The organism is Acinetobacter haemolyticus, from assembly GCF_003323815.1.
Taxonomy (GTDB): Bacteria; Pseudomonadota; Gammaproteobacteria; order Pseudomonadales; family Moraxellaceae; genus Acinetobacter; species Acinetobacter haemolyticus.
Genome location: NZ_CP030880.1, coordinates 922,742 through 1,038,084, shown reverse-complemented (window position 1 = coordinate 1,038,084; position 115,343 = coordinate 922,742). Strand labels below are relative to the sequence as shown.

90 protein-coding genes and 2 pseudogenes (2 of these 92 running past the window's edge) are annotated in these 115,343 nt (G+C 38.6%); 31 read left to right on the top strand and 61 right to left on the bottom strand.

The window, feature by feature from the left end; translation table 11 throughout:
- Positions 1-540, top strand: partial view of a methionine synthase gene (gene metH, locus DS737_RS04625; RefSeq protein ID WP_113996917.1) — the 3' portion only. It extends 3,147 nt beyond the left edge of the window; 540 of the gene's 3,687 nt are visible here — the last part of the coding sequence; its start codon lies beyond the left edge, outside the window; the stop codon is at positions 538-540.
- Positions 541-725: 185 nt separating this feature from the next.
- Positions 726-2,054, top strand: coding sequence for a hypothetical protein (locus DS737_RS04620; RefSeq protein WP_113996916.1), 1,329 nt, complete (start codon positions 726-728; stop codon positions 2,052-2,054).
- An 82-nt stretch (positions 2,055-2,136) separates the two neighbouring features.
- On the opposite strand, the gene DS737_RS04615 is transcribed toward DS737_RS04620, so the two are convergent.
- Together DS737_RS04615 and DS737_RS04610 are read right to left on the bottom strand one after the other, a co-directional pair.
- Positions 2,137-2,520, bottom strand: a complete 384-nt coding sequence (locus DS737_RS04615) for an endonuclease domain-containing protein (RefSeq protein WP_113996915.1) — start codon at positions 2,518-2,520, stop codon at positions 2,137-2,139.
- A gap of 147 nt (positions 2,521-2,667) precedes the next feature.
- Positions 2,668-3,888 carry an MFS transporter gene (locus tag DS737_RS04610; RefSeq protein WP_113996914.1) on the bottom strand — a complete coding sequence of 407 codons (1,221 nt, stop codon included), beginning with the start codon at positions 3,886-3,888 and terminating at the stop codon, positions 2,668-2,670.
- Between the two features lie 106 nt (positions 3,889-3,994).
- Between DS737_RS04610 and DS737_RS04605 the strand changes: the two genes are divergently transcribed.
- Positions 3,995-4,777, top strand: coding sequence for an AraC family transcriptional regulator (locus DS737_RS04605; protein ID WP_113996913.1), 783 nt, complete (start codon positions 3,995-3,997; stop codon positions 4,775-4,777).
- Positions 4,778-4,783: 6 nt separating this feature from the next.
- Here DS737_RS04605 and DS737_RS04600 read toward each other — a convergent pair whose 3' ends face one another.
- The 4 genes from DS737_RS04600 to DS737_RS04585 all read right to left on the bottom strand — a co-directional run bounded on the left by DS737_RS04600 (position 4,784) and on the right by DS737_RS04585 (position 7,756).
- Complete coding sequence (locus DS737_RS04600) at positions 4,784-6,067, bottom strand: glutaminase (protein WP_113996912.1); 1,284 nt, start codon at positions 6,065-6,067, stop codon at positions 4,784-4,786.
- A 184-nt stretch (positions 6,068-6,251) separates the two neighbouring features.
- A complete protein-coding gene (gene def / locus DS737_RS04595) occupies positions 6,252-6,734 on the bottom strand; it encodes a peptide deformylase (protein ID WP_113997956.1) in 483 nt (160 codons plus the stop codon).
- Between the two features lie 131 nt (positions 6,735-6,865).
- Positions 6,866-7,357, bottom strand: a complete 492-nt coding sequence (locus DS737_RS04590; protein WP_004640207.1) for a DUF2505 domain-containing protein — start codon at positions 7,355-7,357, stop codon at positions 6,866-6,868.
- 108 nt (positions 7,358-7,465) lie between these two features.
- Entirely contained in the window at positions 7,466-7,756 is a 291-nt protein-coding gene (locus DS737_RS04585) for a hypothetical protein (RefSeq protein WP_113996911.1), read from the bottom strand.
- An 89-nt stretch (positions 7,757-7,845) separates the two neighbouring features.
- Here DS737_RS04585 and DS737_RS04580 point away from each other — a divergent pair, with 89 nt between their 5' ends.
- Positions 7,846-8,286 carry a universal stress protein gene (locus tag DS737_RS04580; RefSeq protein WP_113996910.1) on the top strand — a complete coding sequence of 147 codons (441 nt, stop codon included), beginning with the start codon at positions 7,846-7,848 and terminating at the stop codon, positions 8,284-8,286.
- 53 nt (positions 8,287-8,339) lie between these two features.
- On the opposite strand, the gene DS737_RS04575 is transcribed toward DS737_RS04580, so the two are convergent.
- The 3 genes from DS737_RS04575 to DS737_RS04565 all read right to left on the bottom strand — a co-directional run bounded on the left by DS737_RS04575 (position 8,340) and on the right by DS737_RS04565 (position 12,647).
- Entirely contained in the window at positions 8,340-9,503 is a 1,164-nt protein-coding gene (locus DS737_RS04575) for an alanine racemase (protein ID WP_113996909.1), read from the bottom strand.
- A 115-nt stretch (positions 9,504-9,618) separates the two neighbouring features.
- Positions 9,619-10,851, bottom strand: a complete 1,233-nt coding sequence (locus DS737_RS04570) for a D-arabinono-1,4-lactone oxidase (protein WP_265735952.1) — start codon at positions 10,849-10,851, stop codon at positions 9,619-9,621.
- Positions 10,852-10,901: 50 nt separating this feature from the next.
- Positions 10,902-12,647, bottom strand: a complete 1,746-nt coding sequence (locus DS737_RS04565) for a neutral/alkaline non-lysosomal ceramidase N-terminal domain-containing protein (protein WP_113996907.1) — start codon at positions 12,645-12,647, stop codon at positions 10,902-10,904.
- A 63-nt stretch (positions 12,648-12,710) separates the two neighbouring features.
- On the opposite strand from DS737_RS04565, the gene DS737_RS04560 reads away from it, so the two are divergent.
- The gene (locus DS737_RS04560) at positions 12,711-13,808 is read left to right on the top strand and encodes an AraC family transcriptional regulator (protein ID WP_113996906.1); all 1,098 of its coding nucleotides are present in this window, start codon (positions 12,711-12,713) and stop codon (positions 13,806-13,808) included.
- A 287-nt stretch (positions 13,809-14,095) separates the two neighbouring features.
- Here the strand turns inward: DS737_RS04560 and tauD are convergent, their stop codons facing one another.
- Genes tauD through tauA form a run of 4 tightly spaced genes read right to left on the bottom strand, consistent with a single transcriptional unit; the run spans position 14,096 to position 17,691 of the window.
- Positions 14,096-14,941 carry a taurine dioxygenase gene (gene tauD, locus DS737_RS04555; protein WP_005089554.1) on the bottom strand — a complete coding sequence of 282 codons (846 nt, stop codon included), beginning with the start codon at positions 14,939-14,941 and terminating at the stop codon, positions 14,096-14,098.
- 30 nt (positions 14,942-14,971) lie between these two features.
- Positions 14,972-15,853 carry a taurine ABC transporter permease TauC gene (tauC, locus tag DS737_RS04550; RefSeq protein WP_113996905.1) on the bottom strand — a complete coding sequence of 294 codons (882 nt, stop codon included), beginning with the start codon at positions 15,851-15,853 and terminating at the stop codon, positions 14,972-14,974.
- On the bottom strand, positions 15,850-16,641 hold the full coding sequence (locus tag DS737_RS04545) for a taurine ABC transporter ATP-binding protein (protein WP_113996904.1): 792 nt from the start codon (positions 16,639-16,641) through the stop codon (positions 15,850-15,852). Before DS737_RS04545 ends, tauC begins: the two co-directional genes overlap by 4 nt.
- Before the next feature lie 9 nt (positions 16,642-16,650).
- The gene (tauA, locus tag DS737_RS04540; RefSeq protein ID WP_171287576.1) at positions 16,651-17,691 is read right to left on the bottom strand and encodes a taurine ABC transporter substrate-binding protein; all 1,041 of its coding nucleotides are present in this window, start codon (positions 17,689-17,691) and stop codon (positions 16,651-16,653) included.
- A 225-nt stretch (positions 17,692-17,916) separates the two neighbouring features.
- Between tauA and chrA the strand changes: the two genes are divergently transcribed.
- Positions 17,917-19,251, top strand: a complete 1,335-nt coding sequence (gene chrA / locus DS737_RS04535) for a chromate efflux transporter (protein WP_113996902.1) — start codon at positions 17,917-17,919, stop codon at positions 19,249-19,251.
- A 12-nt stretch (positions 19,252-19,263) separates the two neighbouring features.
- Here the strand turns inward: chrA and DS737_RS04530 are convergent, their stop codons facing one another.
- From DS737_RS04530 to DS737_RS04460, 15 genes are all read right to left on the bottom strand, one after another.
- Positions 19,264-19,881 (bottom strand): ATP-binding cassette domain-containing protein, encoded by a 618-nt coding sequence (locus DS737_RS04530; protein ID WP_113996901.1) that lies wholly within the window; start codon positions 19,879-19,881, stop codon positions 19,264-19,266.
- Positions 19,878-20,573, bottom strand: a complete 696-nt coding sequence (gene modB / locus DS737_RS04525) for a molybdate ABC transporter permease subunit (RefSeq protein WP_004640234.1) — start codon at positions 20,571-20,573, stop codon at positions 19,878-19,880. Before modB ends, DS737_RS04530 begins: the two co-directional genes overlap by 4 nt.
- On the bottom strand, positions 20,570-21,340 hold the full coding sequence (modA, locus tag DS737_RS04520; RefSeq protein ID WP_113996900.1) for a molybdate ABC transporter substrate-binding protein: 771 nt from the start codon (positions 21,338-21,340) through the stop codon (positions 20,570-20,572). Before modA ends, modB begins: the two co-directional genes overlap by 4 nt.
- Before the next feature lie 120 nt (positions 21,341-21,460).
- Complete coding sequence (locus tag DS737_RS04515; protein WP_113996899.1) at positions 21,461-21,724, bottom strand: PAAR domain-containing protein; 264 nt, start codon at positions 21,722-21,724, stop codon at positions 21,461-21,463.
- Positions 21,725-21,753: 29 nt separating this feature from the next.
- Positions 21,754-22,482, bottom strand: coding sequence for an OmpA family protein (locus DS737_RS04510; RefSeq protein ID WP_406741480.1), 729 nt, complete (start codon positions 22,480-22,482; stop codon positions 21,754-21,756).
- Between the two features lie 41 nt (positions 22,483-22,523).
- Entirely contained in the window at positions 22,524-23,483 is a 960-nt protein-coding gene (gene tagF, locus DS737_RS04505) for a type VI secretion system-associated protein TagF (protein WP_004640243.1), read from the bottom strand.
- A 37-nt stretch (positions 23,484-23,520) separates the two neighbouring features.
- On the bottom strand, positions 23,521-27,321 hold the full coding sequence (gene tssM, locus DS737_RS04500) for a type VI secretion system membrane subunit TssM (RefSeq protein ID WP_113996897.1): 3,801 nt from the start codon (positions 27,319-27,321) through the stop codon (positions 23,521-23,523).
- A 28-nt stretch (positions 27,322-27,349) separates the two neighbouring features.
- On the bottom strand, positions 27,350-28,771 hold the full coding sequence (locus DS737_RS04495) for a hypothetical protein (RefSeq protein ID WP_113996896.1): 1,422 nt from the start codon (positions 28,769-28,771) through the stop codon (positions 27,350-27,352).
- Positions 28,771-29,766, bottom strand: coding sequence for a type VI secretion system baseplate subunit TssG (gene tssG, locus DS737_RS04490; RefSeq protein ID WP_113996895.1), 996 nt, complete (start codon positions 29,764-29,766; stop codon positions 28,771-28,773). The genes DS737_RS04495 and tssG overlap by 1 nt, the downstream gene beginning before the upstream one ends.
- A complete protein-coding gene (gene tssF, locus DS737_RS04485) occupies positions 29,730-31,538 on the bottom strand; it encodes a type VI secretion system baseplate subunit TssF (protein ID WP_113996894.1) in 1,809 nt (602 codons plus the stop codon). The genes tssG and tssF overlap by 37 nt, the downstream gene beginning before the upstream one ends.
- A 12-nt stretch (positions 31,539-31,550) precedes the next feature.
- Positions 31,551-32,027, bottom strand: coding sequence for a type VI secretion system baseplate subunit TssE (gene tssE / locus DS737_RS04480; RefSeq protein WP_113996893.1), 477 nt, complete (start codon positions 32,025-32,027; stop codon positions 31,551-31,553).
- A gap of 74 nt (positions 32,028-32,101) precedes the next feature.
- Positions 32,102-32,605 carry an Hcp family type VI secretion system effector gene (locus DS737_RS04475; RefSeq protein WP_113996892.1) on the bottom strand — a complete coding sequence of 168 codons (504 nt, stop codon included), beginning with the start codon at positions 32,603-32,605 and terminating at the stop codon, positions 32,102-32,104.
- 51 nt (positions 32,606-32,656) lie between these two features.
- The gene (gene tssC, locus DS737_RS04470) at positions 32,657-34,138 is read right to left on the bottom strand and encodes a type VI secretion system contractile sheath large subunit (RefSeq protein WP_113996891.1); all 1,482 of its coding nucleotides are present in this window, start codon (positions 34,136-34,138) and stop codon (positions 32,657-32,659) included.
- Positions 34,131-34,634 (bottom strand): type VI secretion system contractile sheath small subunit, encoded by a 504-nt coding sequence (gene tssB, locus DS737_RS04465; protein WP_109440899.1) that lies wholly within the window; start codon positions 34,632-34,634, stop codon positions 34,131-34,133. The genes tssC and tssB overlap by 8 nt, the downstream gene beginning before the upstream one ends.
- A gap of 16 nt (positions 34,635-34,650) precedes the next feature.
- Positions 34,651-35,400: a hypothetical protein gene (locus DS737_RS04460; RefSeq protein ID WP_392390267.1), complete on the bottom strand. Its 750-nt coding sequence runs from the start codon at positions 35,398-35,400 to the stop codon at positions 34,651-34,653.
- Between the two features lie 377 nt (positions 35,401-35,777).
- Here DS737_RS04460 and tssH point away from each other — a divergent pair, with 377 nt between their 5' ends.
- From tssH to DS737_RS04430, 6 genes are read left to right on the top strand one after another with little or no spacing between them, the layout of a single operon-like run.
- On the top strand, positions 35,778-38,444 hold the full coding sequence (gene tssH / locus DS737_RS04455) for a type VI secretion system ATPase TssH (RefSeq protein WP_113996889.1): 2,667 nt from the start codon (positions 35,778-35,780) through the stop codon (positions 38,442-38,444).
- Positions 38,445-38,471: 27 nt separating this feature from the next.
- Positions 38,472-39,569, top strand: coding sequence for a type VI secretion system protein TssA (gene tssA, locus DS737_RS04450; RefSeq protein ID WP_113996888.1), 1,098 nt, complete (start codon positions 38,472-38,474; stop codon positions 39,567-39,569).
- A gap of 16 nt (positions 39,570-39,585) precedes the next feature.
- Positions 39,586-40,950, top strand: a complete 1,365-nt coding sequence (gene tssK, locus DS737_RS04445; protein WP_113996887.1) for a type VI secretion system baseplate subunit TssK — start codon at positions 39,586-39,588, stop codon at positions 40,948-40,950.
- Between the two features lie 10 nt (positions 40,951-40,960).
- Entirely contained in the window at positions 40,961-41,770 is an 810-nt protein-coding gene (gene icmH, locus DS737_RS04440; RefSeq protein WP_113996886.1) for a type IVB secretion system protein IcmH/DotU, read from the top strand.
- A 10-nt stretch (positions 41,771-41,780) separates the two neighbouring features.
- Positions 41,781-42,380, top strand: a complete 600-nt coding sequence (locus DS737_RS04435) for a hypothetical protein (protein ID WP_113996885.1) — start codon at positions 41,781-41,783, stop codon at positions 42,378-42,380.
- 3 nt (positions 42,381-42,383) lie between these two features.
- Positions 42,384-43,340 carry a M15 family metallopeptidase gene (locus tag DS737_RS04430; protein WP_100833903.1) on the top strand — a complete coding sequence of 319 codons (957 nt, stop codon included), beginning with the start codon at positions 42,384-42,386 and terminating at the stop codon, positions 43,338-43,340.
- Positions 43,341-43,571: 231 nt separating this feature from the next.
- Here DS737_RS04430 and DS737_RS04425 read toward each other — a convergent pair whose 3' ends face one another.
- The gene (locus tag DS737_RS04425) at positions 43,572-44,987 is read right to left on the bottom strand and encodes an aspartate ammonia-lyase (RefSeq protein ID WP_113996884.1); all 1,416 of its coding nucleotides are present in this window, start codon (positions 44,985-44,987) and stop codon (positions 43,572-43,574) included.
- A gap of 135 nt (positions 44,988-45,122) precedes the next feature.
- Here DS737_RS04425 and DS737_RS04420 point away from each other — a divergent pair, with 135 nt between their 5' ends.
- Positions 45,123-46,013, top strand: a complete 891-nt coding sequence (locus DS737_RS04420) for a LysR family transcriptional regulator (RefSeq protein ID WP_113996883.1) — start codon at positions 45,123-45,125, stop codon at positions 46,011-46,013.
- A gap of 159 nt (positions 46,014-46,172) precedes the next feature.
- Here DS737_RS04420 and DS737_RS04415 read toward each other — a convergent pair whose 3' ends face one another.
- Positions 46,173-47,477 (bottom strand): dicarboxylate/amino acid:cation symporter, encoded by a 1,305-nt coding sequence (locus DS737_RS04415; RefSeq protein WP_017395511.1) that lies wholly within the window; start codon positions 47,475-47,477, stop codon positions 46,173-46,175.
- A gap of 500 nt (positions 47,478-47,977) precedes the next feature.
- Between DS737_RS04415 and DS737_RS04410 the strand changes: the two are divergent.
- Positions 47,978-49,203: pseudogene (locus DS737_RS04410) on the top strand (IS3 family transposase).
- 207 nt (positions 49,204-49,410) lie between these two features.
- Entirely contained in the window at positions 49,411-50,682 is a 1,272-nt protein-coding gene (locus tag DS737_RS04405) for a tyrosine-type recombinase/integrase (RefSeq protein ID WP_113996882.1), read from the top strand.
- Here DS737_RS04405 and DS737_RS04400 read toward each other — a convergent pair.
- Both DS737_RS04400 and DS737_RS04395 read right to left on the bottom strand, forming a co-directional pair.
- Positions 50,669-51,271: an SLATT domain-containing protein gene (locus DS737_RS04400; RefSeq protein WP_113996881.1), complete on the bottom strand. Its 603-nt coding sequence runs from the start codon at positions 51,269-51,271 to the stop codon at positions 50,669-50,671. The genes DS737_RS04405 and DS737_RS04400 overlap by 14 nt on opposite strands.
- Before the next feature lie 2 nt (positions 51,272-51,273).
- Positions 51,274-52,578 (bottom strand): SMODS domain-containing nucleotidyltransferase, encoded by a 1,305-nt coding sequence (locus tag DS737_RS04395; RefSeq protein ID WP_113996880.1) that lies wholly within the window; start codon positions 52,576-52,578, stop codon positions 51,274-51,276.
- Between the two features lie 233 nt (positions 52,579-52,811).
- Between DS737_RS04395 and DS737_RS04390 the strand changes: the two genes are divergently transcribed.
- Entirely contained in the window at positions 52,812-53,627 is an 816-nt protein-coding gene (locus DS737_RS04390; protein WP_113996879.1) for a hypothetical protein, read from the top strand.
- 94 nt (positions 53,628-53,721) lie between these two features.
- Here DS737_RS04390 and trxB read toward each other — a convergent pair whose 3' ends face one another.
- The 14 genes from trxB to DS737_RS04320 form a co-directional block, all read right to left on the bottom strand.
- Positions 53,722-54,663 (bottom strand): thioredoxin-disulfide reductase, encoded by a 942-nt coding sequence (trxB, locus tag DS737_RS04385; RefSeq protein ID WP_113996878.1) that lies wholly within the window; start codon positions 54,661-54,663, stop codon positions 53,722-53,724.
- A 17-nt stretch (positions 54,664-54,680) separates the two neighbouring features.
- Positions 54,681-55,385 carry an arsenical resistance protein ArsH gene (arsH, locus tag DS737_RS04380; protein WP_113996877.1) on the bottom strand — a complete coding sequence of 235 codons (705 nt, stop codon included), beginning with the start codon at positions 55,383-55,385 and terminating at the stop codon, positions 54,681-54,683.
- A 5-nt stretch (positions 55,386-55,390) separates the two neighbouring features.
- Complete coding sequence (gene arsB, locus DS737_RS04375; RefSeq protein ID WP_056514183.1) at positions 55,391-56,434, bottom strand: ACR3 family arsenite efflux transporter; 1,044 nt, start codon at positions 56,432-56,434, stop codon at positions 55,391-55,393.
- A 7-nt stretch (positions 56,435-56,441) separates the two neighbouring features.
- Positions 56,442-56,915: an arsenate reductase ArsC gene (locus DS737_RS04370; RefSeq protein WP_113996876.1), complete on the bottom strand. Its 474-nt coding sequence runs from the start codon at positions 56,913-56,915 to the stop codon at positions 56,442-56,444.
- A gap of 6 nt (positions 56,916-56,921) precedes the next feature.
- Positions 56,922-57,242 carry a metalloregulator ArsR/SmtB family transcription factor gene (locus tag DS737_RS04365; RefSeq protein WP_113996875.1) on the bottom strand — a complete coding sequence of 107 codons (321 nt, stop codon included), beginning with the start codon at positions 57,240-57,242 and terminating at the stop codon, positions 56,922-56,924.
- A 59-nt stretch (positions 57,243-57,301) separates the two neighbouring features.
- A complete protein-coding gene (arsC, locus tag DS737_RS04360) occupies positions 57,302-57,736 on the bottom strand; it encodes an arsenate reductase (glutaredoxin) (protein ID WP_113996874.1) in 435 nt (144 codons plus the stop codon).
- 146 nt (positions 57,737-57,882) lie between these two features.
- The gene (locus DS737_RS04355) at positions 57,883-58,245 is read right to left on the bottom strand and encodes a copper-binding protein (RefSeq protein ID WP_113996873.1); all 363 of its coding nucleotides are present in this window, start codon (positions 58,243-58,245) and stop codon (positions 57,883-57,885) included.
- A gap of 33 nt (positions 58,246-58,278) precedes the next feature.
- The gene (locus DS737_RS04350) at positions 58,279-61,413 is read right to left on the bottom strand and encodes an efflux RND transporter permease subunit (RefSeq protein WP_113996872.1); all 3,135 of its coding nucleotides are present in this window, start codon (positions 61,411-61,413) and stop codon (positions 58,279-58,281) included.
- A gap of 14 nt (positions 61,414-61,427) precedes the next feature.
- The gene (locus tag DS737_RS04345) at positions 61,428-62,918 is read right to left on the bottom strand and encodes an efflux RND transporter periplasmic adaptor subunit (RefSeq protein WP_113996871.1); all 1,491 of its coding nucleotides are present in this window, start codon (positions 62,916-62,918) and stop codon (positions 61,428-61,430) included.
- Positions 62,918-64,222 carry a TolC family protein gene (locus DS737_RS04340; protein ID WP_113996870.1) on the bottom strand — a complete coding sequence of 435 codons (1,305 nt, stop codon included), beginning with the start codon at positions 64,220-64,222 and terminating at the stop codon, positions 62,918-62,920. Before DS737_RS04340 ends, DS737_RS04345 begins: the two co-directional genes overlap by 1 nt.
- An 80-nt stretch (positions 64,223-64,302) precedes the next feature.
- Positions 64,303-64,707, bottom strand: coding sequence for a hypothetical protein (locus DS737_RS04335; RefSeq protein ID WP_113996869.1), 405 nt, complete (start codon positions 64,705-64,707; stop codon positions 64,303-64,305).
- Between the two features lie 125 nt (positions 64,708-64,832).
- Positions 64,833-66,662 (bottom strand): ferrous iron transporter B, encoded by a 1,830-nt coding sequence (gene feoB / locus DS737_RS04330; protein ID WP_113996868.1) that lies wholly within the window; start codon positions 66,660-66,662, stop codon positions 64,833-64,835.
- Positions 66,652-66,909 carry a FeoA family protein gene (locus DS737_RS04325; protein WP_004655745.1) on the bottom strand — a complete coding sequence of 86 codons (258 nt, stop codon included), beginning with the start codon at positions 66,907-66,909 and terminating at the stop codon, positions 66,652-66,654. Before DS737_RS04325 ends, feoB begins: the two co-directional genes overlap by 11 nt.
- A 10-nt stretch (positions 66,910-66,919) precedes the next feature.
- Positions 66,920-68,200, bottom strand: coding sequence for a cation transporter (locus tag DS737_RS04320; RefSeq protein ID WP_113996867.1), 1,281 nt, complete (start codon positions 68,198-68,200; stop codon positions 66,920-66,922).
- Positions 68,201-68,284: 84 nt separating this feature from the next.
- On the opposite strand from DS737_RS04320, the gene cadR reads away from it, so the two are divergent.
- Entirely contained in the window at positions 68,285-68,689 is a 405-nt protein-coding gene (gene cadR / locus DS737_RS04315) for a Cd(II)/Pb(II)-responsive transcriptional regulator (protein WP_004880426.1), read from the top strand.
- Positions 68,690-68,843: 154 nt separating this feature from the next.
- Here cadR and DS737_RS04310 read toward each other — a convergent pair whose 3' ends face one another.
- From DS737_RS04310 to DS737_RS04300, 3 genes are all read right to left on the bottom strand, one after another.
- Positions 68,844-69,737 (bottom strand): copper resistance protein B, encoded by an 894-nt coding sequence (locus DS737_RS04310; protein ID WP_113996866.1) that lies wholly within the window; start codon positions 69,735-69,737, stop codon positions 68,844-68,846.
- Positions 69,724-71,667 carry a copper resistance system multicopper oxidase gene (locus tag DS737_RS04305; protein ID WP_113996865.1) on the bottom strand — a complete coding sequence of 648 codons (1,944 nt, stop codon included), beginning with the start codon at positions 71,665-71,667 and terminating at the stop codon, positions 69,724-69,726. Before DS737_RS04305 ends, DS737_RS04310 begins: the two co-directional genes overlap by 14 nt.
- Before the next feature lie 87 nt (positions 71,668-71,754).
- Positions 71,755-72,096, bottom strand: a complete 342-nt coding sequence (locus tag DS737_RS04300) for a hypothetical protein (protein WP_113996864.1) — start codon at positions 72,094-72,096, stop codon at positions 71,755-71,757.
- A gap of 149 nt (positions 72,097-72,245) precedes the next feature.
- Between DS737_RS04300 and DS737_RS04295 the strand changes: the two genes are divergently transcribed.
- Together DS737_RS04295 and DS737_RS04290 are read left to right on the top strand one after the other, a co-directional pair.
- Positions 72,246-72,929: a heavy metal response regulator transcription factor gene (locus DS737_RS04295; RefSeq protein WP_113996863.1), complete on the top strand. Its 684-nt coding sequence runs from the start codon at positions 72,246-72,248 to the stop codon at positions 72,927-72,929.
- A complete protein-coding gene (locus tag DS737_RS04290; RefSeq protein WP_113996862.1) occupies positions 72,919-74,295 on the top strand; it encodes a heavy metal sensor histidine kinase in 1,377 nt (458 codons plus the stop codon). The genes DS737_RS04295 and DS737_RS04290 overlap by 11 nt, the downstream gene beginning before the upstream one ends.
- A 78-nt stretch (positions 74,296-74,373) precedes the next feature.
- Here DS737_RS04290 and DS737_RS04285 read toward each other — a convergent pair whose 3' ends face one another.
- The gene (locus DS737_RS04285; RefSeq protein ID WP_113996861.1) at positions 74,374-76,734 is read right to left on the bottom strand and encodes a heavy metal translocating P-type ATPase; all 2,361 of its coding nucleotides are present in this window, start codon (positions 76,732-76,734) and stop codon (positions 74,374-74,376) included.
- A 281-nt stretch (positions 76,735-77,015) separates the two neighbouring features.
- Between DS737_RS04285 and DS737_RS04280 the strand changes: the two genes are divergently transcribed.
- The 3 genes from DS737_RS04280 to DS737_RS04270 all read left to right on the top strand — a co-directional run bounded on the left by DS737_RS04280 (position 77,016) and on the right by DS737_RS04270 (position 78,633).
- The gene (locus DS737_RS04280) at positions 77,016-77,396 is read left to right on the top strand and encodes a copper resistance CopC family protein (RefSeq protein ID WP_113996860.1); all 381 of its coding nucleotides are present in this window, start codon (positions 77,016-77,018) and stop codon (positions 77,394-77,396) included.
- Positions 77,397-77,463: 67 nt separating this feature from the next.
- Complete coding sequence (locus tag DS737_RS04275) at positions 77,464-78,345, top strand: copper resistance D family protein (RefSeq protein ID WP_113996859.1); 882 nt, start codon at positions 77,464-77,466, stop codon at positions 78,343-78,345.
- A gap of 15 nt (positions 78,346-78,360) precedes the next feature.
- Positions 78,361-78,633: a hypothetical protein gene (locus DS737_RS04270; protein WP_113996858.1), complete on the top strand. Its 273-nt coding sequence runs from the start codon at positions 78,361-78,363 to the stop codon at positions 78,631-78,633.
- Between the two features lie 101 nt (positions 78,634-78,734).
- Here DS737_RS04270 and DS737_RS04265 read toward each other — a convergent pair whose 3' ends face one another.
- From DS737_RS04265 to DS737_RS04230, 9 genes are all read right to left on the bottom strand, one after another.
- Positions 78,735-79,637: a recombination directionality factor gene (locus DS737_RS04265; RefSeq protein ID WP_113996857.1), complete on the bottom strand. Its 903-nt coding sequence runs from the start codon at positions 79,635-79,637 to the stop codon at positions 78,735-78,737.
- A gap of 131 nt (positions 79,638-79,768) precedes the next feature.
- Positions 79,769-80,896: a YqaJ viral recombinase family nuclease gene (locus DS737_RS04260; protein ID WP_113996856.1), complete on the bottom strand. Its 1,128-nt coding sequence runs from the start codon at positions 80,894-80,896 to the stop codon at positions 79,769-79,771.
- 166 nt (positions 80,897-81,062) lie between these two features.
- On the bottom strand, positions 81,063-82,118 hold the full coding sequence (locus tag DS737_RS04255; protein ID WP_113996855.1) for a DUF932 domain-containing protein: 1,056 nt from the start codon (positions 82,116-82,118) through the stop codon (positions 81,063-81,065).
- Between the two features lie 89 nt (positions 82,119-82,207).
- A complete protein-coding gene (locus DS737_RS04250; protein WP_113997955.1) occupies positions 82,208-82,507 on the bottom strand; it encodes a hypothetical protein in 300 nt (99 codons plus the stop codon).
- A 145-nt stretch (positions 82,508-82,652) separates the two neighbouring features.
- Positions 82,653-83,015 carry a hypothetical protein gene (locus tag DS737_RS04245; RefSeq protein WP_113996854.1) on the bottom strand — a complete coding sequence of 121 codons (363 nt, stop codon included), beginning with the start codon at positions 83,013-83,015 and terminating at the stop codon, positions 82,653-82,655.
- 135 nt (positions 83,016-83,150) lie between these two features.
- Positions 83,151-84,026, bottom strand: coding sequence for a hypothetical protein (locus tag DS737_RS04240; protein ID WP_113996853.1), 876 nt, complete (start codon positions 84,024-84,026; stop codon positions 83,151-83,153).
- 34 nt (positions 84,027-84,060) lie between these two features.
- The gene (locus DS737_RS16145; protein ID WP_005053233.1) at positions 84,061-84,213 is read right to left on the bottom strand and encodes a hypothetical protein; all 153 of its coding nucleotides are present in this window, start codon (positions 84,211-84,213) and stop codon (positions 84,061-84,063) included.
- A 33-nt stretch (positions 84,214-84,246) separates the two neighbouring features.
- Complete coding sequence (locus tag DS737_RS04235; protein WP_228206843.1) at positions 84,247-84,516, bottom strand: hypothetical protein; 270 nt, start codon at positions 84,514-84,516, stop codon at positions 84,247-84,249.
- A gap of 96 nt (positions 84,517-84,612) precedes the next feature.
- Positions 84,613-85,740 carry a hypothetical protein gene (locus DS737_RS04230; protein WP_113996851.1) on the bottom strand — a complete coding sequence of 376 codons (1,128 nt, stop codon included), beginning with the start codon at positions 85,738-85,740 and terminating at the stop codon, positions 84,613-84,615.
- A gap of 856 nt (positions 85,741-86,596) precedes the next feature.
- On the opposite strand from DS737_RS04230, the gene DS737_RS04220 reads away from it, so the two are divergent.
- The 4 genes from DS737_RS04220 (at position 86,597) to DS737_RS04205 (ending at position 90,845) form a co-directional block, all read left to right on the top strand.
- Complete coding sequence (locus DS737_RS04220; protein ID WP_113996850.1) at positions 86,597-87,808, top strand: hypothetical protein; 1,212 nt, start codon at positions 86,597-86,599, stop codon at positions 87,806-87,808.
- Between the two features lie 123 nt (positions 87,809-87,931).
- Positions 87,932-88,165, top strand: a complete 234-nt coding sequence (locus DS737_RS04215) for a helix-turn-helix transcriptional regulator (RefSeq protein WP_113996849.1) — start codon at positions 87,932-87,934, stop codon at positions 88,163-88,165.
- A gap of 362 nt (positions 88,166-88,527) precedes the next feature.
- Positions 88,528-89,754 (top strand): YagK/YfjJ domain-containing protein, encoded by a 1,227-nt coding sequence (locus tag DS737_RS04210; protein ID WP_113996848.1) that lies wholly within the window; start codon positions 88,528-88,530, stop codon positions 89,752-89,754.
- A gap of 5 nt (positions 89,755-89,759) precedes the next feature.
- Positions 89,760-90,845, top strand: a complete 1,086-nt coding sequence (locus tag DS737_RS04205) for a hypothetical protein (protein WP_113996847.1) — start codon at positions 89,760-89,762, stop codon at positions 90,843-90,845.
- An 81-nt stretch (positions 90,846-90,926) separates the two neighbouring features.
- Here the strand turns inward: DS737_RS04205 and DS737_RS04200 are convergent.
- Positions 90,927-91,657 (bottom strand): annotated as a pseudogene (locus tag DS737_RS04200) (Fic family protein).
- Between the two features lie 1,061 nt (positions 91,658-92,718).
- On the opposite strand from DS737_RS04200, the gene DS737_RS04195 reads away from it, so the two are divergent.
- Genes DS737_RS04195 through DS737_RS04175 form a run of 5 tightly spaced genes read left to right on the top strand, consistent with a single transcriptional unit; the run spans position 92,719 to position 100,743 of the window.
- Positions 92,719-94,086 (top strand): TolC family protein, encoded by a 1,368-nt coding sequence (locus DS737_RS04195; RefSeq protein WP_113996846.1) that lies wholly within the window; start codon positions 92,719-92,721, stop codon positions 94,084-94,086.
- Positions 94,076-95,770, top strand: coding sequence for an efflux RND transporter periplasmic adaptor subunit (locus DS737_RS04190; protein WP_113996845.1), 1,695 nt, complete (start codon positions 94,076-94,078; stop codon positions 95,768-95,770). Before DS737_RS04195 ends, DS737_RS04190 begins: the two co-directional genes overlap by 11 nt.
- 4 nt (positions 95,771-95,774) lie before the next feature.
- Positions 95,775-97,943: a site-2 protease family protein gene (locus tag DS737_RS04185; RefSeq protein ID WP_113996844.1), complete on the top strand. Its 2,169-nt coding sequence runs from the start codon at positions 95,775-95,777 to the stop codon at positions 97,941-97,943.
- Positions 97,936-99,936 carry a preprotein translocase subunit SecA gene (locus DS737_RS04180; protein WP_113996843.1) on the top strand — a complete coding sequence of 667 codons (2,001 nt, stop codon included), beginning with the start codon at positions 97,936-97,938 and terminating at the stop codon, positions 99,934-99,936. Before DS737_RS04185 ends, DS737_RS04180 begins: the two co-directional genes overlap by 8 nt.
- Positions 99,937-100,743: an efflux RND transporter periplasmic adaptor subunit gene (locus tag DS737_RS04175; RefSeq protein ID WP_113996842.1), complete on the top strand. Its 807-nt coding sequence runs from the start codon at positions 99,937-99,939 to the stop codon at positions 100,741-100,743.
- A gap of 296 nt (positions 100,744-101,039) precedes the next feature.
- On the opposite strand, the gene DS737_RS16210 is transcribed toward DS737_RS04175, so the two are convergent.
- Positions 101,040-115,343: the 3' end of a tandem-95 repeat protein gene (locus DS737_RS16210; protein ID WP_113996841.1), read on the bottom strand. It continues 20,358 nt past the right edge of the window; the window shows 14,304 of its 34,662 coding nt (coding positions 20,359-34,662); its start codon lies off the right edge, out of view — the gene reads right to left on this strand; the stop codon is at positions 101,040-101,042.

The following is a 115,343-nucleotide window of genomic DNA, read 5'->3' as shown; positions in this document are numbered from 1 at the left end:
ATTAAGCCTTCTGAACAACCTGAAGATTATCTCGGTGGTTTTACGGTGTCGATCTTTGGCGCTGAAGAATTGGCAAATGAATATAAAGCCAAAGGTGATGACTATTCAGCGATTCTGATTCAGTCTTTAGCGGATCGTTTTGCAGAAGCATTCGCTGAGCATTTACATGAACGTATTCGTAAAGAGTTCTGGGGCTATAAAGCCGATGAAACGCTGAGTAACGAAGAGCTGATCAAAGAAAAGTATGTCGGTATTCGTCCTGCTCCAGGTTACCCTGCTTGTCCTGAACACTCTGAAAAAGCAGTATTATTTGATTGGTTAGGCTCAGAAGAAAAGATTGGTACCAAACTGACTGAACACTTTGCCATGATGCCGCCTTCTTCTGTCAGTGGTTTCTATTATTCGCATCCTCAAAGTGAATACTTTAACGTTGGCAAAATCTCTCAAGATCAGCTTGAAGATTATGCAAAACGTAAAGGCTGGACATTAGATGAAGCGAAGCGTTGGTTAGCACCAAATTTAGATGATTCGATTGGTTGATTTAGAGTTCTTATAATCTCCCCTTGCGAAGCAATGCTTCTCACCTGCTTTAAAAAGAGGGGGATTTCATGTGATTAAATGAATTACATGACAGCTCCTCCCTTTGAAAAGGGAGGTTGGGAGGGATTATAAAGTCGAGTAAATTAAACTATACTAAATCATTAAAATTAAAGTGCTTTTCAAATATGGATCAACTAAATACGAGGGAAATAGCTTCAATTGTATGGATGATAATTTTTTTCGTAGTTATCGTTTTCTACTCTTTAAAAAACCTCCATCTTAGATCATCTCTTATTGCTATCATTAAAAGTTTTTTCCATATAAAAATAATTACGTCCATTTTATTCATTACTTCATATCTAACGCCGATTTTATGGCTTCTCTATCAACTTCAGATTTGGGATTTTAGCCAACTTAAAAATACATTTTTCTGGTATATAACATTTGCAATAGGTACTTTGTTTAACATAAACACTATTAAGGAGAATTCGCAAAATTTCTTTATCGGAACTATAAAATCATCAATAAACTTAAGCATATTTCTTCAGTTTATTATTAATTTTCATACCTTTAATCTACTTATAGAACTAATAATTATTTTCCCAATTATTACTATTTTAACGGTATTCAGTACAGTTGCTCAACACAATCCTGAACATCTTAAAGTTAAAAAACTTTGCGACTCCATACTAATAATTATTTTTTTCCTATTTTTTACCCATTTTTTAATTCAAATTTTTAGAGATCTCTCAAAGTTTGCAAATTATCAAACATTACAAGATTTTTTAACACCGATCTTTTTAACAATACTATATTTACCTTTCCTTTGGTTTTTTCTCTTATATATAAAATATGAGGAAATATTCGTACGACTTCATTTTTTTATTGATAATAAAAAACTAATCTCTCTTACCAAATTTTTAGTCATTATTAATTTTCGAACTCAAAAAGATTTAATCGATGAATGGTTTCATCACATCAAAATACATAAGATTGGAAATTATCAACAGCTTATAAAGTCATTTTCCCTCATAAAACAAAGAAATATGAAAAGAAAACATTTAATTGAAATTCCATTAAAAAAGGGTTGGAGTGTACACAAGGCTGAAAATTATCTGACTGATTTTAATATAAAAATTAAGTATACCGATATTGGTGATGATATTTGGTTTGGATCAAAAATTCTCAAATTAGAGAATGATTTCAATCCATCTACTTTAACCTACTATATTCAGGGCAATGAAGATGTTGTAGATCAATTGAAAATTAAACTATTTCTATATGAACTTGATCTTCTTCCACAGTACCTAAGTATCTACACTGAAGCTATAAACTGCTTACTTTGGAATGCTCTTAATGTTGGTTTAAACCAAGATCAGATTGATAATATTTATAGCTTGGAAAAATTTTTAGACACTTTACATGATAAACAAATTGAATTTCAGTATGAAACATTTACTCACTCTCTCCCACACACATGCGAATTATCATTTTGTATAAAAAATCCCTCCTAACCTCCCTTTAAAAAAGGGAGGAACTCCGCGAAACAATACCACCATCAAATTCACGGAAAGTCCCCCTTTCTCAAAGGGGGATTTAGGGGGATTCTAATTTGATAAGTTCTAACCTTTGCTCAATAACACAATAAATCCTCTCCACCACAGCATCAATTTCAGTCAAAATCTGATGATTACTAAATCTTAAAGTGATAAGACCTAACTCACTTAAAGTTTGATCTCGATTCTGATCAGCCTCCAATCCTTCTTTTGTATAGTGCTGCCCACCATCACATTCAATAACTAAATTTGCTTTGGGGCAATAAAAATCCACAATAAAATTTAGAATTGGCTTCTGTCTATAGAACTGCAATCCTAAAATCTGTTTACGTCTTATTCTGTTCCATAGCAGTTGCTCAGCATCTGTCATATTGTTTCGTAAATCACGAGATGGCTGTTTTAAATTTTTGTTATAGGGTTGCATCAATTTACCATTTTTTAAAATTATTAATTTGTCGAAAATTATTTTAATTTACAAAGTTTAACGCACTTTTAGTTGAGCTCATTCAAAATATCTCAAATAAAAAAATCTCTCAATCCTTTAGAACTGAGAGACTTAAATGTAAACCAACTATTTAGCTTTTGTATTTGGCAAAAAGACCGTTGCGAAGCCAAGCAGTGGTAAAAGAGAACATAGACCAAATACCCATTCGATTCCGTTCACATCAGCCAAATGCCCAAGCCCCGCTGCTGCAATACCACTGACACCGAACATTAGACCAAACATTAAACCTGAGATCATACCCACACGCCCCGGAACAGCTTCCTGAGCATAAACTACCATTGCAGCAAAAGCAGATGACAATACTAAACCTGTGATCACTGACAAAACAGTTGTCCAAAACAAGTTGGCATACGGCATCATCAAAGCAAACGGCGCCATCCCCACAAAAGACACCCAAATCACCGCTTTACGACCAATTCGATCACCAATCGGTCCACCTGCAAAAGTACCCAAAGCGACCGCAGCCAAAAACACAAATAAATGTAATTGAGCCGTTTGAAGACTAATATGAAACTTATGAATCAAATAAAAAGTAAAATAGTTACTAATGCTTGCGATATAAGTAAATTTGGCGAACATCAACACACTAATCGTAGTTAGAGCAATGATTAATTGGCGACCATGCAACTTGGTTTGTGCTTGATTGACCTTTGCAGCAAATGAGTTTTTTGCATGGCTAATCGTCCAACGACTTACTCCAAACAAAACCCAAATCGCTAATAGTGAAAATACCACCAACCATGCAACAGCATGTTGCCCAAAAGGCACAATAATTAATGCAGCCAATAATGGTCCAATTGCTGTACCTGTATTTCCCCCAACCTGAAAGGTCGATTGAGCTGTACCCAAACGCCCACCCGATGCCATTCTCGCCACACGCGAAGCTTCAGGATGAAAGGTTGCAGAACCTACGCCGATAAGTGCAGATGCAAGCAACAATACGGTAAAACTTGGAGAAAACGCGAGTATTAAAATACCGCACAATGTCACCATCATTCCTAATGGTAATAGATAAGGTTTTGGATGTTTATCAGTATACAGTCCAATCCAAGGCTGAAGCAGCGAACCCGTAATCTGATACACAAAGGAAATCAGCCCGACTTGAGCAAAACTGAGTGAAAAGTTTGCTTTAAGCATGGGATAGATGGCTGGCAGGACTGCTTGAATCAAATCATTCAGCAAATGAGCAAAAGCGACTGCACCTACAACCTTCATAATCATACCTTGCGGCTGATCATTTGCTACGGTATCAGCAATGCCATCTTTCAACTGTATTGAAGACGTCATATCTGAAAAACTCCAATATTTTTAGATAAGGTGCTTATTGTAAATTGTCGCTTATAACGTTATCTTCCAATAATCATCGTATAAATGACAAAATTTAGAGTGATGTATGCATGATTCTCTTATTCAGTCCGATCAATCTGAATTGGTGATTGGACTGTCCTCAGAACATACCTATCGGGAGCTTACACCTACACATACCCATAGCAGAGCACAGTTTTTATATGCTTCGATGGGAAACATCCAAGTTTTCACACCTAATAATGTCTGGTTAGTTCCTCCAATGTGTGCATTATGGATTCCTGCAAATGTTGAACATAGTGTCATTTCACTGAGTCACGTCAAGCTAAATACCGCCCTCGTTGAAGTGAGTGCCGCAACATTAATGGGCAAAGAATGTTTTATTATTCGAGTCAGTAATTTGCTACATGAGTTATTGATTCGGCTCAATCAAATTACACAAATCGACCCTCCCAATATTGTTTCTTCTCAAGAAATTTCAGAGGCTTTGCAAATTTTAATTTTTGAAGAAATTCATCGAGCCAATTTATTAAGCATTCAAATTCCTTGGCCCAAAGACAAACGATTATTAAAAATCTGTCAACAGCTACTACATTCTCCAAATCACTCAAAAGATTTAACTGATTGGGCAGATGATATTGGTACAAGTTCAAGAACCTTAATGCGGATGTTTCAAAAAGAAACGGGGCTGTCTTATCGCGCATGGATTCAACAGATGCATATCGCTCATGCACTGAGTAAAATTTCTAATGGTGAATCGATTGCTCAAATCTCTGAAGCACTGGGTTATACCAATCCAAGTGCTTTTAGTGCAATGTTTAAACGGCATTTGGGTAAAACACCGCAGCAATTTAGGGCTGGTGAAATTTAAGTTTCCTTATTTTTCAGCATCCTTTAGTTGTGCAATTAAATCTTCAATATCTTGATAAACATGTAGTGTTCGATCCTTATGAGTTCGTGCATGATCTAAACGTTGCTCAGGATCAACCAAAAGCAAGGTATGACCATCATCAATCAAGCGATCAATACCCTCTAAAAACATACGTTTACCAACATCGTGAATAATTGAAATCTGAGTTAAGTCAATCACGATAGTGCTTTGATCCATCGGCTCAGCTTGTAGGATACGCAATAACATTTCAGCTTCAGTAAATTTCAATACACCTCGAAGTACATACACACTCAATGAAGCATCTTTTCCAGTTCGATAATGACTCTGAACAATCGTTTGTGCTGAAGGTGTACCTTCCATCAGATGCAATCCCATATCTCGTGATAGTCGCTCTAAAATATCAATACCACGAACACTATTACCATGCTCATCTAACTTTGGCGAAAATGCGGCAATACTCACTTGCCCCGGTAATACACCCAATATCCCGCCAGCCACACCACTTTTGGCAGGAATTCCAACCGTTGAAAGCCAATCACCAGCCGCATCATACATACCACAACTCATCATTACACTGAGCACTTGTCTAACCACAGAGCGATTCAATAATCGTTTTCCTGTTTTAGGATCAACACCACCATTGGCAAGTACACTCCCCATGCGTACAAGATCTTTCACCGTGACCAAAATCGAACATTGGCGAATATAACCATTCACAATATCCACAGGATCAGTTTCCAAAATCCCGACTGTTCTCAGCATATAACCAATTGAGAGATTCCGATAAGCTGTTTTCACCTCAGACTCATAAACAGCTTCATCAAAACGTAGTTCACGCCCTGCTAGCGCACTCATAAATTGACGTAAAATTTCTGCACTTTCCAAATCATCTTTAATTGGAATCAATGAATGTGTGGTGATTGCGCCTGAATTGATCATCGGATTTTTGGGACGACGATCCTTACCTAATGAAATCTCATTAAACGCTTCTCCAGAAGGTTCTACTCCAACTTTATCTAACACTGCTTCAATGCCAAGCTGTTGTAGCACATAGGCATAAGCAAAAGGTTTAGACATCGATTGAATGGTAAATTCAATATCATCATCCCCAACTGAATAGATTTCGCCATCTACCGTCGACATTGCTAAAGCCAACCGATTGGGATTTGCATTGGCTAACTCTGGAATATAATCAGCTAAATGTCCGCTGTTATCTATGTCGCACGCCTCTATTACATGCGCTAGATAATCAGGAAGTGGGGTTTGCATAATCAGTAACCTTAAAATGTATAAATTTATAATTAAGTATCATTTTTATAGTACAGAGTGTTGATAATATTAAAATTATATCTTTTGTAATGATTTTAAAATTAAGATACTAATATTGTAATTCCACAATCACTTATTCTATTTTTAGTCTCATTCAAATTTTTCAAAAACTGACTAAACAGGGCTAAGCTAATCGCTCCACAAACAACACACCATCCAAATGATCAACTTCGTGCTGAACGATACGAGCTGGAAAACCCTCAAAAGTCGTTTCAACAACTTCACCTTGTAAGGTGTAATAACGCACCTTGATAGTTTGTGCGCGCTCTACGAAACCACGTTGATCAGGAACACTTAAACATCCCTCTTCCCCCAAACAAGTCGTTTGAGAAAATTCTAAAATCTCAGGATTAACCATTACCACAGCATCCATTTCAGGCGCATCGGGATAACGAGGATTTGGACGAGATGCCACGATAATCACACGCTTGGAGATATAAACCTGTGGTGCAGCAATTCCAACACCATTACGCTCCAACATCGTCGCATGCATCGCGGAAGCCAATTGCAATAGCCACTCACTATTAAACTCCCCATCTGCAACAAATGCCGCTTTAAGTTCTAATATTTCTTCACCACGTTGCGCTACAGGCAAAACCACACTCATACCCATGACCTTATTTTGATCAAATCGTGCTTAACATAGTATTGGATATTTTCTATTGCTTCTATCATTTTCACGCTAAAAATAAAAAAACGCTCCGTATTGATGATACGAAGCGTTTTTTCTAATCTAAATTAAAGTTGTTTCTTTAATTCATCCTCTACGATTTCAATTTCTAAACTGCTAAATTTACGAATTTCGCCTTCAGCATGTTTCTCAAGCATCCCACCAATCAAAGGTACTTTAACTTTTACTGTCCAAGTTAAAGAAATATTTACTTTTTCACTGTCACCTGTGACGCTTCGTTCACCTTTTGCTTCTAAAGGTAAGTTTGCACCTAACTCAACTGTTGAAGTTAAGTTTTTCAAATGAGTAACGTCAGAACGCTTTAAACGAAATGCATTTTTTAATAATTTTTTAGCGACATCAGGAATATTTACATCAAGGTTATATTCACGGCGTAACGTGTAAATATCCCCATTAATTGCAGATTCAATAATTTCTAAGTTCTCACCTGGAATACGTTTACACACTGCTTCATGCAATGCTGTATCCGCGACTAATCTTGAAAAGTCTTCGATTGAAACACCATGAATTGTTTCATTAACCGTAAATTGATGTGCCATAATTTAAATTTCCGTTTCGTTTTATATAGGAACTCATCACTGCCCGAAGTATATCATTCTCACTCAAATCGCAAAGTCCAGCACAACAAAAAAGGGTGACTGTTCGGATTAGTTATTTTTATTGTGATTTTCTCGTGTGCTTAATTTTACAGCAATTGATGTGGTACGACTGATCGACAGGCACTGCTGACCATACTCAATCACCGCATAAAACTGTTCTGCGCCATCATCAAGACCAGTTGCTGACCATGTCGTTCCCTGCGGAAATTCATCTAACCAAATTGCATTATAAAAGTCTGAAACAGTATCAAAAGCCAAATATGTTTCTGGATCCGCCACTATTTTGGCAGCTATCTGATCAAATTTTTGCTGTTTATAATTTTCTAAGCTGATTAACACAAACCTTCCTATTTTTATTTGCTTGAGATATCTGAAATATGTTATCAACATAGTAATGACGACAACGATAAATTATAAGGAGTAAATACATGTCTTACCAAAATATTCTAGTTCCTGTCGATGATTCTCCAATTTCTTATGCTGCTGTTGAGCACGCACGTTCCTTAGCAAAATTATCTGGAGCAAAAGTGACTGTGCTGAGTGTGGTTGCTGTCGATCCTTTTGTCGGTGTTGATTTTTATCAAGTTGCACCTGCGATTACAGATCATTTTATGCAAGCAGAAGCACATGCCAAAAATCAATTACAAGAAATTGCTCAGTCTTTTGCTGAAAATGGTATCGATGTCACAACCAAAATTCATCATGGTATTGCAACAGACGGTATCCTTTTCGTTGCTGATGAAATCGGTGCAGATTTGATCGTTATGGGTTCAAGAGGACGTACAGGGGTAAAACGTTTATTGCTTGGTAGTGTTGCGCGTACAGTTCTGACCGAATCACATATTCCTGTTCTTATCGTCAAGCAATAATCAGCCAATTGAATAAAACCTTGTGCATGCCGTACAAGGTTTTTTATTGCACTTTATTCTCGAAAAGTTTGCCATGACTGAAACCTATTTTGCTGATATAGCATTAAGTTTGAAAATTGAGGAATGATTGCCTCACTTTGGGTCGGTCTCAAAAACACAAAATCATCCACTTGCGTATCACAATTCTTGGGTACATTGATCAACTCCTGATTACTGCTTCGTCCATACAAAACATGAGTATGTGCTTGATCAGGGTAAACATAATTTGCCATCCAATACCCCCCATAAATAAATAGAGCCTTGCATTTATGCGGTAATTTATCCAACACAGCCATAGATGGAAGCTGGGTAAAAGGCAAAACTTTTAACACAGGTGCCGCAATCCATACAGCAGGTTGTAACGCTTGTAGAAAGTCATGATCAAAGTCACTTGGTTTTAAAAGCATTGAACCAAAGGATAAGTCATTGCAGATACTTGCTGTGGTATGAAAGCTAAAAGTTGGGCTGCCACCACCATTAAAGCAAAGCTCATCATGCCACAGTGCTGGAAACTGTTTTTGAATAAGCTGTTGATAATTTGCATAAGTCTGTTGTGAACTTTGATAAGCCAACTCAGGTTTCTTAATAATTGCAGGGACTTTGGTGATATGTGCATCATAGCCCATCAAGCCAGACAGTTTTAAATATTGCGGATATTGCTGAATCAACGCCAAAATTTCTGTGAATTGCTGTGTGGTCTGTACTCCGCCTCGGTGTAAACCAACATCAATTTCAATATTTATATCTAAACAAATAGAATATTTTTTGGCGATTTCAAGATATTGCTGTAGACGTACTTTGGTATCAATCAGCCACTGAATTTTCGCTGTTGACCACTCCATATATTGTTCGAAAAATTGATGGACGACTTGGGCTGGCATTGGTTTACCTAACAAAATATCCGCGTCAGCAAAATTCTCTAAAATCGAAATGATATGTGGCTGATGGAACACCATAAAACGCTGGGTATCGATCTGTGCAGATAACAACTTGAGTAAATCTAAACTTGCTAAAGATTTCACCACTAAGCGTGCTTTTAAATGCTGGGCATGCGCAAGGCGAATCTGAACATGCTGGATATTTTGTTTTAAGGCAGCTTCATCGACAATCAGTTGCGGGGTCGCAATCCCCTGTTTCTTTAGATCTGAATTAAGTTGTTTAAAATAATGATCCAACATGTCTTTCCATCCTTTTATCTAATTGGGGATATGCTGACCCTACGAAGTCCTTTATCAAACAATTGCAGATGTCGTTTTCGAGTATCAAAATAATGAGAAGGGTTTGATATCAAAACTAACCTAAAAATAACTTTTCCAGATAGGGATTTAAAAATTTGACCTCTGGATCAAGCTGCTGACGCAAAGCCATAAAATCATCCCACTTTGGATATAAATCACGAAGCTGCATGCAGCTCATACTGTGCATTTTCCCCCAGTGCGGACGCCCCTGATATTTCTGTAAGATTGGCTCAACCACATCAAAAATCAATTGTGGATCTTGTTTATGATATTGATGCACCGAGATCGAAACAGAGTCTTGCTGATAAAAAGGACTGAGCCAAATATCATCCCCCTTTACAAAGCGAAATTCGAGCGGAAAAAAGGTTGCTACTTTATGCATACGTAAAGCATGTAATACTTCATCTAAACAAGCAACGCCTTCACCAGCAGGAATCTGATATTCCATTTCATTGAACTTGGTATTGCGTGGCGTTGGAAATATTTTGCTCGACCAATCCACATAAGTCGTCGGTTTAACAAAGACGCCTAATAGCTTCTGCAAATAAGGGTTCAGTGAAGGAAAGGTTTTGGTCAGTTCTGAACATAAGGTCAGTAAAGTATCATCTGAGGGAAAGTTCTCTTTACGAGCTAAAATCTCGTCGCTCGTTTCATTCAAGGTTTTTAGCATTAACTGTTTGCCATAAGAAAAGACAAAACACTCAATATGTCGATGTTGCAGTTTCCATTGCTGAATGTTTTGCATCATATCTTCGACACGGCATAGCTCGATATGTTCTTTGAGCTTATAACGTGGACGATTCTGCATGGTGATCTGAGTCAAGATTCCCAAGCTGCCTAAAGAAACCCGTCCTGCGGCAAAGATTTCAGGATGCTCTGTACGACTGCATTTCAGGATTTCACCTGAAGCCGTCAACAACTCAAAAGCTTCAACATAAGCAGAAATACAATGCAAATCTGCGCCTGTGCCATGTGTTCCTGTAGAGACAGCACCCGCCAGACTTTGCTGATCGATATCGCCCTGATTCATCAAGGCCTGATTGATCGATTGCTGCTGTAAGTGTTGATCTAAATCATATAAACGTGTGCCTGCATAAATGCTGCTCTGACATCGATTGGTATCAGTGGATGCAATTCCTGCAATGTGATCCAAAGACAATAAAGTTGCATTCGTACAGACCAAAGGCGTAAATGAATGCCCCGCACCGACCACCCGTATTTTTTGATGTTCAGAGACAATCGACTGTAATTCTTGAATATTCGCGGGTTGGAGAATCTGCTGTGGCATTGATTTTTGCAAACCAGACCAATTTGACCAAGTGCATTGAACAGGATGATTCACACAAGCTCTCCCTGACTTACTGCCGTTTTCAAATTGCCATGATTACTGCGTTTCGCCAATTCATGTTCTGGAATTGGCGCTGGTCTTGTAATTTGATCGTAATTACGTTTATTTTTATCCAATATTAATTGTTGAGATAAGTCTTTGAATTTACTTTGACATGCAGCCAAGGTCCATTGTCCAAATAATGTATGACCGCCTTCATAAGCTTGCTGTTGGTATTCTTCATAAGTGGTTACATAGCCCATGTAATCATTACAATAAGAGGCCAACCATACTCGATCAAATGATGATGTTCCGAGCAGGTTTTGTCTCACTGTTTCAATAACACGCTGCCCTGCAATCGTCGTAAATTCTCCAGGACAACAAACAAGTGCTAAAGTTCCTAAACGAATAATTTGTAAAGGTACAATACTCGGCACCAGTGGACTTTGCTTGATCGCACCCGCCCTCACTTGTCGATTCATCTCCGCAATCAATGGATCAAGAATACTCGGTGGGAAGCCAATTGGTTGACCCAAAATCTTTTTAGTTCCAGCTTCTAGTAAAATTTGTTTGGGTCCTTGTGAAGAATAAAGCTGATGATATTCAGTAAAATCATCAGCCCTTGAATGTTTCATTTTTTGTTTTCTAAATTGATCTGCTAAGAACTGCATTCCTTTAACTATCGGTTTGGGCGCACCTAATCCATCGACAGGTGTACCTGCAAAAAATGAAGTCCCATGACAAGGCTGGCTAGTTTTTGCATCAAGCTGTCCATTTGCAAACTCAGGTGGAATCTCAATATTGCTGAGATCAACATAGGATAGTACTGCATCAATCTCCCCTGCGACTTTTTGCATATTGTTTGGGGCTGTTTGCAATGCCATCAAAGCTAACTCACTTTGATAACGTCCGTTTTGTTGCGCATATTGATATTCAGCTTCTCCTTTAAGCTGATTTCGGATCTTGAGTTGATCTTTACCGTGAAAATGTGGTGATACATCGCCTGCCGTTGCTTGTGCAAAAATCGCCACTGGATTTTGAATGCCTTGTTGAATTAAAGCTTGTTCTGAAAATGCAGCAGCATAACCTTTGTTATCACCATCATACGCATTTAATTTATTGCCAAGGCAAGTGGCATGTACACCAAACAATGAAATAAAAGACTGTAATTTATGTTCTCGATAAAAGCCGATGAATTGCATTTCACGGTTTAATGCTAAATGGGTTTCAGCTTCGGTGTGTGATCTCACCTCAGGATTTCGGTTATAGGCTTGAATCGAACGATTCCATGCTACAGGCGTGTCCTCCGTAAAAGCTTGCGTTGTAAGAAAAATATCTGTTTGTTGTTCATTTTCAATTGCTGTCTGAATGCTTAAAACAATTGCGTTTAAAATCGCGATGAGATGCTCATGTACAAAACCAGGTGTTGGCATATTGTATAAAGCTTCATGCGCACAGCCCCCAGGTCCTGAGTGTGTATGCGTTGCCATTAACACCAGCTGATTCTCATTAAATTCTGAACCTAACATCCCTCTTAAACGAGCAACAGCTTTGCTACGCATCGCATGTGTAATACAGCCTAAATCTAGGCAACAAATAATCAATCGATTGTGGTGTTGATCGACAATGCTAAAGCTACGTGCATATAACGCTGTTCTTTGTTTATAGGCTCGATGTGACCATTGCCCATAACCGAACATAGCATAGCCTTTAGGCACAATTTTGATTTCCTGCTTGTTCCAACCAACCTGATACATTGGTACTTTCCTTTCAATTCTTTTTCTAATTTCGATGAAGCATGTTGAAAGTTAATCAAAATTATGCGATACCCAAAAGGGTCAAATAAACGATACTTTGGGGGGCAAAACGGACAAATGCCTACAGCAATAACGCATTCGATCTGCTTACAAAGATTTGTACCTCCGACTATTCTAGCCAGCCTAATCCATTATGCTGAACAGAAAAAATGGAACTATAAACAATGGTTTGAAGCTTCAGGATTGGATTTCATACAAATTCAGCAAACAAATCATTTGATTCACTTTGACCAACTGTGCAATGTCGTGCGTCAAGCGATCTCAACCTATCAACAACCCTGTCTTGGTTTAAAACTAGGAAGAAGTGAAGGTCTGATTTCAATGGGAATTTTGGGTTTTGCGATGCAATCCTGTAAGACTGTCGCAGAGGCTTTGGAGATTGCGCTTCGCTATCATCGTATTTCAGGAAGCGTATTAAATTTAGCATTTAGGATTCAAGGTGAAATCTGTGAACTCGAAGTGACAACACCCAACCCAGAGTCCGATCTCAAAGCCTTTTTCTTTGATGAATTGTTTAGTAGTACCATCGCCTGCTTAAATGCAATGTTAGGCGATCATGATGATGTGATGAGCCTCGAACTTAGCTATTTACCAACTGACAACCAACAAGAATATCGCAATATCTTTGGCTGCTCGGTTCAATTTAATAGCGATAAAAACATCATGCGTTTTAAAACAAGTATGTTGCAGCGACGCTTAAAAAACTACAGTCCAGCCAACTATGCAACTGCAATACAAATCTGTGAACAGGCATCAATACAAATTGATCTATTTAATCAAAGTAACTTTGTCGATTTACTGGATCATTTGATTGAACAACATTTACCTGAGCGTTTTGAGATGCAACAAGCCGCACAGCAATTACACATCAGCGAACGCCACTTAAGACGGCAATTATTATTAGAAGGCTGGAGTTTTCAGAAAATTCGGCAAACTGTATTAGAGCGTAAAGCCAAACAACTACTTGAACAGAACCTATCCATGAGTGAGATCAGCCTACAACTTGGTTTTAGTGAATTACGGGAATTCCGACGGGCCTTTAAACGCTGGACTGGACAAGCGCCTTCGGTTTATAAACAGACCTATGAAATCAGCCACTAAAGGCCGTTTAAATATTGAATTAATTTATTAAAGGATAGGCTTTTACAGAGTCTTGCCGTGTTCTCATCCCATTTCAGGATCAGCCTGCGGCTCGCCCTACTTTTCTTTCGGGAAAAGTAGGCAAAACCACTTTCATCCGCAAAACTCGTTGACTACCCGCAACTAATTTAATGCATCGCAGAAACATCACTTTATTAATGTAGTCCTGCCTCAGACAGTTGCGGATGACTTTCCGAGTATCATATTCCATCAAGTATTCCCCCATTTCATAGGGATTAAATCTAAACTCAGCTTGCCGCCTGATAAAACGGCGCATCACCGTTAATCGTGGCACGGTGCATAATCCGATGCGCATCACCATAATCAAATAAAGCCTTATGCTGTGTGCAACGGTTATCCCAAATCGCCACATCACCCTCTTGCCACTGCCAACGTAAATGAAACTGCTCATGAGTCGCGTGGGCGAATAGATATTGCAATAACTCAGCACTTTCTGATTCTTCTAGCTCATTAATACGCGTGGTAAAACCTTCACTCACGAACAAAATTGGCTGACCCGTGACAGGATGCGTTCTGACTACAGGATGCACGACAGGCGGATTACGTTTAAAGGTTTCTTCCAGTTTTTTACGCTCCACATCATTGTGCGCAAAACGTTCAATTGGGAAAGACTGACGAATATCATGCGTTGCAGTTAAGCCTTTTAATTTCTCTTGTAACGCTTGATCCAACCCAGCAAATGCAGCTACTCCACTCGACCACAGCGTATCGCCACCTACAGGTGGAATCTTGATGGCTTGTAAGACACACCCTAATGGCGGATTTTTACTGAAAGTCACATCAGTATGCCAAAGTTCATTGTCACGTAAATCTTGCTTCCAACTGTCCAGTACAATAATTTCAGGCACATTTTCTACTGTCGGGAATATAGGGTGAATATGTAAAGAACCAAATCCACGAGCAAGTTCAGCTTGAGCCTGAGGTGCAAGCTGCTGATTGCGGAAGAAAATTACATGATGATCCAGCAAAGCCTGTTGAATTTGTTGTGTGGTATTTTCATCAACCGTATTTAAATCAACATCGTGAATAATCGCACCAATGCTTGATTTAATAATTTCAATATTTAAAGTCATTTCTAACGCTCTATTCTCTACAATTTGCACTTATAACTGTTGACCATACCAAGGAGAAAGTTGCTTCTGTAGCCAACGCAAAAACAATTCAAAACTCACTGCAACGATCGCAATCACAATAATGCCAAGAACCACTGTATCGGTAATCAGGAACTGTGCCGCAGACTGCACCATAAACCCAATCCCACGATCTGCTGCCACCAATTCCGAAGCCACTAGGGTCGACCACCCCACACCTAAGCCAATACGGATACCCGTTAAGATATGTGGTAAGGCTGTCGGCAGAATCACATGCCAAAACACTTGCGATTGGCTTGCACCTAAAGATAAGGCAGCACGCTCACGATTGAGCTGATGACTGATTACGCCATGAGTGCTACTGATAATGACTGGTGCAAGGATCGAAAAGAAAATCAAAAGTACTTTGGTTGTTTCACCAATCCCGAACCAGATCACCAATAATGGCAAATAAGCCAAAGGTGGGATCGGACGCAATAACTCAACCAAAGGATCAAGCACGGCGCGCACCCATTTGTTCAAGCCCATCCACAAACCTAAAGGCACACCAATCGCAATTGCAGCAACTAAAGCCAATAAGACACGAGAAATACTCGCGGCTAAATGTTGCCATAAAGTCGCTTTCATAAAGCCTTGTTGACTGACTTCGAGAAACTTTTGCCATACTGCTTGTGGACTTGGTAAAAACAAACTTGGAACGATTTTTAATGCCGTGATCAGATACCAGATCACCAATACACTAAGTACACTTGAAAGACTGAGTACCAAACTGCGATGATGAGCGAGAAAATCACCTATAGCATTTCGTTTTGAAGCTAATTGTTTCGGCTCAATTTGTGCAAACTCGGTCGTGTTACTTAGCTTATAGGCTGTATTTTTTGCTTGACCTGTCATACAGCCACCTCATGTCCAGCTTGTTTCTGTACACGCAAACGTTCAAACAATTGCTCACGTAATTGAATAAATTTTGGATCGGATTTAATCGTACGAATCGATTCACCCTGCTTATAGCGCTCTGCAAAATCTAGTTTTAAAGTTTCAACGATCTTTCCTGGGCGAGCTGTCATCAATACCAATTGATTGCTGAGCAATAACGCTTCTTCAATGTCATGGGTAATGAGGAAAAAAGATTTATTTTGTTCAATCCATAAATCCAATACCAACTGCTGCATGGTTTCACGGGTAAATGCATCAAGCGCAGCGAAAGGTTCATCTAATAAAATAAAGGCTGCATGGCTAATCAAAGCACGTGCAATACCGACACGTTGTTTCATACCACCTGACAGTTCCCAAATATTGGCTTGTGCAACATGGCTCAAACCCACAATTTTCAGGATGGCATCGACTTGCCTTTGAATGTCTTGTGCTTTCAAGCCTTTGAGCTGTAAAGCAAAACCAATGTTTTCAGAGACATTTAACCAAGGTAATAGCGCATGATCTTGGAACACTACCGCACGGCGAGCATCAGGTGTCGTTAGTACTTCATCATCAAGTTTGATCTGTCCTGAACTTGGTTTTTGAAAACCAGCCAAAATATTGAGCAACGTGGTTTTTCCACAACCCGACTCACCCAAAATTACCGTCAAAGTGCCCTCTTCAATTCGGAGATTAATATCTTGCAATACAGGCACGGTCTGGTTTGGAAAAGTTAAATGAAGATGCTCAGCAGCGAATACGCTCATTTCGATCTCCTAAGGCTGTAAAAACTGAGTGGTGACATTGGCTTGATAGTTAGGTTTTACTTGATCCACCTTGCCTTGGCTTTTTAAGAAAGTTGCGGTATCGAAAATATTCTTGGCAAACTCACCTGATAAGGTAGCTTGTTGCTGTTGGCGATCTAGGTAAATGTTTCCTGAAAGAAGCAACGGAATATCTTTCGCATCTGAGCCAGTCAATTGTGCAATTTTCTGGATATTGTCTGCATTTTTCTCAAATGCTTTCGGATCTTGGTTATAACTTTCAATCTGCTTTAAGCTAGTTTGTACAAAGGCTTTTAAGAACTCAGGATTTTTTTCAGCAAAGTCTTTGCGCACCACCCAAAGATCATATGTTGGTGCACCCCACTCGCCGACTTGTTTTGAATCTGTTAATACATGACCACTGGCTTTAACTTTGCTTAATGCAGGTTCCCAAACATAGGTCGCATCAATATCACCACGTTCCCAAGCAGCTGTGATCTCAGGTGGACGTAAGTTAATAATCTTGACTTGACTATCCTCAATATCCCAATGCTGTAAAGCTGACAATAAGCTGTAATGTGTGGTTGAAACGAATGGCACAGCAATGGTTTTACCAATCAAATCTTTTGGGGTTTTAATCCCAGATTTATCACTGACCACCAAAGCTTCTGAACCACCTAATTTTGCTGTCACGAGGAATACTTCAATCGGTAAATCACGACTTGCTGCGGCAGCCAAAGGACTAGAGCCAATATTGCCGATCACCACATCGCCCGAAGCCAATGCATTGACCACATCTGAACCTGCATCAAATTTACGCCACTGAATTGCCTGTCCACTGTCACGTTCATAAGCACCATTGGCCTGCGCAACCTTAGTTGGATCAACACCTGTTTGATAAGCGATCACCACTGCTTTATTGTTTTTAGACAAAACAGATGCCACATCTTTTTGATTTTGATAGACAATAAAAGCAACAATCGCCACAAGGACGATTGCTGTAACAAGGAGTGGCTTAGTATTTTTGAGGCCCATAATTAGATGATCTTTCAATAATATCCACTTATGGTATGCCTGAGTCTTTATGATTAAAAATAAGAAAAAGTGCGTTGTTTATTCTTTTATAAGATATAAATATTTAAAGAAATGAGTTTAGAGCAAGAAAATAAAATGATTTCATTATTTTGAATTATTAAATCATTACAATATATCATTAAGAAAAATCTATGCGCCTACAATAGATATTTTGGAAAATAATAGAATCCATGGAAGCTTCCTATGCACCCTACCAACGAAACTGATTCCAACACCATTCCCTTCTGGCAAGCTTTTCTATTTTGGTTAAAATTAGGATTTATCAGTTTCGGTGGACCTGCAGGTCAAATCGCATTAATGCATCAAGAACTGGTCGAACAAAAACGCTGGATTTCAGAAAAAAGATTTTTGCATGCCTTAAATTACTGCATGCTACTACCTGGCCCAGAGGCTCAACAACTTGCAACCTATATCGGTTGGCTGATGCATCGGACATGGGGTGGTTTAATTGCTGGCATCTTATTCGTCCTTCCCTCTTTATTTATACTCATTTTACTTTCTTGGGTTTATATACAGTTTGGCGACGTCCCTGTCATTGCTGGCTTATTCTACGGCATAAAACCTGCGGTCACGGCGATTGTCTTCCATGCCACTTATCGTATTGGTAGCCGTTCACTCAAAAATAAAATGTTATGGGGAATTGCTGCAGCTGCTTTTGTTGCGATCTTTTTCTTAAAGTTACCCTTCCCTTTAATTATCTTAACCGCAGCAGCACTCGGCTATCTGCTCAGTAAAAAGTATCCTAATTTTTTTGCATCAAATAATACACATCAAAGCAGTCAAACAAATCACTTAGCAGCGGTGATTGATGATCATACGCCGCCTCCAGCACATGCGATTTTTCGTTGGACGCACCTGATTAAGATTTTGATCATTGCGGGATCACTTTGGTGTGTGCCCTTAATGGCTTTGGTTATGTATTTCGGCTGGCAGCACGACTATACCCAAATGGCATGGTTCTTTACCAAAGCAGCGCTGCTTACTTTCGGTGGTGCATACGCTGTTTTGCCTTATGTTTATCAAGGTGCGATAGAGAACTATGGATGGCTCAGCCCTACACAGATGATCGATGGACTTGCTTTGGGCGAAAGCACGCCTGGTCCACTGATTATGGTGGTCGCTTTTGTCGGCTTCCTCGGTGCATTTAATGCCTCTTTGCTCGGAAGTGAACACCTATTTCTCGCTGGTGCATTCGGAGCCATCATCGTGACTTGGTTTACCTTCCTTTTCTCTTTTGTTTTTATTCTTGCAGGTGCACCTGTAATCGAATCCACCCATAACCAACTCAAATTTACCGCACCGTTAACGGCTATTACGGCTGCTGTCGTTGGTGTGATCTTAAATCTCGCCTTGTTCTTTGGTTATCATGTTCTATGGCCAAATGGATTTGATCAAGCTTTTAATTTTGAAGCAGCGCTGATGATAATAGCGGCATTAATTGCGCTGTTTAAATTCCAAATCAATGTGATTTATCTGATTTTTGCTTCAGCATTGTGTGGGCTAGCTTTATATCTATAAGTTTATATTTTGTTATAAATACCAAATTACATCAGTGAGTTGCTCTATTTCAGATTTATCATGACTGACATAGAGCATCGGTATCTTAATCTCCTGTATCACCTGCTGAAAAAAAGGAATAATTTCAGCTTTATGAGCTGCATCCAAGGCAGATAAAGGCTCATCCAATAACAACAATTTTGGCGAGTAAAGCAATGCACGACCTAATGCCACACGTTGCTTTTCCCCTCCTGAAAGTTTAATCGGCATTCGATGCAGTAAATGATCTAGTTTGAGTAATTCTACGATGTAGTCCACTTCGAATCGGCGTTGTTGTGGCTGAATATGCTTAAATCCAAACACTAAATTCTGCATCACTGTTTTATGCGGGAAAAGCTGGGCATCCTGAAAAACCAAACCTACACGACGTTGTTGGGTGCTCCAGTTAATTCGTTGAGATTGATCAAACCACAGTTGATCTTGGATTTTAATCCAACCTGTTTGCGGAGTAATCAATCCCGCAATACTGTGCAAAATAGTCGTTTTTCCCGATCCTGAAGCACCAAATAAACCAATTACAGACTGATCAGATTGGAAAGTTTGGTTTAAAACAAACTGCCCCTGTTGAACATGTAACTGACAATCGATCATATCGAATAACCACGCTTATTTTTCTGATACCGATTGAACCATTGCGCAAACCATAAAGCAAAAAATGCCACCGATAATGACAAAATAATGAGTCGCCACAGCGCAGCTTCAGTGTCAGGTTGTTGCATCAAACTATACATGGCCAATGGTAAAGTCCGGGTTTCTCCTGCAATATTCCCCACAAAGGTAATGGTTGCGCCAAACTCACCTAGACTTCGACAAAAACACAAAATGCTCCCTACCAGAATCCCACTACTTGCCAATGGCAAAGTCACCTGCATAAAAGCACCAAAAGAAGAAGCACCTAAGGTTTTGGCAGCCATTTCTAAACGCTGATCAACCAATTCGATCGCTAAACGAATTGACTGAACCAATAGTGGAAAACCCATCACCGCAGATGCGAGTACAGCCCCTTTCCAATTAAATGCAAATTCAATTCCAAAAGGTGCCAGATATTGTCCAAAAAAACCACGATTGCCAAACAACTGTAAAAGTAAATAGCCTGGTACAACAGGCGGTAATACCAAAGGTAAAAAGACCAAAGTCTCTAATAAGGACTTTCCCCAAAACTCTTTGCGAGCAAGTATCCATGCCATAATAGTTGCAGGGACTAAACTAAAGATGAGACAAGTTGCCGCCACCTTACAGGATAATTTTAAAATCTCGATTTCTTCGGGACTAAGTATCATCATGGTACAAGAACACTAAAACCATATTTTCTGAAGACCAAAGCTGCACGATCACTGCGTAGAAATTGATAGAATTTCATGGACTCAGGATTATTTTTCAGTAAACCTATTGGATAAATAATGGGAGTATGACTATTTTTTGGAAATACGCCTGCAATCTCGACATTTCGACTGATCGCCGCATCTGTTGCATAAACAATACCTGCTCGACACTCTCCACGCGCAACAAAATTAAGCGCTGCACGAACATCTTCGGTTTCCACAATATGCGGTTCAACTTTGTTCCACCAATTCAGTGATACCAAAGCCTGTTTTGCATATCGACCAACGGGCACACTTTGATTATTTCCAGTACACCATCGACCTTTGTGATTTAGCGTTGGATCGAAGTTTTTTTCCATTTTTAAAGTGAGGGGCTGATTTTTAGGGCGAATCACCACTAAACGGTTTTCAAGCAGATTCACACGATCTTGTATTTTGACCCACTTTTTATTTTGTAGATAATTCATCCACTCTTGATCTGCTAATATAAAAATATCAGCTGGCGCCCCAGCTTCAATCTGTTTAGCTAAAGTTGAAGAACCTGCATATGAATTCTTGATTTTAACTTTATTATTTTGTTGATAGTCTTGGGTTAATTCATTGATCACATCAGTCAAACTGGCAGCAGCATATACAGTCACGGTACTCTTGGCAAAAACTTGTGGAGTAAACACTCCACCACTTGCCACCACTACAGCTATACATATTGCTTTGATCTTTACCCGCATTCTTATCTTCCTCTGCTTCGATATATTTTTAAAACATACCGCCCAGTAAAGATACACCAAAAGCAAAAATTAGCCAGTTTTCTGTATTTGAATCTCCATGAAGGAGCTCTCAAAATAACACTAGCCCTTTACAGCTAAATTTTGTTTTGGCAACAGTTTACATCCACACGACAAACTATCATTCACTCTTGCCGCGGCTTTACCCATTACTAACATACAAGGGTCGCCACTTATAATCGTTGCAACAGTCTGATGCTTTGGACAAGTGGCCTTATCTCCAACACATGCAATCGCAATACCTTCGATCAAAAAACCACTGTTACCCGAGATCACCTTTCCACCACCTGTGGTTGGGCAACCTAGTACGATATAGGGTGTTGCCATAATCGCATCCCTCTTATATTGTTAAAAAATTAAAGCACTTCAAACTCGATACGACGATTTTTACGACGACCATCAGCCGTCGCATTGTCTGCAATCGGCTCACTCGAACCCTTACCTTCAGTACTCAAACGATCGGTTGCAATATTCTTCGAGACTAAATAATCCTGCACTGCGACAGCACGTTCTTTACTCAAGATCACATTTCGACTGGCATCGCCTGAACTATCTGTATGTCCAATGATTTTGACTTGTTTTCCACCCACTTTATTTAAGGCAACTGCCATTTCATCCAAAATACGTTTACCCGTCTCAGTCAGAATCGCACTACCAGACTCAAATTCAATGATACGATCTTTTAATGCATCATCAATCACTTTTTGCTCAGCTAGATTGACCGAAAGTTGAGCATTGAAACGATACGGTTGCTGAACCAAAGACTGAAAATTCGAAGCCGTCGGCTGAATTTCATTTGGATTGCTCATTTTTCCTGTAAGCTCAATCTGCGTACCGCGAACACGTAATTGCCCCTGCTTCACTTTCTTAAGGTCAGGTGTAATAACACGAGTTACAGAATCACTCCACCCATTTGGAGCAGAAACAGGACGGACCTGAATCTTGTCTACAACTTGATCTGCCCCATATACAGATTGCATCTTAACTAAGATTGCTTGTTTACTGGATTCGTTTGGAACCACACCCTCAACAACTATCGGCGCAGCCAATACCGTATGGCTCTGCACCAAACCACAACAAGCCATGATGAACGTACTTAGTAGAACTTTACGGTTATTTCTCATATTTATTCATCTAAAAAAGTTTGTCGGAAAAGTTTTAAGCCTTGGTTCAGACTGAGCTGACGCTGACACAAAGATTGTTCCAAAGTTGCAAGACCTGCATTTTGCTCAAGATAGGCATCGATCCATTCTGCTTGAATAAGCGAAACCCAATGTTCACTTTGCATGTTTTGGGTAAACAAATCACTTAATGCCATGATATCTGCCCCTTGAAAGCCTATAAATAAAATCGGCTCTTCACGATGCAAAATACCAATCAAAAGCTCTGTATTGCTTTTCTGTAAGAATCGACCGATCATCCCGACCCAGAATGCAGCAATTTCATAACAATACATATGATTATTAATCGGCAAAATGAGTACTTTATTTAATCGACTGGTACCATTTTTTAAGATCGGTTGTAATAAAAGTCCTAAACCAATCATACTTTGCGCGAGCGTATAAACGCTAATTTTCATCAACTGTGCAAAAGAGTGCAGCGTATGATTTTCATAAAAGGCATTACATTCAGATGCTGTAAATAACTGTACGGTATTAGGTAAATTATTCAGTTTATCCAACATAATCGTGGTATCACGGATACTACGCAACACACGATTACGTTGAAATAAATCGACCAATACTGACTTATAGTAATACGGTGCAAGCAATAAATTTTGATAAGGCTGGTCGACCTCTAAGAGTTGGCTCAACACCATTGGAAATGGTCGACCAGAGCTGTCTTGACTCGCAATCAAGTTTGCAGCCAAAAACATCGATTCTGAGGGATTGCCAATAAAAAAATCCAGTGCAGGCAGAGCTTCATAACGTTGCTTAAAATCAGGTGACAACATGGCATGTTCTAAAGCCTCTGTAATCCACTGATCCAGCACTTGGATTAAAGCATATTGCCCTTTAGATTTAATAAAATCCCCTCGGGCTGGCGTCTTTCCATAATACAACGGTGTTGTTCTTAAGTGTTGCATACGCCCTCCCTCAAGTCTTGCAAGATATTCCTAATCATCAACGTGCGCCTCCTTGAGATGGCGGGGTTGCTGCTGGTTGTGCATTTGTTGGTGTAGCTTGAGCAGAAACGACTCGAACCGCTTTTTCAGTCACAACCTTATCGACCAGTTGTAGACCTGCGTAGCCTCGACTCGAACCAATATTGCCTGAGCTATTGCCACTAATTAATCTAAAGTTCACTTTTAATGATAATGATGGATCAGCTTTGCTCTTCCAAACCATTTCAAAGCTACCATTTTGTTCTTTACGTTGTGCAGCATCGATTAAACGGTTAATACCATATTCACCCGGCTCATCGAAAATAGTATGTGTTTGCCCTTCTAAATCAACCGCCGTGATTCGCGCACCTGGTATCGCACCTTTATTCGGCCATACAAAGTTCACCCATTGCTGGATTCCGTTTTCATAGACCATACGTTGCCCATCAATATCAATGGTATATGACAAGAATTGAGGGTTTTGTAATGGATAAAATTGGAAGTTAGATTGATTCGATGCTGGCGCAGCCGCAGGCTGATCTAAGCTGCCTGTTGCCATACCATTAATCGGTGCAACATACTGTTGGAATGCCATCACAAACTGTGGGTTTAAACTAATACCCAAATCTTTCCAAGTTTTAGACGTCAAAACATAGCCACGACGAATCACAAATGGATCTAAAGCCTCTTTGACAAAGCGAGAAATACTGCCTGTTTCCCCAAAAATTTGACCAATTTCGTTACTGGTAGCTTGTAAAGTTACACTGCTATTAAATGGGTATTTCTGACTAAGATTTGCTTGGAATGGTTGATAGGCTTGGATACCCCACAACTTATTTAACTCATCTTGTGTTGGTAAAATCAAACTTGAGAAGGCCTGCGTCAACGGACTCATTAATAATTTCTGCGCCACTTGTTGGTCAGCTTCTTTCATACCCACCATCATTTTCTCATCAACATATTTCTGTGTGATATTAAACACAGATGTTTGATCAGTAATGGTTTGTTTTACCAATGCCATAGCACTTGGTCCAATTTCTCCAGCTGTTTTCAGATCATTGAACTTACTACGCACTTGCGCAAGATTATTCATATATTCATCAAACAAGGATTTGTTTTGTAAATCATCACGTTTGCGTACCAACTGATAGAACATTTGGTACTCTTGTGAGATCGCACCTTGAGCATTATTCATGGCTTGAATGGTGCGTTGATCATCAGAACTCTTCAAAACTTTGCGCTTAAACCAAGCAATGAAACCTTTTTCTGGAATGGCGAGTTCCGCTTGCACAATTGGATTATCCCAGTTGGTTTCAACTGCAATACGTTGCAATAAAACACGGATCGGCGAGTTTTGTGGCTCACCTAATACATCAATATGCTTCACTTGCTGATCAAACTTATCAGCTTTGGCATAGTAAATCCCGTTCAGGAATTTCTTCCATTCCGCGACATATTCTTGCTTATACAAGGCAACCAATTGCTTACGTATCTGCTCTGGACTACCAGAGAAAGTTAGGTCATCCGATTGGCGACTATTTAACACCCAGTCTTTACTATCTGTTGGTTTATTCGCTGCATCATCAATCGCATGCTCAACATACTCATCCCAAGCTTTTTGCGTAAATACACCCGGTAATGCATAACTGCCTAAAACGATATTTCGATTTTGCTCACCGACGATTTGCCCAACAGTAACAGCTGGATAACGAACAGCTGCACGCATTTTGATTTCGTTATAAACACGATCACGTGCTGGCATACCGCGAATCACAGACAATAGAACTTGACGCGTTTGATCAACAACTTGAGCATCAGTTTCCAATACTGGGAAACCACTTTGATTCGCTAAAGTCATTGCATAGGAAAGGATTTTTTCCGCATCTTGAATCATCTCACCACGAGGCATCTGTCCACGATTGGCATCTAACCAAGATCTCCAGAAACGTGAAACCTGATCACTTAGATGACTACTATCCATATACTCAGGATTACTCATCATCAAATAGGCTTTCAGTGCGTTATAAGCATCTTGTGGATTACTATCCGATGGCTCTAAGTATTGTTGAGTTCTTGCGACTTGTTTAATTTCAACATTGACGTGATTTTCTTTTAACGTTGCTTCATTACCTTTCACGCGTTGCAAATATTGAGCAATATTCTGTTGGGTTGGTGTCAATACAATCTGCTGAATACCTTTTAGATATTCAGTTTTTAAGCTTTCACGAAGTTGATTGCCCTGATACAAGCCAAAACTAAATTTGAGTGGTCGATTATCAGCGAACTCATCCAACTGCTGTAAACGTTCTTGTAAAATTAACAAGGATTCAAGCTGCGTCGACAATTGTTGTCCCGATGCTTTTTCTAAATGTACAACTTTATCTAAATCTGCTTGAACATCTGCAATTAACTGCTGATTATTTCGATATGACCAAACCCAAACGCCTAGTACTAAAGAAACCCCCACCAAAGCCCCGATAAATGCAATATAACGCTGACGTTTTTTCGCAGGATTGATATGTTGCTTGACTAAATCTTTGTCGCGCAAAATGACGTTGGAAAAAAGACCTTGTAGGAAATAACCATGATTTGGTGCAACAGAGTGTGATGTCCCTTCTTGGTTACTATTTGGAATTTGCTCCAATTGAAATTCTTGGGCAATATTTTCCGTCATAGGGCTTTCAATTACGCCTTCTTGTAATGCACTGGTAAAATAGAAACCACGGAATACTGGTTGGAACTGGTAAGGATTTTCTTCAAATAACGTGCTAATGAAGCTCTTTAATGCAGGTTTTAATGTCTTAAACTCCAAGGGGAAAGTCATGACACTTGGTGAAATATTTTGAGAATGACGACGACTTAAATGAGTTGTACTAACACTTTTTAGACCGTCATACAAAATGCTGTAATGTTTTTCAAATAATTCTACGGCATTGTGCGATGAACTTTGATCATAAGGTAACGTTGCACCCCAAGCTTGATTATATTCCTGTGATTCATAGCAATCGAAAAACTCAGTAAAACCTGCGATCAAATCCATTTTCGAGAAGACCAAGTAAACCGGCACCACAACCTCAAGTTTTTCCGTTAAATCTTGAATACGTGCGCGTAAATTCTTGGCTAATTTTAATGAATTTTCTGGGCTTTGGCTGACTAACTCCGCAATACTGACAATGACAATCAAACCATTAATCGGTGCTTTGGAACGATTTTTCTTTAAAATGTTAAGAAAACCCAACCATTCAGAATGATCTTCTGAATAAACTGAATAACGTCCAGCTGTATCTAATAAAATCCCCTCTGTTGAGAAGAACCAATCACAGTTACGTGTGCCGCTTAAGCCTGCAGACACCATTTTTTGATGCGTTTCTTCAAACGGGAACTTCAAGCCAGAATTATAAATCGCAGAGCTTTTTCCTGCCGCAGGATTACCAATAACCATATACCACGGCAACTCATACAACGCAGCATTGCCCTTTTTGTCGCCAAGCTTTGACTTGCGAATCAATTGAATTGACTCTTTCATTTGCTGCTGAATCAACTGTAGTTCAGCTTTATCTTTCTGTTGAGCTTGCTCAGCACTCGTATTTTGTTCAATGGCATTGGCTAATTCTTCACCCTGTGCAGCATGGCGTCTTCTCTGGATTAACCAATAAATGCCATAGATAATTAAACCAAGCACATAAGCTGCGACCAAGGCGAAAAAAATGTGGCGCGGAATAACTGAATATGACGAAATCAGAGCAACAAGCAAGGACAAGGCAATGATTGCTTTAGGATTGGTGATGTACTGCCACAGATAACCTAAAATGATGTACATTGAGTTCTCGAATTCTTAAAAAAGTTAATCAATCAGCAAGTGCTACACTTTCCTGTTCCATCGGAAGTTCAGGAAAAGTTTGAATAAATGCTTTTAAATCTTGGCCATAAATAAAGGCAACCTGAGGATCTGGAAACTGAGCACCCAACATTAATCCAAAGATTTTTGAAAGGTTTTTAGTCTCACCGAACATCGGTTTGCAATAAAGATAGTGATGCGGTTCTATTGGAGTTTGAGCAAAGAATTGTTCAAGCTTTTTGACCACTTTAACGTTTTCTCCATCTTCGAGCAGCAGAACAAAAGGCTCTTCATTGTCGTATTGCGGTAAATCATGGATATTTAGCTCTTCAAAAATTTGATTTAAATTATTTTGATTTAATACAAGCTTTAATGTTTTCAAAGGTTGCAACTGCTCTATTTGTACGGCGGGATGTGCAACGCAACAACTACTCACAAACTCAGCTGGTATATAAGTTTTTTCCCCTAACAGGCGCTCATCCAAGATATCTTGATCGATTTCGGAATCCGCTGTGATAATTAAGCTCAGTTCATTTGGTTGTTTCTGAATACGTTCAAATAACTCAACCGTTTGCTGAACAACGGATGTCCCACTAACAAAGTGATACTCGATATGGAATTTCTGGGGAATGATTCCTAAACCATAAAAAAATGCCTGAATGATTTCATTACTACTCAAATCATTCCACGTATGAATCACGTCCTCAGACAGTAAAATATGCAAATTTAACTTATCTAAACGATAAACCCGTTCAACGGGTTTCATTTCTGTTTCGTCACCCTCTGAATGCGTAGGGTCAATCCATGCAGGATGCATACGATATTCATGCAAATTCTGACTTTCATAGAACAGACTAGATTGCTTTAAATGATCAGCGACAGACGATAAAAGTGATTGGTGAGATTGAAGCTGATGCTGGATCAATGCCATGATTCGCTGCTGTTGAGTCGTGATAAATTGCATCTCTTCTGAGACATCCTGACTCAATACTTGATCTAAATCTTCAATACGATAGGACAAAACGGGCAATCCAATTGCATCCGATAATTTAGAATCTAACTGAGGACTCGCAAGAGATTTAATCCCATCAAGAATTGCATCATTTTCCCCAAGTGCACTATAAGCACCCGCTGCATAAAGATTAAGGGTTAACCATGTGCTTTCCAGCGCATCAGTCACTTCAGTCAACTCATGCTCTTCACTTTGCTCAGCAGTCAAAGCTTGCTGCTTTTTTTCTTTATGCCTCTGATATAAATGATAAATCAACCACGGCGAAATAAGTACCGTGCTAATCAACAATGGTAAAAAAACAAAATAGTGAAGCAGATCGTTAGCATCAGGTTGAAATTGAGTATCGCGCCAGAAATAAATCACAACAAAACTGACGATAAAGAAACAACTTAAAAAGAGCAGTAAAAATTTCTTAATCATTATGCTGCCCCTAATAATGCATAACGAGTTTCGGTGTTATGTTGTAATTGCTCAGATGGCATAAGAAATGCCCCTTGTCCAAGACCATTTTCGTGTGTCGAATTTAAACTCGTTGGCCCAATCTCGCTTTTATCAAGTATTAAACGCACATCAATAAATAAAGTTGGGCTACACCATGTCTGAATTAAATGTTTGAGTTTTTTATTTAAAGGTTGCTCTGGTAAAAAAGCTAAATACTGTGCTCGCTTTAATGGACCAATTTGGATTTCAATTTTCCCATCAATCTGTTGTACCGTATCACCACAAAACGTATTTACCCCCAATAAACTTGGCGTACTTCCACCCAAACTGGTTTTTTGCTCATCCCCCAGCTTAAATGTTTCTTTCACGAATTCCTGAATATGCACCTGCTCATTAAACACACAGGCTAATACCGTTTTTAATGCATGAGCTGTATTGTTTTGCCCCTGCATCAACCCTGAAAATTCTGCAAAATATTCTTCTAAATCCTGTTGTTCATGTTGTGAGCGGATATAACCATTTAAAGCATGCAGAATATTCAGATAATGATTTTCTGATTCAATTTCATAACGGATTGGCAAATTGTAGACCAAACTTGCATCTACATATTTTGCCGTCAACGTATGATTGAATAGACCAAGAAACTGTTTAACTTCTTGGCGCTGTTGTCTCGGACTTTGTTTCAACTTATTGGTATAAGTATAAGGCAACGCACCTTGTGTACCTGTCAATCCCACCACCAAATTGGTGAGATAAATACGTTCATCTTGATAGCTCAGTGCTTCAATCTCAGTTGCTGGAAAGCTTAAACTGAATGACGTCTCAAACTTAAAATCCTCTGACCAATCTTTTGGCAAAGAGGTATGAGGCACATGACGCAATAATCGCGCTGATTGAATAAACTCAAAAGAGCCTGCTTGCTGAAAAAGCTGATCAACTACAGAAGCATCTTGCCACCAACGTTCTGAACGCATTGGTATATCTCCTGCTGATTGCTACTATCTTTGACAATGACATCGACAAAGCTATTGATCTGTACTTTAAGATTAAAAATATGGCTTAATAATTGACTAAAAATATATAGACTGTGCCCACGGAACACGCTGCTGTTTATACTTAGCTCTACTTTCACGCCTCGAACAAACATGGGAAATGGCTTGGCATTGACTAACTTGTTAGCTGTTGAAAAACTTAAAGTCTTCAATGCATCGATCAATAAAATATTTTCTTTCGAATGCGGTAAGTTATACAAAGCCAATAATTCTTTCACATGGCTTAAGGCATCCCCTTTCATTAAAGCCAAGGTATTTAAAGATAAATGTGAAATGATCCGCCACTGTTCATTTTTATTCTTATCAAATTCAAAAGGTGATGTCGGACGTTTAAGAATTAAAGCACGTCTCGCTAAGCTGCTATCATTCAAATTTAAAATATTGTTGCTTTGTCCTAAAGCTTCGTGTGGTAAGTCACCATTTGAACACAGCAATTTAGTACTAATAAAATCAGATTTTATTTCATAGGGTTTAAGATGTTTAGAAACAATCGAATACCCTATCTGCATCGCTTGGGTTGCAGATGATTGATAATTTAAAGAATAGAAGAACTGAACTTTATCATTCTGATAATGGCTCATAGCAAAAAAAGGCAATACAGGAAGATAGCTTTGTTCCTGATTGGTCTTTTCACGCACCATATTCATTTCAATCACAGAATACACTTGATATAACTCAGGATGATGCGCATCTGTGATCAACGGATATTGTAATTGTGTATGAGTTATTTTTTGTGGTTCTGCTTGTTTTTCAAATAAATTAATTGCAGGTGTAGTAAATAATTTAAAATTGGCAATATTCAATTCAGAATAATTACGGACAACGGCTTGATCATTCAAATTTAATTTTAGGTGGATGAGGATTTCAAAGCTCTGCTCATGTTCACGTAGCATTCCCTTAAGTACACTCAAGTCCAAATTAAGATAATTAAACTTCTCTGGAAAACAAAAATATTCCATCAATAAACGATAAGCATGATGCGTATGCTGATCTACGGGCAATAAACTTTCTGGTTCACTGAACCCCATTACAGCAAATGGATTGGCAATTTCTACGCTACGTTGCCCAATACGAACAGCAAAAGCCGTTTCTTTTTTAAAAATACTATCCAGAACTTGTAATGGAAAATTCGAAATCGCGTCCAAATAAATTGGTAACTTTTCTTCTAGCACCCAATGCGCATCATTAAAGATTTCAAACTTCATGCTTAAAGTCGCATTTTGGTTCAAATGCATATGCGTACTAGGCGAGGTTTGAAAATCCAACCCAGTTAAAGCAAGAGGTAATAATCGAACCTCATTGGTGGTATTAAATTCACATTGCACGCCTTTAAAACTACGTGAACGCAATGCTGTTTTTTGCGGAATTCGATGCACCTCAGTTAGCTGCTTAACTTTATTAATATCTTCAAAGCTAACCACGGTACATGCAGGGAAATGTCTCAAATACTGAGGAAACATTACCTCAAATAAGGAATGGGTAAAGACATCGTAACTATCCGCAAGTTTTTTATCGATACGTGCAGCGATCAATGAAAAGGCTTGGATTAATCGCTCAATATGAGGATCATCGATTTGTTCTTGATTTAGTGATAGGCGTTGCGCAATCTTGGGATACTTCTGTGCGAACTCTCTGGATTGCTGACCGAATTCTTGTAATTCTTTTTCATAATACGGTAGAAGTTGTTCTATCACAGTTCTCTCACACTAAGCTCTTGCAGAAATAACATATTGTTGTGTAGTTGGTTTGAGTAAAGCATCAAAGAAAACAGGTTCATAAAGTGGATGAATATTCAAATAGGCCTGAATACTTAAACACAATGCCCCCATATTATGTCCATCCAGCAACATCTCAACTTTAATCTGTCTCAATCGCGGCTCATGTGCTGCAATCGACTGCTCAATTGATTGACAAATTTTGTCTCGATCCAAAGGATTTGCAGTGGAAAGTCCTACAAAATCAATAATCCCAAACTGTAAAATTGATTTCTTCGCCAAAGGATACTCATCCATATCCACTTCAAATTGTGCAATTCGACTATTGAGGAGATCTTCTAAATCACGAGCAACAGATTCTCGCAATTGTTGAATTGACAACCCTCTTAAATAATCCTCATGCTCAGGCAATAAGCGATCAAATAATGTTGATCTAAACCCATATGGATATAAATGATCTAAATTCATGATGATAAAACAGAAAAATAAGAGAAATAGAGGTTAATAAACTATTAACCTCTATAGAAAAATCAAAATTCCAATTACGCAGCGTATGATGCTGTGTTATTAGAAAGTGACCATTTCTTAGTAACAGCACCTTTCGCAGTACCGTTAATGTCTTGTTGGTTATAAGTCCACTCAACAGCAGCATATTTCAAGCCGAACTGCTCAGTTGGAACACCTTCTTCATTAACAACTGGAGTCACACTTGATACAAGAACGTGCTTCAATTTGATTTGTAAATACTTGATACGCTTGTCACCGTTTGCACGGTAAAAATCGATCTGTACTTCATCAAACGTATAACCTGCTGAACAAGCTTCCCAAAGTTTTGGACTAGTTGCATCCAAATCTTTAACAAAAACCATATCATCATGTTCAACACGTTCAGCCGTATGGCCCCCAACGCTACTTGAAGTCGCAGACTTAGGTTGACGGATTTTATGAGACCAAGAGTTAACTTCTAGCCAACCTTTGTGCTCAGTATCACGAGATTCTCCGTCTACCTTGTACTTACCACGAAACTCAACGTATATATCTTTCATTTAAAAATTACCTCTGTTTATTTAAAGTTATTATCTAGCTGATCTCATTGTTTAATTTGAGGACTGCGGTAGTTCAGTCACGAGTCGTAAGGAAACAGACAACTCATCCAGCTGGAAATGTGGTCTCAAAAAGACCACTGATTTGTAGTGACCCGGCTGAGCAGGATCTTCTACAACTTTTACAGATGCTTCACGAAGCGGATATTGCGCTTTCGCTTCTTGTGAAGCACCATCATCAAGCAAGACATATTGTGAAAGCCATTCATTTAAGAAGGCTTCAACATTACCTGCTGATGCAAAGCTTCCCACTTTGTCTCGCATCATTGCTTTTAAGTAATGAGCGATACGAGAGACAGCCATGATGTACTGGATCTGACTTGATAGTGCTGAGTTGGCATTTGCCGTATCACTATCATATTTTTTTGGTTTTTGTGTTGATTGCGCACCAAAGAATGCCGCATAGTCGGTATTTTTACAGTGAACTAAAGGAATAAAGCCAAGATCACTTAACTCCTTTTCACGACGATCGGTAATTGCAATTTCAGTTGGACACTTAAATACCACTTCACCATCTGATGTTTTAAAAGTGTGAACTGGTAAACCTTCAACCAAACCACCACCTTCAACACCGCGAATAGCAGCACACCAACCATGCGCATCAAAGGCATTGGTTAGACGTGTACCAAAAGCGTAAGCCGCATTCATCCACAAATAATCATGGTGATCTTCACCAGTTACCGCTTCGATGAAGTTAAAACCTTCTGTTGCAGTCCCCTCTTTCGGGTGATACGGCAAACGACCAAGTACGTGCGGCATAGTAAGTGCAACATACCGTGAGTCTTCACTATCACGGAAAGAACGCCATTGAACATATTCAGCAGTTTCAAAGATTTTTGAGACATCACGAGGACGATCAATATCTGTAAATGACTCTAGTCCTAAGATATTTGGACTAGCAGCAGAAATAAATGGGGCGTGAGCCGCAGCAGCTACATGTGAAATCTGCTCTAGCAAATACATATCCGATGGTGTGCGATCGAACTCAAAATCACCAATCAATGCAGCATAAGGCGCGCCACCAAATGAGCCATATTCCTCTTCATAAATCTTCTTGAAGAGTGTGCTTTGATCGAAGTCAGTTGCGCCCTGAAAATCTTTAACCAACTCTTTTTTAGTCGTATTCAACATACGAATCTTAATCATTGAGTTAGACGGTGTTTCTTGACAGAAGTAGTAGAGACCACGCCATGTTGACTCGATCTTCTGGAACTGCTCATGGTGCATAATTTCACTGAGTTGCTTGGAAATTAAGGCATCAATCTCAGCAATACGCTTATCAATCGATAAAGTCATATTTTCAGAAACAGTAATCGTTCCTGCCATTACCTCTTTCGCTAACTCACCAATGAGGCTTTTAGCTCGTACATGCTCATCATCATTACGGGCAATACGACTTTGTTCGACAATTGAGTCAAGTAAATGTGTCGATTCAGCTTCTAAATTTGATGCAGTTGCAGCTTGTAAATTACTCATTTTCAGCCTCCGCACTTAATTGACGAACTTGATCTGTATTTTTAAGTACTTCATCTAACAAATCTTCTAAACGTTCACTATTTGAAATTTTGTTGCGAAGATCCGTTAAACGCTCACGTGCTTCAACCAATTTACGCAATGGATCAACTTGTTGTACGACTTGTTCTGGTCTAAAGTCTTCCATCGAATTAAAAGTTAAATCCACCGACATACGCCCACCTTCTTCAGTTAGCGTATTTTCCACCTGAAATGCAGCTCTTGGTGCTAAAGACTCCATTACCTCATCGATGTTATCTAGATCAACATTAATGAATTTTTTATCTTTCAGCTTGGTTTTCTCAAGCTCTGATGCCGCAGAAAAGTCACCCATGACCCCGACAACAAACGGTAATTCTTTTGATTCTTTACCATCTCCAACTTCAACATCGTAAGTCAGCTGTACACGAGGTGGACGAATGCGTTGCAACTTTTTCTGTACGCTTTCTCTTTTAGCCATAACTCTTTACCCTTGATTATTGTTTCAACGAAGCAAATGGATTCGTACCTGTTGGTCGAACAGCACTTGGTGTTGTGGTTGTTGGACGACTCGCTGGCGCTGTAGTCTGTGTTGCGGTATTACGCGGTGTTGAAGTCGCACGTGGTTTAGGTTGACTCACGGCACGACGGTTAGCTGTACTGGTGTTTCGTACTTCTTTTTTTGGCGCCTCTTCCACCACTTTTTTCACAGCCAACACACTAACTGGCATGGCAGTGCGAATATTCTCACTCAATTCTTTGGCTGGTGGATAGGTCAACTCTTGACTTAGATAACGCACTTCTTCAGCACGCATTTGCTGTAATGCAGTGTTCGCCATTTCTACGCTAGCCAAGAAAGTAACATCTGTTAATAATGTGCCTTGAACATTTTTTTCATGTAATTGATTGGCAAGTGTCAATGCATTCATCGGCTGCTTTAACTCATACATACGCATAGCAGCTTGAGCCAATAAATCATTCACTTTATTTGCATTGGATTTATCACAAACTTGTTGATAAATTTGAAGTAATTCTTGATCGGTTTGCCCTTCTACTAATGGGTTTTGTTTAATACATTTTCTTTTTAATTTAACTGGTTTAACTGGCTTTGCTTTTTTATCAGTTAGGTTTGTCTCTTGATCAACTTGCTTAGATTCTTGATCAGCCAATTTCGTCTCTTGCTCTTCCGCATAAGCAAAACCACTTATTGCCATACAAAGAATTGATACTACAATACCTTTTTTCAAAATGTGCCTCATCATTATTTAACTTATTTAATTGATAGAGTCGACAATTATTGTTAAAAAACCCTCTCACTCATCAATTTTACTTACGTAGAATATTGTCGCGAATTTAACAAAAAAACGACATAGAAAGTCAATACTAATTACGTTTTATAACATTAATGGATTATTTTGATTATATTATGCAATTATTTTTTTATGAATAGACAGAATTTTTTTGTTTAAAAGTAACAACTTTTGTTGTAGAATAATCTGTACACTCAACAAGTGTTTACATAAGTTTTTGATTTTATTCAGAAAATATATTTTAGATATAACAACAATATCAAGTCAAAACGTACTTAGCAGGGCTTGGTATTCAAAATTATTGTGAGTAATAAATGAGTAATTTAAAAGTTTTAATCACAAAACTATCATCTCCTACTCGTTCCGCATTAGAAAAATCTGCAAATTATTGCATTAACCAATTGAATTATGAGATTGAAATTGAGCATTTATTTGTAGAGTTATTAAATCAAATACCTGCAAATGATTTACAAATTTTATTAAAAAAAAATAATATCTCTTCTGAAGCTTTAACTAATGATTTAAAAGAAACTATTGCTTCATTACCCAAGGGAAATACCCGCACTCCAATTTTTGCAAAATCAATTGTAAAATTATTTGAACAAGCATGGTTATTAGCATCCGCCGAACAAACACCTGTTATTCGTAGTAGTCATTTAATTATTGCTTTGCTCACTGAGCCCGATCTCCAACAAATTGCTTTCCGAGCATCGAGTTTATTTGAGCTATTTCCAATCGACACCATGAAGCACAAGTTTTTAGACATGTGTGGTAATAGCAGTGAACATACCCAAATTGAAAATAATAAAACTGAAGAAACTCAGTCTGTAGAAGCCTCGTCAACAATACCAGCTAAAACACCCGCGCTAGATCAATACACCATCAACCTAACCACGAAAGCACAAAATGGACAAATTGACCCTGTCATTGGTCGTGAGTTCGAAATACGTTTAATGCTTGATATTTTGATGCGTCGCCGCCAAAACAACCCTATTTTGACGGGTGAACCAGGTGTAGGTAAGACCGCAGTTGTAGAGGGTTTGGCCTTAAAAATTTCACAAGGTCTAGTCCCAGAAGCATTGCAGAATGTACAAATTCATGTGCTAGACATGGGTTTATTGCAGGCTGGTGCCAGCGTCAAAGGTGAGTTTGAAAATCGCTTAAAACAGGTTATCCAAGAAGTACAAGCCTCAACGCACCCGATTATTTTATTTATTGATGAAGCACACACTTTAATTGGTGCTGGTGGTCAAGCTGGGCAAAATGATGCAGCCAATCTACTGAAACCAGCTTTGGCACGTGGTGAATTAAGGACTATCGCAGCGACCACATGGGCTGAATACAAACAATATTTCGAAAAAGATGCAGCGCTAAGTCGTCGCTTCCAAGTCGTTAAAGTAGAAGAGCCAACTGAAGAAGTAGCGATCGACATGTTACGCGCCATGATTCCAGTCATGCAGAATCATTTTAATTTAAGTATTGACGATCAAGCGATTATTACTGCAGTACAAGCTTCTCATCGTTACATTAGTGGTCGCCAACTACCAGATAAAGCAGTCAGTGTTTTAGACACAGCTTCTGCACGAGTAGCACTCACTCAAAATGCACAACCAGTTATTCTGGATCAGCTTAAAGCTCAACACCATAACTTAAAACTTGAACAGCAACTTATTACCCAAGAGCATCAACAATTCCCTATACATCATGAGCGCTTAGAAACACTCAATCAGCAAATTTCAACATTAGAATCTGAGATTCTAGATGTAGAAAAACGTTGGAAACAGGAACTCGAATTCGTTAAACAAATCCAACAGCTCAATCAGCAAGAAGAACAACCTGAACTGAAACAAAAAATCTCTGATCTAAGAACAGAGCTCGCTCAATTACAAGGGCAAAATCCTTTAGTTTTTGAGCGTGTTACATCTCAAATTGTGAATGAAATCATTTCTGATTGGACTGGTATTCCTGTGGGGAATATGGTCAATGATGAAATCAAACAGATTTTAACGCTTGAGAATAAACTTGCAGAACGTGTAATGGGACAAGATTATGCCCTGCATCAATTAGTTCAAGGCATTAAAACCTCCAAAGCAAAATTGGAAGACCCGAATAAGCCACAAGGCGTATTTATGCTGGTTGGGCCAAGTGGTGTTGGAAAAACAGAAACTGCTCTGGCATTAGCCAATGAACTATATGGTGGTGAGCAACATTTAATTACGATTAATATGTCTGAATACCAAGAAGCACATACTGTTTCATCTTTGAAAGGTGCGCCTCCAGGTTATGTTGGTTATGGTCAAGGTGGGGTCTTAACCGAAGCCGTACGTCGTAATCCATATAGCGTTGTTTTGCTCGACGAAATTGAGAAAGCACACAGTGATGTGCAAGAATTATTTTATCAAGTGTTTGACAAAGGTACGCTTGAAGATGGTGAAGGTCGTGTGATTGATTTTAAAAACACAACCATTTTATTGACCTCAAATACTGGTTCCAGCGCGATCATGCAAGCTTGTTTAAATCAACCCGTAGAAGAATGGCCAACTGCTGAAGCATTGCTTGATCACTTAAAACCAAGTCTCTACAAACAGTTCAAGCCTGCTTTCATCGGTCGTATGCGAGTTGTTCCATATTTCCCATTACATGACGAACTCTTAGTCAGAATCATTAAACATAAACTTGGGAAAATTGTTGCTCGAATCGAAAAACAATATGCCACCAAAGTTGAGTATTCTGATGATCTTGTAGAGTTGTTATTAAACCGCTGTACTGAAGTTGATAGTGGTGCCCGAAACGTAGACAATATTTTGAACTCAACTGTTTTACCGTCTCTTGCGACCGAAATTTTAGTTGCTCTAGCTGAGCATAAATTACCGAAATTAATCATTATTGATACCAAAGATGATGATATTAGCTATCAATTAGACCCAGTTGCTAAAGGAACTCGTAAGCGTTCAAGTAAAAAAACCAAAGCTGATGTTTAAAATATTCAAGATTGAGCCCAAATTGTTATGAAAATGGACATACTCCCATTACTGACCCCAATTGATGAGCAGTCACCTTGTGGTGAAGATTTTTCATTTTCCAATGAGTTCCACACGATAAAAAAAGCGAGAACTCAAGACGATGTTTTACTCGACCAAGGTGATTGGGTCACTGAGCCGAAACAAGCAGATTGGGATTATGTTTCATCTACTTCTATTGAACTACTTCAGTATAAAAGTAAAGATATACGCTTGCTAACATGGCTTTCTGAGGCTTGGGCAAATCTTTATGGGTTTGAAGGCATCGCAAAAAGTCTTGATTTAAGTCATCGTTTACTTGAACAATATTGGTTAACCATCCACCCAGAAGTAGAAGATGACGACTTAGATCAACGTATTGGTTTATTACAAGGTTTGATCAATCAACTCCCTCTGTTGATTAAGAAAGTACCATTAATCAATACCACACCTTTTTATCATTTATTGGATTATGACAATTTTCTTTATCATGAAAATGTGCGTCGTAAACAAAGTGATGATTATGATAATTCAAATAGTAATAACGAGCTTGAACAGTTTGAGCAAGCTTTATCGAATACCGATGTATCCTTTCAATTTCAAAACTATCAACATTTTAATGATATTTTGCAGCAATGGTCTGTACTTAAAAATGTGCTAGATGGTTTGTTAGGTTTGGATTCACCAAGTTTTGCAGCAATTGATTCCAGCTTGGAAAGTATCCACCAAACGCTTAAAAAGATATATAAAACTGAATATTTTGGACAGTCAACACAACCACATAATCCTGAAGTTGCAACTCAAGATCTTCCAATTGAAAAACCTGTGATGCCTCAAACGACTACGGTACAAAATACCATGTCTTTCCAACCCCAAGTTCAGTCTCATATTGAAAATCGCGAACAAGCGATGCGCGTTTTGCAAGAAATAGCCACTTATTTCCAAAAAAACGAGCCGCATAGTCCTGTGAGCTATATGTTGCAAAAAACCATAAAATGGAGCCAAATGCCGCTACATGAATGGCTTGGTCAAGTCATCAAAGATGAACATCCATTACAAATGGTACAAGATATGCTCGGTGTTCAACCCAAGAATGAATATGAATAATTACTGGTAAATTGATATGTTTAAAGCAGAAAAAGTTCTTTGGGGTGAAGGTTTATTTTTACGTCCACAGCACTTCCAAATCCAAGATACCTATCATGAACAACGCTTAAATCATACGATCCGTGCGCTCGTTCCCTATGCCTATGGTGTTCAAAAACTTAAATTTGATCAGGTACAACTTTCAACCCATATCTTAGCTTTAGAAGAGGTTGAAATCATTTGGCAAGATGGTGAAATTTACCATGCTCCTGCACAAGATTTACTCCCAGAACCCTTATTATTGGATGATCTCAACCTAGAAGGTGAGATGGTTGTTTATTTGGCACTCCCAATTCTCCAAGCAAATAAGAAAAATATTGCGGATGAGAAAGGATCGCTTTCTAGTCGTTATCATAATTATCTCTCAGAAACACACGATTTATTTACCGATGCCAGTCCTGCAGATCTCAGTCTATTGCGTCGTCGTGCTGAGTTCAAACTGCTTGAACAGCACATACAGCCAAGTCAAACTTTAGATGGCTTCTTGTATTTGCCAATTGCCAAAATAAAACGTCAAAGCTCTGGTACGTTTGAACTTGATCCAAAGTTTATTCCACCTATTTTGCATGTTGCGGCTTCGGATGCTTTGACCAGTAATCTCAAGCGCACACTGAATGTGATTAAAGCAAAGATAAAAACCATTCAGAGTAACAACCGAGAAAATGAACAGAAGCTCATTGAGTTTCGCTCTGGTGATATCGTTTCTTTCTGGCTAATTAATGCATTAAATACGGCTTATGCTGGATTAAATCACCTATTCCAGTATCCTCAAATTCATCCTGAGCGTCTATTTTCAGAATTATTACGTTTAGCTGGATCACTGCTTACCTTTTCTAGCAATTATGACGTTGATCATTTACCTCATTATAAACATCATCAATTGCAAGACAGCTTTCAGCAACTCGATGTAATTTTACGGGATCTGCTAGATACCATTATCTCAAGTCGCTACTTCAGTATTGCCTTAAAAGAAACCCGCCCATCTTATTGGGTTGGCAGCCTTGAATCAGACAAGATCACGCGTGATACTCGTCTATATATCGCAGTTTCAAGCAGTATGATGCAAACTCATGAACTTATCCAAATCGTGCCACTACGATTTAAAGTAGGAAGCACGATTGATGTTGAACAACGCGTCGTTGCGGCATTACCTGCTGTGCCTATTCACCATTTGATGCAGGTCCCAACGGCAATTCCTGTTCGCTCAGGTGTAAGTTATTTTGAAATTGAGCCACATCATGAGCTCTATCAACAAATGCTGGAATCAGAGTCTATCTGTGTTTATATTCCCGCTGGTTTCCAAGATATCAGTATCGAACTGATTGCTGTAATGAATAGCTAAGAGAGCAACGATGACTCAACATCCAACTGGCATCCCCTCTTTATTTGATGATGGTAAAATTGGTTCTGGCTTGCCTGCTGCCAATTTACCCCAGAATAAATCCCAAACAACCAATCTCATCGATCTATTGCATGATGGATTCTATTTAGTATTTTTAATTCGTAATCGCTATATTCCTTCAAATCCAAGTGATTTCCGTAACAAAATTTTGGAACTATTAAATCGTTTTGAGCAACAAGCAAAACGTCTGCAATTCTCAGCAGATGACATCCATGATGCAAAATATGCTTTTTGTGCTTTGATTGATGAAACAATCGCGACACAACAAGATTCTGCCTATTTCAACTTACAAAATACTTGGTTGATTAGTCCGTTACAGCTGAGTTTATTTGGCTCTCAATTAGCAGGTTATCGTTTTTTTGAGATCTTAGAGCAGCTGCGTAGCCGTGGTAAAGATCGCTTAGCTGCATTAGAAGTTTTTCATTACTGTTTATTGCTTGGTTTTCAAGGTAAATATCGACTTGAGTCTATCGAAAGTCTCAACCATTTAGTTGCACGTGTTGGCGATGAAATTGATTATCTAAAAGGTAAAAAGGCTGCATTTTCACCATTTGCAGCGATTCCTGATCAAATCAAGCATATTATTCATCACGAATTGCCATTTTTTTGGATTTTAATTTTCTTATTGATGTTTGCTGCACTCAGTTTTGCTGGACTAAAATTTATGCTGTCACAACAAAATCAAAGTGCACTATCCCCATATCAAAATGTGATTTCGGCACCCGCTGAAGAAGCGCATATTACAATCCATTTACCGTAGTTGACGACACATGACTCAGGAAAGACCAACTTCTTTACGCATATTACAGACGAATAAAAAAAAGAGTTTATCTCCTGTAATTTATGTATTTGTCGGATTTATTTTAGGCGTTATTTTCAGCTTAATTGTTTTTTTTGTATTGTTCCAAACTCAATCCAATGCTCCTGTAGAGACACACGAGCAGACTGAGCCCTATTCAACACCAACAACAAGCACACAAAGCTCCGTAGAAAATGTGAGTAATGTAGCGGAACAAGTCCAACACGAAAATAATGAATCTGAAGAAGATAGTAGTTTTACCCAACCTCAAGACACAGATTTAAATAAATTTTTCCAACACTCAGCAACTGCCACATCTACAGATCCAGCACATCGCAGCTCTCCTTTTGCCAATGAATTGAACGGAAATAAACCTGTACCAGCAACAATTTCAAAACCGATTCAGCAAAAAAATACAGCAACAACTGGAGCGGAAAAAACCAAAAAAGTAGAAACTGAACCCACAAAAACTACTGCGCCAAAAACAGCAGAACCAGAAGCTGAAGCGCCGCAGGCATCTGTACAAATTAATGTGACTCAGCGACCATTTACTGTTAATGAACTCAAATAACGAATGATTTGGTTTATTTCGATTAGCTTTTTGCTTGTCATTATTGTACTGACGTTATTGATGTCATATGAATTACGCTCCAAGTGTATTCATTTATTGCGCTCACTACTTCCACAAAGCAAAAAGAAAATTGCGAATGCGATGCAATTTGCTGAAAACATGCATCAAGCCGCCGCACCTGAAAAGTTGCAATCGCATTGGCATATACAGCAATGGTGGATTTTAATTGCAGGATTTTTTTTATTTTCCAGTATTTTAATATTTGCTTTTACACGTCCAATAAATTCGACTCGCATCGAAGCAGAATATTTGAAGCAAACTGATCCACAAATTTATGCGTTATTGAATGGTGAAATCCTCAGTCCACCACCAGAAGTTGATGAAACACTTATTCAAGATGCATTAATTGAAGCAACCCGTATCGAGCAGGAATATCATGCTCAACATAGTGGTTCAATTGATGCCTCACAAATCGAGAGCCCTATAGCACATGCACATGGTGCGCTTGACAGTAATCTAGTTGATCGTAAGTGGGACAAGATGAATCCACGCTATAAACAACGTTTACTCATGGTCTTTAAGATTATGAAAGAGCAACATGGCTATGAGCTTGTCTTGCTCGAAGGCTATCGCAGCCCCGCTCGACAGAATATGCTAGCAGGAAATCCCAATACCACACGTGCGAGAAGTTACCAAAGTTATCATCAATTTGGTTTAGCTGCAGATGTTGCATTCAAACGTAACGGTAAAGTGGTAATTAGTGAACGTGACCCGTGGGCAATGCGAGGCTATGAACTTTACGGTCAAGTAGCTGAATCTGTTGGCTTAACATGGGGCGGACGTTGGAAATCAATCAAAGACTATGGACATACTGAATATCGTATGCCTGGTTTAAAGAAAACCAAAGAAATGGCTGAATTGCTTACTTCAGAAGGTCAACTCAATAACACGATTTCTTAGTGTTCACTTACATTTCAGCCGTGACTTGAATCATGGGCTCAAACGACGCAAACAAAGTATTAAACACGGATAAAGTGACCTTTTATCAAGACTGATAACACAGCTTGGGGAAGGAATAGCTTGATTTCTTCAAGCATAGAAATTAAACATGGCGTTAAAGAATTTAATCTTTAACGCCACTGAATCCAATCGACTCATTTATCTCAGTTTGATGACACAAACCAAGCTCGATTATGCAGATTGCTTCGGATGTACCATGTTTTTTACAGCCAAGATATCTGCCAAAACTTGATCAGAAATTAAATTTTCTGCTTTGATTAAAGCCAATACACTTTGCCCAGTTTCATTGGCCTGTTTGGCAATACGTGTCGTTGTTTCATAACCTAGGTACGGATTAAGTGCTGTAACAATCCCAATTGAGTTTTCAACCTGAGATTGGCACAGCTCAGCGTTGGCACGAATCGTATCAATACACTTTTGCTGGAACATTTGCATGGCTTTGCCCAGCAACTCAATTGATTCAAATAACTTAAATGCAATCAATGGCTCCATTGCATTTAATTGCAATTGACCTGCTTCAGCAGCCAAAGTAATCGCCAAATCGTTAGCAATCACTTGATAACAAACTAAATTCATCGCCTCAGGAATAACAGGGTTCACCTTACCAGGCATAATTGAGCTACCTGGTTGGCGTGGTTCTAAGTAAATCTCACTCAATCCAGCACGTGGACCACTTGATAATAAACGTAAATCGTTGGCGATTTTCGATAGTTTCGTCGCAGTACGCTTTAAAAAACTTGAGAGTAAAACAAAGTCACCCATGTCAGATGTTGCTTCGATCAAATCAGGTGCACTGCTAATCTTGCGCTGCGTAATTTCTGACAATGCTTGAATAGCATATTCACGATATTGAACTTCCGTATTGATTCCTGTACCAATCGCAGTTCCACCTAAATTCACCACACTCAAGGCATCAGGCATGATACGGTTAAGTTTATCCAGATCACTTTGTAAAGTCGCAGCAAATGCACCAAACTCCTGCCCTAAAGTCATTGGGACGGCATCTTGCAACTGTGTACGCCCCATTTTTAAAATATCTGCAAACTCGTTCGATTTCGCATTAAAGCTTGCAATAAGATTATTAAACGGCGTATTCAATTGTTCAATTGCTGAGATTAAGCCTAACTTGATCGCTGTTGGATAGACATCATTGGTCGATTGAGACATATTGACATCATTATTCGGGTGTAAATATTGATACTCGCCCTTTGATCGTCCTAAATACTCTAAACCAACATTAGCAACGACCTCATTTATATTCATATTTGTAGACGTACCAGCACCACCTTGAATCATATCTACCATAAATTGATCATGATACTGATTATTCATAATTTGTTGGCATGCATATTGAATTGCATTGTTTTTATTATCATCAATTTTATTTAATTTAAAATTTGAATGTGCACAAGCTGATTTTACGATTGCAAGCGCTTTAATAAAATGAGGAAACTGGCTTAATTTACTTGAACTTAAATTAAAATTTTCAATTGCTCTTAACGTTTGCACACCATAATAGCAATGATCTGGAATTTCTTTCAAACCTAATAAATCTTTTTCAGTACGTGTGTTAATCTTAATATTCATTTAAATAGACTCTAGATCTCGATAAATTTATATTAGAAGACAGCATCATTTTTTTCTAATGTAAAAAAATATTACTACATGCATTTTTTGCATAATAGATTATAATAGCTTATACGCACATATGAAGGATTGGTTATGACCTTGGAAATTCGATGGATTGAAGATTTAATTGCACTAGAACAGGAAAGCTCAATTTCCCAAGCAGCAGAACTACGACATGTCACCCAATCCGCATTTTCGCGTCGAATCCAAAATATCGAAACAGCCTTAGGATTTCAAATTTTAAAGAGAGATAGTAAAACCATCGATTTCACTGAAGCTGGACAAGTATTATTGGCATCTGCCAAAAGCATACAACATCAACTTAACTCAACGATAAGCTACCTAGAAAAAAACATTAAAAACAATGAACTAAATGTAACTTTTGCAGTATCTCACTCCCTCATCACACAGTTTTTCCCTCGCTTTATTCACGATTTATCCCTAAGTCTTGAAGACTTGAAACTAGAAATTATCGCTGCAAATCTTAAACAAGGCATGCGTTTACTTACCGATGGATCATGTGATTTTTTGATTTGTTACTGCGATCAAAAAACACTTCAGCAATTAGACACATCGCTTTTTATTTTCCATAAAATTGTGAAAATGGACATCTTACCTGTGACGGCAGTATATAATGATGAACCTAAATACTCATTTAATCAGCTCTTTCCTTTATTAGCCTATAGTAAACAAGCCTATTTAAGAAAATGTGTAGACGAGGTTATTGAGAATAGTTTAAATTATAGAACATTGTATGAAACAGATAATGCGAGTGATTTAAAAGAATTAGTTTTACAAGGTTTAGGTATTGCATGGTTACCCAAATTACTTGTTGAAAAAGAGTTATCTGAAAATAAACTTAGGGTGATTAATCAACCCAATTTTCACACATCTCAAGACATATATATCATCAGAAGAAAAATGATTATTTCCGAACGAATAAAATATATTTGGAACCTTTTAACAAACAGCAATCCAAAATAAAACACACCATATAATTTATTTAAATTATATAAGAAACATCATTATACAAAAATTAAGATAACGGTTTTTATTTTATATTGGATCTAAAAATCTAAGCAATTAAAAACCGTTATCTGCAATACAATCCTTTTAAATAAGTAACTTAAATAACTATCTCATTTAAGTATTGTCTGCTAATCGACTGACAGGAACAATTGTGTCAACAGTTACTTCATCAGTTTCTGTCTCTTCAGCATTATGCTTATCACCTTCTGTACGTGCAATCACCGCCGTCGCAATACTATTTCCAATCACATTGGTCGCAGTGCGTCCCATATCTAGAAACTGGTCAATTGCCAAGATCAGAAGAATACCCGCTTCTGGTAGTTGAAACATAGCAAGTGTAGATGCTATGACGACAATAGATGCGCGAGAAACGCCAGCAATGCCTTTACTGGTAATCATCAAAGTCAAAAGAATCAATACTTGTTGCGTAAAGCTCAGGTCAATATTATAAGCTTGAGCAATAAACAATACCGCAAATGCCATATACATCATTGAACCATCGAGGTTAAATGAATAACCTAAAGGTAAAACAAAGCTCGTCACACGTTTTGGAACACCAAATTTGTTTAATGCTTCCATCGTTTTTGGGTATGCTGATTCACTACTCGCTGTTGCAAATGCCAACATGGTTGGTTCACGTACTGCTCGCACCAATCGAAAAACGTCTTTTCTTAAGAAGATGTAACCAAAAGAAATTAAAATCATCCACAGGATCAATAAACCAATATAGAACTGACCAATGAAAATACTGTAATCCAAGATTAACTTAGGGCCTTGCACTGCAATTGCCGATGCAATCGCAGCAAATACAGCAATGGGTGCAGCCGCCATGACATAGTCAGTGATACGAAACATGACGCGGCATAACTCATCAATAATTTTTCCAATCACTGTCGCACCAGTTTGATGTTGGACATAAGCCAATGCAGAACCAAAGAAAATTGAAAACACAAGGATTTGCAAAATTTCATTATTTGCCATCGCTTCGGCAAAGCTTCTTGGAAAAATATGGGTAATAAATGTCTGTAAACTTAAACTTGATGCACTAACGCCAACATCAACCACTTCTTTTGGAACACTTAGATTCATTCCTGCACCAGGTTGGAAGTAATTCGCGAGCCCCATGCCAAGCAAAAGTGAAATAAAAGATGCACCCACAAACCAGCCCATGGCTTTTAAAGTAATCGATCCAAGTGAGGATGATTTACCCATCGAGATTAAGCCTGAAACAATTGTTGCAAACACCAGCGGTGCAATAATCATTTTAATTAATCTAAGGAAAACATCTGTGACGATTTTAAAATAGCTTGCGATGTCTGTCGTTTGCGCCGTACTTAAAGTGCTATGACATGCCCACCCGACTAATATCCCTGTGATCATTGCCACCAGAATATATTTGAGCAGCTTCTTTTGATTCATAATAATTATTCCTTCCCTATTGCACTTTACATTTAGGTTATCCACCTATAAATTCCATGCCATACGGGCTTCATCGATTTAGCACTATAAGAAACAAAACCGCTGACGCCACTATCAGCAGTGGCAAGTGTTACTTTTTTTGAAAAAAAACGACAATGCAAAAATTAAATATTTCATGCAAATAATGCATATTTTTTAATGTTGATTACTGATATGTAGATTGGGCTTTGAGGATAGTTTTATTGATAATAACTGGTATAAAAAACAAATAATTCTTCTTTTATTCACCTGATTAATAAAGTAAATATTTACATATTTTGTATAGATTGCTTTGATCGATGTGTAATTAATCCTGATAACCAGACAAATTATGATTTTTTGTTAAGTAAGTTGAGGGGTAAAAGCACAGGTAAAAAATAAGCCCTTGTAAAAACAAGGGCTTATTTAAATATTTGGCTGTCCCGTCCTGAAATAAGTTTACACCTTAAGAGGCTTATTTTATGGAATATGAAAAAGAACAACGAGTTAAACGAACACAACGAGATTACAGTTTTGCCTTTAAAATGCTGATTGTCCATGAGGTAGAAAAAGGGCAAATCACTTATAAACAAGCTCAAGCAAAATATGGTATTCAAAGAAGATCAACTGTGCTTACATGGTTACGTAAGTACGGACAACAAGATTGGACTTCTAAAGCTATGCCTTCCACTTCAAAACGCCAACTCACCCCTCAACAACGCATTCGCCAGTTGGAAAAACAATTAGCCGCAGAAAAGCTAAAAACTGAATTTATCCAAGATGTGATTTATCACATAGACAAAGAATGTGGGAGTGATCTTGGAAAAAAGTATACCGAGCACGTTTCAAAGATTGGCAAGCCCAAAGAAGACTAAATGTCTCACGTTATTGTGAGTGGGTTGGAATCACCCGACAGGCTTACTATCAATCAGAAAAACGTGCTCAAATCAAAGCTCAGGAAACTCAGCAAGTACTTGAATTGGTTATGGGGTATCGTTATTTGATGCCAAGTATCGGTACGCGTAAACTCTATTGGCTGATCAAACCAAAATTGCTAGAACAAGGACTGAAGTTTGGTCGAGATCAGTTATTTAAGGTATTAAAAGAGAATGATTTATTGATACGCCCTAAACGTCGCTATACCAAAACTACAGATAGCAAACACTGGATGAAGAAACATCCTAATTTATTAAAGGATTATTATCCAATACGGGCAAATGAAGTCTTTGTTAGTGATATTACCTATGTTGAAAGTGCAGAGGGTGTGCATTATCTATCACTTGTGACAGATGCCTATACCCGACAAATTAAAGGTTATAAGTTATCAAGTGATATGCGGGCAGAGAATGTTGTACAAGCCTTACAAATGGCAATGAAGTCTATAAAAGATAGAGCAACAACCCTGATTCATCATTCAGATAGAGGTTCTCAATATTGATCTGAATTATATCAATCGGCACTACAGCATTACGGTATAAGTCCCTCGATGACAGATGGAGGAGACTGTTACCAAAATGCTTTAGCAGAGCGAATCAATGGCATACTCAAACAGGAGTTCTTAACTACACGATGTAAAACGATGGAGGAGTTAGACCATTTAATTTCGGAATCTATAGTGATTTATAATTGCTACAGACCGCATTTAAGTTTAAATATGATTACTCCTAATCAGATGTATGAGAAAGCGAAAACCGAGCTAATTGCTTAACTCGGTTTTAAATGAAATACTGTCAATCTATTTTAGGACGGGACAGGCGGAAGCGGTGTCCGTATAACACTAGTCTCAAGCAATCCAAACTAATATTAAAAATTTATATTTTACAAAAGTTTAATATTTTTAGCATCCTAACCAGTCTTGTCTCTTCCTGCCGTTTCTAGTATTTTATGAGGGGTAGGTTGTGGGGTAAATCAAGACATGCCAAAAAAATCTAAAGAGCTATCTGCGCTCAGTGTAGCAAAAATTAAAGCGACTGGACGACATTCTGTAGGAGGTGTTGATGGCCTTTGCTTAAATGTTGAAGGCAATTCCCGGGTCTGGATTTTGCGTGCTGTAGTAGGTAAACGCTTAGATAAAGATGGCAAGTTAAAATCTCATCGCCGTGATATCGGGATTGGTCCCTACCCTGAAGTTTCCTTAGCGGAAGCTCGTGCCAAGGCCTCTGAATTAAGACTACAAATACGAAGTGGCATTGATCCAATTGCATATAAGCAGGAACAGCTTGAAAAGCTGCATATCCAGCAGCTACGGAACAAAACATTCATGGAATGTGCAAAAATCGTTATTGCCAATAAAACTCGTGAGCTCAAAAATGAAAAGCATATTGGTCAATGGTCATCCACATTGGAAACTTATATCTATCCAACTTTAGGTGATCTTAGTATTAGTTCGATTACTAAAGTAGATATAGCAGAAGCTCTAAAATTCATCTGGATTGAGAAAAACGAAACAGCTAAACGCATTCGGGGTCGTATAGAGTCTATTTTCGATTATGCCAAGGCTATGGGATATTTTGAAGGTGACAACCCAGCCGCCTGGAAAGGTAATCTTGAGCCTATCTTAGGTAACTTAAAACAGGAATCACGCCCTCACCCATCCTTACCTTATGAACAAGTTACTGAGTTTATCCAGCACCTAAATCAGAAAAAAGGAATTTCACCGAAGGCACTAGAATTTACAATTTTAACTGCATGTCGTTCTGGCGAGGTTTTTGGAGCTAAATGGCAGGAAGTTGATCTTAAGAATAAAGTTTGGATCATTCCTAAAGAACGAATGAAAGCTGAAAAGGAACATCGTGTGCCTTTGTCTAAAGAAGCAATAAATTTACTTGAATCAATTCAAGATCATACTCAAGCTCAAGACTTTATCTTCCCTGCACCGCGTACTGGTGACATGCTTTCTGATATGTCATTGACTACACTGATCAAACGTATGCATGAGCAAAAATTTAAAAAAAATGGCTTAGGCTATATTGATCCAAAACAGAATCGAGTTATTACGACACATGGCTTTCGTTCTACATTCCGTGACTGGTCAGCTGATAAAACTGATTACCCACGTGAAGTATGCGAGCATGTACTGGCTCATAAACTGCCAGATGAAGTCGAAGCTGCTTATTTACGTGGGGCTTATCTTGAAAAAAGAAAAAGATTGATGAGCGATTGGGCAACATATATCATGCACAAATAGCCTGAAGCCATGTGGTACAGCTCAAAAAAGCTACGATCCCAATTACAAAAGCACTTAATATAAAAATAAGAGATAAAGGAATTTTATCTCTTATAAATCTGAATTTTAATTGCTCATCCATCCAACTAATTTGATGTTCCCAAAAGAATTTGTAATGAGCATACCAATTACTAAAAAGGATCTGCTTACTTATACATAAAGGGAAATATCTAGTTTCTATATCTTGTAACCTAGCTTGATAGACAGTGACATCTGAATTATCAGGTAAACATTTAACATCAAAATATAATGATTTCAATTCATTAAAAAGTTTCGTTAATTCTGTACCTGCATTTTCGTACCTATTTTTGTCTTTATCATAAAAACTAATATACAATCCACATATACCAATGATTACAAAAATAGCTGAGACTAATTTTGTTGAAAGCGCATCGATCACTAGTCCAAGAATACCAACAGCCGTGGATATAAATCCAATCCATCCTGGCATCTTCTCAATGAGATCATATGTTGCAAAATTTTTTTTTGCTCCAAATCCAACACTATATCCTGTTTCAGCAATATATTTTAAAAGCTCCGCTTTATTCATTTTTAATCCTCAATGGGCACATGAATACGGTCACGAGCAACTACTACACCATTCTGAATAATGTAACATTCAACTAAATGCTCACCATTGAAGCTCGAATATTCTTCAATGCTTTTATTTCCATTATCCCAAATAATTTGCCCACGAATACAGTTACGTCGTTTCGCCTCTTCACCTCTATTTAGAATTTTCCATTTAACTGAGTAGTTTTGTAAATTTGTTGGGGTCGTATTTTCCTCAATATAAAAACTTAAGCTACGACCATGATTTAACTTTTTCTTTCTACGTTTAAAACCTCTTAAGAAGGCAATAAACTCCCCATCTTGAGTTACTCTAGACTCAATTTTGAGTTTGTAGCGAATATCTACAGGATATTGATCCTCAATAAATTGTTCTGTATGTTCATAGCGCATATCTTCGATACGAATAGACATACTCGCTTTTTGACTTGGTGCTTTAGGAAAATTACGACCATAAATCATTCTCCATTTAGAATAAGCTTTATCATCCGTTCCCAGTGAAATCGCTTCTAAACAAAGATCATAAGCATCTTGTGCAGCATCTTGGAATTTAGCCTTAACTTTTACATCTTGATTACTACCTAAAGCCTGATAATGATCACGGTCAGGTTGATCTGCTAAAAATTTAAAAAAATCACGGCTTAACCAATCGTAATATAGATAACTCTTATCATCATATTCAGTTGTAGATTTCATAAAGTTATAAGCTAATGTATCAATGAGCAATCCTCCCATTGATATACCATGCTTATTTTTCCAAGCACGGGCCATTTTGCATAAACGACGTAAATTTCGATTTTTAGCATCATTCATGACTTTCATTTCGTCAATTTCAGCTTGTGGTTTTGTTATTTTCCAGCTTCCCCCATTATAAGTATCAGGATACTTATAAGATCCATCTTCCTGTTTAAAAACAGGTTGAACTTCAACATGAAAATTAGTGTATTGAACACATACGACTAAACGATCTACAAATACTGTAGTTCGAGGATAACGCTTCAAAATTGCATCTTTCGTATCTTTTAGAAGTTTTGATTGTCCGCCTTCCTTATATGTATCCCATTTAGAAAAAGGCATGATATACAACATATCAAGATCAGAAATACCCTTAATTGCAGTCCAACGCCCATAAGATCCTACTTGTAGACAGTGATCTGTTCTAGATTCTGTGTTACGGAACTCTTGATTTAAAGCCTTTGTGATCTCTTGATATCTACTTGAAATTTGATCTTCATTATCAACTTTGAGATTACTCAAAAAATCTTGGAACATTTGTGAAACGGACATAATTTATCCTTTTAATTCAAGATAATTATTAATATAGTTTCACTTTAGCATAACCTAATATGTTTAAAATATAACAGGCTAATTAATACGACAAATTATGACGTAGTACTGTAAATATATTTATTAAATGCTAGATATGGAAAAGTATTAGATTTAGTGATTCTCTTATGCTTATAAATTTAGATAAATCAATAAATATCATAATATTAAATATTTAGGAGGGAGTTAATCGAATGAATGAATTCTTAACAATTTTGGCACCACTTTCATCTTGGTTGGTCATGCTCCACTTAGGTGCTCAAACCATTAATCACTCTCTGTCACAGAAACAAAAAATCAGCTATCCTTTTTTATTATCTCAATATCTAATCCCTTTAAGTCTTATCTTTCTTTTTTCATATTTAGGTTTTCTCTCCGTTAATGAAAGTTTTGGTTTAACTGTCTGTATCCTTTCTGGTATTGGAACCTCGGCAGTACCTTGGGCACTTAGGGATGGAGCCTCAGCCAGTGCTGTAACTCATCGGCTGGCTTTATGCTCAACCTTTGCTTTAGTCACCCTACCATTAGCCCTATTCTTTTATTTCAATGCAGAACAAACCCAATACCATGTGCTATTTATGTTCTGTATCTTAATCGGAACATTGTGGATGCCTTGGTATCTTGGCAAGCTATTGGCGAAACATTCTTACCTTACAGCTAACGCATTGAATCTGCTTGGTAAACTTGCCACATTTTCTGTAGTTGCACTTATCTTAATCATCGCATGTAAAGAGTTACCTAAACTTCCAGATCATCCGTGGCTTGTTTTTGTTTGCCTTATTATTGTCACAGCTCAGGTTATCAGTGGTGTAATCACGGAAGCATCAAGTGGTCTTGCCACTACGACACTGATTAAAAATTTAACTCTTGCTACGCTAGTCATTATTATCAACAAGCAAACGCTTGATTCTTTAACATCAGTTGCCGCTTTCGGTGCAATTATGTATTTAGGCGTTTACCCCACACTCGCTTTAAGTAAACGAATCCGAAATAGAGAAACACTGGCGTAACACTATAAGTAGCTAAATAAAAAAACAATATAGAAAAGCTAACTCCACCCATGAGAGGTGGAGTTAGCTTGATTTATTTCAGTGAATGTATTGATTATTCTTGATTGTCTAAATACTTTTCAGCAGCCATACAGCCTGAGCCTGCCGAGGTAATTGCTTGACGATAAATGCTATCAGCAACGTCACCCGCAGCAAATACACCTGCCACAGAGGTTGCTGTTGCATTTCCTGAAGTGCCACTTTGTACTTGAATGTAGCCATCACGTAGGTTAAGTTGACCGTCAAAAATACCTGTATTGGGTTTATGACCAATAGCAACAAATAAGCCCTGAACTTCAACGTCTTGTATGCTTTCGTCCAAAGTTGACTTCAACCGAACTGAAGTAACACCAGTATTATCACCTAAGACTTCATCAACTTGATTGTTCCAAAGAATACTAATTTTGCCTTCTTTTTCTTTGGCAAAAAGATGATCTTGTAGAATTTTCTCTGAACGTAAACTGTCTCTACGGTGAACTAAGGTAACATGTTCAGCAATATTAGAAAGATAAAGTGCTTCTTCAACTGCGGTGTTACCACCACCCACGACCATGACTTTTTGGTTCTTATAAAAGAAACCATCACAAGTTGCACATGCACTGACACCTTGACCCATGAATTTAGCCTCTGATTCAAGACCCAAGTATTGTGCTGTCGCACCTGTAGCAATAATCAGTGCATCACAAGTGAATTCTTCCATGTCGCCTTTAAGCACAAATGGACGGACACTTAGATCAACTTCATTGATGTGATCATACACAATCTCTGTGCCAAAGCGTTCAGCATGGACTTGCATCCGCTCCATAAGTACAGGACCAGTTAAACCTTCTGAGTCACCCGGCCAGTTATCTACCTCAGTGGTCGTTGTTAATTGACCACCAAGTTGTATACCCGCAATTAATGTGGGTTTTAAGTTTGCGCGTGCTGCATATACAGCAGCACTATAACCCGCAGGTCCTGAACCTAAGATCACTAATTTAGAATGTCTCTTTTGCATTTCTAATCACCTAAAGTTTATAAGCTACGTTGATTGACACGCTTAGATAATTCTTCTGCCGACTCTTTTCGCTCTGAATAACGATCTGTGAGGTACTGACTTTGCCCACGAGTGAGCAAGGTGAACTTATATAGTTCTTCCATTACATCGACAATTCGATTATAGAAGGATGAAGGTTTCATCCTTCCATCTTCTTCAAACTCTAAAAAAGCTTTTGGAATAGATGATTGGTTAGGAATAGTGATCATGCGCATCCAACGGCCTAAAATACGCATCTGGTTTAAGCTGTTAAATGACTGCGAACCGCCACTAACCTGCATCAATGCTAAAGTCTTGCCTTGCGTTGCACGAATTGCACCACCTGCTAATGGTATCCAATCAATTTGTGATTTAAAAATCGAACTCATTGAGCCATGACGTTCAGGTGAGCACCACACCATTCCTTCAGCCCAAGCGAGTAAATCATGCAACTCTTTCACCTTTGGATGCTCAGTGTCCGCATCTTCAGGTAAGGGCAAACCTTTAGGATGAAAGATTTTTACTTCTGCACCAAACTGCTCCAAGATACGTCCTGCTTCCATTACTGCCAATCGGCTGTATGAACGCTCACGATTAGAACCATACAGCAGCAAAATACGAGGTGGATGATCCAACTCCTTTGCCTGTACTTTTTCTAAAGTAGGTTGATCGAGAAGATTCATATCTACATTCGGGAGAGTCATAGAAATTACACCTCTTCTTTAAAAAACTTTTTTCTGAGCCATAAAGACACGCTAACTAAAGCAATCAATACTGGCACTTCAACCAATGGACCAATCACTGTGGTAAATGCCACAGGTGAAGCTAAACCAAAGGTTGCAATCGCTACAGCCAGCGCTAACTCAAAGTTATTCCCAGCAGCAGTAAACGAAATTGCTGTTGTTTTAGGATAGTCATTCCCCATCCATTTGCTCATAAAGAAGCTAATGAAGAACATCACGATAAAGTAAATTGTCAATGGAATGGCAATACGCAAGACATCTAGTGGCAAGCTCACTACATCGTTCCCTTTGAGGCTAAACATCGCCACAATCGTGAACAATAAAGCTAACAAACTCAGTGGACTGATCTTAGGTAAGAAGACATTTTGATACCAATCAAGACCTTTGGCTTTCACTAGAGTGAATCGCGTAATAAAGCCAAGGAAAAATGGAATTCCCAAATACACTAATACCGCATGGGTAATCGTCCAGAAATCGACATTAATCACTTGCCCTGCAACACCAAAATATGGCGGTAAGAAAGTCAGAAATAACCACGCATACGTACTAAAAAATAAAATTTGGAAGATACTATTAAATGCTACCAATGCAGCTACATATTGGTTATCACCGCAGGCTAAACCATTCCACACCAAGACCATTGCAATACAGCGAGCTAACCCAATCAGGATTAGGCCTGTCATATATTCTGGATAGCTATGCAAAAAAATAATGGCTAATGCAAACATTAGTACTGGTGCTATCACCCAGTTCTGTACCAAAGACAAAGTTAAGGTTTTTTTGTCTTTAAACACTTGTGGTAGGGCTGCATAATCCACTTTGGCTAACGGTGGATACATCATCAAAATCAAACCAATCGCAATTGGAATATTGACAGAATCCACACTCATTTTATCCAAAGCGACGGAGGCTTGCGGAAAGAACACACCTATCGCAATCCCCAATGCCATGGCGATAAAAATCCATAGAGTGAGGTTACGATCTAGAAAAGATAATCTTTGTTGAGCCATGATGTTCTCATTCAATATGCGAAATTTGATTGATTGCTGCAATCAAATCTGGGCGAGACATATGAGTTGTATCTAGTGCCAATAAAGCGTCTAAGCGGCGGTTGATATGATCAACAGTAACTTGGAATGCTTTTAATTTTTCTTCTTTCGGCAAATCTAAATGTGAAGGATCAGCCAAGCCCCAATGTGCCTTAATCGCTACACCTAAATAAAGTGGGCACGCTTCTTGAGCTGCTGAATCGCAAACAGTAATCACGACGTCAGGTTGATATTGTTCGCAGTCATCAATGGTTTTGCTCCACAAACCATCTGTTGAGAGACCAAGATTTTCTAAAGTTTCTATGGTCAATGGATGTACTTGCCCGGATGGCTTACTTCCTGCACTGTATGCTTTCCACCCTTCAGGCGCACGACTGTTAAAAAGAACTTCTGACAGGATGCTACGGCAACTATTTCCAGTACACAAAAAAAGAAATTTCATATTCTATTACTCACAATAGCTATTTATTTGGATATTTTGCGAATCTTTATTTACTATGGTTTGACTGCTTACCAAAAGATTCAGAACGTCATGGCACCACGTTGGTAACTGCGGATTAATGCTGTAATACACCCATTGGCTTTGTCTTCTATCCTGTAAGAGACCAGAAGAACGCAATAACGCTAAATGCCTAGAAATCTTTGGCTGACTCAGTTGTAACTTTTCAGTCAAATCACAAACACATAATTCTTTATTCTCAGCGACTAAAGTCACGATATTGAGTCGAGTTTCATCTGATAAGCATTTAAAAAAATTAACTTGATCCATTCTTAATTCCTATTCACTTATTTGGATATACGGATAATCATATACAAAAAGTAAAATTTTTAATTCACTCGTTGACCATTTTCATCAATCACTTTTTCACCATCCTCTTTCGTAAAGGCACCCTTCTGAGGTAATGGTAGAATATCTAAGACAACTTCTGAGGGACGGCTTAAGCGAGTGCCTAATTCAGTAACAACAAATGGTCGATTAATCAATATTGGATGATCAAGCATAAAACCAAGTAACTGCTCATCACTTAAATCACTACGATCAAGGTCTAAATCCCGATATGGATCTACATTCTGGCGAATGGCCTCTCTTACTGTTAATTTTGCATCCTGAATCAATTTAACTAATTCGTCATGACTAGGTGGTGTAATGAGATATTCAATCACAGTTGGCTCAATCCCTGTATTACGGATCAAAGCCAAAGTATTGCGAGATGTCCCACAAGCAGGGTTGTGATAAATCTTCACATTTGATGAAGTTGCCATTGAGTTAAGCTCTTTTAATAATTTATAATATCTTTATATTCGAATTACCATATATATGCAACACCATATGTTTTGTTTTTTATTAGAGAATAAGGCTCTTTTGAAAAGAACCTCATTACTATCAAAATTCTATCTACTAAATCCTCCTATTTTTTTAACTTAGCAGCTACGACTGTGTATGTTTCTCCCTCAGCCTTTAATTCAAAATCAACTTTTTGCCCTACTGCAAGCCCATTCAATAATGCAGGATCAGCAACTTTAAAGCCCATGGTCATCGCAGGCCATTTAATCGCAGGAATTGCCTCATGATCGAGTGTCAAAATATTTTCTTTCGTATCAATAGCCGTAATCACTCCAACTGCTTGAGTTGTCGTTGCTGTAGATGATTCTTTACTCATCTGCTCCATAGGCGCTTCCGCTTTCTTTTGCTCTGACGCCTCATTTTTACTACATGCACTTAACGCAGTAACAGTGCCAACAAGAGCGACAATTTTAATAAATTTAAACATAATAAAACCTCTTTGAACGAAATAAGAAAACTATCAAGATTTTGATAGTTTTCTTTTGATTAAAAGTTGATATGCAGCGGGAATAACAAACATTGATAAAAGTGGAGCTGAAATCATGCCCCCAACCATAGGTAAAGCAATACGACTCATCAATTCAGAGCCCGTTCCAGTTCCTAATAGGATAGGAATCAAACCCGCCAGAATGACAGCTACAGTCATCGCTTTAGGGCGAACCCGTAGTACTGCCCCTGTACGAAGGGCATCATTGAGTTGCTGCTCAGTTAAAGATGATAAATTTTGTTGAGCATGTTCTATCGCCTGCTTTAAATAAAACAACATCACCACTCCAAACTCTGCGGCAACACCGGCAAGTGCAATAAAGCCTACTGCAATGGCAATTGAGAAATTATAATCACTGAAATACATTGCCCAAATACCACCAATTAAAGCGAATGGTAGAGTCAGCATAATCAGAGCAGCATCTTGTACTTGTCTAAAAATCAGATACAGCAATAGAAAAATGATCATCAAAGTGATTGGTATTACTACCTTTAGGCGAGCATTTGCTCTTTCCATAAATTCAAATTGACCTGAATAACTAATACTCATACCCGCAGAGCGTTTCACTTGTTGGTCAATAGACTGTTTCAAATCCCGAACAACGGAGGCTAAATCACGTCCTTGTACATCAACATAGACCCAACCACTTGGACGAGCATTCTCACTTTTTAGCATCGGAGGACCATCTGTGATTTGAATGTTGGCAACACTACTCAAAACAATTTGCTGACCTGATTGAGTCAGAATTGGTAAATTTCTTAATGCCTCAAGTGAATCTCGAATTTCTCGCGGATAACGTACATTAATGGGATACCTTGCTAACCCTTCAACAGTTTCACCAATATTTTCCCCACCAATTGCTGATGACACAATTTGCTGTACATCGGCGATATTGAGACCATAGCGTGCAGCTTCCATTCGATTAATATCGATATCAACATATCGCCCACCAGTGAGTCGTTCAGCTAAAGCTGAGCTAACACTGGGCACTTTTTTGGCAACCTGTTCAATTTGTTGTGCTACCCGATCAATATCTTGCAAATCATTTGCTGAAATCTTGATCCCGATTGGGCTTTTAACCCCAGTCGCCAACATATCAATTCTGTTACGAATAGGCGGCACCCAGATATTTGTTAAACCCGGTACTTGAACAGCTTTATCCAGTTCTTTTATCAACTTATCTGGTGTCATACCTGAACGCCATTCAGATCGTGGTTTAAACTGAATCGTGGTTTCAAACATTTCTAAAGGTGCAGGATCTGTAGCCGACTCTGCTCTCCCAGCTTTACCAAATACAGTGGCAACCTCTGGAACAGTTTTAATCATTCGATCAGTCTGTTGAAGTAATTCAGAAGCTTTTGCTGCGGACAATCCCGGTAAAGCTGAAGGCATATACAGTAAATCACCTTCATCCATATTAGGCAGGAACTCTCCGCCTAATTGCGTTAAAGGAAAAAGACTGATAAGAAAAATGAGTAACGCACCTAATAACGTTGTCTTTGGATAAGCTAAGACTTTATCTAACATAGGACGGTATATTTTGATGAGAAAACGGTTTAATGGATTCCGTTGTTCAGATGGTAACTTCCCGCGAATCCAGTATCCCATCAAAACTGGAATCAATGTAATAGATAGCCCCGCAGCAGCAGCCATGGCATAAGTTTTAGTAAATGCCAATGGAGAGAACAATCGTCCTTCTTGTGCTTGCAAAGTAAAAATGGGAATAAAGGATAAAGTAATGATGAGTAAACAGAAAAATAAAGCAGGCCCAACCTCACTGGCAGAACGAGTAATGATGTCCCAACGCTCTTGTATTTCTAAAACTCGATCAGGATGTTCATGTTGCCAAGCTTCGATATGCTTATGTGCGTTTTCGACCATAACCACAGATGCATCAACCATAGCACCAATCGCGATTGCAATCCCACCCAATGACATGATATTGGCATTTAGTCCCTGATAATACATCAATAAAAAGGCTGACAAGATTCCCAAAGGCAAAGAAACAATCGCAACCATTGCTGAACGTAAATGCCAGAGGAATAGCCCACAAACCAAAGCCACTACAATAAACTCTTCAATTAATTTATGGCTGAGATTCTCTACCGCCCGATCAATCAATTGACTGCGGTCATACACAGGAACAACTTGTACACCTTTCGGTAGACTTTGTTGTAATTCAGCAAGTTTTTCTTTTACAGCAGTAATGGTTTCACGTGCATTTTTACCAGCACGTAAAATCACAACACCTCCAACAGTTTCCCCTTGTCCATTGAGTTCAGTAATTCCACGACGCATTTCAGGACCGAATTGAATCGTTGCAACATCTCCAAGAGTGATTGGAACACCTAAATCGTTTGTACGTAACGGAATCTGCCGAAAATCTTCTAATGTTTTTAAATAACCTGAAGCTCTCACCATATATTCAGTTTCAGCCATTTCTAGGACTGAACCGCCAGTTTCCTGATTTGCCTTTTGAATTGCTTCAATTATGCTTCGCTGAGATATACCGAATGCTGCCATTTTGGTTGGGTCTAAAACAACTTGATATTGTTTAACCATCCCCCCAATTGTGGCGACCTCAGCCACATTTGGTACTGTCTTCAGTTCATACTTCAAAAACCAATCTTGTATGCTTCGCAGTTGTGAGAGATCATGTTGTCCTGTTGGATCAACCAAAGCATATTCGTAGATCCAACCAACACCTGTAGCATCTGGTCCTAATGAAGATTTTACATTTGCAGGCATTCTTTCTTGTATTTGATTGAGATATTCCAATACACGAGAACGTGCCCAATAAAGATCAGTATGTTCATCAAAAATGACATAAACAAACGAATCACCAAAAAAAGAATAGCCCCGAACAGCTTTAACACCGGGTACTGATAACATGGTCGTTGTTAAAGGATAAGTCACCTGATTTTCAACAATTTGTGGTGCTTGACCGGGAAAATTAGTTCGCACAATCACTTGTACATCAGACAGATCTGGCAAAGCATCAACCGGAGTATTATTGACAGCCCAAGTTCCCCAAACGGCAAGAACTACAGCAGCTAATAAGACAAATACTCGATTTGCAATTGAAAAACGAATAATACGGGCGATCATAATGGTTCTCCCGTTTAGTTCTGCATAGATGTCATAGACATCTTGGAAATGTCAGAAATAACATAAGCATCCCCAACACGTGTAAAACTAAAACTGACCTGCTCGCCTTGCTGAATTTGGGTAAATGGTTGTACTGGTTGTTTAAAGCTCATGGTCATAGCCCCCCAACCCAATTCAGCAATTGCCTGATGTGAAATGGTAATGTCTTGAGCTGTAACTTTTTCCACTTTACCAATGCCTTGGTATATTGATGCCTTAGTCACTTGAGATGATGTAATCGATTGTCCAGTGTTCAACTTATCCAGTACACCCTGTAAATTGGCCTCAGAATCAATTAGGAATTGTCCCGAAATCACGATTTTCTGACCAGCGTTCAAACCCTGTAGAATTGCTATTTTATTTCCGTCACTCTGTCCTAACTGTACAACAACAGGTTCGAAACGCCCTTTTTCATGTGCGACAATAATAATATTACGAGTACCTGTACGTATAACAGCTTGCTCTGGCACAACTAAACTGCTTTGAGGATTGTTGGAAAATTTGACAGAAGCAAACATTCCGGGCTTGAGTTGTCCCTCTCTATTGGGTAACTCAATACGAACTTTTATGGTTCTGCTTGTAGTATCTAATGTCGGTAAAATATCAATGACTTTGCCAGACACTTTTTGAGGGTACGCAGCAAAAGTTGCTTCGATTTTATCTCCTCGCTTTATCCCAGCAATTTGCGTTTCAGGCACTGCTGCTTCTAACCAAATTGGATTAACGCCTTTAATGATGGCAAGTGTTTGCCCCATAGCTAAAGCCATTCCACTACGAACTTCTAGTGAGTCAATGAATCCACTCAAAGGAGCACTCAAAGTCATATTAGACTGTACTTGATGTGTCCGTTCGACTTGATGGATCACATTTGGTGGGATTCCTAGAAGCTGTAGGCGTTGTCGACTTGCTTGAATAAGAGAACGGTCTCCTATTTTGAGTACGGCCAAAAACTCAGTCTGTTCCCCAGTCCATTCAGGGATGGAAATATCAGCAATCGGACTCCCTTGAGTAACTATATCCCCGACTGCATAACCATAGACACGTTGGACAAAACCGCTTGCCCGTGTTTGCAGAATTGCCACCTGTCGCTCATTCGCTTGTAATATGCCATTGGTTAACAAGGTATTGCCCATTACAGCCTGTTCGACTGTGGCATAACGGATGGCTAGATTTTGTTGAAGAGCTGGATCAATCTTTACTCCTGCACTATCAGTTATTCCAGAAGTACTTTCATCCGCATACTTAGGGACTAATTGCATATCCATAAAAGGGGATTTCCCCGGCTTATCAAAATGCTGTTCTGGTTTCATTGGATCGTACCAGTACAACACATTAGCAGTTGCCTGATCACTTACAGTTTGCTTTTTATCATTTTGATGCGCATACCAATATCCAACCCCACTACCGACTCCCAAGCTGCCCACAATCAAGCCAGCAATTACAAATGCCAATTTATTTTTTAACATTATCTTGACTCCTCAGCATGGTTTAAGGTGGGTTCTACAAAAGAAAAATAGAGCTGGGCTTTGATAATTGCTTGCTGTTGTTGTAAATCGATGAGACGTAATCGCTGATTTAGTAATGCTTGTCGTGTCTCAATGACATCTGACAAATTGGCTTTACCAGCCTGATAACTTGCTAACTGTAAAGTTACTTTTTCTTTAGCCAAAGGAAGTGTACTTTGAATGGTACGTTGGATTTGTCTTTCAAGAGCTTTTAAATCCGATAGCCCCTCATCTAACATGGTGAGATGGTCGCGGTATTTTATCTCCTGATCTGCTGTAATCCGATTTTGTTCAGCTAATGCTGCCTGAATGAGCGGACCACTACGTTTTTTAGAAAATATTGGTAGTTCTGTTGTCAGTTGTACACCAATCATATCTCCAAATTCAGGAGCACGATGCTGATAGGCAAGCTCAATACCCCAGTCTGGTTTTTGAAGGGCTTGGGCTTGCTTAAGCTTTGCTTCAACAGTTTGCTTTTCTGCTTGGAATGCTTTTAGTTCAGGGTGTTGATGCAGATGATGATATAAACGTGATGTATCAAAATTAATTATAGGTTCTTGGGTAGGCAAACTTTCTATTTCAGTTGTACCACTAGAATCCTCACTGATTAATCGGTGTAATTCTAGTTTTGCCTTGTTTATATCTCGAAGCAAATCATCTTTTTGATCAAGTAAAACAGTTTTGTCCAGCCTAGGGGAAATTGTATTAGCAACCATGGTTCGACCAGACGCAACCTGTGTTTGTGTAATCTGGGATAGCAATCCATTTTCTGAAAGAAGGTCATCATATAACGCCAGTTTACGCTCAAGATAAAAACGCTTAAGCCATGCCGATGCTACTTTTTGACGTAACTCAATTCGCAGAATTTCTGTTTGAGCATTTGCTGAACCCAATTCAGCTTTTGCTAATTCAACTTCAGCTAATCTTTTGGCACGATTTGGAAAATCTTGCATGATGCCAATCTTTTGCATCGTCATCCCCTCTTGTGTGACAGACCATGCCGCATCACCTGATACAGGGTAATTATCGAGGCCCACAAATAGTTTAGGATTGGGCAAAATACCTGAAGCTGAAACTATATTCTCAGCACCTTCAATCTGAGCACTATTAGCTCTTAGAGCAGGCGCATATCGCTCAGCAAGCTTCAATGCTGTATCCAAAGTCAGTGGCTGGGCATAAGCATGTCCATAACTCAAGAAAAAACAGATCGTCGCAATCGAGCATCCACCCCATTTTAGGGACAGCTTTCCTTTATTAAAGTTCATATTTTTAGCTCTAAAATGATGTACACGCGCACGTGCAGAACACCCATAGAAAACTCTATGAATGATGAAGATCCATCAAATCAGTTAGAGCGTGGGGGTTTCCATAAATTGGAAAGATCAGATGAGATGAAATTTTGATTTAATGGAGAAAAAGTAGACTGTTCCGCAGGTAAAGAAATCATCGACTGCAAAACATCCAGCGCTGTAGATGTATATGCAATTTTAGAAAATGACATAATACAATCTTGCTTAGACATACATGATGGATCATGTAATTGCTTCTTAATCTTTACCTCAGCTTTCATACAATCCATGTGCATAGCACTTGCTTTTTCATGATCTTCAGAATTCATCATTTGCATGGATTGTGTATCTTGAGATGACATTAAACATGGGCTATGTACAGATGCAGCTGCTGCTGCCGATCCTACAATTAGGATAGCAAAAGATAAAAACAGCGATAAGCATGTCCTTAACAAGTGCATAACATCAAGACCAAAATTTAACCTTTTTAGTTTTACAGATTATCCTGTAAATAACAATCCTATAATTAATTAAACTAATTCTTTAAACAGCGGTTGTTGGTTTATATCAACAACCGCCTTCTAAATTAAAACCGACTTATAACTTGATAAGTTATAAAGGAAAATAAATAAGCCAATGAAAAGAGATAAACAGCCATTACGACTGGTTGTTTCCAACTCCCTGTTTCTCTTCGAATGGTCGCTAGTGTTGCTAAACAATGCGGGGCAAAGATAAACCAAACTAACAATGACATACCTGTCGCTAGCCCCCATCCATCCGAACCAGATATTTGAGATAATAAAGTCTGGGTAACTGCATCTTCATCACCAGACATTGCATAGATCACCCCTAACGCAGCAATAATCACTTCACGAGCTGCCATTGCAGGAATCAAAGCAATACAAATTTCCCAAGTAAATCCAATCGGAGCAAATATTGGATGGATTAGATGCCCTAACTGTCCAGCAATACTATAATTGATTGGTGGCATTGTTGGATTATCAGGTGGTAAAGGGAACGTTACCAAGAACCATAATAAAATAGAAAGTGCGACAATAATTCCACCAACTCTTTTTAAGAATATAGTTGCTCTATCATAAAGCCCCAAAGCTACATTTCGAACATCTGGAATACGGTATGTAGGTAATTCAAAAATGAAAATACTTTCAGTTTTATCTTTTCTGACTAATTTCAGGAATAAAGAAACCAATAAAGCGGATACGATTCCTGACATGTAAAGCCCGAACAAAACTAGACCTTGTAAACTGAGCCAACCATAAACCAACTTATTTGGAATGAATGCAGCGATCAGCAAAGCATATACAGGTAATCGTGCAGAACAAGTCATTAAAGGTGCAATCATAATCGTTGCTAAACGATCTCTTTCAGAGCTAATACTTCTAGTCGCCATGACTCCGGGAATTGCACAAGCAAAGCTCGAAAGTAGTGGAATAAATGAACGCCCACTTAAACCAGCTTTAGACATCAGCTTATCTAACAAAAAAGCAGCTCTAGGTAAGTATCCCGATTCTTCTAAAATTAAAATAAAGAAAAATAAGATCAGAATTTGAGGCATATACGCGAGTACACTACCAGCACCTGCAATTACACCATCAACGACCAAACTTCTTAAAAGTGGATGAGTAATCAGAGGTCCTATCGCCCCACCAAACCATGAAATCGAATCCTCAACAAAGGAAATTAACGGTTGAGCCCAAATAAAGACAGCCTGAAACATTACAAACATGGTAAAGGTCAATATTAATAATCCAAAAACTGGATGTAAGAATATTTTGTCCAAGAAAGCCGTTCGTTTATCACCATTATCATTTTTCAAGATGACTTGTTTTGTAATATATTTGATTTGGTCAAAGTGACTCAGATCAGAATGATAAGGGGCAACAAACAAATTCTTTTGATCCAATTGGGTCAATAGCCCCTGAATGCCTTTTGTTTTTACAGCTACTGACTCAACAACAGGAATACCTAAAAGCTGAGATAGCTTCGTTGTATCAATTGAAATCCCACGCTTTCTAACCTCATCCATCATGTTAAGAACAAGTAACATTGGTCTGTTTAAAGCCCTGACTTCAAGTACAAGACTTAAATGAAGATGAAGATTCGTAGCATCGACAACACATACAAAAATATCAGGTATGACTTCGCCTTTTAATTCACCAAAGCATACTGCTCTAGTTACCTCCTCATCTAAACTGCTCGGTTTTAAACTATAAGTCCCAGGCAAATCCAATACTCGAACGGTATCACCAGATGGCAGTTTAAAAAATCCCTCTTTCCGTTCTACCGTTACCCCAGCATAATTTGCAACTTTTTGACGAGTCCCTGTGAGGGTGTTAAAAAGTGATGTTTTACCGCAATTAGGATTACCAACAAGTGCAATATTTTTAGTTTCCATTGGTAATCTCTACAAAAATTCGTTCTGCTTCATTTTTTCTTAAGGCGAAACGTGAGGTTTCGATTTGAACTAACACAGGATCACCACCAAAAAGCCCTTTCGCAAGCACTTGTAAGGATTCACCTACTCTAAAGCCCAGCAGTTCTAAACGCTCCAGAACAGGATCATTTTTATCTTGATACTGTTCACCCTTTTTAAGATCAATGATTTTTACAGTCTGGTCTTGCTTTACTTGAAATAAATTCATTGTCAGCACCCTATTTCAACGCCAAAATTTTTCGAGCGCCATTCAGTACAAACAGTGAAACAAGAATACCAATAATCAAATCTGGGTAAGCTGAACCAGTCCATGCGACCAGTACACCTGCCAAAATTACTCCCATATTAACGATTACATCATTTGCAGTGAATATCCAACTTGCTTTCATATGGGCACCTCCATTTTTATGCCCTGTTAGTAAGTAAAGGCAGGCAACATTTGCAATGAGTGCACATAAAGCAATAATAATCATTATGCTGGATTCAGGTTCACTACCTAGAATAAAACGCCTAATCACGTCAACAATAACAACAAGAGCCAATGATAATTGAATCCATCCTGCAAAATGAGCTGCTTTTAATTGGTATTTAGCTGCCTTTCCAACTGCGTAAAGTGCTATACCGTAAACGGCAGCATCTGCAAACATATCAAGAGAATCCGCAATAAGTCCCGTCGATGCTGCAATGATGCCACTTATGAACTCAATAAAAAAAAGAACACCATTAATCGCTAGTAATAATTTTAGGACTTTCGCCTGCTTAGTCGGATCTGGCGTTTCAGGCAATTCTCCAGTAGCTTTTACTGTTTCCACAAGCTTTGCACCAAAACCGAGTGCTTCAAGTTTTGTAGTAATTTCACCAATCCCATTTGTATGGAAAACGACCAACTGCCTTTGTGCTAAATCAAAGGATAAACCTTTAACTTCATGTAAGGGAGAAAGAGCCATTCTTACCATTTGCTCTTCTGCCGAACAATCCATCTTCGGAATCAGGAAAGTACTGGCTTCTTGTGCATGCTCTTTATTTTCATAAACTTCAGTTTTATTTAATTTTGCTCCAAATCCAAGAGCTTCAAGTTTTGCAGTGATTTCATTACTTTCACCATTATGCAGAACTTTTAGGTTTCGGTTCGGTAAATCAAAAACCAACCTCTTAACGTCTACCAATGAAGATAAAGTCATCCGAACCATTTGTTCCTCTGCGGAGCAATCCATTCTGGGGATGTTATAGTCACTGATGAAAGTCGCTGTATCTTCACTCCCCCTAATCTTTTCAGGTGAAGTTATCGAATCTGAACCACAGCATGAATTCGACTGCTTACTACCGCATGAATCTTTTTCATCAGGGTTAGGTTCTTGCTGTACCTCATTATCGCAACAAGAACTTTCACTTTCTTCTGTAGCTAAATCTTTAATTTTACAAGAATCTGTTTTTGATTCATTTTGTTTTTGCTTAGTGTCTTCACAAGAACTTTCTTGATTACAACCGCAACCACTCATTGATGTGCCTATAGTCATATCTTCACGTATTGCATATTAAAATCCCTATAGCTACTATAGAGTCAATAGATTAGGTGACTTGAAATGAACTTAAAAATTGGTGAATTATCCCAGCTATCTGGTTGCCCTGTTGTTACAATACGGTTTTATGAAAAAGAAGCTTTATTACTAGCCCCTAATCGTTCGGAAGCTAATTATCGACTTTATAACAAGGACCACTTAGAGCGGCTTCTATTTATTCTTAATTGCCGAACTTTGAATATGAGCTTGGACGAAATTAAAATTTTATTAGCATACAAAGACAAACCTTGTGGAAACTGTAATTCTATTAACATCTTAGTTGATAAACATATTCATCAATTAGAACAAAATATCCAAAAACAGATTCAGCTTAAGCAACAACTTTCTGATTTAAGAAGTAAATGCTCTGGTTTTTTGGAAATTAACTCTTGTAAAGTACTTGAAGGGTTATCCGTAAGTTTAAAATAATTAAGATTAGACCTCTTGCGTAAGTGCTATTTTCAATGATTTTAGAATTGATCAAACTTAATAAAATCAATACTTACATCTGATTATTTTTTGACTTTTGCAAGAGGTCTAATGAACAATGGAATATCACCATTATTCATTCTTAATGAAATATTTAGAAAACTAATTCAATCCCTGCCCCATATAACCACCCCTTTTCAGAATCCGTAGCTTTTTGAAAAGTTGTTAATTTCTGTCCTTTTTCATATTGATAAGCGACATCAACAAATGGTCTTATACGCTTATTAATCTCGTAACGAGTTTTTATACCTGTCTTTAATTCAGACAAACCTGACTTTGTAGCAAAATCAGAACTATCATTAAGCACAATATCTGCTGCAATATATGGCTGAGTAATTAGCTTTTGAGTGAGTAATAGATCTCGATCAAACTCAAAACTGGCTCCCCAAAAATTATTTTCACCACCATAAAGGTAAGCTTTTGTCTCAAAGAAATAAGGAGCAAGACCTAATAGTCCAATAACGCCATCAATGCGATTACTATTACGGTTATTTTTGTCCTCACTATACCTTACCCCTGCTTGTACATCCCAAAATGGTGCAACATTTCTACTGTAAAGAGCTGAGACATCATATTTGGGATCACTACTCTCCGCTTTATTCATATTAGCTTCAACAAACATTCGATTTTCATCTGTTCCAATCAATGCTTCGAAACTCGAACCTAAGCTGCCCTTACCATCTTTATCAACTATCCACCCATTGGAAAATTTAGTTGTTTGATAGATTTGCCCACCATGCTCGTTCAAATGTTTATTATGATTTTGGCTAAAAGCTAAAGTTTCAAGCTCTTTGCTGTTTAAAGACTTTTGATCAGTATTACGTTCAACATAGCCTAATCCACCTGATTCTCTTAAAAGCACATTCATACTTGACATACTCTTATTTAGATTTTCAGTCGAATTATCATTCGCAAATGCCATACCTGCTAAACCAAATAAAGCAACAGATAAAATTGTTTTTGAATATAACTGTTTAGTGATGTGCATGTTGATTCACTCCCTCATGGTTAGTTTGGGGTTTGGCAACGATACTTTTCGTATCATCATCATTGCTATCTACATTTGCCACAATGAGTTTGTTCATCATTCCAGCTGCCATGTGATATAACAAATGGCAGTGGATAGCCCATTCACCCAATTCATCAGCAGTAAGTAAAGTTGTAACTGTTTTCCCCGGTGGCACAATGATCGTGTGTTTATTTGGCATATTACTTGGATCTTGACCATTTTCAAGCTGCATAAACATACCGTGCAAGTGCATTGGGTGAGCCATCATACTGTCATTCACAAATTTCAAGCGTATACGTTCCCCATATTTCACTTTGAATGGTTTTGTTTCATTAAACTTCTTACCATTAATTGTCCAAATATAGCGCTCCATATTCCCACCAAGACGGATTTCCATTTCACGTTCAGGGGCACGAGTATCTGGTTGAGGATTTAGAGATTGTAAGTCACTATACTGGAGTGCTTTTTGACCAACGGGTGTTGAAGCATTCGCCCAACCATATACAACATCACCATTCTTTTCTTGTGTAGATGCATTAGATGTAGTCATTTGCATGGTATGGTTCATATCTGACATAGATTGATCATTAGAACTACCTGTCATAGATGACATATCGTGATCCATGCCTTTCATTGAAGACATGTCATGGTTCATACCTGACATAGATTGATCATTAGAACTACCTGTCATAGATGACATATCGTGATCCATACCTTTCATTGAAGACATGTCATGATCCATATCCATTCCAGACATTGGCTGATCTTTTGAGCCACCTGTCATAGCCGACATATCGTGATTCATGCCCGCCATAGAAGACATATCATGCCCCATCCCCATATCTTCCATAGTTAATAAAGAACGGGGACGTGACTTCGGCATTTTGATTTGATTTATTGGAGGAGTATTTTCATCATGTAATGAACCAACTGAAAAACCACTCCTATCAATTGATTCTGCTTCAATTTGATAATTTGATTGTTTGGGTTCTACAATAACATCATACGTTTCAGCCGTTCCTATTCTGAATTCATCAACCGGAATAGGTTTCACTGGTTGCCCATCTGCACTGACTACCGTCATTTTCAAGTTAGGGATTCTGACGTCAAAGAATGACATTGCTGAGGCATTAATAAACCGAAGACGTACTTTTTCACCCGTCTTAAAATTACCAGTCCAATTTTGTTCTGGAGTCTTACCATTCATCAAAAAAGTATATTTTGTCACATCAGACATATCAGTCTTGAGCATTCGCATCTGGTTCCACATCGAACGGTCTTGCCATGTTGCTTTTAAACCATCTTTTTTAATTTGTTTAAAAACATCAAAAACAGTTTCACGACGGTTCTGATAATAGTCAGCTTCTTTCTTTAGATTATTCATGATTTTATCACTAGTTGAATCATGAAAATCCGAGAGCAATACAACATAATCCTTATCTGTTTTCTCAGCTACAGTTAAAGGTGTCCTATTTTTTGGGTAAATGACTAACGGACCATACAAGCCCTCTTGCTCTTGACCTTTACTATGCGAATGATACCAATAGGTACCATTTTGGCGAACCTTAAACTTATATTCATAGGTCTTATTAGGGGCAATACCATCAAACTGATTGAATCCAGGTACACCATCCATAATGCCAGGTAAAATCAAACCATGCCAATGAATCGAAGAATCTTGGTTTTTTAACTTGTTATGAACACGAATAACAGCATCATCACCTTCCTCAAATTCAAGAAGAGGTGCAACAAATTTTCCGTTGACCGTAATTCGTTTTAAAGGCTTACCTGTGATATTCACCGTTTGCTCAGCGATTGTTAAATCATATTCTTTAACCGCTGCCATAACCCAAGTCGACGAAAATAAACCGACTCCTATTAAAAGGACATGCGTTAATTTTTTAGACATTTATTTCACCTATCTAATATAAAGATGGGGAGCTCAAGCAAACCAATTATTCGCTTTAATCTCCCAATCTTTCATGTATCGTATTTGTTATTTATTTGATGTATTTGACATGTTCATCTTTGAGTGGTCCATGTTCATCATATTTGAATGATCCATATTACCCATTTTAGACTGATCCATATTCATCATCTTAGAGTGATCCATCTGAGCCATATTGCCATGCTCATGCTGACTATGATCCTGTTGGGTTTTCTCATCATTCTTCATATTACAAGGTTTTTGACATTTCTCTTGCGTCTTTGAATCAGCTTTAATTTCAGACACAACATTAGTTCCTTGTTTTGCATCTGCTGCCCAAGACTGAGTTCCTACAATTAAAGTACCAATACATACAAGAGTAGTTAAGCTACGACGTAATAGTATTTTCATTTTTTGCTCCAAAAATTAACTTTATGTATATACCTTAAATGCTTCCACTGAACATCTATGTGACATGAAAATGACATTTTTGTAATCTACATCGCATCATGTATTTATAACGTTATTATAATCTTAATAAGTGATATTGGATTTTATAAATGAGAATCTTATTAGTTGAAGATGAACAAAAAACAGGCGACTACCTTAAACAAGGTCTATCTGAAGCTGGATATATTACAGATTGGGTTACGGATGGTTTATCGGGTAAACATCAAGCTCTGTCTGAAGAGTATGATCTGATTATTTTGGACGTTATGTTACCAAAATTAGATGGCTGGAATATCATTTATGATATTCGCAAAAATGGAAAAACAATGCCTATTCTATTTCTTTCTGCTCGTGATCAAATTGAAGACCGAGTTAAAGGCTTAGAATTAGGTGCCGATGATTACCTCGTCAAGCCTTTTGCATTTGCTGAACTGCTTGCCAGAATAAAAAGTTTACTCCGCCGTGGGCAGCAAAAAGAAGATAGCAATATTATTACGATTGCCGATCTTGAACTTGATCTTCGCAAACGCCGCGTCACTCGCGCTGGGCAACGTATCGACCTAACAGCCAAAGAGTTTGCATTGATGGAATTATTCATGCGTAGACGCGGTGAAATTCTACCCCGTGCTCTGATTGCCTCTCAGATATGGGATATGAATTTCGATAGTGATACCAATGTAGTAGAAGTCGCCATTAAACGTTTAAGAAGTAAAATTGACAGTCATTTTAGCCCTAAACTGATACAGAACATCCGTGGAATGGGCTATGTTCTAGAGGTAGAAGATGACTCATAAACTGTTTAATGCGATCAGCTTCCGTATTGCAATTATCTTCTCTTTTTCTACTATCATTATCTTAATGATTATGGGGTTGGTCATTCATCAGCTTGTAATGCATCATTTCGAAACTCAGGATCGGACACAACTAGAAGGCAAAATTCAGTTGGTAGAAAATCTACTCGAACAGAATCCAGCCAACTCACATGAACTAAATATATATTTAAAGGATGCCCTAGTTGGTCATCATGATTTGATTGTTCAGATAGAACGTCCAACTGGTCAAGTTATTTTTAGCTCAGCACCAACCGTTATTCAAGCTAAAACCTTGGTCAAATCTAAACATACCCCATGGGTAGAATGGGAAATTAAAAATAAAACATATCGTGGCTTAGCTTATAAAAAATCTTTTGATAGAAATAGTAGCATTCCATCAGCTCTCATTATTGTTGGAATCGATACCTCTGAGCATCTACATTTCTTAAATGATTTTAGACGTCAGTTATTATATATCGGTGTTGTAGGCACAATTGGTTTAATGTTCTTAGGGTGGTTCGCCGCATGGCGAGGGCTTCGTCCAGTCCAACAAATGGCAAAAGTCGCTGAGGGAATTTCAGCTCAACATCTTTCTGAGCGATTAGAGGTCAATAATACACCAACAGAGCTTAAATCTTTAGCCATAGCGTTTAACGATATGTTAGATCGACTAGAAACGGCTGTAGAAAAACTCTCAGATTTTTCATCTGACCTTGCCCATGAAATCAGAACACCTATTAACAATTTAATGACTCAAACCCAAGTGTGTTTATCTCGTAACCGAGATATTCATACGTATCAGGAAGTTCTCTTTTCTAATCTAGAAGAATTTGAACGTTTGGCTCGGATGGTTTCGGATATGTTATTTCTTGCAAAGGCTGAGCACGGCTTACATTTACCAAACTTACAACAGGTTGATTTAGTAAAAGAAATCTCTACATTATTTGATTTTTATGATGCTATCGCTGCTGAAAAGGGAATGTCACTAAAACAGAGTGGTTCAGGTAGTATAAAAGGTGATCCTTTAATGCTACGCCGCGCTTTGAGTAACTTGTTATCGAATGCAATTAAATATGGCAAATCAGATTCGGTCATCAAAATCACATGCCAACAAAACTTTGATACAACAACATTCATCATTGAAAATGAAAGCTCCCCACTATCATCAGAACAACTTAATCGGTTATTCGATCGTTTTTATCGAACAGATGTATCTAGACAGAGAGTTGAAGAAGGAACTGGCCTTGGTTTAGCAATTACTAAATCTATTCTTGATGTGCATGGAGCTTCCATTCAAGCGACTTATAACGAGGGATATATTTCTTTTAAAATTATCTTTAAAAATTAGTGACATCTCGGTTATTAAGCACTCATTCTAATGATGCTTACCACTCATTAACTTACGCTAATGAGTGGTAAGTCGTGATTATTTTTGATGGCGTAATCGTAAGGCATTACCAATTACAGATGCTGAGCTTAGGCTCATTGCTAATGCAGCAATCATAGGCGAGAGTAACCAACCAGTAAATGGATACAGTACGCCAGCAGCCAAAGGGATACCTAATCCATTATAGAGGAAAGCAAACATCAAGTTTTGTTTCATATTTTTAACAGTTGCCTCTGATAAAGAACGAGCAACTTCAATACCACGTAAATCACCTTTTACTAATGTAACTTGGGCACTATTCATTGCTACATCAGTACCCGTACCCATTGCGATTCCAATATCAGCTTGAGCCAAGGCTGGTGCATCATTAATTCCATCACCAGCCATAGCAACAATTCTCCCTTCTTTTTGCAATTTTTTGACTAAATCTAATTTATCAACAGGTTTAACCTCACCATAAACTTCACTAATTCCTAGTTTAGCCCCAACTGATTTTGCTGTAGTTAGCCCATCACCTGTTGCCATTATGATTCTTAAACCGGCGTCTTCCAACGATAAAAGGGCCTCTGGAGTACTTGCTTTAATTGGATCCGAAACTGCTAGAAAACCTACCAACTTTCCATCAACTGCCAAATACATAACACTGGCACCTTCAGCTCTTAATACCTCTGCTTGTGGAATAAGAGTGTTAACAGATATCCCTAATTGCTTCATCAATGCCGTATTGCCTAGTGCTAATTTTTGTCCGTTTATCTCTCCATTAACACCAATGCCTGAACCTGATTCAAATGAAGTCGGTTTGCTTAAAGTAAGATTTCGCTCACGGGCGGCACGCACAATTGCATTTGCTAAAGGATGCTCACTGCCCTGATCTAAACTCGCAGCTAAACGGAGGATTTCATTCTTTTCATATCCTGAAGTGGCTACTACTTTATTGAATGATGGTTGTCCTTCTGTCAAAGTTCCTGTTTTATCAATAATCAATGTATCAATTTTACGTAGATTCTCTATTGCGGAAGCGTCTCGAAAAAGTACTCCATTTGATGCACCTCGCCCTGTTGCTACCATAATTGACATTGGCGTAGCTAATCCCAAAGCACATGGGCATGCGATGATTAAAACAGCTACTGCATTGATTAATCCATAAACCCAACTAGGTTCAGGTCCGAATAGCCCCCACCCCAAAAAAGTTAGAACAGCAATGCCAATAACCCCCATAACAAATCGTCCTGCAACATGATCCGCCATCCGCTGCATAGGTGCTTTTGAACGTTGAGCCTGAGCAACCATTTGCACGATTTGAGAAAGTACGGTTGATGATCCAACTTTTTCTGATCGCATCACCAATGAACCATTCATATTCATTGTTGCACCAATGACTTGATCACCCACACGTTTTGTAATAGGCACAGGTTCACCAGTTAACATAGACTCATCTACAGAGCTTGAACCTTCTGTAATTATTCCATCAACAGGAACCTTTTCACCCGGGCGTATCCGTAATAAATCGCCTACGTGTACATGAGATAGCGGAATATCTTCTTCTATACCATCAACACTGATTTTTCTTGCTGTTTTAGGTGCTAACCCAAGTAGGGATTTAATTGCCGCTGAAGTTTGGGAACGTGCTTTTAACTCTAGCACTTGACCTAACAATGTGAGAGAAATAATCGCTGCGGTCGCCTCAAAATACACAGCAACACGCCCCATAGATACAAATGAGTCTGGAAATACTTGAGGTGCTATTGTTCCAACAAGGCTGTATATAAAAGCAGCTCCTGTACCAATTCCAATCAAGGTCCACATATTTGGACTCCGATTAAGGATTGACTGCCAACATCTCACAAAAAATGGCATTCCTGCCCACAGAACAATTGGTAAAGTCAGTACCAGTTCAATCCAGCTTTGCACCTTCATTTCAAACCAATTCAACTGATGTCCAAACATTGCTAAGAAAACCACAATAATGGTTAGCGGTAAGGTCCACCAAAATCTATGCTTAAAATTCTTGAGTTCTGGGTTTTCATCAGCGTCATCTAAGTCAGGAAGTAAAGGCTCTAACGACATGCCACAGATCGGACAGTTTCCCGCATGGTTCTGTCTAATTTCAGGATGCATTGGACAAGTGTATATAGTGAAGACATTAACAGGTTGATTAACTTCATTTGAATCCTCACCATCCCTCTTTTGTGGTTCTTTTAACGTAACTGCATTCTCAACTTTAGTAATATAAAAATGGGGATCACTTTTAAACTTTATGTGGCATTTTTCACTACAAAAGTAAAAAGTTCTATTTTTAACTTCTTCAGAAAAGTTGGATGCTTCTGTAACGGCCATACCACAGACAGGGTCAGTAAGTCTGTTATTGAGTACTTTGTTTTCATGATGGTGATAGTCCATAAAAACCTCCTTCATATTTAATTTTTTAAATTAATAATTTCATTAAGATGGAAATAGACTCCCTCTTATTAGTTTGTTTAATGATCATTGTTTTATTTAAAGTCAGTGTATCACTTGTGGTTTTTTAATTTTTAAAATGACAAAAATGTAATTTTGATGTCATCGGGATGTTTCTCTCATCCTTTAATAATAAGCATGAGAAAGGTGATGACCAAGCAACCAATTGATACATTTCATTTGGTCATTACTGAGCCCAAGATTAGTTTAAAGAGGATGAAGTAATGAAAATTTTCCAAAATAAAATGTCAGCTCTACGTAACACTCTCGTAGGTGCAACACTAATTGTTGCTGCTTCAAGTGCATTTGCACACGTGAAACTTGAAAGTGCAATTCCTGCGATCAATGCTTCTGTAGCAAGTCAACCAAAAAACATAACACTCAATTTTGGTGAAGAAGTCATGTTAATGAATGTTAAGTTACTCGATGCCCAACGTAAGGACATCCCTTTGAACTACCAAGTAACTCATGATATGAAAAAATCATTTGACGTAGCGGTTCCTAAACTAAAAAAAGGAAAATATACGGTGGTTTGGACCACAATGGGTACCGATGGTCATAACATGAATGGTGAATATAATTTCACTATTAAATCGGCAAAATAACAATGAGTGAAAATAGTCAACATGCCAGCAGCTTGCTGGCATGTTGCTATAATAAAGGGAGAAAAATATGATTCCTGAGACTTGGATATATGCAACATGGTTGGTTAAAGTCATTTTATATTTAGGGATTGCATTTGTTATTGGCGGTGCTTTCTGCTATTTCTTACTTGGACGTTATGTTGAAATCAAGGAGACTATTCTAAAATACATAACTATTGGTGCAGGTTTAGGCCTTTTTTCAAGTGTTCTCGGCTTCTTCATTCTTATAGGAAGTTTTGCCAACACTGGCCTTTCAGGTATGTGGGATAGCAACTATATAAATATACTAGTCAATACTCCTACTGGACATGTCTATATCATTCGATCAATCAGTTTTACACTTTTACTCATATTTATGATAGTCAAACTTAGCAAAGGGACGATTGATATTTCCAAAACTGAAGGAGCAATCTTTACCATACTGCTCACACCAATTGTTTTAAGTTTTTCACAACTCGGACACGTCACGAATTTACCATTATTCGCTCAAGCTTTATTATCAATACATGTACTTGTAATGTCCTTATGGATGGGATCGCTTTATCCATTATGGAAAACAAGCAAAAAAATTAATGGCTTACCACTTAAAGAACGTATGCATCTATTTGGGCAAATAGCAGCCTTTATTGTAGGAATACTCATCGCTTGTGGTCTTAGTATTGCTTTATTACTCTTTAAAGATTTTAATACTCTAATCAATACACCTTATGGGCATGGATTTATTATTAAAATATTATTTGTCCTAAGTATTTTATTGTTAGCAGCCTTTAACAAATGGTATTTCACACCTCGCTTACAAGACCCGAAATTTGCGAAACAATTGGGCTATGCCATTATATTTGAAATGTCATTAGGTCTATCAATTCTTTTAGCCACTGGTTATATCACCACTGTAGTCGGTATTGAGTAAAAAAAGGATCGCGCTATGACTTCATGGATGAAGTACAATTTATTATTTCTCATGTTTTTTAATACAATATCTTGGGCTGAACCTAGTACTTCAAAAACGATTCGCTCCTTAGATGATACTGAATTACGTAATATTACTGATCATAACCATGGCGATACCAAAGCTGATGGGAATAAAGATAACCATCATTCCAAAGATAAACAACTGCGTAATGAGGATAGTAGACAACAAAAAGTTATAAATGGATTAATGTTACAAGAGCCTAGCGCACTACCATCCTCCAAATAAACGACACTTAGGTAATATTAATTCAATAAGTGGTTCTAGTTTTCTGAATAAAAAATTATGTAACAATAATACTATTGGAGGCTAAGAGCCTCCAATAGTATTTAGTTCAAAGCCTGCACACTCTGCTGCAAGCCTTTCTGAATATCCTGCACATGAGTCAAATCATGCGTTTGTTGATGTTGCTCTGTTTTAGACTCATCACTGTAAAACTCCTCAACCACATCCAAACCCTCTTCTCCACCCACCTCAAAGCTAGCATTACCATAACCTTGCCGTGCCACATGATCTAAAGCCTCCTGATAGAACCCTGCTGCTTTGCTCTGCTCATCCATCTGTTTGGCTGAACTAATCGCATCTTTCAGGTTTGTGCCATCACGTAAAGTCAGATCCACATAATAGATCGGGGTACGGTAACTTTGTGTGGTGCTTTTACCTCGCAAGGTCAATTGCAATGGCAAACAAGAAAGTAAGTCACCCGATGCTGCGTGATAGTAACGAAGTCGTGCTGCCAAGGTGCGGATACTATTAAAACCTGTGGTTCTAAAGATGAATGTGCCAAACTCATCCGATTCATCTAAATTGACGTAAAGTCTGCCATAAGGCTTGCATAATCCACCCTGTGCCAATGGACATAAATCAGGCGATGGACAGGGATGTTGTTCAATGCCGTTTTGACCGAGTCGCTGACAAGTTTCGCCATTGCCTGAACAAATTAATCGTCCTGTTTGGCGGTCAAATAGGCTGTACTCGGCTCTTAAGTTGAGATCGGGATCATTGAAGATCATACGGACTGGAATACTTCTCAGCTTTTGGTTTTGATTCGGTGCTTTGGCACGTAGTTGCTCATCCAGTGGATGTTTAACCCATCCATCCTTGTTCTGGATTTGACTGGTAATGGTAAATTGGTCATCTTTTTCAGGGAGTCGTTTACCATTCTTTTCGACGATCTTGCCGATACTGATACGACCTAAAATGGGTGGTGTGATTGCGAGACCTTTAATCATAGTGATTTCCTTTCAATAAAAACTGCGCATAAAAAATCCCATACCTGTTGGGGTATGGGATCGGTTGGTTTTGGTGTTGGTTGATTTGATACGTTTATTGAAGAAATAAATGCTGGATATGCGTTTCTGCCTTATCCACCATTCGGGTAAATCTGAAAGCGCCGTGTCCCTACTTTGGTTTGTGGAAACTGCTGTAGGTATTCAGGATGCTGTTTTAGTAAGGATTTACTGTCTAGGCTGATTGAGTCTTGTGATTTCTTCCACGTCACCGACCCACCTGTAAATACAGCTCGCTCTGCTTCTTTCATCATCATTTGTAGTTGATGCTTCAGTTCATCAAAATACTGCTGGTGTTGTTCAACCTTATGTCTCTCTTCAAGCAACTGGTTAAATAGATAGTTGGCTTGTTCATTTTGAGTGAGGTCTTCTACTGTTAGTGGGATCTGCTCTGGGTAAAGTTGTTGCAGGGCTTTGGCTGCTGAATCTGAGGCATCTACACTTGGCGGAATACCTGTTTCTACACATTGCCAGAAGTGACGTTCCGCATTAATGATGTGCTGAATCACGGTTTCATTGCGAGTCACCTTATAGATTTTGGTTTCATGTCCACAGATCAAGGCACAGATATGTGCTGCCTGTTTGCCTGTCACCGCAAGTTGATGTTGGACTTGGCAGAGGACATACAGTGGGACGCCATCCCGCCATAGTTTTGAGCCATATTCCCCCACTGTTTTACACTCGAGAATCTGTACTTCGACATTTCCCACCACGGCATAATCCAAATTGGCGAGCATAAAATGCTTGTCTTCATCGGGGTGTTGTAAGACTGCATTGACCCTACGGACTTTGTGGTTGGTGTGCATGCTGTAGTATTCAGCCACCAAAGGTTCGAGTTGTTTACCCCAATACAACGGTGCATAGCCTGCGCTTTCATCCTCGATATTTTGTTGCATGCGTCCTGTCTTGATCATCCACAGTTCCAACATCGACATATACGGATTCAGTCCACAGGCTGTTGCTGCATCACTACTGCCAATGCCCTGCTTTCTGACTTCTAGCCATTGTTGGTAGTTCATCTGTTTGGTGTTGGCAAGTCGTTTGGCAGTGAGTGCTTTGGTTTTGCGTGGCTGTTTGTTCGGTCGGTTTCGTTTGGTTCGAGTTCCTATCTCAATCTGCTGATTAGGTTGGTTTAAGTTAGGGAAATAAGGCTGTAATGGTGGATGATTTAAGGTATTTTGAATTTGAGTATGACTATTCATTCGAAATATTCCTGTATGAGTAAAATCGTAAAAGCTGAATTTCGGGCATAAAAAAAGCCACATCTGGAAATGTGGCAAAGGGTGCTGCTGTGCTTGTACGGTATTACCGTATGCTTAGGCTAAATAGATGAGCTTAAATAAAACTGAATGAATGGTATGGCTTTTATTAACCCACCATTCTTAATGCCTGTTCCAGTCCTCGTTGCTTGATTGCTGCACCAGCACCAAACCAAGCTGAATCGAGTCGATGGTCAGTACTCATTGCTCGACGTTCATGATCGGTGAATTCGGTAATGGCGCACAGTAAACCATAAGCTGTGTCTTTGGCTGAACTGAGTTCTGCACCTCGCCCATGTCCGTTAAACATGGTCATGACTTTCGACATCGCACGTCCATTCGGTTCGGTTTTATTGTCTGCTTTGCTTACTGAGGTGATACCTTGATTTGGCATGGCTGCATTTCGATAGAACTGGACAATGCTTTCATCTTGTTCGGCAATACTCAGGTTGGTGTTGTTAAATACCGCATCAAAGTAGGCTGCTGCTTCCTGCTGAGTTACCTTACGCTGACTCAGTTGTTTCATTTCATACATGTGCTCATCCCATGCACGAACTGAAATACCCAACTGTTGTTTAACTTTCTCAGCATCGAAACGAGTGCTGTGTGGGACTTTAACCACACCTGCATTGCTTTGTTGACCACGTAGAGCGATTGCCAAGGTGTTATTACACACCACACGGATACTGGTGAACTGTGCAGTGGTTGCTAGTGTGCCATCACAAGCTGTAGCTAAAAGAATATAGCCATTGCTGACATCCTTACCCTTGAGTGCTGAACTTTGTCCTGTCTTAGCCAGTGCCCAGAATTTCTTACCTCCTTTAAGTACCCCTGCGGTTTCCAGTTCAAAGCCTGATTGTTCAGTCAGATCTTTGTAGAAGTGTAGGATTTCCATCGGTTGCACTTCCTGAAAGCGTTGACTCACCACAGATAAAGGTTCGTGCGTGTCTGAGCGATACAACACTCGTTGCTCTTGATAAGGCAAGATCAGGTTTTGTTGTTTGTGGTTTTCAGCCATATAACTGACATCGGAGGATTCAATCCGCCAATCCATGCCTGCCTGCTTTGCCCAGACCTCAATCGGTTGGTTTGGGGTAAGTTGATTGCCCAAGCCATGCCAAGGGCTTTGTCCTACAAATGCCATGCTTTCAACTAAATGTGCCATAGAAATAATTCCTCTATAAAAGTGAAGTTGTTTAAAAAATAAAATTGAGTGAAGTCAGGTTGTATAAATCGACGATTAGGTAATGAAGCTTAAGCAGCTACAGCAAAGTCCTGTCCGCATTGCAGACAGAGGTAATGTTGAGCGGATTTATAATGGCGATAGAAATAATGCTGACTGACTATGATCAGTGTTCCACCGACCACCACCCCAATCAGCCCACCGATATAAGGAGGGATACCTGCTTCTTTTGCCAGTTTGATACCCAGTGCAGCCATCGCAGGCGGGGAAAAGGCGTCTAGGATTTTTTCAAAATACTGTGGACCATTCGGCTGGGACTTGCTAAGAATCACCTGTTCAGAATGGCAATAAGGACAATGTACGGTACTCATCACGAAAGTCCTGTCAGTGGAGATGAATATTGATTTTGATGCCCGAATCTTGAGATTTGCAGGCATAAAAAAACCATGCCCGTATTGGGCATGGTCTGTGTCTTTGTAGTGTGTTGGTTCAGTCTATACTTTGGTTTGAGCCTGCTTATTTAAAGCTATAACTTGCTGCGCCTTGATCAGTCTCAATATCAACCTTCACCACAGCATCGTAGGAACATCGCAAGTAAAGCTGTAGGGATTGTCCAATCTGGAAATAGGCAGGTAGCTTGATTGGATCATTGTATCGACCTGTGTAACTACAGCGTCCATTGTTTACATCGACTTTATTTAGTGTGATCGGTTCAGAATCCAGTGAACGTAAGGTTAGAATCACATAGGTACGGTCATACAATCCCCCTTGACTGTATTCAGTATTAAGGTTGACTTCCATGCGATCGGGGTTAAAACCTGAACCACATCCAGTCAATATCAGTGGTAGGGCAATTAGTGTAGGTAGTATCAATTTCATTAATCGTTTCACAATTATTTTTCCTGTATTCGGTTTACCTTCTTGAATGTTAAAACAGCATCAAGTCAGCTTGTGTCTTGGTTGGGTGTTGGGTCTTCACAGGGGTAATATGTATCTGAAATTTCTTTATTCTGATTAAGTATTCCCTGCTATAAATGCTGGGAATTGGGCAAGAATGCTTGTAGCAGTTGCTTGATCAACATTTAAAGCGGTACTGATCTGAAAGAAATGGTTCCGTGCTGTTTCAATTTCAAAGTTCCTTTTTCCCATCAACACCAGCACTTCTTCAAGCAGGCTGTGACATAGTTGGGGTGGTAGGCTGTTTTGAATCGCAGTGACTTCATCAAGGAGGTCAAAAAAATCAAACTGCTGATCTTGTTGCATCAAGCGTTCTAGAAATGCCTGATCCTGTGGATTGACAAATTCACGGTCGAATAACTGTTGCATCAACGCCCTCACCTGATTGCTCCACTCACCTCGCCACCCAAGTAATAAATAGGCGTACAGTTTGATGATCGGTTGTAGGTTTGCGATCGTTGTGGTGTGGCTTTGTTGAGATTGTTGCCGTGTAGATGCAGATGACAATGAATCAGTCTGGGTTTTATGAAGTACACAATATTGGTTTAGGAAATCTGCCAGTAGCCGTAGCCCTGCCTTTTCAGGCTGAGCTAAGGTCACTTTAACGGTGCCATTGATCACTAACTGTTTACTGAGCATTCCCATTGAGTAACCCACCGAAGTGATTGCTTTCATTGGATAGGTATTTGCATTGGCAAAAGCTTCCTTGAAATAGATACCTTGTGTGGTGAGACACAATCCATTCTTGCCATGACCAAATATGGTTTCGTCCACCAAGATCAATACCTGTTCAGGTTTGGTTTGGGGAGGTAGATAGCTCATTGCTCCCAGAATCTTGTTCATGGGAATCTGCGGTGCAAGGAAAATAGCGGGATCAGCCTGTAATAGATCCAGTTGCGGAAACTGTTGTTTAAATTGATTAAAGTCCATCATGATTTTTTCACTCTTGAGCAAGTTAAGGCTTTAATCAAAAAATAAATTTCAGTAATTGGAACGGCCACATCAGGGCACGACCGAATAGATAGGCTGCAATTGGACCACTGTCCTCAATACGCCATAACAGACTGAACCAATACAACACCGCGATACTGAGGTAAGGGATTACAAATTCTTTTTTCATGTTGGGTTATTCTCTGAATTTTTGTGATCATGCTTAGTTCGATGCAAGCAATTGCCAACCTGTTTCTGAGTCATAAGGACGTAAATGTACGACCTCATCTTTGAGGAAGGATTGCTTATATTCATCATCAAAGCGTTCAACCGTGATCTGACAGCGATAGAGATCGTATTTGGAACTTGTCCCTTCTTGACCTGCAAACAGATTCCCGACCTGACATTGCTGTAACTTGATCTGTATCACTGAGGCATCTTGAGCATGTAAGAGTTGAAGCACCGCATCTGCTTTGGGAAGTTCAGTTGGCATGTCCTTGCTGCCACATCCATAGAGGCTGCCAAGGAACAACAGACCACACAGAAATTGGATGTTTAGAACGGACTTATTTTTAAAGAGCTCTAACATTTACAGTGCCCCCTCGATATCACTTGCCCCAGCATTGAGGCTGAGTTGTGTGATTTCTTCTTCAGTTGGTGGTCGAACTTCGAGTTCAGGCTCAGCTTGTTGCTGTTCAGGATTACGGTATTGTTTGAGACCAAATTGCAATGGCAGCTTTTGGTTGAGTGGATATAGCTGTTCAGCATTGAGATTCTTATTTGACTCATCTGCATTTACTGGACGAATGCTCAAATACAGTCGTGATGGATTAATAGTGGCTAGACGTAGGTAGCGATCATCATTGTTATTGTGCTGATACAGGATGGCTTGTTCTAAAACCAATTGCCCTTGCTGCATACTCAAGATAAAACCGAGATAATTCCGCTTGTCTCGTTCATCACGTAGATTGCCTAGGATTATTTCAGCATCTTTGGGTGATGCACTAAATACTAGATTGAGCTTGGATACAGTCGAATCGTAGTAGCCCGCAGCATTGGTACTGGATGCCTGTATATGCATCACCTGTCGATCCGCATCATACTGAGCTGAATCCTGATTGGATGGACTAAGCACATTGATGGGGATTGGATAAGCCAAATAATTTAAGGCATCTTCCAATCGTCCAAGGTCAACATTGAGATTGGCTGTGGTTTTTTTTAAAGTGCCTTGTTCTGCCTGAATCCGTTGCTGATATTGCTCAGTCGTTTCAAACTCACCTTTGCTCTCTCCTGCAACTGGAGTCTTCAACATTCGGGCATGATTAATCACCAAATCGTTGGCACTGGCAAATAAGTCATTGTTTGGAAATTCCAGTAAAGATTGTTGACTTGTTTTTTCTACCCCCAACACTAAGATTTGATTTGGCTTAAGTTGCAGTTTGTCTCGGAATTGTAGCAGTGCAGATCGATTGCCTGATTGGCTATGCAGATAGTCACGAAAGCCTGAGACATCGGCTTCGGGCAGTTGTTGTTGATTTATAAATGGTTGTAATGCTTTGGCTTCGACCAGAACAGGTCGATGTGTTGGTTCAAGTCGTTGGCTGAGTGCTGCATTTTCGTCAGGGCGTAAAACTTCAGTGGAAGCATTTTTATTTCCACAGCCGATCAGTAAAAATGATCCGAGCACACAGACAAACAGAGGATGCACATCCTTCATTTGTTTACCCCAGATAAAATTATTGTTTTATGTATGCTGTTATTGGTCTAGTGAAGACAAAACCACACACAGCACTGGGGGATAGAGAAGAATGGGAAATTAAGAATTTGTAGACGCATGGGCGACTCCTTTGGGTATAAAGAAGTTTCACCACATCACTGTCAAATAATGGTGGCGAAACGAAAAGGGGTTGACAGACTGATACCCAAAAAGATCAGCACATCCGAAGATGTCCCCTCCACGTTCCGCCGCAGAGGGGACACGCAAGGTCGCCCACAAAAAAGAAGAACTTTTTCGTGTGCTTTGGGTAAACGGTCTGTCAAAACCGACTGACGATGTAGGTCAGCATCGAAAGGATAGCCCCCACTCTGTCTGCCGTCAAGCCAACTATATTAAATAAAATTCTATATTTATTAAAAATTAAACATATAAATTAAGATTAAAGAAGACCTTCAAATAAAAAGTTTTTGCTTTAGCAAAGATCAAACTTAAATATGGATTTTAAAATTCATTGACCCCTTTTTTTAAATAGTCATAAAAATTCTATCAACTGGACTTTAAGAAAAAAAATCATGTATCTTATTACCATCTAGATGATATATTTATCGAATAAATTTTTGTTATTAAGCAGATCTTCTGCTAAAGAACCTCGCTTAAAAGTTATCACTTTAATGAGTTTTTTACTATTTAGGAGTAAAAGTAACCAAACACAAGCTTATCAGACTAAATTTTAAAAATCATTTTAAATTCAATACGAAACTGTTAAGTCTGTGCTCTAGAAAGTGGCAAGTCCGTTATTGTTCCTATAGGGTTTCTTATAATTTTTATATAGTGCGTTCCATTAAGGAGTAAAGGTATGACTTCTGAAAATAATTTTGTGCCCTCACAAGCTGAGCTTATTAAAATAATAGAAAGTTACGTGATCTTCAATATCACTAATTCCTTTACCTCTCCTCATCGTTTCAATCCAAAAATCTATAAAGCAATAGATGAAATAACGCTTAAAGCAGCTATCTATCAATTACACGATGCAGGTGATTTCAGAGAACCCGAAGAACAAAGAATTAAAAGATTAGATAATAAACCTATTCTGATTCGTTCTGCTGAAGAATCAATGAGTGGATTTAATGATCAATATGAGAAAGACTTGTCTCATTATAAACCTACTCATTATCATGAAGTACTTACATCCATTCGTCATTTTTGGAATGCATTTGAATTAAAAAATGAAAAGAAAACCAACATTTTTTTCAATGAAACTCTTTCAATTTATGCTAAGCATTCTGATTGCAATAATCCAAAAATTTTTATAGAAAATATTATTTTATTGATCAAAGAGTGGATTGATGAAAATACATTGCAAGATCTTCTGCAGCAGATACATTCATCAGATATAAAAAACCTACCAAAATCAAAAATTTTATTGACTTCGCTGGATACCAAAAGAATAGAAAAGTTGATCAATTTAATAAATAAAAAAAACTTGTTAGATGCTGAAAAAATAGAAATTTTGAGAAATCTTCTAGTTATATATTATAAAATTCAAGTAAGACATGCTAGAGCCTCTACTGAGCAAAATATCAACAGAATATATAAACAGCCTTTTTTCACATTTGTTGAAAATTTCTTAAAAACCCACAAAAAAAAATATATAAATATCGAAAGCTTGTTCTTAGCTCTTAATCAACATGTGCATCAAACCTTAATAGATTCCCTTGAAGCTGAATTATACAAGTTGAAACTTGCTAACACTTTTATTTATATAAACAAAAATGTTTTTAAAATTCGTAATCCAATAAATAAGATTGCCCCACTACCTGAACATTTTAGTGGAGACATCTCAACATTTAATTCATTCACAACTTATCATGATCGCCTAGTCCTACAAGATTTACTTAAATATCAAAGTGATCAATATGAATGTCTCGTTGAAAGGATAAAAATACTAACTAAAGAAAAAAAATCCTTTGAAAATGAAAAAATGGCCGATAGCCAGCACTGGCTGAAAGAAAGACCAGACTTAATGGAAAAGCTGATAGAAAAATTTATCATAAAATCAATTGATTGAAAAAAATAAGGTATAAATTAAAAATTCCCCCGTCAACCAAATTGTCAGTGTTAAGCTTTTATTATTCTAGTACCTACCGCAGCCAAAGCGGTTTATTAACCACATTAAACGTAGGTAGGTTCCATGAATACTTTATTAACACAGCATCAAATGATCAGACGTCTAGAGCTTGAACAGCTCACTGGTCTTTCACGATCATCAATCTATGATCGCCTTAATCCTAAGTCTGACCGCTATGATTCATCTTTTCCCAAACAAATAAAACTTGGACACTCTACTCGCTGGAGATTGAGTGAAGTTCTTGAATGGATAGAATCCAAAGCCGCCTTACGAAATCAACATAAATCGGTGAGCTAACTCTGTGTTTTAACACTTCCAAAATCTCGCGCTGTTCCGCAGCTTTTGGGCTTTAGCTTAACAATGATCTCGTGATACTGAATAAAGGTCTTATATCATTTATGTTTAAATAATATTTAATATATTGATTAAATACACCAAACAATAATCAACTTATGTGTTGGTTATCGATTAATACCTATTCAGTTACTCACTGATTGGTAGATGCAATGTGTACTTGATCTTACCGTACCCCTGCTCTCTAATCCGTCATACGTCATCAAACATACTCCTTTGTGGACACTGCCTAAAACAGTGTCCTTAGGAAAAGCTATGCCTAATTTCTGTGCTGATCATGCGCCTCTCCTATAGAGGAACATACGATGAGTATTAAACGTAACCCCAAAGTCAAACTGAATCAAATTCAACCCGCTCATGAGCCTTTAGCTCATCTAGCCTTATTCAATCAAATCAAAGAGGAACAGCAACTCGTCACTTATAGTGATGATGCTCAACAGGCACTCATCCAATGTCATCCTGATTATTGGACTGGGCAAATCATCAAAGCCGTTGAAATAGTTTTTAAATGGCAAAATCATGAGGACAATGTGATTAGTATCAGAGAGCATCGCCTATCTCCTCACAAAGTTGTCCACCGCTTGGAATGCGACCAAGAGACTCAAATACTTCTCAGGCATTTAAGTGACCTTATGTATTATGTTTTGCCTACTTTTTTGATTGGCGGTGTTGAATGGTCTGCCTTTGAGTCAGCCCACAGCCAACTCACATCTGAAGAAATTGAAGTCATTCATCTAGGTGGAAAATCCATACATCCCGAAGATCAAAGTGGCTTAGAGTGCTACGTAAAACTCGTAAACCAATTTGCTCATTCAATTCGTCGATATATGAGCAATCCCATAATCAAACGTAAGCTTCGAGATCGTGCAGCAAACTGTCAAAAAAATAAAAGTCGGTGTATTGAGCTTACTAAATCGATATTTGATAATTTCTCTAAAGTCCTTGTGGTCCGCTTAGATTTTGCTCTTAAGCGTGATCCAAAAACTTTGCTCAAGAATTTTTATCGGATAGATGAAATTCATTCGAAAGATGACCTTGCCTACCTCAAAGATTGTATTCAGAAGCTACTTGAAATGAAACGCTACAATCACATTCTCAAGGAGGTAATTGGTTATATCTTCCGTTTTGAGTATTCAGTACGCACAGGCTTCCACATACATTGCTACCTATACTTCAATGGGAACAAACATCGTGAAGACATTACGCTTGCGCAGGGAATTGCCGAAATCTGGAATGAAGACATTACCAAGGGACAAGGTACAACTTATATCTGCAATATGAAGAAAGATTCATACCGTCGTTGTGCCATAGGCATGATTCATCATTCAGACAAAGTAAAACAGGAATACTTATTTCAAACTTTTGATTACATCTGTAAAGCCGATCAGTTCTTCATCTTTTCAAATCTCAAAGGTGCCCGTCGTTTTCAGTCTAGTGAAATTCTTGGAGAAAAGTCCAAGCTGGGTCGCCCACGTAAGAAGACTGAATCATCTAGAGACCACACTGACTTTACTGACAATAATATGGAGTAATCTAAATGAGTAAGAAATTCACTAAACCATTAGATAATATAGAAACACTATCGTCACTAGACTTCATCACTACGACCACCCTTACTAATCTGTTTACGCATCAACCTAGATATCTACAGATACCAACTGAAAATCATGGTAGAAGTCTTGATAATCACCTTAAAGCAGCAATGAAAGTTCAGGCATCAAAAAATTTAAGGCTATTTACCTCCCAACCAACTAATGTCCAGTTTCGGCCAAACCTCTATCTCACCAAGGCAGGACAAGAAATTTTCCCAGTTATCGTAGACTGTGCATTAAATCCATTTATTTTGGGGAAAGTTCCCAATATTAAAATTCACCCAATGATCGCTGTACTAGCACAAACCATCTGGAAACATCAGCTACCACATTTACCAGTGAATGATCATATTCAATATGAATCAGTTGTCGATTACAGTTTGAGTGATTTTAAAGTCACTATTACAACTCGTGACTTCCAATCGCAACTCAAGTCTTGGAATACAAAATATACGAACTTAAAAACGCAATATGATAGTTTTTTGGATTTGATTGTATCTGAGACTGATCGCTTTGAAGTGCATTCGCTTACCATTCAACGGAAAAAGGTGAATGGTATGTCTCCACAATTTGGTGATGAATATTTTGATCAACTCGTTAAAGATATCTTGATTGATAAGGCAAAGCCCATCATCAAAAAAGTATGGCAGAATCGAAAGGATAATGATGTACTTGGGATATTATCAAAACGTGAAATTGATGTATTTGGCACTAAAACTTTACGTCTCATTTTCTTTGTAGAAAAAAAGTCATCAGATTGGCAAGAGTTCAAAGCATCCAGCTTATATGAAGATCTACAACCATACTTGATTGATAATCCAGTTGATCGCGTTGCTTTAGGAACGATTCCATCAATGAATGCTGGAGTATTGCCCCTTTACCAGTCTCAAGAGCATAACTATTACGATCTCAATCAGCTCTATGCAGAAGAACGGTTGAAAGTGTTAAAAGCGCAGCTCGTTGGTTCTGATTTTTGGATTCGAATTAATGACCATAATCCAACAGTTAGTATAGAACGTAAACTTTATTAAAAAGCAGTGACATTAGGTTGAATCGATCCTCAGCAGCCCCTTTGGGGAACTGGGGATCTTTTTTATGAAGCAATAGTATTTTTAAATCCCCAAAACTATCTGATAAGGCTTAAATCCATCCAGCACGACCCCAGCAATCAAATTAATATATGGCTCTGTATCGCCATACGCCATCCATTGATCAAGTGCCTCATAGTAGGCTAGTCGATTTTCGACAGTAATCACACTTGGCGGATAACCTGATTTAATCAATTCAAGATTCATCAATAATCGAGACATGCGACCATTCCCATCAACAAAAGGGTGGATACTCACAAAATCAGCGTGAACTTTGACAGCTCGCTCAACTGGATGCAGTGTATGAGCTTCCGTGTTATACCAATCTATGAACTGAGCCATCTTGTCATGGAGCAATGTGTAATCTGGTGGATTGGTGGTAGCACCTGAAATTAAGACATTTTGCTGGCGATATCTCCCAGCATTTTCATCGTCAATATTTTTCAAAATCAATTGATGGATATTCCGAATTTGCGATTCTGAAAAGGGTTCTTGTTTTTTATAATGTCTTCTACATACAAGATTGCGTCACGGTGATTGATCGCTTCAAAATGCTCTCTTAATGCCTTACCACCTACCGTAATGCCCTCTAAAACAACTTTGGTCTCCAATAGGGTTAAAGTATTACCTTCAATCGCATTGGAATGGTAAGTCCACCGCAGAACCAAATCTTCATGTAGATTTTTGACAATCGCAGCAGAAAGAGGTCTATGCTGATCTCATTTAGCTTTTAAATCATAAATGATCTCAAACATGGCTTATCTCTATAGATGTAATTAAATGATCATAGATGAAAAAATCATAGCAATGAAATTTGACAGCTACAGCATCACTTTAATGCTAGAATAAAAATAGCTGCCCGAATGAGCAATTTAATATTTTTGATAACTGGGGGACTAAATAAAATTAATTATTTTTTATTTAATTATTATCAATTATTTAATCAAAAAATATGACTCCCTCTCTCCCGATCATACTCAAACGATTACAAGGCAGTTTAGAAAAACAAAGTTCATCATGATGTGTATTCAGAACATCTATTTTTCAGTCCTATGAAGTTCTAAATTATATGATCCAATCCAAAGTTTGATGAGGGGTAGGTTGAGGGGTAAAATGGTAGATAAAAAATAAGCCCTTGTAAAAACAAGGGCTTATTTAGATATTTGGCGGAAGCGGTGAGATTCGAACTCTATAAATAACTTTTCAATAGATTCTATTAAAGTTTAATTCTTTAGCTATCAATAAATTACAATTACATAGAATCTTTTAGATTTTATTATTTGTGCCAAATTTTGTGTCAAAGTCTTTTTATAAAATCATCATTTCAAAAATTTGGGTTTGAAATTTAAGCAAGCAAACGATTAAAGCAGTTATACCATGGCAAATAATAATACTCTCATAGTTAGTAATTTCGACGACTTTCTAAAAAAGAAGAATATCCTTTAGAGGAATTTGCTGCAATTGTTCAAATGAGTCTTGGCATAGTAAATTTAAAAGCAACGAAAGCTCAACTACGTTCAAAAGCAGAAATGACAAATAAAATACATATAGCGGAGTATCTTTGAATAAGCTATTAGATGATTTTGGCACAAACTTAACGCTTGCTACACTTACAAACTCAGCAACAGTACTTAGCAAGAAAATTTAAATTAACTTTTAAATATTCCACTATTGGTAACTATTCAAATTTAAAAACAGTAGCATCAATATATACATTTTAACAGATGACTCGTTCTGACAAAGACAAACTATGATCCCCTCTACCAACTTAATCTTTTTTATGCAATAATTACAAAAACATACAATTCATTACATCATGAATAAAAAACGCTTTCTTTCTACACAAAAAGTTATCTGTGCTGTGCTAACAACTCTGCTTACACAACAAGTGATCGCAGATGATTTATTTACACTTTTTTATAAAGCGAAACTTCACTCTCCTCATCTACCTTTGGCGAATGCTCAAAAAGAGATCGCTAAACAAAAAGTAAATCAAGCTCTAGCAAGCAAAGACGCAAAGATTAATTTTGTTGGTCAAGAGAAGATGGGACAAAATAAACGTTCTGGGCAACCTGAAACAGATTATCGTGTACGTAATTATGCTGTACAATTTTCTGTGCCGATCTATAACAAAATACAGGATGAAGCCATTTCAACGGCTCATATTGGAGAGCAAATTGCGCTAGAACAATTTCAGGTCAGTTATAATGAGCTATTACAGAATGTTGTAGAGCAATATTTTAAGATACTGAGTTTAAAGTCGAGACTTGAACTTATACAGCAGCAAAAAAACCTTGTTTTAGAACAAAAACAAATGGCCAATGCAAACTTTACTCAAGGTATGGTATCTATTACTGACCTAAAAGAGGCCGAAGCCAAGTTTTCCACACTACAAAGCCAAGAAAGCAGCATCAATTTTGAAATCCATAAGGAACAAAGTATTTTAGCTGAACTGATAGGTACAGACGAATTCACCTTTGCTAAAAATAGCATTCCATTAGAGAATCTTCCTAAACTGTCTTATGCTGATCAATCCCACTATAACCAATCATTACTGACCAAGAATCATCAAATTAGAATTTCGGAACTAAACTTAAAAATATCCCAAAATGAAATCAAACAGTCTAAAGCAGAAAAATATCCTGTACTCAATTTTTCTGCAAAGTTAAGTCGAAATTTTGACTCCCAAGATTCGGCCTTTACTAGCAAACAAGACGGTCTAGATTATCTATATGGCTTTGAGTTAAATATTCCGATGTATAATGCTGAAAACTCTTACAAAATTAAAGAGCAAAGAGCGACATTAGAGAAGAATAAGAATGAACTTCTGCTCACTACCCAAAAGCAAAAAGCTCAAATGTTAGATAATTTTTACAGTACGCTGTCCTCTATTTCAAAAACAAATGGAATGCAGGATGCTGAATCTTCCTCTCAAAAAGCATGGCTGGCCAATAAACGTGCTTATGAAGTTGGAATGCGTGTTAATGCTGAAGTCCTTGAAGCACAAACCAAATATTTTGAGGCTAGGCAAGAACGTCTTATTGCATGGTATGAGGCATGGCAAAATTACATCAAATTAAAAATAACGACTGGGACATTAATTGAACAAGAAATTGTAGATATTGATCGAATTTTTTATACACCCCCTCCCTTTCACAAATTAAGTTATCGTCATGTTAAATAATAATATTCATAATTTCCCAAATGCGATTCAAGTTTGGCTGATCAACTTAAAACGTCTAAATGTCAATGTATTGGATATTTGTTTTGAGAATTTAATTGATCTTGGCAGTCATAGTTTCCAAGACACTGATTTAAATGAATTATGGATTTCAATAAAAACACAATTGTCTACAGAGAAGCCTGTCGTTATCCAAAAAAGTGAGCAAGGCTATTTAATTGGATATTTATTAACAAACTCAAGTTCTTCATCCTTAATCGGTTTATCCATATCGCCTCCGATCAGTGAAATTACCCTTGAACTGATACGAACCAGCATGGGATGGCTTTTTTATGAACAGCAAAATCATAAACTCAAACATGCTTTTCAAGCGAAGCAGCTTTTAGAGATTTTTGCCCATGTGATGAATCAATCACAATTTAGGGTCGCTGCTCAAGAATGGGTAAACCAAACTACAACCTACCTTCGTCAATACTATCCACAATATCAGAATATTCAACTCAGTTATTTATTGGTCAATGATAGTAAAAAACTAAAATGGATCGTGTCTTCTGAATTGTCTTGGACTGAAAAGGGATCGGTTGATATGCAAAAAATCAACGAAGTCGCCTTACAAGCCTTATTTCTCCAGCATGAATTACAAGAGTACCATTGGTTCGCCTACCCTATTTTCCATCAAGATAACATTCAAGCTATTTTAGTTGCCAAAGACCGTTATTTTGAACAACAAAACTTAGATCCAGAACTGAGATTATATTTAAAAAGCAATATTGACTTAATTCATCCTTTACTTTGGCACTGGCATCAAGCAGAACAAGGTTTACTGCAACATAGTGTTAAATCTGGAAAAGCTTTTTTTAACAAATATAATTCTGAGGGCAACTATACTTGGAAAATTCTGACCACTCTTTTGATTCTATTTTTAATCTGTATTACGTTAATTCCTGTCGATAAGCTAGTGACGGCAAACCTGAATGTTGAAGGGAAAACTCGTTGGATTATTTCAGCCCCTACACAAGGTTTCATCCAAAAAGTATGGGTTCGTCCTGGTGATCAGGTCAAGAAAGATCAAGATTTAATTCAATTGGATGATACCGATTTAAAAATACAAATTGCTGAACAACAAAGTTTACTTGATCAGGCACAACATCAATTCCGTGTCGCCATGGCAGAGCAAAATTTAACGGAGAGTGGTTTAGCAGCAAACCAAATTAAACAACAAGAAGTAAAAATTCAGACATTACAACGTAAGGTCAACCAAACCAAAGTCACTGCCCCTTTAGCAGGCACAATTATTGATGGCGATTGGATACAACAAATTGGTACGCCTATAGAAGATGGGAAAGAGCTTTTCCAAATTGCTTCACAAGATGCCTATAAAGTGATTTTACATGTGGCAGATAAGGATATTCAATTTATTCAAAAAAATCAGGATGGTGTTATCAAACTGACAGGATTACCTGACCAGACGTTCCCAATTCGTATTACTCATATTACGCCTGTTGCTTCAGTGCAAAATAATGTCAATGGTTTTAAAGTCGAAGCAGCATGGTTAAACTCACCTCCTGCTTTAACACCCGGTATGCAAGGTATAGGTAAAATCACGGTAGGTAAAACTAATCTACTATTTCGTTGGTCAAGAGATTTCATTAATTGGATGAAATTGAAAATTTGGTCAAATTGGTAAAACAATGCAAAGCTTGTTTTCAGAACATTGGCATATTGTTCGCCATCTAAAACCCCAATTACGGCAAAATATTGAGGTTTTGCCTCGAATATTGCGAGGTAAAGCCTGGTTCTTATTATACGAACCAATGTCGCAACGTTTTGTTCGAGTGAATCCAGAGACATGGTATGTCATTACTTTATTTGATGGACAATCCAATGTTGAACAAATATGGGATAAAGCTGCTGAATATATTGAACAACAAAATATTAATTTAAATCAACAATATCGTGCGATTAGTCAGAATGAGTTAGTGCAATTACTCACCCAACTCTATAACAATGATTTATTACAGACCGAAGTCTCTTTTGATGCCGAAGAAATGTTTAAACGGTTTAAGAAGCATAAATTTAATAAATTCAAACAATCATTCTTAAATCCTATCAGTATCAAAATTCCGTTGATTTATCCTGATGCTTTTTTTAATCGGTTTAAAGGTTTAGCCCAATCCATCTTTAGTATCTGGGGGCTGCTCATTTGGATTGTCATTGTTTTTCCAGCTTTATTACTCCTTGCAGAACACTGGCAAAGTTTGACTAGTAATCTGTCAGATCGAGTGCTATCAACCAGTAATCTTTTCATTCTCTGGCTGACTTATCCTATTGTAAAACTGATTCACGAATTTGCTCATGGTTTAGCCATCAAAGCATGGCATGGTAACGTTCGGGAAATGGGATTGATGTTTATCTTATTTATTCCGATTCCTTATGTTGATGCAACTTCTTCTTATCACTTTATTTCTAAATGGCAAAGAATTGCAGTATCTATTGCAGGAATACTCACTGAATTGCTACTGGGTGCAATTGCGATTTATCTTTGGGTTTCCACCGAATCTGGGTTGGTTCATGCTTTCGCTTATAACGTGATTTTTATCGCTACTGTTTCAACTGTATTGGTGAATGGCAATCCATTAATGCGTTATGATGGTTATTATATTTTGTCCGATCTACTTGAAATTCCTAATCTAGCAGGTCGAGCAACCAAATATTGGGTTTATTTATCAGACCGTTATCTTTTGGGGGCAAAAACAGCACAACCACCTTATGCCGCCGAGAATGAGCGGTTTTGGCTGATCAGTTATGGTTTTTTCTCACCTATTTACCGTATTTTAATTATGGTGGGTCTCATCTGGTTTGTTGCACAAAAATATTTTTTCTTTGGTGTCTTACTTGCGATGATCTCTGGCTTTATGGTGATCATTTTGCCTTTATATAAAGGGGTTAAGCACATTTATCAAGGAGCAACTTTGTCCAAATATCGTGATCAAGCCATTCAACGTTTTTGGTGGATCATCGCAGTGTGTCTTTTTATGCTGTGTATCCTACCATTTCCTTATTATAGTACCCAGCAAGCCATTGTATGGTTACCTGAAACATCCATGATTCGAGCCAATGAGTCAGGACATATCCAATCTATTGATTTTAAAAATCCTCATATTGAGCAGAACCAGACACTTTTTCATCTTTCAAATCCTGATCTGATGGAAAAGTACGAATTACAAAAATTACAAGTTGAAGAGTTAGAGTATAAACTCAGACAAGCCTCATTAGATGACCTAGCACAGCGTAAAAAATTAGAATATCAACAGCAAGGTGCTTTGCAGCAACTCCAGCAATACCAATATAAAATTAAACAGCTACAGATTCAAAGTCCCATTACTGGTCAATGGTTCACAAAAGATAGTATTGCTTTAAATCAACGTTATTATAAACGTGGTGATATTATTGGTTATGTCATTGATCAACCTGCAACAATCGTACGTAGCGCCGTTTTACAACAAGACTATGATTTAATTCAACATCGTTTAAAAGGCATCGAAATCCGCTTTAAGAATCATTTTAATGTCATTTATACAGGTACAATTATTCGAAGTACGCCACAAACCCAGAAGAAATTATTATCTCCTGCTTTGGGGAGTCAAGCAGGTGGCAATATTACCGTTGATCCAAATGATCAAGAAGGGATGACAACTTTACAATATTATTTTGATTTGGATATTCAATTATCTCAACCTTTAGATTCATCTGTATTTGGCGATGTCGCTTATGTACGTTATGACTTAGGTTATTCTCCATTGGCATGGCAATGGACAAGAAAATTGCGCCAATTATTCTTGGAGCAGTTTTATGTCTAATTTACGTGTTATTCAAAATCTTGCATTACGTTCTTTTCAGTTATCCAATGTTGCTAGAGAAGAACAAAAAGATCAAGAATTGCATAAATTTGAAATCTTCTTTGCCAATTTATTAGGCTGGATTCCTGCAAAAAAGATTTCTAGACGACATATTCAAAAATTTGCTCAAGTGATCGCTGGTCATAAAGGACGTTTACAAGAACTTGAGCAGCTCCAACTCGTTCAAGAATTTCAACATGCTATTCATTTATTATCCACTGAATCTCAGCATGATCAATCTATTGCAATTGTATTTGCTTGCGTGGGCGAAGCAATTTCTCGTGTCTTTAATATCTATCCACATCCTGTACAGTTTATGGGAGCATATATTTTATTGACAGGTCGCCTAGCAGAAATGCCTACAGGTGAAGGAAAAACATTGGTTGCTGGAATAGCTGCAACCATTATGGCAGCAACAGGTAATTTTGTGCATGTTCTTACCACCAATGCTTATCTTGCACAACGTGATGAGGAAGAACTCCGTCCTTTGTTTCAGTTTTTTCAATTGAATAGTGCTGCAATTTATGGAGAAATGGAAATCCCCGAACGTAAAGACAAATATCATCAACAGATCTGTTATGTGAGTGCCAACGAGATTGTTTTCGATTATTTAAAAGATCATATTTCTGGCAAAGGAACACAGCCTAGACAAATTGAAAATCTTCATTCTTTGGCGACTGGGCAAGTTTCGGAAGATACAATGATTGTTCCCGCTCTACATTTCTGTATTGTTGATGAAGCAGATAGTGTCTTCATTGATGAAGCTCAAACCCCCATGGTGATTTCGCAAGAAGCGGAAGGGCTTATTGAAGCTGCAATTATCCATTGGGCGATTGAACAGGCAAGGCAGCTAAAACCAGAAGTTGATTTTACCATGCTAGAAGCTGAGCATCATATTGATATTGAACGCATACCTATAGATAAAGAAGTCCCCCTACCTCAAGATGTACGCCCAATCTGGTATAACCATGCATGGAAAATGCTACTCATTAAACAGGCTTTGACCGCCCTACACCTTTACCATAAAGACCAGCATTATATTATTCAGGACAATAAAATTCAGATTGTAGATGAATCCACAGGTCGGATTATGGCTGACCGCTCATGGGAACAAGGTTTACATCAATTGATAGAAGCAAAAGAAAATGTTGAGTTGACCAAAGGACGAGATACATTAGCTCGAATGACCTTTCAGCGTTTTTTTAGACGATATTTACTATTATCTGGCTTAACTGGAACTGGGCTAGAAGTTTCACGAGAACTCTGGATGATCTATCGTTTAAAAGTTTGTCAGATTCCTCCAAATATTCCCTCAAAACGCAAACAGTTTAAACATCGTTATTTTAAAAGCAACCATGAAAAATACACGGCGATTGCACAACATGCCAAAGCAATCGCTGATGCCAAACGTTCAGTTCTTGTAGGCACACGTAGCATTGAAGCATCAGAGGCTATTTCAGCAGCCCTGACCCAACTGGATATTGAGCATATCGTGTTAAATGCACGACAAGATGCACAGGAAGCAGCCATTATTGCTGAAGCAGGTCATAGTGGAAAAATCACCGTTGCCACCAATATGGCAGGTCGTGGTACAGATATTAAATTACGTCCAGAAACCAAACAAGTAGGCGGACTGCATGTTGTTTTGACCGAGTTTCATGAATCAGCACGAATTGATCGACAACTCTATGGTCGAGCTGGCCGTCAGGGAGATCAAGGCTCTTGTGTAGCTTATGTATCAGGTGAAGATCAACTCATGCAACAAAATATTCAATGGTGGATTTACTTACTCGATCTTACCCCTATTGTTTGGTTACAGCATTATTTCTTAACATCCGCAGTAAAATCTATGCAGAAAAAGTGTCAGAAACGAGCTTACCGTAACCGTATTGCCATGTTTAAACAAGATAAAAAATTAAATTCTCAAATTGGTTTTGCAGGAAAAATTTATTAAATGAAATATTCCCTCCTCTTTATCGCTACCGTCACTTATTCGGCACCTGCCCTTGCAGAAACACTCAGTTTTGCCTGTATGGTACAGCCTGCACAAATTGTGGAAATACGGAGTCCTATTACAGGTATTTTACAAAGTATTCCTGTAAAGGCAGGCAGTCAGATTAAAAAAGGTCAGGTGCTGGCACAAATAGAATCTAGTGTAGAAAAGTCCGCAAGCCAAACCGCCTACTATCGCACCCAGTTACGTGGTTCTGCCAATACCGCACGTTCTAAAATCGAACATGCGGAAAGCAAGGTACAACGTATGAAACAGTTACTGGCTGAAAATTTTGTATCCCGTCAGGCATATGATGATGCTTATAGTGAGTTACAACAGGCTCGGTCTGAACTACAAACCGCACAGGAAAGTATTAAGCAAGCTGAATATGAGTATAAACAGAGTCAGGCCGACTTAAACCGTAGAACAATTTATAGCCCATTTAATGGCGTGGTTATACAACAGTATATTTATGCTGGTAGTTTGGTTAATCCAACTGAAGGAAAAAATCCGATTTTAAAGATTGCCCAAACTGATCAGTTTAAAATCAATGCGATTATTCCTTTAAAGTACTTTAATACAATTAAAAAAGGTCAAAAAGTAAAGATTGTTCCAGAAACACCTTTTGAGAAGTTTGCAGCCATTATTCAACTGGATCATGTCGATCAAGTCATTGATGCCAGTTCTGGAACATTTAGTACAGGTGCAACCATAAAAAGTAATAGCGTAAAATTCCCTAGCGGGATTCGTTGTAAGATGTATTTATAGAAATACAACTTACAATGGGGTAATTATTTTTCTAAAATTTTTTAACTAATTCGTTTCTGGTATGGGAGAATTACCCACGCGCATAGCAGTGCTCAATAAATTTACTGAATTAGGTCGACCTCATACCCAAGTTGTGCCTTGAATTTGATAGGGTTAGGTGAAATCAGCCTTTGAAATGTTTGTGCAACAAAGCCTATCCCAAATATAGAATAATGAGGACATTTTCTATTCCTTTTAAGATTATTAAGCTAAAAAAATAAGGTAGAGATGAATCACTCATCCCTACCTTTGTTTATTTAAAACAATTGTTTCCAATGCTGCTGTGCGGTTTGCTCCAAAGCCTTTAACCATGCATCGGATTGTTCTTCCTGACGTAGCATAATCAAGTCCTTATCCTCATCTTTTGGAATGATGTTCAACTCTAACTGGGTTGAAAGCAATGGAATTGAGCATGCCCACTGAGCTTTGACTGTTAAGGAAACAGACGGAAGTTGATTTACCCATGTGGAGACAAAACCATTGACCAATTGCCATGGATTAACACATGCCTGACCATCTAACATCTTAATTGCAATATCAGTGGTTGTACTTGCACTACTCTGGTTACTTTGTTCAATTGCTGTGGCTTTCACCTGTATGGTCATATCCTGATTTCGACTACTTGCAAAGCGTAACTGGGTCCAGTCCCAAGCACTGATATCTATCCACTGCTGAGTTGAACTCACTGTGACGTAGTTGGTTCCATCGGTGAGTACTGTGCCCTGATTAAAACCTGTCAATTCCAGCTTGATACGCTCCGAGCCATCCTGATCATTACTATGTGCCGCCATAATTGGCAAGTAAGTGGTTTGCCCAACCATGGCGTAGACCTGATTCGCTGTCGAGGTATACGTTTCCGTCAAACGAATATTGCTGATAAAGGCGCTTCGTCCACTGATGTTGCTTTCAATCTGGAAGCGAATGGTTCTGTTACGACCATTACCATCAAAGACAACTTGATATTGCTGCCAATTCAAGGCGGTTAGACCACTCACCGCATCAAATACTGCAATTTGTTGTCCATCTACATAAACCCCTAGACGCCCCAAATTCGCAGCTTGCCCTAATAGACCTGCCATATCAAAACTCAGTGTATAGGTTGTACCGCTGACCGTATTTACTTGACGCTCTATTGCAGTTTGTTGATACAGCGTATCTTTACCATCATTTAAGCGAATCCACGCATTTGAATTCGATCCTTGCAGGCTAATGATTTGACCATTGGTATTCCTGATCTGATCGCCTGAATGCCATACTTCAAAAGCATCCAGCTTGAGCAACTGGTCTTTCTGAGTTGTCCAGCCATCCAGACTCCAGCCATATACCACTGTTGCATTTTTATTCAGGATTGCATTATAAACACCGCCCCATTCTGTATGGAAAATCTCACGGCTGGTTAAGGCATTTTGCGCCTGTTGAGTTTCCAGACTCGGTGCATCGGCAACGGCTTCAATATATACCGTCAATTCATGGATTGCTGTCGCAATGCTGGCATTGGACTGTTCAATACTACTCGCCACCACTTGCAGTTTCAGTTCTCCACTAAAGTCTTTTGGTGGTGTGAACTGTAAGGTATTCAGGTTCCACGTTGTTATATCCGCAATGGTTTGCTGCTGCGTCACCATAAACTGGTGCATACCATCACTGAGTTGACTGCCTAATGGCAACCCTGCAATTGCAAGTTTCAGTTGCTCAGAACCATCCTTATCCTGTAACTGGGCTGCAATACTGGACAGTGGCATGCTCTGGTCTTCTTTGCCCTGATTCAGCGGTTTACTGGTTGATAAAGTAATATTATCAATCATGGCACCACGTCCACTTAAATGAGTCAGTGGAGCATCAATACGAATCTGAATATTTTGCAGTTTACCTGTACCCACAAAACCAAACTGAATATTTTGCCAGTTGAGCTGATCATTTGGGCTGGTGTTGGCATAAGTTGCAATACGTTTACCATCGACATAAATCCCAATTTGGGTAAAGCAGTCACTAAAGCCCAATCGTCCTGCATAGTCAAAACTGAGCTTATAGCTACGGCCTAATTCAGTTTGCACATTACGAGAGATGCCTAATGTTTGAGCCTGGAACAGACCAGCATCATTTAACTCTAACCAGTGATTGCCATTGCCAGTTTTGGCCTGAACTGTTTTGAGTTGACCATAGGCATTTTCCATACGGTCGCCATTGCTCCAGATTTCAAAACCATCTGTACCAAACAGGTTACAATCCAGTCCTGTCAATAACGTCCAGCCTTCAAATACATTTTGTTGTATAAGCGTTGAAGTCAAGTTAGGGTTTGATGCACTTTCCCAACTGGTCTGGAATAGAATTTCCTGATTACTACTTGAACCAATATTTAAGATTGGTTGATCTGCGACTGCTTCAATTTCTATATTGAGATAGGTTTGTTCACTATACAATTCCCCATCAAAGGCTTGATACCCAATCTGTGCATAAATCGCTTTTTGATTACCAACCCCTACTATCGCACTATCACTTGATTCATCCCTAAACGGAACAAAACGAATATATCCTAGATCAAACGCTGTTTGGCTAAAGCGTGTACCAACCTCTACAAGCTCCCATTGGTCATTACTAAATTGCTGTAATACCCCCGATTGAGGCAAGGCTGTAATTTCGATTTCCAAGGTATCACCATCAATATCACTGACTGCAAAATCAGACCATTTCAAGGTGAGTGCTTGATCTTCCAAACCTTGTACCGTTTGTGAAGTTGCAACTGGCGCATCATTTACTGAATTAATCGTAATAGATACCGTAACAGTCTGAGAGCTTAACTCCCCATCCGTTACATAGTAGCTAAATTGATCTGCGCCAAAGTAGTTTGCATTCGGTACATATTGATAACGACCATCAGTTAATCGTACAAGTTGACCATTTAATGGTTGAGTCACAATTACAGCAGTTAATACATCCCCATCTATATCTTGTGCTGTTGCCAATAAATCAATTGTTATGGTCGTATCTTCATCTGTCACAAACTGTTGTGCAATCAGAGTCGGAGCATCATTTACAGGATTTACATTGATAGAAACAGTCATGACCTGTGAATTTAATGCATTATCAGTGACATAGTAGCTAAAACTGTCTGTACCATGATAATTGGCATTTGGTACATATTGATAATGTCCATCAAGCAATCGTACAAGTTGCCCATGTGTAGGTTCATTCACAATAACTGCTGTTAAGGCATCACCATCTATATCATTTGCTGTTGCCAGTAAATCAATAATTACCGCTGTGTCTTCATCCGTCACAATGGTTTGTGCGGCCAAAGTCGGTGCATCATTCACAGCATTGATGGTGATAGATACACTGACCACTTGGGAATCCAGTTTTCCATCCGTTACATAGTAGCTAAAGCTGTCTGTACCGTAGTAATTCTCATTTGGAATGTATTGATAACGTCCATCTGCCAACTGCTCCAAGCGTCCATGTTGTGGTTGTGTCGTAAAGTGAGTGATTAGCACATCACCATCTTCATCATAGGCACTTGCCAATGGATCAAAGATAAGGTTTTGATCTTCATCAGTCATAATATCTTGAGCATTTAATACAGGTGCGGTATTTGATGCCAAGACATGGATACTAAAGGTATAAGGCTGTGAAGAATCTGTACCATCCGTTAAAACAACCGTAAATGTATCATCACCGACAAACTCTTTATCCACGAGGTAGATATATTGCCCCGTGCTTTCATCATAGCTGATGGTGCCATACTGTGGTTGTTGCGTGATTTGTACGGTAATTGGATTGTTTTCAACATCCTGAATATAGGCATCAAAATCCAATACCAATGGTTCACCTGCCACAATCTCCCAATTTGGTTGCTGACCAAATATAGGGGCATCATTTACAGGGTTGATTTCTAACTGTACTGTCGCAACCTTGGATTCCTGACCATCAACAGTGACAAAGTAGTAGCTAAACTGGTCTGTACCAAAATAGTTGGCATGCGGTACGTAGCTAAATTCACCATTGGCAAGTAACACCAACTCACCATGTTGTGGTGCAGTCACTAACACAACGTTTTCAATTGTCTTACCAATGAGTAAGTCATTGTTTAAAACATTACCTGTTACAGTGGTGTCTTCATCAAATTGATAGTTATCATTCACCGCTAAAGGTTCAGCCAATAAACGGATATTGCTTAATGTCACCGAACTATCCACAGCACCAAAACCAAGCAAATCAAAAGAGAGTAATACCTCTCGTCCTACTAATGCTTCATCAAGGTTAATAAAGAAGGTTTGGCTACCATCACTGTTAATGGCTCGCTCAATACCTTGGGCCAAATAGCTTTGACCATTCGCCTGTAGGTTAAACAATGCATCGGTATTGCTCAGGTCACTGACCTTAAACAGTGCCTCACCTGTATGTGCATCAAGTAAAGCCACCTCAAAGGCATCATCTGGACTATTGTTATAGTCAGTTAAATGTTGGTCTTTTACAGTAAAGGTAAGCACTCGATCTTGAGAACCAAGTTTAAAGGCTTGAGATAAGTTGGTGTGTTGATTCGTACTTTCTTTAAGTTGTAAATCCTGCCCTGAAACCTGAATTTCACCTTGTGTAAACCAATTTCCGTTCACATGATTTCCGTCAATCACGTCTTTGAATTGATCATTCAATAGATTTGGTGTTTGCCATGCTGCTGGCTGAACCGTTAAGGTTGAGTTCACCATTGGTGTATCATTATGGCGGTTCTTAAGGAAAGCTGCATCGGCTGCGCTTGGTAAACGTCTTTCACCTGTATCGAGTACACGAGTCATCACGTCATCTTGTAATTGTGGATCAAGTCCAAGTACATGCCCCAACTCGTGAATAAGTACAGTCAGTAAGTCCAGTTTGCCATGTGCTGCACTACTTTCTGCTGCTCTCATGCCTAGCGTATTGCCAAGTGTAAACTCGCTATGCTCTAGTGGTGTAGCATCAATAAACCAGCCCCAACCTGCGCCAGTTGCATCTAAAGTAATTTGCGCACCCTCAGTAATTGCAGCAATGTTTGTACCTAAATTTGCAATATGGAATTGTGCGCTATCTAAAACTTTTTGAGATGCACCTGCCTCAACCCAATAATTTTTAGCAATGGGTAAAAGAGCATCTATTTCTGCCTGAGTAATGGAGCTTGTAGAAGTTCCTTCTGAAGCGACTAATTGGAAATTCCCTGTATCAAAAACCACATGGAAACGTGGTGCCTCAATAATATTACCTTGTGCATCTTTTTTACCAAACAGCATTTCCCTTAAAAATGCTAAACGCTCGTCTCCATCAGGAAAATCGCCAGCAAGCCGTGGTCCTTGCCATTTTGCGTTTGGCACTCCATCTACAATAACTGTTGTATATTTATCCTTAACCTGTTGCATTTTAAAATATGGATCTTTTATCGCATTCAGAATATGTTTGTTAAACAAATCTAAATCCCTAGCGGTATTGAGTGAGTGTAGAATATCCACACTAGCATTCTGGTCTGATTTTAAACGATAAAGTTGATTATATAGATTATTAATATAAGCATGTCTTGCACCGTTGGCAAAACTATCTTCCATATAATTACCTATACTATCTTTTAAGCCAGAGAAAGTAAGGGAAGCTTTACGATCAACCATCACATCGCGGATTCCTCGTCCATCCCCAAAATCCCAAGTACGATAACCCTCAAACTTCACATAGTTATATACATTATTATTAAAACTACCATCAGCATTTTTAAAATTAGGATGTTCACCAACCAAAACATATTCATAATGTTCATTGTTTCCTATAGCTTTATCATATAAAGCATTTGGCGCACCTCGATCAAATTCAATTGATGGCAGCACATTATCATTTTTACCTTTATCATTACCTATTGCCCGTTTAACAATAGCAATACCACCTTCCCCTTGCTGAATTCCATTAAAAGCCTGATATACTCCAGCTTTATTGACATAGATATCAATGCTTCTTCCTTGAGAATCTTGTACTGGTCGTGTATTACCTGAACGAGTAACCAAACCTTCAGGTAATAAATTAGGTGAGGCATCTGCACAATTAGTGTTATGTACCCATAACCCTTGTTTCATAATAAAATAAGTATGGTGATCAGCTACTTCAAAGTTATAGACTTTCTGGCTAAATGCTTCAGTTAGGACATGAACTTCTTGATTATTTACAACAAATGGGCTTGGTGCATCACTTCCTAAAATTCCACATAACCCTGTTTTACCATATTCAAATAAATCAAAGTATTCAACATCGTCAATATCAAAACCTTTACGATTAGCATCCAGAATATTGCGAACATGATAACTACCAGCAACATTTGGAAGTGTGGTTTTACGTAAAGGATTAACCATAAGGACTAAAGCAACTGTTTCTGGGTTATGTGTTTCTATTACTTGACCTTGCTCAAGTTGATCTAACCGAGTCCACCCCAAACCTTTTACCCAAAATGGATGATTCGGGGTTGCAATAATACCGCTCAATTTACCTTTACGAGACAGTTGTAACAGCTTACCCTTATGGAGTTTTAAAATATCTGTATTTGCATTTATTTCAAAATACCATAAATCCCAAATTTCTTTATCTTCATAAGAAACCGTTCGTACGACAGGTTTATAACACAGCTCTCCCTCTCCACTTTCTGGCTTAGACAAAACCATATCACCTACTTTAATGTCTTGAATTGGAACTAGACCTTTATCTGTGATAATGCGAGTACCTGCTGGGAAACATCCACCCTTTTCAACTACTGAACGAAGATCTGCTGCACCTTTAGTTTCCATATCCTGAGCTAGTTGATATAACAAATCATCATCTATGCCATCGAAATGCCGTAATGTCATCGCATCATCTATAACCTTCTTATTAGAAGCATCATCTATTATTTTTTTATTAAGGGCGTCACCACTGTAACCTTCTTTAGCATATTTTGCTTCAAGGTATTTATAATCCCATAATGGCATGTCCATCTCTAAACTGGCAATCGCTTTTTTATCATAAACAGCATTACGTGCAGCATTAACAAAGGCATTACGAATATTTACTGCAATATGTGCCAAATTCTCCGAAGACATTGATGGATTATCTTTCTTCATCTTACTAATCAATGCTTCTATTTCCTTTGACTGATCTTCCAACCATTCTTTGGCTTCTTTTAAAACAAGCGTTCCAAATTTTGGTATATCAATAAGTTGGTTAGTAAGTGCAGATTTAAATTGCCCACCATCTCCTAAAATTAAACTCCGTCCAGTTGTATCTGCTTTAGTGAATAAGTATTTAGCATCTATATCTGCTCTTGGCGTCGGCATAACAATTTTATATTCAAGGCGATTTGTCTCAGTTGGTGTTTTCCACATCGTCTTGGCACCCAAGAATACTCGACCAGCTAAATGTAGACCTGCACCCACTATCATATCCATACCAACAGAAGTTAAGAGCGCATACTCATCATTATTCCCACCTTTACCACCTGTGACTTTATAAATATAAGCTTGTGTTGCAGTATCCACAGCAGCATATGCGACTGATTCTGCTAGCATTGCTTTAGCGCCTGCACCAAATCGTGCTTCTGCGGCTAAACCAATTCTGGCACCAAGAGCCATTGCTAAAGTTGAGCCAAAAGCATCTAATGATGCTGATTGACGCAAGTCACTATCACTTATCTCACCCTTTTCATTTCTCTTAAGCAATTCAGCATAACGCCCCACAAATCCCATTGTGGCGAAGTCCCAGCCATTATAAAGACCTGATTTTAAGTAATATAAGCCTGCATCCAATGCGCCAAAATCACCTGCCTTAATTTTCTTTTCAATCTCCACTTGTGAAATCCCCAATGCCCCCGTATAAACATTATCTTCCTTACCCAAATCATTATATGGACTCATAATAAATTTTAGATAGTCTTCATTACCAGTTGATTCTAGATGGGCTATCTGAGTTGTAGATGCATATGTGCCTATACCATAAATCCATGCAAACAAATCATTTGTTGAGTTGCCCTTAAGCATTTGTGGTGGTGCTATTTGTGTATACTTATTACCTTCTTTTTTCAAATCAAATGGTTTTGAAGTGTCTCCTTTATTTGTTTCATATGCAACTTCAGCCATTTCAATCAAAGCTGTTGCATTCCATACAAATAAATTTTTATTTAATCGTGTACCAGCGACACCACCATGACCATCATCAATATATTCATCCATCCATACATTGCCATATAGCATCCCATTCGCATCTATTGTTAATTGAGAGATAGAGCCTGGGACTAGCATAATTCCTAGACTAGCAAGTGGCGTTGTTGAACCAAGGAAAGTAGGTGAACCCTGTTTACCAAATGGATCTCGAATAATTCCAAGCTTACCCCCTGATTGCTTTCCTGCCCCAAAATTATTATCCCAATTCCAAAGTGGATCTTCCAATAGACTATAGTCATCAGCGACAATTGCATATTCTGTCGTAACACCTTTCTCATCCGTGTAGAGCACAATTACATTTCCAGCTGCTGATTGTACCTCCTGACGGAATTGGTTATAAGGCGAGTAACTTTTTTGTACTGCCGATAAAGAATGACTTTTTATAACTGCTCCACTTTCTAAAAGTTTACCTTTCTTATCTGTCTTTAAGGTAATAGTCGCTAAACCATTATTTCTATCACGAGTATTTGATAAAATAAACTCAGCGTTGCCTGTCCCTGAAGATATATACTGAGGTAATTTACCTTTAGTATTCGCATTAACTAAAAAGTCTTCTTCTTTTAACGTAACAACTTTTCCTGCATATTCGCCATCCTCATTTATATCATTAAGATCAACAATATAAACATCCCCCCCAGAAAGAGATGAACTATAGTTATATCTTGAATTTGCAGTTGGGGATGTTAAAGCTAAATAACTTCCATTATTAATCGCGGAATCCCAAAAACCATTTTTAGGTGTAAATCCTAAGTCAATAGTTTGCTGCTGCAATAAGAAATTATTATCTAGTGGATCAACATTAATTCTGATTAATCGCCCTGCACTACCTGAGAAATAACCACCAGTTGTGATATACAACCAGTTATTATCCATAACTAAAGATGATAAATTTTCTCCAGCACCAAACACCCCCAACTCATGTACAATTTCAAGGGTCTGAGTATCTAAAACTAGAATTTTATCACCAGTTAAAACATTACGACTAATAATGAAAGCAAGTGTTCCATCATTATTATAGGTGATTGGATCAGCAACATGCCCCTGCATTTTAATTGTTTTTTTAGCTTGATTATTACCAAGCTTATAATCCGTGATCGTTTTTACTAAACTCGTCGTATTTTTCACTTTATCGACGCGGAATATATCTATTGAGTTAGGTGTAGTAACTATTACATCCTCTGTACCAAGTTTCCATGCCTGAACAGGATTACTATCAACAGGTAGTCCTACAAGTTGTTGCCCTCCATCCGTAGTTGCTTTAGCAATCCGTTCGATATAGACAAGATGCATCGATAAAGCAACACCTTGTGGCAGATCAATTGTCACGGTTTCTTGATTAGACGATGTTGGATGAACGGTAAAACCTTGCCAAATTAATCCACGATCAGGATCAATATCATTATCAGTTGGTTTATCCAGTTGACTACCTCGTGGCATTAACCAAACTTTTACTTCAAAATTATTAGCCGATTGCCCTGCTGGAATAAGATTTTTAGCTGTAACTGATAATTTTCTATTCTCTGCCTCATATTTTAATTGAGTAATCACAGGTTCAGATGCAACAGAACTTGGTACATCAGGGAATGTAATTTCTGAATTTGCTAGCTTAAAGTCTTCTTTAGGAATTGCTTGCTTATATGCACCTGCAATCGTATAACTTAACATCACAGCAGGGCTTGCCATTGTCGCAAACAGCCCAACAGCAGAACCTAACAAATATGGATTTCCATAAACAGCTCCACCTATTGCCAGTGCAAGACTTGCGTTAGCAGCCCATATGTATCTTTCATAATGTACACCCCGAACCGTTGCTTCACCTGTTGTTGGGTCTACTTTTGAATATGATACTAAATATGAACCACTCCAGTTCGCACCGTCATAAGGAGGACTCGATGTTCTTGCAATACCATCCTCACCAACAAGACCATTATCGACGAGCCACCATGTCTCATGTTCAGAACCATCCACATCACGAATGATTCCTTTCTTAAAGAAGAAAACTTCCGTTCCAGCTTTTAGAGTTTCCACTTCACCTGTTTGTGGATTTCTAGCTTGTTGAGGTACTTTAATTGCAAGTTGCAATGGTAGCCCTGTTTTTTCATCTCCAACATCAATATCAAATGCAGCCAATGAAGTAAGCACATCTGGTGCAGGTAACGGCATATCTACATCATCTAATGACTTCGCCTTAATCGAAACTTCCGTCCCATCCTTAACAGAACCTGGCGCAACCATTAAGATGTTGCCTTGCTCATCCTGAACCACTGCACCTTTCTTGGCATCCACTACTGCTGAACCAATTTCAGGCTGTTGAATAATCAGGCTAAAGCTATATTGATGTCCTTTATTGATCACGGTAACTTGTGCAGTTCCCGCTGCTTTAGCATGAATCAAACCATCCGCACTAATCTCTGCAATACTGCTATCACTGATATAGTATTTTGTACCTGTTGATGCAGCCGAAACCTTGTTGCCATCAATATCTGTTACTTTAAGCTGACGCTCACCATTAAGCGGTAGAGTGACTGCTTTTGGATAGACATCGACTTCGAAGCCATTATCGTCCAGTTCTGGTTCATCACCATATAAACTCACCGAAATTGCATTCACCCCCTCAATACCACGGGCAGAAACATGAATCGTGGCAATACCTGCCTGTTTGGTTGTGATATTGCCCTGTGCATCTACAGTGAGCACATTCGAGTTATCACTCACAAACTGTAAATAGTCGGCAGTAAGAACAACACCATCTTCATCGGCAAAATCACCTGTGACATGCAAGGTTGCGCCGTTACCCAGTGCCAATGCAGCCAAACGCTCAATATGAATCAGTACCAGTTTGGCATCACTCACATAGACTTTCAGTTCAATCGGCTGCCCTTTGCTATAACCATCATCGGCTTGCAAGCTCACTGTTGCATAACCAGAAAAGCCTGCTTCTGGTTTAAAGCTGAGGTTTTTACCATTTGGCGAAAGTTGGGCAATACCATGGCTACTGCCTAAAATATTCCAGTAAACTGCATCTCCCTCACGATCTACCGCAATCTGTGCCAATGCACCACTGACTGATAAATCAGTATGGGTTTTCAAGACCTGTTTGCCTTGTTCTACAATATTGACTGGTGCCTGATTCGATTTCCAACCGTGGTTGGCATATAAAATTTGTAGGTCGGTATTATTAATAACACCATCACCATTCAGGTCAAATTGGCTTTGTCCTGCCTGTGCTTGCCACAAGGCACTGTCTAAACCATCAACATTACCATCATGGTTAAGGTCACCCACGATAGACAGGCGCACAGCAACTGTGCCTGCTCCCTGTACCGCCAACTGTTTAAAACCTGCCGAGGTAATACGAACAAGGGTCAGTGTTGTGTTACCTTGTCGTTGTTGTGACACAATGGTGGCATCCGCAACATCAATGTCCTGAACATTCCCCTGTGTTTCAATCGCAACTAAAACGGCGCCTGTTGCCCCCATTGCTTTAATGGTGGATGCCAATTCAGATTCACGTATTGCAAAGTCAAAGTATTGGGTTTGGTTATTGAGTTCACCTTGCCATTGTGGTGCGGACGGATTTTGATTCAGCCAATCGATACTTGCACCAAGATATGAGGTGGTATTTTCCAGACGGACTTCTCCTATAGCCGTGTAACTATAGCGTTGAACCACTTCTCCAGTAATCAAATTACGTACCATTTCAAGCTGGTTGGCATGGTTATATTGATACAATATGCTGATGGCTTTACCTTGGTTGTCCTGCCCAATAATCTGACTGATACGTCCCTGACTATCACGCTTAAACTCAATGCTTTGTGAGCTTTGTCCATTAACCAGAACAATATTATTTTGGCTAATTAGCCATTGTTCAGTATTGGCAAATGTCACAGATAGGACTTTACCTGTTTGATCTAATAGATAGTGTGTACCATCAGGTGCGGTTAAGTTGAAATAGCTCGGTACCCATGCCAACCCTGTACTTTCGTTATATAAGCTTTGTCCTTGCTGAATCAGGTTATCGATATGTAAATTCGTTGTAGTATGTGCAGTTAAGCTCCAGCCTTGGTCATTGCTAAATTGTGGTGTGAGTTGGCGAATACCAGTATCCATATCATTCACATATTGCGTGTGTAGATTCAGACTAAAGTTGAGGTATTGGGTTTGTGTTGCGGCTGTGCCTGTCAATCCCTGTGGAATTTGTAACCAGACTTTTGCTCCTGTTTGCCATGAAGCAAGCGTACCCACACTATTGATTAAACGCTGGTTATGGCTCAATTGGGTATCAAATAATGTACTTGTCCAGTTAGAGAAATCACCATTTACGCCTGTTGCAATTGAGCGAACCAAATCGAGCTGTTGTGAACCAAGTTTTAAACTTGCATCAACATTCGTTGCTTGATTCAATTGTTTTGTGCTGCTATTGATCTCGATATTGGCATACAGTTCCTCAACTCGACCCACCAGATCCCATGCGGTTAAGCGTAACTGATAGGCTCCGTTGGCAAGCAATGCAGGATCAAGCACAAAGATATCGACTGCCTGATTGTTATAAGCAGCTTTCAGCGACACATCCTGCAAGGTTTGCCATTGCAATACACCTGTACTGTTACGGGCGATTTCCAGCTTATAGCCCATAAGCTGCTGCTCTTTAATCAAGGCAGTCAGGTCAGTAGTGTTCTGAATCACAATTGGTGCTGTATTTAATGATGCACCGCCAAGCTGCCCTTGCCATACTAGAACTGGCGCAGTGTTATCTGCTGGATCTTTAACTCGGATAGTTTCCGTTCGTTGCTGGCTAAATCCATCAATATCAGTGGTGGTCGCACGGATTTCAATCAAACCAGGCAGCTGTCCTGTGAGTTTTATTCTTCCTGTAGAATCTAGCGTAACCGCTTGCCATTGGTCAGTACCTAAACCACTACCACGAACTTCAACCATAGTATTGGCAATCGCACTAAAACTAGCTGCCCGTACTGTTGCGGTGACGATTTGTCCTGCAACGACTGGGATTGCTGGTGTGGTTTCGATATGCAAGTCAGGTCGATAAGCATTCGCTTCTGCCACCACATTCAAGCTGATCGCTTGACGAACCGTATCATAGCCATCGGAAACTCGTGCATAGATCACAAACTTGCCGATCTGTCCTGCACTTGGTGTCCATGATAAACGTCCTGTGATTGCATCATAGCTTGCATCTTGTGGCAGTTGTTCAAAGCTAACAATTAAGCCTTGGGTTTGTGCCTGACCATCAGCGTCAGACACATAGATATTGCCATTTTTACTCAGGCTATTTTGGGCTGCTTTCACCACATCAAGCTGGAATTGCTGCCCGACCAATAAAGTACGGTTGCTGCTCTGAATGCTTGGGGTTTTATTCACATCAAGCACACGTACCTGTACCGTTTTAAGTACAGTGGCTTGACCATCTGTTACCATAAAGGTCAAGTCAAACGCTTTTTGATCATTCAGGTGGTTATCCACCATATTATTGTCTGGTGTCCATTCTACATAGCCTGTGATGGCATCAACATAAATACCTGTTGGGGTATTGGCATCATGGACGAGTTGATAACGCAAGGCATCATTATCCCCATCTTGTGCCAATAGGTTAAATGCAAGAGTTTCACCCTCATACACCAATTGTAATGGCACACTGGTAAATACAGGTTGTTGATTAACATTCGCAACCTGTATTTGAATATTACGATTCAGCTTGGCACTACCATCAGTTACAGTGACCGCAAAGTTATAGTGGCCTAACTGACTGTTACCCAAATTACCTTGTGCAGCAAACATCGATGGTAACCAGTTAAATACTAGTTGGCTTTGTCCATTGCCCAACGCTTGAGTAGTGATATTGACACCTTTTGGTAAGGCACTAAATGACCAGTACAGTTGATCCAGATCAGTATCCTTAACGGTCATACTCCATGTGAGTTGTTGCCCTTCCTGTGCTTGCAGGATAATTTGGTCCGCTTGTTGTACAACACTTCCCCCTTGTTGTACCTGAACATCCAGCAACTCTGGTGCAAGGTTACTTGCACGCACCACAATACGAATATCCTGCGCCACCACATTCGGCACAGCCACATAGTTTTCTGGTACAGCATAGCCCAGGTCTTTTGGTGGCAAGCCCTGATCTGATACCTGAACACTTAAATCATATTGTCCCAACTGGTTTGCTGTTGGTGTCCAAACGATTTCGGCATAACCATATTTAGTGCTTTGTACAAGCTGGGCGCCCGCAGGTAATCCCTGTACGATATAATTCAGGGTATCCTGATCCAGATCCGATACAGTAATTGGTACACGGATTTGCTGTCCAACCACGGCAACGTTTCGGGTAGGCACACTGAGGCTTGGTGCTTC

Coding starts and splice junctions, on each gene's coding strand:
- DS737_RS04335 (WP_113996869.1), bottom strand. CDS start 64,707: ATGCACTTGTTAAGGACATGCTTATCGCTGTTTTTATCTTTTGCTATC.
- DS737_RS04345 (WP_113996871.1), bottom strand. CDS start 62,918: ATGTTAAAAAATAAATTGGCATTTGTAATTGCTGGCTTGATTGTGGGC.
- DS737_RS04425 (WP_113996884.1), bottom strand. CDS start 44,987: ATGAATATTAAGATTAACACACGTACTGAAAAAGATTTATTAGGTTTG.
- DS737_RS04290 (WP_113996862.1), top strand. CDS start 72,919: ATGACTCATAAACTGTTTAATGCGATCAGCTTCCGTATTGCAATTATC.
- DS737_RS04570 (WP_265735952.1), bottom strand. CDS start 10,851: ATGCCACAGCAGATTCTCCAACCCGCGAATATTCAAGAATTACAGTCG.
- DS737_RS04510 (WP_406741480.1), bottom strand. CDS start 22,482: ATGGCTTGTTGTGGTTTGGTGCAGAGCCATACGGTATTGGCTGCGCCG.
- DS737_RS04235 (WP_228206843.1), bottom strand. CDS start 84,516: ATGCCAACTGAACTTCCCAAAGCAGATGCGGTGCTTCAACTCTTACAT.
- DS737_RS04590 (WP_004640207.1), bottom strand. CDS start 7,357: ATGGCACATCAATTTACGGTTAATGAAACAATTCATGGTGTTTCAATC.
- cadR (WP_004880426.1), top strand. CDS start 68,285: ATGAACTTAAAAATTGGTGAATTATCCCAGCTATCTGGTTGCCCTGTT.
- DS737_RS04435 (WP_113996885.1), top strand. CDS start 41,781: ATGACTCAGGAAAGACCAACTTCTTTACGCATATTACAGACGAATAAA.
- DS737_RS04180 (WP_113996843.1), top strand. CDS start 97,936: ATGTCTAATTTACGTGTTATTCAAAATCTTGCATTACGTTCTTTTCAG.
- DS737_RS04220 (WP_113996850.1), top strand. CDS start 86,597: ATGACTTCTGAAAATAATTTTGTGCCCTCACAAGCTGAGCTTATTAAA.
- DS737_RS04405 (WP_113996882.1), top strand. CDS start 49,411: ATGCCAAAAAAATCTAAAGAGCTATCTGCGCTCAGTGTAGCAAAAATT.
- DS737_RS04280 (WP_113996860.1), top strand. CDS start 77,016: ATGAAAATTTTCCAAAATAAAATGTCAGCTCTACGTAACACTCTCGTA.
- DS737_RS04600 (WP_113996912.1), bottom strand. CDS start 6,067: ATGCAAACCCCACTTCCTGATTATCTAGCGCATGTAATAGAGGCGTGC.
- DS737_RS04390 (WP_113996879.1), top strand. CDS start 52,812: ATGAATGAATTCTTAACAATTTTGGCACCACTTTCATCTTGGTTGGTC.
- DS737_RS04560 (WP_113996906.1), top strand. CDS start 12,711: ATGCGATACCCAAAAGGGTCAAATAAACGATACTTTGGGGGGCAAAAC.
- DS737_RS04230 (WP_113996851.1), bottom strand. CDS start 85,740: ATGAAGGATGTGCATCCTCTGTTTGTCTGTGTGCTCGGATCATTTTTA.
- DS737_RS04350 (WP_113996872.1), bottom strand. CDS start 61,413: ATGATCGCCCGTATTATTCGTTTTTCAATTGCAAATCGAGTATTTGTC.
- tssM (WP_113996897.1), bottom strand. CDS start 27,321: ATGTACATCATTTTAGGTTATCTGTGGCAGTACATCACCAATCCTAAA.
- DS737_RS04210 (WP_113996848.1), top strand. CDS start 88,528: ATGAGTATTAAACGTAACCCCAAAGTCAAACTGAATCAAATTCAACCC.
- tssK (WP_113996887.1), top strand. CDS start 39,586: ATGTTTAAAGCAGAAAAAGTTCTTTGGGGTGAAGGTTTATTTTTACGT.
- chrA (WP_113996902.1), top strand. CDS start 17,917: ATGCACCCTACCAACGAAACTGATTCCAACACCATTCCCTTCTGGCAA.
- DS737_RS04325 (WP_004655745.1), bottom strand. CDS start 66,909: ATGAATTTATTTCAAGTAAAGCAAGACCAGACTGTAAAAATCATTGAT.
- DS737_RS04615 (WP_113996915.1), bottom strand. CDS start 2,520: ATGCAACCCTATAACAAAAATTTAAAACAGCCATCTCGTGATTTACGA.
- tssB (WP_109440899.1), bottom strand. CDS start 34,634: ATGGCTAAAAGAGAAAGCGTACAGAAAAAGTTGCAACGCATTCGTCCA.
- arsH (WP_113996877.1), bottom strand. CDS start 55,385: ATGACTCTCCCGAATGTAGATATGAATCTTCTCGATCAACCTACTTTA.
- DS737_RS04430 (WP_100833903.1), top strand. CDS start 42,384: ATGATTTGGTTTATTTCGATTAGCTTTTTGCTTGTCATTATTGTACTG.
- DS737_RS04185 (WP_113996844.1), top strand. CDS start 95,775: ATGCAAAGCTTGTTTTCAGAACATTGGCATATTGTTCGCCATCTAAAA.
- tssC (WP_113996891.1), bottom strand. CDS start 34,138: ATGAGTAATTTACAAGCTGCAACTGCATCAAATTTAGAAGCTGAATCG.
- DS737_RS04610 (WP_113996914.1), bottom strand. CDS start 3,888: ATGACGTCTTCAATACAGTTGAAAGATGGCATTGCTGATACCGTAGCA.
- DS737_RS04195 (WP_113996846.1), top strand. CDS start 92,719: ATGAATAAAAAACGCTTTCTTTCTACACAAAAAGTTATCTGTGCTGTG.
- DS737_RS04255 (WP_113996855.1), bottom strand. CDS start 82,118: ATGGCACATTTAGTTGAAAGCATGGCATTTGTAGGACAAAGCCCTTGG.
- DS737_RS04250 (WP_113997955.1), bottom strand. CDS start 82,507: ATGAGTACCGTACATTGTCCTTATTGCCATTCTGAACAGGTGATTCTT.
- DS737_RS04320 (WP_113996867.1), bottom strand. CDS start 68,200: ATGAGTGGTTGCGGTTGTAATCAAGAAAGTTCTTGTGAAGACACTAAG.
- DS737_RS04545 (WP_113996904.1), bottom strand. CDS start 16,641: ATGAGCGTATTCGCTGCTGAGCATCTTCATTTAACTTTTCCAAACCAG.
- tagF (WP_004640243.1), bottom strand. CDS start 23,483: ATGCAACACTTAAGAACAACACCGTTGTATTATGGAAAGACGCCAGCC.
- icmH (WP_113996886.1), top strand. CDS start 40,961: ATGACTCAACATCCAACTGGCATCCCCTCTTTATTTGATGATGGTAAA.
- DS737_RS04370 (WP_113996876.1), bottom strand. CDS start 56,915: ATGAAATTTCTTTTTTTGTGTACTGGAAATAGTTGCCGTAGCATCCTG.
- DS737_RS04400 (WP_113996881.1), bottom strand. CDS start 51,271: ATGAATAAAGCGGAGCTTTTAAAATATATTGCTGAAACAGGATATAGT.
- DS737_RS04475 (WP_113996892.1), bottom strand. CDS start 32,605: ATGAAAGATATATACGTTGAGTTTCGTGGTAAGTACAAGGTAGACGGA.
- DS737_RS04305 (WP_113996865.1), bottom strand. CDS start 71,667: ATGTCTAAAAAATTAACGCATGTCCTTTTAATAGGAGTCGGTTTATTT.
- tssG (WP_113996895.1), bottom strand. CDS start 29,766: ATGCGTTCAGAACGTTGGTGGCAAGATGCTTCTGTAGTTGATCAGCTT.
- DS737_RS04265 (WP_113996857.1), bottom strand. CDS start 79,637: ATGATTAAAGGTCTCGCAATCACACCACCCATTTTAGGTCGTATCAGT.
- DS737_RS04240 (WP_113996853.1), bottom strand. CDS start 84,026: ATGATGGACTTTAATCAATTTAAACAACAGTTTCCGCAACTGGATCTA.
- modB (WP_004640234.1), bottom strand. CDS start 20,573: ATGATGATACTTAGTCCCGAAGAAATCGAGATTTTAAAATTATCCTGT.
- DS737_RS04415 (WP_017395511.1), bottom strand. CDS start 47,477: ATGAATCAAAAGAAGCTGCTCAAATATATTCTGGTGGCAATGATCACA.
- DS737_RS04310 (WP_113996866.1), bottom strand. CDS start 69,737: ATGCACATCACTAAACAGTTATATTCAAAAACAATTTTATCTGTTGCT.
- DS737_RS04190 (WP_113996845.1), top strand. CDS start 94,076: ATGTTAAATAATAATATTCATAATTTCCCAAATGCGATTCAAGTTTGG.
- tssA (WP_113996888.1), top strand. CDS start 38,472: ATGAAAATGGACATACTCCCATTACTGACCCCAATTGATGAGCAGTCA.
- tssH (WP_113996889.1), top strand. CDS start 35,778: ATGAGTAATTTAAAAGTTTTAATCACAAAACTATCATCTCCTACTCGT.
- DS737_RS04275 (WP_113996859.1), top strand. CDS start 77,464: ATGATTCCTGAGACTTGGATATATGCAACATGGTTGGTTAAAGTCATT.
- DS737_RS04395 (WP_113996880.1), bottom strand. CDS start 52,578: ATGTCCGTTTCACAAATGTTCCAAGATTTTTTGAGTAATCTCAAAGTT.
- tauC (WP_113996905.1), bottom strand. CDS start 15,853: ATGACAGGTCAAGCAAAAAATACAGCCTATAAGCTAAGTAACACGACC.
- DS737_RS04260 (WP_113996856.1), bottom strand. CDS start 80,896: ATGAATAGTCATACTCAAATTCAAAATACCTTAAATCATCCACCATTA.
- DS737_RS04420 (WP_113996883.1), top strand. CDS start 45,123: ATGACCTTGGAAATTCGATGGATTGAAGATTTAATTGCACTAGAACAG.
- trxB (WP_113996878.1), bottom strand. CDS start 54,663: ATGCAAAAGAGACATTCTAAATTAGTGATCTTAGGTTCAGGACCTGCG.
- arsB (WP_056514183.1), bottom strand. CDS start 56,434: ATGGCTCAACAAAGATTATCTTTTCTAGATCGTAACCTCACTCTATGG.
- DS737_RS04580 (WP_113996910.1), top strand. CDS start 7,846: ATGTCTTACCAAAATATTCTAGTTCCTGTCGATGATTCTCCAATTTCT.
- DS737_RS04245 (WP_113996854.1), bottom strand. CDS start 83,015: ATGAAATTGATACTACCTACACTAATTGCCCTACCACTGATATTGACT.
- DS737_RS04340 (WP_113996870.1), bottom strand. CDS start 64,222: ATGAACTTTAATAAAGGAAAGCTGTCCCTAAAATGGGGTGGATGCTCG.
- DS737_RS04575 (WP_113996909.1), bottom strand. CDS start 9,503: ATGTTGGATCATTATTTTAAACAACTTAATTCAGATCTAAAGAAACAG.
- DS737_RS04605 (WP_113996913.1), top strand. CDS start 3,995: ATGCATGATTCTCTTATTCAGTCCGATCAATCTGAATTGGTGATTGGA.
- DS737_RS04565 (WP_113996907.1), bottom strand. CDS start 12,647: ATGTATCAGGTTGGTTGGAACAAGCAGGAAATCAAAATTGTGCCTAAA.
- DS737_RS04205 (WP_113996847.1), top strand. CDS start 89,760: ATGAGTAAGAAATTCACTAAACCATTAGATAATATAGAAACACTATCG.
- arsC (WP_113996874.1), bottom strand. CDS start 57,736: ATGGCAACTTCATCAAATGTGAAGATTTATCACAACCCTGCTTGTGGG.
- modA (WP_113996900.1), bottom strand. CDS start 21,340: ATGCGGGTAAAGATCAAAGCAATATGTATAGCTGTAGTGGTGGCAAGT.
- feoB (WP_113996868.1), bottom strand. CDS start 66,662: ATGGAAACTAAAAATATTGCACTTGTTGGTAATCCTAATTGCGGTAAA.
- DS737_RS04530 (WP_113996901.1), bottom strand. CDS start 19,881: ATGATCGATTGTCAGTTACATGTTCAACAGGGGCAGTTTGTTTTAAAC.
- DS737_RS04495 (WP_113996896.1), bottom strand. CDS start 28,771: ATGATTAAGAAATTTTTACTGCTCTTTTTAAGTTGTTTCTTTATCGTC.
- DS737_RS16145 (WP_005053233.1), bottom strand. CDS start 84,213: ATGAAAAAAGAATTTGTAATCCCTTACCTCAGTATCGCGGTGTTGTAT.
- DS737_RS04295 (WP_113996863.1), top strand. CDS start 72,246: ATGAGAATCTTATTAGTTGAAGATGAACAAAAAACAGGCGACTACCTT.
- DS737_RS04355 (WP_113996873.1), bottom strand. CDS start 58,245: ATGTTTAAATTTATTAAAATTGTCGCTCTTGTTGGCACTGTTACTGCG.
- def (WP_113997956.1), bottom strand. CDS start 6,734: ATGAGTGTGGTTTTGCCTGTAGCGCAACGTGGTGAAGAAATATTAGAA.
- DS737_RS04620 (WP_113996916.1), top strand. CDS start 726: ATGGATCAACTAAATACGAGGGAAATAGCTTCAATTGTATGGATGATA.
- DS737_RS04300 (WP_113996864.1), bottom strand. CDS start 72,096: ATGAAAATACTATTACGTCGTAGCTTAACTACTCTTGTATGTATTGGT.
- tauD (WP_005089554.1), bottom strand. CDS start 14,941: ATGACTTTAAATATTGAAATTATTAAATCAAGCATTGGTGCGATTATT.
- tssE (WP_113996893.1), bottom strand. CDS start 32,027: ATGAATTTAGATCATTTATATCCATATGGGTTTAGATCAACATTATTT.
- DS737_RS04215 (WP_113996849.1), top strand. CDS start 87,932: ATGAATACTTTATTAACACAGCATCAAATGATCAGACGTCTAGAGCTT.
- DS737_RS04365 (WP_113996875.1), bottom strand. CDS start 57,242: ATGGATCAAGTTAATTTTTTTAAATGCTTATCAGATGAAACTCGACTC.
- DS737_RS04175 (WP_113996842.1), top strand. CDS start 99,937: ATGAAATATTCCCTCCTCTTTATCGCTACCGTCACTTATTCGGCACCT.
- DS737_RS04270 (WP_113996858.1), top strand. CDS start 78,361: ATGACTTCATGGATGAAGTACAATTTATTATTTCTCATGTTTTTTAAT.
- DS737_RS04515 (WP_113996899.1), bottom strand. CDS start 21,724: ATGGCAACACCCTATATCGTACTAGGTTGCCCAACCACAGGTGGTGGA.
- DS737_RS04285 (WP_113996861.1), bottom strand. CDS start 76,734: ATGGACTATCACCATCATGAAAACAAAGTACTCAATAACAGACTTACT.